The following is a 110,491-nucleotide window of genomic DNA, read 5'->3' on the forward strand; positions in this document are numbered from 1 at the left end:
TTGTTGAAGCTACTGCCTCTCTTTCGCTCGTGTTGAAGGGTCCCCACCCCCGGCCCCCTCATCTAGATGTGGTCCCTGACCTTCTGGAAGAGGTCCGGGTAGCGCGCGTCCAGGCGCGCCGTCGCGAGGCGCATCCCGATCCAGAAGGCGAGGCCGCCGAGGATCAGCGACAGGACGCCCGCGAGCAGCTGCAGCGGGAGGCTCCCGACGACGACGCCCCAGATGCCGACGCCGATCGTCGGCAGCTGCGGGATGAAGATCGCGACCATCGCGATGCCCATCGACAGCATGGCGTTGGCACTCGAGGCGGACTTGTCCTTCATCGGGTTGGTGCCCGGCGCGGAGGACGGGTAGGGCATCAGCACCGAGATCAGCATCGACAGGCCCCAGGCGCCGAGCATCGTGCCGAACGAAGCCATCATCACCAGCGGGATCAGCGACGGCAGCCCGTACAGCAGCGGCAGCACGATCATCACCACCATCAGCGGCGGGACCATGATCACAGCCATCGCCGCGACGCGGCCCAGGAGGTTCGCCCGCGCGGGCATCCCCGCGACGATCTGCACCCAGCCGGCGGGGCCGTCGAAGCCCAGCTCGTTCGAGAGGCTGATGCCGCTGAGCCCGGCCATGAACACGGCCATGCCCATCATCATCGGGCGGGACTCGGGGAGCATCAGCCCCATCGCCGCGAGGAACACCACGATCAGCGGGTAGATGCCGATCGCCGCGAGATAGCGGGTGTCGCGCCGCCAGTAGCGCAGGGCGCGGCCCATCGCGGCGCCGAAGGGGCCGGCGGGGACGAAGGGCGGCACCAGCGAGGTGACCCTGGTGCTCCCCGAGGAGGCATCGCCGGTCAGCGCCGAGGTGAGCGAGACGTCGATCGAGCGTCGCCACCACAGCCAGGTCAGCACGATCGCGGCCGCGCCGATCACCGCGCGCAGCAGTCCCGTCAGCCAGCGGCCCTCGGCGAGGTCCATCGGCACCGCGAACAGTGCACCGAAGGGCGTCCAGGCGAATCCCTCGATCACGCGGGGCAGCCAGCGCATGAGCATCGCGCCGTCGATGTCGCCGATCCGCTGCGCCCCCAGGGAGAAGCCGTAGATCGCCGCGAACATGACCATCATCCCGATCACACCGCCGATCTCCCGGCCGGAGCGGGAGCTGGAGCGGGCCGCGGAGTGCGCGAACCAGGCGCGGGGCAGCAGCAGGCAGAGGACGAACCCCGCGAGGTTCGCGGGCAGCAGGGCGATCAGCCCGGCGGCGATGCCGACGGCCCCGGGGCCGTAGAGCACCAGCCACAGCGCCTCGAAGACCGTGGCGATGAGCAGGGCGGCGAGGGTGAACAGGCTGGGGATCGACAGCACGGCGGCCGCGAGCATGCCCGGCTGCAGCTCCTTCGCGGAGCGCGGGTAGACCGCGAAGGCGCGCGGGTCGAGGGTGTCATCGAGCCCGAAGGCGAACACGGGGATCAGGAACCACAGCAGCACGGTGAGCACGCCCAGGCCGCGCGCGATCATCGGGAAGAGGGAGCCCTCGCCGGAGAGCACCGTGGTGCTGAGGAAGAGGAAGACGAGCAATCCGAGGCCGCCGAGGGCGTACAGCACGCCGATGGAGACGCCGACGATCTTGCCGACGTTCTTGCGGTACGACCGCTTCCACAGCGTCCACTTCAAGCGCAGGGACAGCCGGATCAGGTCGCGCGCGGGGACGGTGCCGTGCTCGACGGCGTCAGGGGTCAGGACTGCAGCCACGCCAGGCTCCCCTCCGCGACCTCGCCGCCGCCGACCAGGTCGATGAACGTCTGCACGAGGCTGCCGCCGCGACGTACCTCGTCGAGGGCGCCCGCGGCACGCAGCTCGCCGCCGGCGATGATCGCGACGTGCGAGCAGAGGCCCTCCACCAGCTCCATCACGTGGCTCGAGAGCACGACCGTGCCGCCGCCCGCGACGTAGGAGGTGAGCACCGTGCGGATCACCTGGGCGGAGACCGGGTCGACGGCCTCGAGCGGCTCGTCGAGGACCAGCAGCCGCGGGGCGTGCAGCAGGGCGCAGGCGAGCAGGATCTTCTTGGTCATGCCCGCGGAGTAGTCGACGACCAGCTTGCCGTCCTCCCCGGCGAGGTCGAAGGCCGCGAGCAGGGAGTCGGTGCGCTCCTCGACGACCGCGGGCTCCATGCCGCGGATCAGGCCCACGTAGGTCAGCAGCTCCCGGCCGGTCAGGCGGTCGAAGGTGCGCAGACCGTCGGCCAGCACCCCGAGATGAGCCTTCGCCCTCTCGGGCTCCGCCCACATGTCCACGCCGAGCACCTCGGCGGTGCCGTCGTCCGGGCGCAGCAGGCCCGTCGCCATCGACAGGGTGGTGGTCTTGCCGGCCCCGTTGGGTCCGACGATGCCGTAGAAGGAGCCGCGCGGGACGTCCAGGGAGATCCCGTGGACCACCTCCGTGCCGCCGAAGGACTTGCGCAGGCCGCGCAGGGAGAAGGCGGGGGCTGGATCGCTGTGCATGGGGTCACGCTATCGGCGGGGGAGAGGCCCCCGCACCGTCGCTCGGCCAGCGCGGGGGCGACCTTCGTCGGACCCGAGCGCCCCGTAGAGTGTGCGGGTGGCCGCACCGGCCCGGAGGAGGGAAGACGATGTCGAAGCTGCGCCCGAGCGAGAGGCGACCCGCGGTCGCCCAGGAGGTCGCCGAGATCCCGATCGGCATCCGTCGGCTGTCGGCATGGTCCTGGCGGCTGCTGGTGATCGTCGCGGCCGGCGCGCTGCTGATGTGGGGCCTGATCCAGGTCTCGGGCCTGATGATCCCCGTGCTCATCGCGATCCTGCTCGCCGTGATGCTGACCCCCGTGGTCAAGGCGCTCACGCGCTACACCTTCCTCGGCCGGGGCGCCGCGAGCGGGGTGGCGCTGCTGGGCCTGCTGCTCGTCATCGCGGGCATGTTCACCCTCGCCGGACGGCAGTTGATCGCGCAGTGGGGCTCCATCCAGGCCCAGGCGATCGCCGGCTTCCAGGCGGTCATGAACTGGGTGACAACGACCTTCAACATCGGCAACTCGACGATCGACTCCGCGATCGACGAGGGCCTCGCCCAGCTGCAGCAGAACGCGGACCAGCTGGTGAACTCGGCGCTGTCCACGGCCGCGGTGCTCGGCAACCTCGCCACCGGCATCATCGTCACCCTGTTCACCCTGTTCTTCCTGCTCTCGAGCGGGTCGACGGTGTGGCGCTGGGTGGTGGGGCTGCTGCCGCCCGAGGCGCGCGTGCCCACCCATGAGGCGGTGCGCCGCGGCTGGAAGGCTCTCTCGGCGTACGTCCGCACCCAGATCCTGGTCGCCGCGGTCGACGCGACCGGCATCGCGATCGGCATGCTCGGCCTCGGGCTCGGCTCCTACGCCGTCCCGATCTGGCTGCTGGTCTTCCTGTTCTCCTTCATCCCGCTGGTCGGCGCGGTGCTCTCCGGCGCGATCGCCGTGCTCCTCGTCCTCGTGCTGCACAGCTGGGTCGGCGCGCTGATCATGCTCGCCGTGGTGCTCGCGGTGCAGCAGCTCGAGGGCAACGTCCTCCAGCCCTTCCTCATGGGCAAGGCCGTCGAGCTGCACCCGCTCGCCGTCTTCCTCGGCGTCGCGGGCGGCGCGATGGTGGCCGGCATCCCCGGTGCCCTCTTCGCCATCCCGCTGATCGCCTTCGTCAACGCCACCCTGCTGCACGTCGTCGGCCGCGATCCCAGCCCCGAGCTGGGCGTGGACAAGGCCGCCGCCGCGCACTTCGACGCGCTGCGCCGCGGCCGGGTCCCGGCCACCGGACAGGATCCGCGCCCCGAGAACCCGGTGCGCCGCGCGACGCAGGCCGTCGTGCAGAAGGCCACCGGTTCCGACGCCTGAGCGTCGGGAACCGGTGGCCTCCGGAAGCGGGGGATCCGACCGGACCGCCTCCCCGGGCGGTCCGGTCGGATCGGGGGATCAGGGCACGTAGGGCGTGGCGGCCGTGATCTCGATCGGCAGGGACTTGCCGTTCGGCGCGGTGTAGTCGACGGAGTCGCCGACCTTCGAGCCGTGGATCGCGGACCCCAGCGGCGAGTCGCTCGAGAAGACCTCGAGATCGGTGCCCTCGGCGATCTCGCGGTTGCCCAGCAGGAAGGTGCGCTCCTTGCCGGCCATGGTGATCGTGACGACCATGCCGGGCTCGACCACGCCGTCGTCCTTCGGGGCCTCTCCCACCACGGCGTCCTTGAGCAGGCGCTTGAGGTCCGTGATGCGGGCCTCGTTCATGCCCTGCTCCTCGCGGGCCGCGTGATAGCCGCCGTTCTCCTTGAGGTCGCCCTCGTCCCGAGCCGCGGCGATGCGCTCGGCGATCTCGGTGCGACGGGGCCCCTCGAGCTCGGCGAGCTCCTTGACGAGGCGGTCGTAGGCATCCTGGGTGAGCCAGGCGCCATTCGGCTGGCTGCTCATGGGTTCACTCCTTGTCAGTGGTCCCTCGGGCGCCGGGGCGGAAACGTCCCTGACGCGAAGAACGGGGCACATGTGATCATGCGCCCCGTGGTCGGGTGATGATGACCGGTCCGAAAACCGGTATCGGAGCATGCTACACCGGATCGCATCCGATGACCTCGGCGGACACGGCGCTGCCCTGCGTCGAGATCTCGACGGTGTGCGAGGTGGTGCGCTCGGTCTGCGCCTGGATCCGCACTTCCACGAAGCCCACCTGGGCGCGTCCCTCGTTCAGCGCCTGCACTCGGCAGTCCGCCGCGGTGCCCGGAGGCATCGTCACCGCGAAGGTGGCCTCGAGGCGATCGTCGGCGAGGTGCTCGTAGGAGACCAGGTCGTAGCGCACCGGGGTGCGCGAGATCCACGTTCCCACCACGATCACGCCGACGACGAAGAGCACGGACGCGACGGCGCCCAGGATCCGGGCCGTTCGCCGGGAGACCAGCGGGGCGCCGTAGCGATCGGTCGGGCGAGAGGGGACGGAGCTCATGGCGTCCAGTCTCCCAGACCCCGCCCGGGACTCCGCTCGGGACCGTGGCGTACGATCGGGCGCTGGCGAGTCCCGTGCCCGGGTCCGCCCCGGACCCTGAGGAGAGACGTGAGCGTCCAGCTGCCCGCCCCCGACGAGACCCTGCGTCTGGTCGCCGTCCACGCCCATCCGGACGACGAGTCCTCCAAGGGTGCCGGCTCCACCGCGCGCTACGCCCGCGAGGGAGTCCAGGTCACCGTCATCACCTGCACCGGCGGCGAGCGCGGCGACATCCTCAATCCTCGGCTCCAGGGTGACGAGGAGATCGCCCGCGACCTCCCCGCGGTGCGCCGGCAGGAGATGGCGCGCGCGCAGGAGATCCTGGGCGTGGACCACGAGTGGCTGGGCTTCGTCGACTCGGGCCTGCCCGAGGGGGATCCGCTGCCCCCGCTGCCCGAGGGCAGCTTCGCGGCGCTCCCCGTCGAGGAGGCCGCCCGACCGCTCGTCGAGGCGCTGCGCCGGCTCCGCCCGCACGTGATGACCACGTACGACGAGAACGGCGGCTACCCGCATCCGGACCACATCCAGGTCCACCGCATCAGCCTCGCCGCCTTCGACCTCGCCGCCGATCCGGACTACGCCCCGGAGCTCGGCGAGCCGTGGGAGGTCGCGAAGCTCTACTACATCAATGGGTTCAACCGGCAGCGGTTCTCGGCGATCAACCGGCATCTGATCTCCCAGGGCATCCGCCAGGAGTCCCTCGAGCAGATGCTGGCGCGCTATGACGAGAGCCGGGACCGCCTGCTGACCACCCGGGTCGACGTGCGCGACTACCTCATGGTGCGGGACGAGGCGCTGCGCGCCCATGCCACCCAGGTCGACCCCGAGGGTCTGTTCTTCCAGGTGCCGCACGATGTCGAGACGGTGGCCTGGGGCACCGACGACTACGAGCTGCACATCTCCCGCATCGGGGTGCGCCTGCCCGAGGACGACCTGTTCGCGGGACTCCGCCACGAGACGCTGGAGGCCCGCCCGTGACCGGTGCAGAGGCGCTGCTCGTTCTCGGCGAGGTGCTCGCCGCCCCCTCCGACGGCGGGGAGATGAACTCCGTGACCGTCTCGCCGGGACTGCCCGGGTTCTTCGCGGCCTTCGTCCTCGCGGTCGTCGTGGTGCTCCTGGCCATGGACCTCTCGCGGCGCACGCGCCGCATCCAGGCGCGGGCGCGCGTCGAGGAGCGAATGCGGGAAGAGCAGGAGCAGGAGCAGGCCGCGGCGGACCGGAGTCCGTCGGCGGACCGGAGCTCGTCGGCGGAGGAGCCGGAGCCTCGGGCCGAGCAGCCCGCGGCGGAGCGGAGCCCGTCGGCGGAGGCGCCGGAGCCCCGGGCCGAGGAGCCCCCGTCGGCCCCGGAGGATCCGCAGCGCTGAGGCGAGCCCTCAGATCACCGCGACCGCGACGGCCGCGAAGTGGCAACCGAAACCCGCGATCGTGCCGGCGTGGAAGATCTCGTGGAAGCCGAACCAGGCGAAGGACGGGTTCGGCCGCTTGAGCGCGTACACGACTGCTCCCGCGGTGTAGGCGAGGCCGCCCGCGGCCAGCAGGATCACCACGGGCCAGCCGCCCGTGGCGTGCAGCTGCGGCATGTAGAAGACCGCGACCCAGCCGAGCGCGACATAGGCCGGGACGTACAGCCAGCGCGGCGCCCCGGTCCAGAAGATCCGGAAGCACACCCCTACGATCGCCCCGCCCCACGCGATGGCCAGCAGCGTGAGGGCCTGGCGAGGCTCGAGCAGCGCCGCGGCGATCGGCGTGTAGGTGCCCGCGATGATCAGGAAGATGTTCGCGTGGTCGAAACGGCGCAGCATGATCGCGCGGCGCGGGGACCAGGTCCCACGGTGGTAGACGGCGCTGATGCCGAACAGCAGCGCCGCGGTCAGCACGAAGACCGCGCAGGCCAGACGGATCGACAACGTGTCCCCGAGGGCGACCAGCAGCAGGCCGATCACGAGCGTGGTGGGGAAGGCGATCAGGTGGAGCATGCCGCGCAGGCGGGGCTTAGGCAGCTGCAGCCCGAGCTGGTGCGCGCGGGCGGCCATGGCACGGGTGAAGGTGCGCGGGGCGAAGGGGTGGGACTCGGCCGTGGGCAGGTCTTCGTCGGCCTCGAGAGGCGGGATCTCGGAGGCCGAGGTGCGGGTGCCGGTGTGCATGACGGAAGCGTAACCTACGGACCCGTAACCACGGCAGGGACTGTGCTGTGCGCATCCCGTGAGGATTCGGGGTCCGCTCCCGCGAACGGGCCGCGCCGGGGCCGACGTCGTCGATAATGGTCGGGTGGGACGTCGGGGAGCGGAGGTGGCGATGGCCGAGCAGGGACTGCTCCACAGGATCTACGAGCGACGCCTCGCGCGGGAGCTCGGTGCGTTCTCGCTCCCGCAGCACCTGGGGATCATCGTCGACGGCAACCGGCGCTGGGCGAAGGCCGCCGGGGCCACCACCGAGCAGGGCCACCGCGTCGGCGCCGCGAAGATCGTCGAGTTCCTCTCCTGGTGCGAGGCGCTCGAGATCCCGCTGGTCACCGTGTGGATGCTCTCCACCGACAACCTGCGCCGCCCGCCCGAGGAGCTCGAGGCCCTCTACGGGATCATCGCCGACACGGTCCGGCAGATCACCGCGGCCGGTCACTGCGTGCGCCTGACCGGCAATGCCGAGGCGCTGCCCGCGCGGATCCGGGAGCACCTCGAGGAGCTGCGCGGCGCCGCGAGCGTCGACTCCCGCCTCACCGTCAACGTCGCGATCGGCTACGGCGGCCGCGAGGAGATCGTCGACGCCGTGCGGGAGCTGGTCCGCGACCTCGGCTCCGCCGGGCTCGGGGCCGACGAGATCGCGGAGGCCATCAGCGTCGGCTCCATCGCCGAGCACCTCTACACCCGCGGCCAGCCCGACCCCGACCTCATCATCCGCACCTCGGGGGAGCAGCGGCTCTCCGGCTTCCTGCTCTGGCAGTCCGTGCACTCCGAGTTCTGGTTCTGCGAGACCTACTGGCCGGGGTTCCGTCGCATCGACCTGCTGCGCGCATTGCGCGAGTTCTGCCGTCGGGAGCGGCGCTTCGGGGCCTGAGCCCAGGAACTCCCAGATGACGATTCGGTGAACGTCCCCGCGCCGCGCGGTGTGACGCGCCCGACATCGGGTGCGCGGGGGGCTAAGGTCCAGTCATCCGCGCGATTCGGGGAGGCTCCGATGGATCAGATCATCACCACCAGCACCGATCTGGACAGGGGGGTGATCGGCGCGGCCAACCGGGATGGCTCGCCGGTGGTGCCCTCGCTGCGTCCCGGCAGCGCCCAGCAGATGCTCGACGGCGTCGAGACCGGCGTGATCACGTACGTGCTGGACACCTCCGTGCTGCTCTCGGACCCGCTCTCGCTGCACCGCTTCGCCGAGCACGACATCGTGCTGCCGATCGTCGTCGTCACCGAGCTCGAGGCCAAGCGCCACCATCCCGACCTCGGCTACTTCGCCCGTCAGGCCCTGCGCATCCTCGACGACCTGCGCGAGCTGCACGGCAACCTCTCGGTGCCGCTGCCGATCGGCAAGGACGGGGGGCACGTCCACGTCGAGCTGAACCACATGAACACCTCCTCGCTGCCGGACGGCTTCCGTCTCGGGGACAACGACACTCGCATCCTCGCGGTCGCCAAGAACCTCCAGCTCGAGGGGAAGCACGTGGTGCTGGTCTCGAAGGACCTGCCCATGCGGATCAAGGCCTCCGCCTCCGGCATCCACGCCGAGGAGTACCGCGCCGAGCTCGCCCGCGACCGCGGCTACATCGGCATGGTCACCGCCTCCGTCGACGAGCAGACCATGACCGACCTCTACGACGGACAGGTCGTCGACATCCCTGAGGTCGCGCACCAGCCCGTCCACACCGGGCTCACGATCACCAGCCCCCGGGGCTCGGCGCTCGGCCGCATCACCCGCGAGAAGCAGGTGCGCCTGGTCCAGGGCGATCAGACGGTGTTCGGCGTCGCCGGCCGCTCGGCCGAGCAGCGCGTGGCGATCGACCTGCTGCAGGACGAGTCGATCGGCATCGTCTCCCTCGGCGGCCGCGCCGGCACCGGCAAGAGCGCCCTGGCCCTCTGCGCCGGCCTCGAGGCCGTGCTCGAGCGCCGCACCCAGCGAAAGATCATGGTGTTCCGGCCGCTGTTCGCCGTGGGCGGGCAGGAGCTCGGCTACCTCCCCGGCGACCAGTCCGAGAAGATGGGCCCCTGGGGACAGGCCGTCTTCGACACGCTCGGCTCGATGGTCTCCCAGAACGTCATCGACGAGGTGCTCTCCCGCGGCATGCTCGAGGTGCTCCCGCTGACCCATATCCGCGGCCGCTCCCTCCACGACGCGTTCGTGATCGTCGACGAGGCCCAGTCCCTCGAGCGGAACGTCCTGCTCACGATGCTGTCGCGGATCGGCCAGAACTCCCGCGTGGTCCTCACCCACGACGTCGCCCAGCGCGACAACCTGCGCATCGGCCGCTACGACGGGATCGCGAGCGTCGTCGAGGCGCTCAAGGAGAAGGACCTCTTCGCTCACATCACGCTGCAGCGCTCCGAGCGGTCGAAGGTCGCGGAGCTGGTCACGCACGTCCTGGACGAGCCGATCCCCTGACGGGGTGGGGCGGGCTGGGCTGGGCTGGTTGGCGTGGCGTCTCGCCCCGCCTGGCCCGTGCCGCCTGGCCCCGCCCGGTCTGGCCCCGCCCCGCCTGGCCCCGTCCCGTCTCGCCCGTGCTGCTGTCCGAGTGGGGACGGGACGCCGGTGATGCGACGTGCGTATATGTGCAGCTCGCATCACCGGCGTCCCGTCGGAGCATCTCGCCCCGCGCCTTCCCACCCCTTCTCGCGCCCGCCCTGCGACCGACACCACCGCGCCCACGCCGCACCCCGCCCGCGCTCCACCCCGCCCGCTGCCGCTGCCACTACCGCGCCTGCCGCGACTGCGCCGCTACCGCTACCGCCACCGCCGACTCGAGAACCGATCCTCCCCAGAGGGCGATGATCCACAAGTTCGCTCTCGCGCGTCACTCGTCGCCGAATCGGTGATGCGATCAGCACATGCAGGTCACAGGAGTCGTCCACGCGTCCCAGCTGCCCGACCGGGTTCCGGATCCGGCGGAGCGGCGTCGGTTGAAGCGGTCGGGCGTGATCCGCTCGGCCGGGGAGTGGTACGTGACGGCGGAGGCGCCCCCGGACCTCGTCGCGCTCCTCGAGCAAGGGCTGCGTCCCACCTGCCTGGACGCCGCGGCGCTATACGGGCTCTGGACCCCGATGGGCAGAGGAGTCCACGCCTTTCGCCCGCGAGTCGTGCGGATGCCGGAGCCGGCGCCCCGCGCGCTGCCCATCCGACGCCGCCGGGATCCGGCAACAGCCGAGCTGGTTCCCCTCGTGGACCTCACCTCGACCCCTTCACCGCTCAGTCCGCAGCCGATCGTCCTGCACCCACCGAGCCTGCGGGCCTGGCCGGATGACAACCCGGTCCCGGACATCTCCCGTGTGCTGGACCATGCCGCCCGCTGTCTGCCGACGGTCGATGCGGCGATCCTCCTGGAGTCCGCCCTCGACCTGGGGCTGCTGGACGCCAACGCGCTGCGGGTGCTCCTCGACGGACTGCCGCAGAGATACGGTCGGCCGCTCCGACGGGTGCGCTCCGACGCGCAGTCCGGGACCGAGACCGCTGTGCGCTGGTGGCTCGAGGGCCGATGCGTGAAGGTGCGGAGCCAGGTGCAGCTGCTGCCCGATGTCCGCGTCGATCTCCTCGTGGGGGTGAACTGGGTGATCGAGTGCGACAGTCGCAGGTTCCACGACGATCCGGTGCGGTACGCCGAGGATCGACGGCGGGACCTCGCCCTCTCCGTGAGGGGCTATCGAGTCACGCGTCTGACCTGGGAACAGGTGTTCCTCCAATGGGAGCAGACGTCGAGAATGCTCCAGGTCCTGCTGCGGCAGCGACGGCACTCCGCGGCGCTGTCCGCCTGAGGGGGCGCGGGAGGGGCGGGTGCCGATGGCCGGTGCCGGGGCGTGCAGGGCGGTCATGCGGGCGTGGGAGGGGCGCGCACGACTGGACGCCGGTGATGCGAGCTGCAGATATGTGCAACTTGCCTTCCCTGCGTCCAACCTGCGACCTCGCGGCCGCGCGATCCGGCAGACCGCCCGGGATCAGGCCTTCGGCGCGGTCATGGAGAGCACGTCGAGCGCGCTGTCCAGCTGCTCCTCGGTGAGCTCACCGCGCTCCACGAAGCCCAGCGCGATGACGGCCTCGCGCACGGAGATCCGTTCGGCGACGGCGTGCTTGGCGATCTTCGCGGCGGACTCGTAGCCGATGAGCTTGTTCAGCGGGGTGACGATCGAGGGGGAGGCCTCGGCGTAGAAGCGGGCCTTCTCCTCGTTGGCGACCAGACCGTCCACCGTCTTGTCGGCGAGCACGGTGGAGGCGTTGGCGAGCAGGCGGATCGACTCCAGCAGGCTCGTGCCCATGAGCGGGATCTGCACGTTGAGCTCGAAGGCGCCCTGCGCGCCGCCCCAGGCGATCGCGGCGTCGTTCCCGACGATCTTCGCGCACACCATCAGCACGGCCTCGGGGATGACGGGGTTGACCTTGCCGGGCATGATCGAGGAGCCGGGCTGCAGGTCCGGGATCGCGATCTCGCCGAGGCCCGTGTTGGGGCCGGAGCCCATCCAGCGAAGGTCGTTGCAGATCTTCGTGATCGAGACGGCGATGGTGCGCAGCGCGCCGGACATCTCGACCAGGCCGTCGCGCGCGGACTGAGCCTCGAAGTGGTTGCGGGCCTCGGTGAGCGGCAGCGAGGTCTGCTCGGCGAGGTTCGCGATGACCTTCTGCGGGAAGCCGATCGGCGTGTTGATGCCGGTGCCGACGGCGGTGCCGCCCTGGGGGACCTCCGCGGTGCGGGGCAGGGCCGCCTCGACCCGCTCGATGCCGTAGCGGACCGCGGCCGCGTAGCCGCCGAACTCCTGGCCGAGGGTGACCGGGGTGGCGTCCATGAGGTGGGTGCGGCCGGACTTGACGACGTCCTTCCACGCCTCCGCCTTCGCCTCGAGGGACTCGGCGAGGTGGGCGAGGGAGGGGAGCAGGTGCTCGACGACGCCCGCGGTGACGGCCACGTGCACCGAGGTGGGGAACACGTCGTTGCTGGACTGCGAGCAGTTGACGTGGTCGTTGGGGTGCACCTCGAGGTCGCCGCGCGAGGCGAGGGTCGCGAGCACCTCGTTCATGTTCATGTTCGAGCTGGTGCCGGAACCGGTCTGGTAGGTGTCGACCGGGAACTGGTCGTCGTGGGCGCCGGAGATGACCTCGTCGGCCGCGGCGACGATCGCGTCGGCGATCGCGCCGTCGAGGACGCCGAGCTCCTTGTTGGCGCGGGCCGCGGCCTTCTTCACCTGCGCGAGCGCGTGGATGTGGGCGGGCTCGAGGCCCTGGCCGGAGATCGGGAAGTTCTCGACGGCGCGCTGGGTCTGCGCCCGGTACAGGGCGGACGCGGGGACGCGCACCTCACCCATGGTGTCGTGCTCGATGCGGTACTCGTCCTGCGCGGCGGCGGGCGTGGTCGGGGTCATCAGGTTCCTCCCTCGGGGGTGAGCGGTCTGGTCGTCGGGTCGCCGGATCAGGCGAGCTCGTGGCTCCACGGCGGGTTCGCTCCCGCGCGCGAGACGGTGATGGCGGCGAGCGCGGCGGCGCGGCGCAGCACGGTCGCGAGGTCGTCCGACGGGATGGCTGCGAGCGCCTCGCGGCCCGAGGCGCCGAGGAGGCCCTTCGCGGCGAGCGCGTCGAGGATCCCGGCGGAGAACGTGTCGCCGGCGCCGACGGTGTCGACGGCCTCGACGACGACGGGCGCGACCTGCACGCGGCCGCTGCGGGCGAAGCCGACGGCGCCCTCGCTGCCGCGGGTGATCACGGCGAGGCGCGGGCCGAGGTCGAGCCAGGACGCGACGACGTCCTCGATGTCCTCGGTGCCGTACAGCCACGCGACGTCCTCGTCGGACGCCTTGACGACGTCGGAGAGCCGCAGGTTCTCCTCGATCCGGGCGCGGACTCCCTCCGGGGAGCCCATGAGGCTCGGCCGGGCGTTCGGGTCGTAGCTGATGGTCGCGGTCTCGCGGGCGGCGGTCAGCACCTGCCGGACGGTCGCGGCGCCGGGGTCGAGGACCGCCGCGATCGACGAGGTGTGGACCGCGTCGACGGCCGACGGGGCGCCCGTGGGGTCCGGGGCCCAGGTCAGGTCGAAGACGTAGGTCGCGGCGCCGGTCGCATCGAGGGTTGCCTCGGCGGTCGAGGTCGGCTCCGCGGTCGAGCTCGCCGGGGTGAGCTGCACGCGGGACTGCTCGAGGTGGGCGCGGATCGCGTCGCCGCGGGCGTCGGCGCCGATGCGGGTGAGCAGATGGGAGGTGTGGCCGAGGCGCCCGAGGGCGACGGCGACGTTCAGGGGGGAGCCGCCGGGGTGCTCACGGCGCGTGCCGTCGGCAGAGACGACGATGTCCGTGAGGGCTTCTCCGACGGTGAGGAAGGTGGAAGTCACCCCCGGATCATGTCAGGTTTCGCCGGACGAGGCGACACGGCGACAATGGGTCCATGCAGGAACCGCCCGAAGCCCCCCAGAAGTCCCACTATGAGCTGCCGTCCCGGAAGAACACGGTGCTGCGCAACATGGTGTGGGCGCTGCTGCTCACCATGGGTGTCGTGGTGATCATCGGGATCACCTTCTTCGGCGTGGGGGACAGCGGCGACCGCCAGGTGCTCGAGAACTCGGAGCTGGACGTCGCCGCGAGTGCCGAGCGTGCGCAGGACGCCGCGGACTTCCCCGTCGCCGCCCCGGAGATAGGGGAGGAGTGGGCGGAGCGCGATGCCCGCTTCACCGGGGGCGAGGTGCCGAGCTGGCGGGTGCAGTACACGGCGCCGAGCGGTCGCCTCGTGACCCTGACCGAGGAGGCGGAGCTGAGCGCGACCATGCTCTCCGCCGCCGTGCCGGGGGCGGTCGTCGAGGCCGAGGTGGAGATCGACGGCGCCTCGTGCCAGCAGCTGGCGGGCGAGCAGGACGGCAGCGCCGTGCGGGCCCTGGCCTGCGAGGGCGAGGGATTCGGGCTCCTGGTGCACGGCGACGTGGAGGACGCCGAGCTGCGCGCCCTCATGGACGCCGCGCTCGCCGACATCGCCTGAGCCGCGGGACTCCGCGGCGCTGATCGCCGCATCGGCCGGGGTCGCCGGACGGCGTCTGCGTCCGACGGTCGCCGGTTCGACCGAGGTCAGTCCGCCTCGCCGCTCCCGTCCGTGCCGCGGCGCGCGGCGACGGCCTCGTCGAGACGCTCGCGGGCGCCGTCGAGCCACTGCTGGCAGCGGCGGGCGAGCATCTCGCCCCGCTCCCACAGCGCGATCGAGTCCTCGAGCCCGCCCTGCCCGGACTCGAGCCGCCGCACGACCTCGACGAGCTGGTCGCGGGCGGCCTCGTAGGACAGCGCCGCGACGTCCTCAGGCATGGGGGCGGTCTCGGCGGGGGACGTCTCGGGGGTCTGGGTCATGGCTGCTCCTTCGGGGCGGCGGGCGGGGTGTAGGGGTCTGTCTCGGTGCGCTCCACGCCGAAGCGGCCTCCTGCCACACGGACGGAGAGGGCGTCGCCGACGGTCGAGTCCTCGGGACGGCGCAGGATCGTGCCATCGGGCGCCTGGACCACGGCGTAGCCGCGCTCGAGGGTCGCGAGCGGGCTGAGGGAGCGCACCCGCGCGCCCAGGTGGCCGACCTCGTCGCGGGCGCGGTCGAGGCGGGAGCCGATGAGGGTGCGGGCGAGGGCGATGCGGGAGCGAATCTCGTCCTCGCGGCCCGCGAGGATGCTCGAGGGGTTCTCCAGCACGGGCCGCGAGCGCATCGCGTCGAGCCCCGACTGCTCCCGCTCGATCCGGGCGCGGATCGCGGCGCGCAGCCGGGTGCGGCCGAGGTCGAGCTGCTCGGCCTCGGCGACGATGTCCGGCACCACGCGCTTCGCGGCGTCGGTGGGGGTCGAGGCGCGGACGTCCGCCGCGAGGTCGATCAGCGGGGTGTCCACCTCGTGGCCGATCGCGGAGACGATCGGGGTGCGGGCCGCGGCGACCAGACGCACCAGCTGCTCGTCGGAGAAGGGGAGCAGGTCCTCGAGGGAGCCGCCGCCGCGGGAGACGATGATGACGTCGACCGCCTCGTCGGCGTCGAGCTCCTTCAGCGCGGCGGAGACCTCCTTGACGGCCTTCGCCCCCTGCACCGCGACCTCGCGGATCTCGAAGCGCACGGCGGGCCAGCGGCGGCGGGCGTTGACGACGACGTCGCGCTCTGCGGCGGACTCGCGCCCGCAGATCAGTCCGACGGTGCGCGGCAGGAAAGGCAGCGACCGCTTGCGGCTCGTCTCGAACAGCCCCTCCGCGGCGAGGGTCCGCTTGAGCTGCTCGAGCCGGGCGAGCAGCTCGCCGAGACCGACGGGCCGGATCTCGTCGGCCTCCAGCTGGAGGGTGCCGCGCTTGGTCCAGAAGGTGGGCTTCGCGTGGATCACCACACGGGCGCCGGCGACCGGTTCGACGGGGAGGGCACGCAGCACGTGCTCCCGCACCGGGACGGAGAAGGACATGTCCACGTCGATGTCCCGCAGGGTCATGAAGGCGAGGCCCGAGCCCGGCCGACGGTTCAGCTGCACGATCTCGCCCTCGACCCACAGGGGCGACATGCGGGCGACGTACTCCCCGACCTTCACCGACAGCTGGCGCAGCGGCCACGGGTTCTCCGGGGTGGTCTGCGCGGCGGTCGCGGCGAGGGGCGGGGGCTGCTCGGTCATGGGCACCACTGTGCCACCCACGACCCACACGCCGGCGTCGCGGCAGGTGCCGATGTGGACGGAGGGGGTGTGGGGAGGACCGATCCGAAGCACCCTCCGAGCAGGGGAGACGTGCCCGTCGGGCGGGGTCGGTGTGGAGGGTTGGTGAGTCTCGCCCCACCGCCTCCCTGCCCGGGGTGCGGGTCTCCTACGATGGCGGGGTGAACAGCGGAACCGTCCTCCTTGCCGAGCCCCGCGGCTACTGCGCGGGCGTCGATCGAGCCGTCGTCGCCGTCGAGCGCGCCCTCGAGCACTACGACGAGACCGTGTACGTGCGCCACGAGATCGTGCACAACAAGTTCGTGGTGGATCGACTCAAGGAGAAGGGCGCCGTGTTCGTCGAGGAGGTCGACGAGGTGCCCGAGGGCTCGCTCGTGATCTTCTCCGCGCACGGCATCTCCCCGAAGGTCCGCGAGATGGCGGAGCAGCGGAACCTGCGCACCATCGACGCGACCTGCCCGCTGGTCACCAAGGTCCACAAGGAGGCGGTGCGCTTCGCTCGCCAGGACTACGACATCCTGCTGGTCGGCCACGAGGGTCACGAGGAGGTCGAGGGCACCGCCGGCGAGGCACCCGAGCACGTGCAGATCGTCAACGGGCCCGAGGACGTCCACAAGGTCACGGTCCGAGACCCGGAGAAGGTCGTCTGGCTCTCGCAGACCACCCTCAGCGTCGACGAGACGATGGAGACGGTGGACCGGCTCAAGGAGCGCTTCCCGACCCTGCAGGCCCCGCCGAGCGACGACATCTGCTACGCCACGCAGAACCGGCAGGTGGCGATCAAGAAGATCGCCCCGGACGCGGATCTCGTGCTCGTGGTCGGTTCCCCGAACTCCTCGAACTCGGTGCGCCTGATGGAGGTCGCGCTCGAGGCCGGGGCCCGTTCCTCGCACCGCATCGACAGCGTCTCCGAGCTGCGGGACGAGTGGTTCGAGGGCGTCGGCACCGTGGGCGTCACCTCCGGTGCCTCCGTGCCCGATGTGCTGGTGCAGGAGCTGCTGGCCGAGCTCGCCGAGCGCGGCTACGGCGACGTGAAGCCGGTGCGCACCGCGACCGAGGACCTCATGTTCTCCCTGCCGCGCGAGCTGCGCCAGGAGATGAAGGCCGCGGGCGAGACCGACCGCCGCTCCAAGCCCTCGGGGGATCGGGCGACCGCCGAGTCCTGACCGGGCTGCCGTTGCGCCGTTCGTCGGCGCGACCGCACGCTGCTCGCCGGTCACACGCAGCGGCTCAGCCGGCCGCGCGGCCCCCTCGGCCGAGTTCCGAGCGGCGCGGATCCGCGAGATCCGCGATCTCTCCGTCCTCGAGCGTGCGCGCGCGCCGGGTGAGCTGTTCGATCTCGTCGACGGCGGTGCCCGCGAGGCCGAGGTCCTCGAACCGTCGCGCGGTGACCAGCACCCGGGACTGCAGCGAGCCGACCGCCTCGTTGAACGCCGCGACGGAGGAGTCGAGCGACCGCCCCACCTTCCCCAGGTGCGCCGTGAACACGCCGAGCCGGTGGTGCAGCTCGCGGCCCGCCTCGAGCACCTCGCGGGCGTCGCGGTTGAGGGACTCGGTGCGCCAGGTGTGCGCGACCGTGCGCAGCAGCGCCATGAGCGTCGCGGGGGAGGCGATCACCACGTCCCGGGCGAAGGCGTGCTCGAGCAGGTCGGGTGCGGATTCGAGGGCTGCGGCGAGCACTCCGTCGCTCGGCACGAACAGGACTGTGAACTCGGGGGTGTCGCCGAGCGCCTTCCAGTAGGCCTTCGCCGAGATCTGATCGACGTGGTGGCGCAGCGCCCGGGCGTGCGCGGTGCGGCGGGTGCGGGCGCGGCTCGGATCCTGCTCCTCGATCGCGTCGAGATAGGCGTCCATCGGCGCCTTCGCGTCGACGACCAGGGTGCGCTCGCCAGCGAGGCGCACCACCAGGTCCGGGCGCTGTCCCTTCTCGCCGTCAGCCCGCGCACCGGCCGCCTGCTCGGAGAAGTCGACGTGCTCGAGCATCCCGGCGGCCTCGACGATCCGCCGGAGCTGCACCTCGCCCCAGCGTCCGCGCGCGGTCGGCGCCCGCAGCGCCGAGGTCAGCGCCGCGGTGCCGTTCTCGAGCGACTGCGCCCGACGGCCCAGCTCGCCGAGATGCGCGCGCAGCGCCCCCTCCGCCTCGACCCGGGCCGCCTCGGAGCGCGCGAGGGAGCGCTCGAGATGGGCGAGCGTCGCGGTGATCGGGGCGAGGGTGCGCTGCAGCTCGGCCTCGCGCTCCTGCTCCGCGGCGTCGCGACGGGCCGCATCGCGCTCGTGGCGCTCGTCGGCCAGGCGCAGCAGCTGCGCGGAGGCGTCGCCCTGGGTGCGCGCCCGCTCCCGCATCACCAGCCAGGTCGCGACGGCGCCGAGGAGCGCGCCCAGCGCGATCCCCACCAGCAGCATCTGTGTTCCGCTCATGCCGACAGCACATCACGCGGGTCCGACGGACGAGGGGCACCACGCCCGCGGGCGGGTCCTCAGCGCTGTGCGGCGAGCTCCCGGGAGGTGTGGACCTCGCCCATGTGCTCGCTCGCCCAGGCCACGAGAGCGCCGAGCGGCTCGAGCAGGGAGCGGCCGAGCTCGGTGAGCTCGTACTCGACCCGCGGCGGGATCTCCGGGTGCGCGGTGCGCAGCACCAGCCCGTCGGCCTCGAGTGCGCGGAGGGTCTGGGTGAGCATCTTCTGGCTCACGCCGTCGACCCGGCGGGCGAGCTGGGAGAAGCGCTGCGGGCCGCCCTCGAGGGCGCCGATGACCAGCACCGTCCAGCGGTCGCCGATGCGGTCCAGCAGCTGCCGGGAGGGGCAGTCGTGGACGTAGGGGTCATAGGCGAGAGAGGGCATGAGGGGCTCCTGGGGTGGTTACCGGAAAGTGCGTACTTCCCTATGGAGAGAAGGTTACCTAGAGTGAGCGTCAAGGTCCACGGCAGAAGTCGTGGACGTTTCGTCGAATCGGCACCAGGAGTGCCGGGAAGGAGAGCCCCATGGCTCGCATCGTCGTCCTCGGAGGGACCGGCTACGCCGGCACCGGCATCGTCACGGAGGCCGCGCAGCGCGGCCACGACGTCCTCTCCGTCTCCCGCACCGCCCCGGCGGAGCTCCCCACCGGCGCCGCGCACCGCGCGGGCGATCTGCGGGACGAGGCGCTGCTCGCCGAGGTTCTCGAGGGAGCCGACGTCGTCATCGCCGCCTCCGCCCCACGCGGTGAGCTCGCCGAGCCCGGCGTCCTGCGCGGCATCTACGCCACCGTCGCCCGCCTCGCGGGCGAGAAGGGCGCGCGCTTCGGCGTCGTCGGCGGGGCCGGCTCGACGCTCGTCGCCGAGGGCGGCCCGCGGGTGCAGGACACCCCCGACTTCCCCGACGCCTTCAAGGCCGAGGCGAACGAGCTCACCGCCGTGCTCGAGGACCTCCGGGCCGACGAGACCGGGCTCGACTGGTTCTTCGTCAGCCCCGCGGGCGGCTTCGGCGCCTATGCCCCCGGCGAGCGCACCGGCGCGTACCGGACCAGCGACGACGTGCTCCTCGTCGACGCCGACGGCAACTCGGCCCTCTCCGCCGAGGACCTCGGCGTCGCGATCGTCGACGAGATCCAGCAACCCGCGCATCGCCGCGCCCGCTTCCACGTCGCCTACTGAGCCCTCCGGCTCCGCGTTCCGGGGCCGACGGTGTGAGGTGCGCCCGCTGGGCGCCCCGACCGTCGGCCCCGACCTGCGCCATGGGCCGTGCGCGCCGTAGGATCGGGCACCGTGGCTCTCACTATCGGAATCGTCGGACTGCCCAACGTCGGCAAGTCCACCCTGTTCAACGCCCTGACCCGCGCCGAGGTGCTCGCCGCGAACTACCCGTTCGCGACCATCGACCCCAACGTCGGCGTGGTGCCCCTGCCCGACCCGCGGCTCGCGCAGCTCGCGGGCATCTTCGGCAGCGAGAAGCTGATCCCCGCGACCGTGTCCTTCGTGGACATCGCCGGGATCGTCAAGGGCGCGAGCGAGGGCGAGGGCCTCGGCAACAAGTTCCTCGCCAACATTCGCGAGGCCGACGCCATCTGCCAGGTCACCCGCGCCTTCGCCGATCCCGACGTGACCCGCGTCGAGGGCTCGAAGGACGCCGCCGGCGACATGGAGACCATCACCACCGAGCTGATCCTCGCCGACCTCCAGACCATCGAGAACTCGATGCAGCGCCTGGAGAAGGAGACCAAGCGCGGCCTGCTGGACGCCGCCGTGCTCGAGAACGTCCTCAAGGCCAAGTCCCTGCTTGAGACCGGGAAGACCCTCTACCAGGGGGCGAAGGACGCCGGCATCGACGTCACCCAGCTGCGCGAGCTGCAGCTCATGACCGCCAAGCCCTTCATCTACGTCTTCAACACCGACGAGGACGGCCTCGCCGACACCGCCATGCAGCAGCAGCTGCGCGAGCTCGTGGCGCCGGCCGAGGCGATCTTCCTCGACGCCAAGTTCGAGTCCGAGCTCATCGAGCTCGACGCCGACGAGGCCGCCGAGATGCTCGAGTCCACCGGCCAGGAGGAGTCGGGCCTGGACCAGCTCGCGCGCGTCGGCTTCGACACCCTGGGCCTGCAGACCTACCTCACCGCCGGCCCCAAGGAGTCCCGTGCCTGGACCATCCCTAAGGGCGCGACTGCCCCGCAGGCCGCCGGCGTCATCCACACCGACTTCGAGCGCGGCTTCATCAAGGCCGAGATCGTCTCCTTCGACCAGCTGATGGAGGCCGGCTCCATGGCCGAGGCGAAGGCCAAGGGGTGGGTCCGCATGGAGGGCAAGGAGTACGTCATGCGCGACGGCGACGTGGTGGATTTTAGATTTTCGGTCTAACGTCTGTGGTCGTCCTTCGTGCGGATCGCGGACCGAATATCCACGGGGCTCGGTTGTGTAGGAGGGCGAGTGCGGGTACCTTATGAAAGGAAACCATTTCGTATCAAAAGGACGGGGCATCGTCATGACAGAGGGCTCAGGTGGACTCGGAGGATCGTCAGGTCGCCCTGTCAATGCTGAGCTGACGCCGGCGATCATGGAGGCGGTGCTGTCTCTGCTCGCGGACGAGGGCTACGCCCGGCTGACCACCGCTGCGGTCGCGAAGCGGGCCGGGGTGTCCACAGCGACGCTGTACCGCCGATGGCCCTCCAAGCGGGAGCTCCTGCTGGCCGCGGCTGGTCAGATCGGCGAGGCCGAGGCGGACGACGTCGACACCGGCACAGTGGAGGGAGACCTGCGCGCGCTGCTGGCCCATAAGCGTGCTGTGCTCTCCGGCAGGATCGGCGCGACACTCGTCGCGCTCGTCGGCGAGTCGGCGCATGACCGAGAACTCGCCGCGATCGTGCGCACCAGCATCCTCGAACCGACGCGGGAGCACCTGGAGGCGATCTTCGACCGTGCTGCCGCACGGGGCGAGGCCGTGGGAGCCGATGCCGCATCCGCGGCGCACCTGGTCGTGGGGACGGTCTTGGCCCGCGTCGCTTTCGCGGAAGGCGCAGGACACGACGACCTTCTGCCGGGCAGCGACGTGACACTCCTGATCCAGGCCATCGCCGGTGACACCGCCCAACCGGGTCCCGGCGGAAGGGCCCGGAGGCGATGACGATGGAGCAGACCGTGGTGATGACCGGAGCGAGCCGCGGGATTGGCCGCACGGCGGCGCGCCGCCTGCTCGCCGGTCGCCCGCAGGCGCATCTGGTGCTGCTGAGCCGTACCGTCCCGCAGGCACTGGTCGACGAGTTGCGAGCAGCCGGCGGGTCGGTGACTGTCATCCGCGCCGACCTGTCCTCTCTGCGCAGCGTGAGCGAGGCGGCTGACGAGGTGGTGGAGCTGGTGCATCCCGGCCGCCTGCCACCGATCGGAGCGCTGGTCTGCAACGCCGGGGTGCAGCTGACGAACGCACTGACCGAGACCGTGGACGGCTTCGAGGCGACCTTCGCGGTCAACGTCCTGGCCAACCACGTCCTGCTGCGGAGGCTCCAGGGGCACCTGCCTCCCAGCGCGCGGGTCGTCGTGACGGTCAGCGACACGCACTTCGGCGACCTGAGGCACAACCTCGGCATGGTGCCGGGCCCGCAGTGGCACCCGGTCGAGACCCTGGCCCGGGCCGCAGCGTTCCCCGACCCGAGCGGCAGCACAGCGGGGCGGGCCGCCTACTCGACCAGCAAGCTCGCCGCCATCTACCTCGTCCACGAATACGCGCGCCGACTCCCGACCGGCTTGACGATCACCTCGTTCAACCCGGGCTTCGTGCCCGGCACCGACCTCGCACGCGATGCCGATGCCATCTCCCGGTTCGCCATGCGACGGGTCATGCCCCTGCTGACGCTCACTCCGCTGGCGACCTCCCCCAGCCTGGCAGGGCGATTCCTGGCTGACGCGGTGCTCGGCACGGTTGCGGCCCCGTCTGGCGCGTATATCGACCGTGACCGAGTGGCTGCATCATCGCCGGCGTCCTATGACCGGCAGCGCGAGCGTGAAGCCTGGGAGGCGGTCGAAGCGCTCACAGCCCGGTTCCTCCCCTCCGTTGCTGACCCGAATCCAGGAAGGGAGAACCGATGAGAACGATCGTCATCACCGGAGCCAGTGACGGCATCGGCGCGGCAGCCAGCCGACAGCTCGCGGAGACCGGCGCACGGCTGATCCTCGTAGGGCGTTCGCCGGAGAAGACCAGCGCGGTCGCCGCCGCCACCGGTGCCGAGCACTATGTCGCCGACTTCGCCAGGCTCGACGACGTACGCCGCCTCGCCGGCGAGCTGAATGAGGTCTGCGAGCGGATCGACGTGCTGGCAAACAACGCGGGCGGCATGTTCTCCGGACCGACAGTCACCCAGGACGGCTTCGAGAAGACCTTCCAGGTCAATCACCTCGCCCCTTACCTCCTCACGCATCTGCTGATCGACAAGTTGATCGGCAGCCGCGCGGCCGTGGTCAATACCTCCAGCATCGGCGCGCGCTTGTTCGGCCACATCGACCTCGAGGACCTGAACAACTGGGCGGGGTTCTCACCGAACAAGGCCTATGGCGACGCCAAGCTCGCCAACATCCTGTTCACCAAGGAGCTGCACGAGCGCTTCCACGGCCGGGGCCTCTCCTCAGTCGCATTCCATCCTGGCAATGTCGCGACGAACTTCGCCTCGGACACAGACAGCTACTTCCAACGCGTCTACCACGGCGCGCTCAGGGCGTTCCTGATCTCCCCAGAGCAGGGAGGAGCACGCCTGCGGCACTTCATCGAGGGTCAACCGGGCCGGGCGTGGACATCGGGGGAGTACTACGGTGCACCGGGCCGGATCGGCCGCACGAACAGGCAGGCCTACGACGCCGGTATCGCGGTTGAGCACTGGCGGCGAAGCGCGGCCATGCTCAGCATCGACTGGTGAAGAGCATGCGCCCACACTCCCTCGGCTGCAAGTGAACGGTCTCAGTGACCTTGATCCCTGATCGGAACCAGATGGCTGTACGTACCGGAACGTGGTGGAGTTGAGGTTCAACGTGTGATCGACGGTCGATTACCGGGCATGCCGGACTTCAGTTCATCTGTGGTCGAGTGGCCCAGGCGTTGACATTGCATTGCTGCTCGGTGTGGTCGCCCGCAGCCACGACTGTTCCGTCGGCGCGCAGCCCAAGCGAGTGTCTCGCTCCGGCTGCGATCGCTGTGATGCCGGTCCATGACTGGACATCGCACTGGCCGAACTGGTTGTCGCCCGTTCCGAAGACCCTTCCGGTCTGGCTCAGCGCGAGCGTATGGACGGAGCCGGCCGCCACTGAGGTGATGCTTCTCCACGATGACACCTCGCACTGGCCTCTGCTGTCGTCGCCGACGGCGACGACGGTGCCGTCTTCGTGTAAGCCGACGGTGTGCAGGTAGCCGGCAGAGACCCCGGACACGTGTGTCCACCGGGCGACGTCGGTCTGCCCTCGCTGATTGTTGCCAGTTGCGAGGGCTGTGCCGTCGCGTCGAACTGCGACTGTGTGCCAGTCGCCGCACGCGATCGCGACGATCCCGCTCCACAACTGCACGTCACACTGTCCTTCCGCGGTGCGACCGGTGGCGACGACCGATCCGTCGGCACGTAGCCCCACGGTGGTCCTCCAGCCGGCGGCTATAGCCGTGATCTCGCGCCACTGCGTGACGGCGGTCTGCCCGGCGTCGCTCCAGCCGGTAGCAAGTGCAGTCCCATCGGCTCGGAGCCCCACTGTGTGAGACTTGCCGGTATTGCGGGCCGTGTGGACGCTGCCAGCGGCTACGGCGATGACGTCGGACCAGGGTAGTACGTCACACTCGCCGGCTTGATTGTTGCCAGTGGCAATCACGGTCCCGTCCTCGCGTCGCAGCACTGAGTGCCGGTTCCCGGCCGCGAGTACGGTGCGCACGTGGGCCTCCTCCGCGGTTCTCGTCGCCACCTGATCGTAGGCCGTCATACCAGTCGTTGCGGCAACGCCCGTCTCGTGGCCCCAGCGCGACGTGGCAAGGTTACCGACCTCGGAACTCGGACGAGCTCCAGCACTCCCGCGACCGTAGTGACAGCTCTGGTGCTCGCAGTCGTTCGAGAGCTTGTGATCGTCCCGATCTCCCACATGGGAGCGCCGGAGGGACGGTGAGCGAGCACCGACCTATGGACATAGCTCTCCAAAGGTGATTCGGCTACGGAATGCGGTCAGTTTTCGTTTTGCCGTCTAAACTTTCCCCTCGCACTCGGAGGGGAAAGCCATGGGATCAGACGACGCCGCTTGTCACGAGTCGCTTCCGCTGGCTTCTTTGGCGTCCGCCCCTCGCGGCGAGATTAGCGGCTTGGTGAACTGTCGACGGTATAGCCAGCCAGTATCAGGACAATCGCTCACATCCTTACTCTCGACCGACCGTGCTTCTATCCCGGTGATCTTCGTGAAGAGGGCCCCCGAGAATGACGCATATGAGGGTCGTCCGGAGCCTCCGATTATGTAAGAGAAACTGACGAGCCTCGCTGCAATGTCTTCAAGAGAGAAATCGTCAGATTCTAAGCCATTCGCAATGTCGGCCCGAAAGCTCTCCAGGGTCGGCGACTCGGCGATGACGTCATAGAGGAAACTGTTACCTGCTTGTGCCTTCGACTCGTCACCCTGGCGGAGATCATTCAGCAAAATCGACGACAATCTATCGGCCTCTCGATGCAGCGCTTCACGCAGAGTCTGCGCAGTTTCATCATTGAGCGCATCCACGTCGCGGTTCGCTGTCGTAATTACATGGGTGCGACGGTGAATATCGGAGCATGCCATCAACGCGCAATCAATTTCGCTCTTAGGATTTGCGTCGACAAGGCGACGGAGCAGCGTCGCAGCCCAGTGTGTTAAGTGGACCAAGTTGGAAGTCAAAGAGCTCAGTCTGTCTTCGGCGTCATTGACAAGGGTCATGCCGACGGTTAACAACTCCAGTGTGACTGGACCGGAGGGACCTTCGTGGTGCGGCAGCTCTCTGATATCTGGATATAGCGAGCGGATCTTGCTCAGCGTCAAGGTCACCCGTGATTCGTCGTCGGCGGAGAGTAGCGAATGTAGATCGGCGCCGTTGCCGACGGCCGCCTTCTCAATCGCTCGGCTGACGATGGCGTCGGGTACGTCGTGTTCAGGGATAGCTTGCGCGAGGTACCGATCGAAGTAGTCGGGATGCGCGAACCGTCTGGGCGCAGCGCGGGAAGGGCTTGGGGCGCGAGTAGCAGGAAAGAGAACAGCTAGAACCGCGCGTGCATCTCGACGATCCTCGTTGCGATCGAGGACTTCAAAGAGTTGATCCCAATCCGGCTGCTCTACCTCACGTCTGCCGAAGCTCGCTATCGAAGGAGACGAGCGAGTTAGTTCACTCTTCCACGACTGCAGTCGGGCGAAGACGTCGGGAAACTGAACCTTGAGGAAAACGGTCAAGATGAGGTCCACATCATTCATCTCACTGAGATCGTGGCTCCTGAACTGCTCGCGAACTTGCGCCAGGAATCGCTCAATTGCGCGCGGTGTAGTGAGTTGGGAGGGCATGGTGGACAGGATGATGTCACCGAACCGGTTCCTGTCGAAGCTTGTCTCGACACGTTCCGGGGTCAAAATCTCCGTCAGCCCGGCGTCCAGTATTTTTACGATCTGGCTCGTGAGAAGGGGCGGGATACTCAGTGGATACTGAACTATCTTCTCCATGAACGCCCGAGCCCTAGCCTTCGATGCGTTGGACTGGTCTGGATTCTGCAAGGTCTCGATGAGGGTTTGTTCATCGTAGGCCAAGAGGAAGTCGACACCGGGGAAGCGGCCAAGCAGACGCACCACCTTAAGGAGGTCGAATAATTCGCCGGGTTGGAGACGGTCAATATCGTCGACGACGACCAGCACTGGTGTTCCGAGGGTCCGCAGTTCTGTCGCGATCTCTTCGAAGGCTACATTCCACGGTTTCGATAAGCGGGTCTCAAGACTTCGCGTCGCCTCGGCAACTGCCGATCCCGCGACCGGGATCAAGGCCGCAAAAGGCCGCGCGATGTCGGCGTAGGTACTGATCAGGCCACGCAGGTCCTTACTGTTACTCGATTTTGGCGCAACGGTTGCAAGAGCGGAAAAGAACTCGGAAAGCAATCCCTCAGTTCCGGATGTCGCCCAAGGCGTAAACGAGACGACATGCCATCGGTTTTCGTCGAATTTCGTGAGGAAGGTGGTGATCAAGGCGATGACTGAGGACTTGCCACAGCCCCAAGGGCCCTCAAGTCCATAGACAACGCTGGATTCCGGGGAGTGGTTCTCGTCGATCAGTCGCGCTATGCGTTGGGCTACCTGTGCACGCTGGAGAGTGTCCTGGTCGGCTGTTGTGATCGGATCGTCTCGCCAGCCAAGCGAGGGCTTAGGTTGGTCGGCGGTCGGATGGTGCTCGTTCCCAGGTGAGTTCACACTTAGAGCCTACGTGCAACCCGTGATCAGCGGTGCAGCTAGGCATTGGTTGAGACGTTATTCGGCTACGGAACGTGGTGGAGTTTCGCTTTAACGTGTAGTCGTATGGGGCAATGCGATCGGTGCTGCGACGTGCAACTCGTGGATGCTCACTCGGTCCTGACGATCGTCCACGCTGCTTCAAGAAGGGCTTTGTTGCTCGGGGCCGTTCGGCCGTCGGGCAACTGCAGGGTGTCTTCGAATCCGATGCGCGTCGAGAGTCCGTGCTGAGCTGCGATTGCGAGTGCCGCCCAGGCACTGCTGCCCTCGCCGTGGAGCAGGACAGGCATCCGGGCGTCGTTCGCCGTTGCCACAGCTTCGAACATGTCCTCAGCTCGCCGCGTCGTCACCGTCGGATCGGGCTCTGGAGGGAGTTCGATCAGCACTCGCTGACATGAATCGCGGATGGGTGATCGCGCCCAATTCGCAACGGCTTCTGAGTTCCACAGTCCGGCCTCAACTCCGACGCCATGATCCATCAGTGCGGTCGCGACGTCGTCTGCGCCGTCCTCGTGCCAGTTTACCGATGCGAAGTCGGGCAAGGCGTCCCAACTGCGGATGGTCGCGACCCGCTCGGCCGGATCAGACTCGGCCCATGCACCTGTCGTGACGCCGATCGGAAGGCCGTCAGCGGCTGTGCGGATGGCTTCCAGCACCTTCGCCATCGGATGTGCCGCGAGCGTATCGAACCCGGCGGCGTCTTTGACGTGGACGTGGATTGCGTCGGCACCCGCTGCCCACACGTCCACAGCCTCGGCTGCGAGTTGAGACGGTGTCGTCGGTAGCGTGGGGTGTGCACTTGGCAATCGGGCACCGTTCAGACACGCCTTCATCATCATGTCGGCAATGGTGACACGGGTGTCCGACAGGCGATCGTCCTGTTCGGCTACGCAGATGGCCCTCCGTGCCGGAATGCGGTGGAGTTCCGGTTTAACGTCTAGCGTTATTGACGCCGGTCGTTATATCCTGGTCTCGTGATCAGATCGTTCGGGAGCAAGGACACCGAACGATTGTGGCGTCGTGAGCGAGTGCGCTCGATCGATCATCGGATCCATCGGGTCGCACTGCGCAAGCTTCGTCAGGTGGGATCGGCGGAGTCCATCGAGGATCTTCGGGTCCCGCCGGGCAACCGGCTCGAAGCGCTGAAGGGCGACCGCGCCGGGCAGCACAGCATCAGGATCAACGACGAGTGGCGGATCTGGTTCGTGCGGACCGACGCAGGACCGGAGGAGGTGGAGATCGTTGACTACCACTGAGAAGATTGCCCCGATCCACCCTGGGGAGGTCCTCATGGAGGACTTCATCGAGGGCTTCGGGATCACGCAGAACAAGCTCGCCGTGTCGATCGGCGTCCCGCCTCGGCGGATCAACGAGATCGTGCATGGCAAGCGGGGGATCACGGCGGACACCGCGCTCCGGCTCGGCAAGCTCTTCGGCACCACCGCACAGTTCTGGCTGAACCTGCAGACGCTCTACGACCTCGACCTCGCAGAGGATCGCGCGGCTGAGCAGATCGACGCCATCGTGCCGCTGCAATCCGCATGACCTTCAGCGGGATGGACGCCGCTGAGGTAGTCCGAGTCGTTGGCTGGCTCGAGGAGCGATCAGTCGTCTATCAGGTCAACGGCGGATGGGCCGTTGACGCTCTGCACGGTTCCCAGACCAGATCGCATGGTGATCTGGATGTGTTCGTCGACTCGACGACGGTCGACGCCCTCATGGAATGGTTGCTCGGTCGCGGATACAGCATCGTGGAGGACTGGCGTCCGATCCGAGTTGAGCTGCGCGCCGGCGACAGGGCGGTCGACATCCATCCGATGGACGTGGACTGTGTCGGCGACGGGGTCCAGCAGGGCTTCGGTGAAGACTCGTTCGTCCACCGAGCGCGCGAGCGCGCGGTCGGAGTGATCGGAGATCGCTCGGTAGTTGTCGCGTGCGCCGCGCGACTCATGGCGCTGAGGCTCGGTTACGACCTCCGGCCGGAGGACCGCCACGATCTCGACGTGCTTGGGAGGTTGGTCGCCGACCACTCTTGAGGTCCGTGGCGGGCAGTTGACGCAGATGGTTGTCTGAATCGCCCCGGGTTTGTTAGAGGCTCGCAAGTGCCGCGTCGGCGGGTGCCGGTGCGGGGTGGTTGTGATGGTAAGTGTCCTCGAGCTCGACGGGCGGGATCATGCCGATCTCGCCGTGAAGTCGCCGGTGATTGAACCAGTCGATGTATTCCGCGGTCGCGATCTCGAGGTCGTCGATGTTCTTCCAGGGCCCGCGGTTGCGGACCAGTTCAGCCTTGAACAGCGAGTTGAAGGCCTCGGCCAGGGCATTGTCATACGAGTCGCCGGTGGAGCCGACCGAGGCGGCCGCGCCGGCCTCAGCAAGACGCTCGGTGTAGCGGATGGCGACGTACTGAACGCCCTTATCGCTGTGGTGCGTGAGCCCGGAGACGGCCTGGCCTGCGTGATCGCGGGTCCAGATGCCCATCTCGAGCGCGTCCAACGCGAGGTCCGTCCGCAGCGACTTCGACAGCTGCCAGCCGACCACGCGGCGGGAGAACACATCGATGACGAACGCGGCATACACCCAGCCGGCGAAGGTGCGGCAGTAGGTGATGTCCGCGACCCACAACTGGTTCGGAGCGGTCGCGGTGAAGTCACGTTCGACCAGGTCAGGACGATTATCCGGGCCACGACCGGAGATCGTAGTGCGCGGGCCCTTGGCCCGGCCGACGCCTCGCAACCCCGCGCCGCGCATGAGCCGCTCGACCGTGCAACGCGCGATGACGACGCCCTCGCGGCGCAGCTGGGCGTGGACCTTCTTCGCCCCGTAGACGCCGAAGTTCACCGCATGGACGCGGTGGATCTCGACCAGCAGTTCCTCGTCGCGTAGTGCTCGCTTCGAGGGTGGGCGGGTCTTGAACGCGTAGTACGTGCTCGGCGCGATCTGCGTGCCCGCTGCGGTCAGCGTTCGACAGATCGGCTCGACGCCGAACTCATGCCTGTACTGGTCGATGTACTCCACGATCAACGCTGTGGGCGGTCGAGCTCCGTCGCGAAAAAAGCCGAGGCTGACCTCAGGATCGAGTTCGCCCTGCGCAGCTCACGCACTTCCTTCTCCAGCTCGACCAGGCGCTGGGACTCGCTGGTCGTGGTCCCGGGACGGTGCCCCTCGTCAACCTCGGCCTGCACGACCCAGTTCCTCAGAGTCTCAGGATTGATCCCGAGCTGCTCGCCCACACGGCGAAACGTTCCCGACCTCGTCGATGGATCGCGCCGTGACTGAACTGCCATCCTCGTGGCTCTCTCCCGAAGCTCGTCGGGGTACTTCCTCGGTGCTGCCATGCTCCTCATCCTCCCGTGGATTCAGAGCCTCCACCAGACCCGGGGCGATTCAATCGCATTATCGAGGCCATCGCCGACGGTCCCGAACGACGGCAGCAGTCCCGCTGAACGGATCTTCTGAGTGAAGACCCAGGAGGTGAACTGGACTCCATGATCCGCATGAACGATCCCTCCGGGCCCAGGCTGACGTGCACGGATTGCCATGTCCAGAGCGTTCACGACCAGGGTGGAGTCCTGTTTGGAGTCGATAGCCCAGCCGATGATCTTGCGGCTGCAAGCATCCAGCACGGCGGCGCAGTAGATCTTGCCCTCCCGGGTGGGATGCTCGGTGATGTCCGTGACCCACAGCTCGTTCAGCACGAGACGGTGGAACTTGCGGTTGACCAGGTCTTCCGCTGTGGCGACCCCCTTAAGTCGCTTGATTCTGGCTGGGCCTGGAAGGCCACCGATTCCGGCGCGAGTCATGAGGACGGAGATGAGCCGGCTGGAGCACGAAATGTTCATTCCGATGGTGAGCTCGGCGTGGATGCGGCGGTAGCCGTAGGTGCCGCGGGAGGCGACGTGGATCTCCCGGATCAGGCCGGTCAGCCAGCGGCGGCGCAGCTCAGTGGCACTGGTCGGGCGCTTCCGATACCGGTAGTAGCCCTGACGGGAAACGCCCAATAGGCGGCAGCAGGTGCTTGCGGGGGCTCCGGCGTCGACGAGTCGGTCGATCACCGGGTGCGCCCTTTTGGGGTGACTCCTCCCTCCTCGTCGAGCCACGTCGCGGCCCGGCGAAGGATCGCGATCTCCTGCTCGAGCTGCCGGACACGGCCGCGCGCCGCGCGGAGCTCGGCAGATTCCTGACTGCTTCGTCCCGGCCGGCGGCCGTGGTCGATATCGTCCTGTCGCAGCCAGTTGTGGAGGGTGACCGCGTGGATGCCCAGGTCCAGTGCCGTCTGCTTGACCTGGCGTCCCTCGCGGACCAGAGCGATGGCACGGGCACGGAACTCGGGAGGGTACGGGCGGGGCATGCGAAGAGCCTTCCATGAAGACCATCGACTAGCGACGTCAACTGGAAACCGAGCCATAGGTCAGGTCAATGTGTCACCGATCCGTGCGGCAGTCCCTCCCTCTTCCGAAGAGACGTCGGTGGGACTTGCCCTGTAGGCTCTGGCGCCGTTTCGCGTCGGTCGGCGTACGCTTCACCGGGTGAGTTCCGCAGAGGAGAGTGCAGATCCCCGGGTTCCACCGAGCGGCCGCCTCGTCGTGCTCGCCGGTCTCCCGGGTGTCGGCAAGACGAGCGTCGCCGGGATCCTCGCGGCGCGGACGGCCTCGGTCCACCTCTCCCTCGACGCGGTCGAGGACTCGATCCTCGCCTGCGGTCTGCCGCGGGGGTGGGAGGTCGGCGTCGCGGCCTACGAGGCGGTGCGGGCGATGGCCGAGCTGAATCTTCGGCTCGGCCACCACATCGTCGTCGACGCGGTGAACGACAGCGACGAGGCTCGGCAGACCTGGCGTGCCGCCGCTGCACGGACCGGTGCCGAGATCTCGTTCGTGCACCTCGTGCTCTCGGACGCGACCGAGCACCGACGGAGGCTCCGGGGCAGGGACCGGGGCCTCGAGCACGTGGGCGAGCCGACGTGGGAGGACGTGCAGCGCCGACGCTCCGACTACGCCGCGTGGACCGACGCCGTCGTGGAGGTCGACACCGGCGACCGGACGGCCGACGAGGTCGCAAGTCTTCTCGTCGCGCGGCTCGGCTGGCGGTGACGCGGAGTCGACCGCGACCTCCCTCGTTGCGGTGACGCGGGGGGCGACTCGCGTCGCCGACCAGCACGGATCGCGCTCGCCGCCTGTACGAGCGGCACGGCTTCGCCCTCGTGAGCGAGGACGCGATCGACGTCTACCTCATGAGGCCGGCCGCGGAGCTGCGCGCCGTCGGCGGCGCCGCGCTCGGGCGACGGGGCTGATCGGGGAGCGCGGAGCGCTCAGGCTCTGGCGCGCTGGTGCTTCAGCGCCGCCCGACGGATCGAGGCGACCTTCGGGGAGTCCCTCTGGTCCTCGGGCAGCGCGTCGAGGATCGTGACGTCCGCCCGCGCGGCGAGCGTGGCGCTGATGGAGCCCCTGCTTCCCCGGGCCACGACGGGATCTCGGAGCGTCGAGCGCATCGCCGGGAGCACGACGACCGTCGGGCCCGCTCAGAACAGCGGCCACGGCACCGCGGGCATGTCGCCGCCCGGGGCCGGAAAGCACCCGTCGGCCCGCAGCCGGGCGCAGCGCGCGGCGAGCGCTTCGAGCTCCTCAGCGCTGAGCAGCTCCGCGAGGTCTCGGCCGAGCTCGCCGTCCAGAGCGTCGGCGATGCGGCCGATGCCGCCCAGCTCCTCGGCGGTCAACGCCTCGCCCATCCATCCCCACAGGACGGTGCGCAGCTTGTCCTCGTGATGGAAGGTGAGCCCGTGGTCGACGCCGAAGCGGTGCCCGCCCGCCATGGCGAGGACGTGGTCGCCCTTGCGGTCGGCGTTGTTGACGAGCGCGTCGAACACCGCCATGCGGCGCAGCGAGGGCGTGTCCTCGTGGACGAGGGCGATCGCCCGCCCGGCCTGGTCCTCGCCCTCGAGCACGGCCCGCCAGCCCGTCGCGGGCACCTGGTCCGACGGCACCAGGTCCACGGCGTCCTGGTCGGGATCCGGCTCCTGCCACAGCTGCACCATCCCCTCGCCGAACGGGCCGTCGCGCAGCCAGGTGCGCGGCACGATGTCCCAGCCGAGGGTCTCGGAGACCAGGTGGGCGGCGACCTCTCGACGGGCCAGGGTGGCGCCCGGGAAGTCCCAGAGCGGGGCCTCGCCCGCCACGGGCTTGTAGACGACGACCGCGTCGCCGATGGCGGCCAGGAACGTCGCGTTCGACGCCGTCGTGAGGCGACCGGTGAGCACCAGATCGTCGGCCACCAGGTCCGGCGCGGTCATCAGGACTCGGGGATGATGCAGGTGTGGCCGTCGGGGTCGATGGGATGGCCGCAGAGCGTGCACAGGGGACGCCCGGCGTCGACAACCTCGCGGGTGCGCTGGGTGAACGCCCGCGCGGTCCCGACCGGCATCTTCACCCGCAGCATCTCCGAATTCACCGACGCGGCCGCGTCGAACTCCTCGGCCTCGTCGAGATCAGCGGGGAGCGGATGCGCCTCGAGGATGATCTGGGCGGTGGTGGGGTCCCAGCCGATGCCGAGGGTGCCGGCGCGGAACTGCTCCTCGACGGTGTCGAGCGGATCGTTGTCGACGAGCTCGACGGGAGTGCTGGTGGGCACGCTGTAGCGATTGCCCTCGACCTCGCGGAGCCGGTCGAGGATCTCGTCGATTTTCTCCGCGAGCAGGGCGGACTGCTCCTTCTCGAGGGTGATGCTCACGATCCGCCGCCCGGTGCGCGCCTGGAGGTAGAACGTCCGGGACCCGGGGAGTCCGACCGTCCCGATGACGACCCGGTCCGGCCAGTCGAACTCGTGAACATGTGCGGGCACGTCGGTCATGTCCTGATCCTAGGCGTCCGGGCTGTCGGGTGCGGAGTCGCCTGCGCCGCCGCCCACCGGGGCATCGCCGGAGGGGACGCTCCTGGCGAGCCAGGACAGGTCGCCTGCGTCGGTGTTGGTCGCGAGGACCCGCGGCCTGCCCGCGCCGTAGGACACGATCGACACCGAGGCGGGCCCGACCTCGATCCGCTGGAACATGTCCAGGTGCATGCCGAGCGCATCGGCCAGGACCGACTTGATGACGTCGCCGTGGCTCACCGCCGCCCACACCGCGCCCGGACCGTGCTCGGCCTCGACCGCGTTGTCGTGGCGCCGGATCGCTGCGACCGCCCGGGCCTGCATCCCCGCCATGGATTCGCCGCCGGGGAAGGTGACGGCGGAGGGCTGCGACTGCACCGTCGACCACAGCGCCTCGGCGGCGAGGTCCTGGAGCCTGCGGCCCTGCCACTGCCCGTAATCGCACTCCGTGAGCTCGTCCTCGATCGACTCGGTCGGTGCGACCGCCTGTCGTTCGAGGATGGCCCGTGCGGTCTCGCGGCAGCGGTCCAGTGGGCTCGACACCACGGCGGCCACGGGCACCGCCGCGATCCTGTCCGCTGTGCGCGCTGCCTGGTCCCGGCCCACATCGTCGAGGTGGACGCCCGCGGTCCGACCCGCCAGCAGTCCCGTGGCATTAGCCGTGGTGCGGCCGTGCCGCACGAGGAGAACCGTCGCCATCAGTCCAGCCTAGCGACGCGGACGAGCTCGGGCGGACGATGGTGAAGGGGTGGCCACTGGCGCGGACGAGCCGCTCCGAGCGGCGCTTCCAGTCATGGGTGCTGCCGACGCGGTTGGTGACGCCGATCGCTGCCCGCCGGATCGACGTGACCTTCGGCGAGTTCCTCCGGTCCCCACCCAGCAGAATCGCCGGCACGCTCTCGTACGCTGAAGCCGTCCACCCCGGTGATCGGGGGAGTACTCGAGGAGACGGAGCACGATGGCTGACCGTGCCGGGATCGGGCCGACTGACGGCGACACCCTCGGTGGGGAGTCCGTGGCGCTGCGACGGCTCCGCCCGTCGGACTACGCGGCGGTGCTCGCGGCCTTCGCTTCAGCAGCCGACATGGCCCGCCAAGGCGACGTGACCACTGTGGAGGGGGCCGAGCGGTACGTCGCGCGCCTGCTGGATCCGGACTCGTCGCACGAGGCCTGGGCGATCGTCGAGGCCGACGAGCTGATCGGGCTCATCGGCGTCACGGTCGACGAGGAGAACCGCAGCGGCTGGTTCTGGTACTGGATGACGCGCCGCGCGCGAGGACGCGGCCTCACCCGCCGTGCGGCCGCGACCGTCGCGGAATGGGCGCTCACCGAGCGCGGCCTCGAGCGGCTCGAGCTCGGGCATCGCGCCAACAACCCGGCCTCCGGCGCCGTCGCGAGGGGGGCCGGGTTCGTCCGGGAGGGGACCGAGCGCGGCAAGTTCCTCATCGACGGGCAGCGCATCGACGTCGAGACCTACGGCCGGCTGCGGGCGGATCCGGCACCCGAGTTCGACACCCTGCCCCTGCTCATCGGTCTGTGAGCGCACCAGGCGGAGAGGGGCGACCGTGCGATGTCGGCGGCGAGCACGTCCGGCCACCGTCGCACCTCGTCGGGTGTCGAGGCGACCTGCAGCGCGGCGTTCGGCATGAGCGAGACCAGCGCCTCGGCGGTCGAGATCGGGTGACCCGGGTCGTCGATCCAGGCGAGCACCGTGGTCGGCTGCGTGAGGCGCGCGATCTGCTCCGGCGTCGGGAGGTCGCTGAGCGCCGCACCGCGATAGACGGCGGGCAGGAGGTCCGCCGCGACGTGAGGCACCGTGTCGGGGCGGCCTGCTGCCGCCGGCGGGCCCGGGGCCGCGGCGTCGGCCGCGAGCATGCGCTCGATGCCGTGCGCCTCGAGGAGCGTCGCAGCCCTGCGGTACTCCTCGGCCCGCGCCGCTCTCGTCGCCCAGGCTGTCGGTGGGAGCAGCAGGGTGAACCCGCTGAAGCGGTCGGGCTCCAGTACTGCAGCGTGCAGCAGCGTGCCCGCGCCCATCGAGGGGCCCACGCCGTGCACCTGTTCGCCGGGGAACCACACCTCGAGCAGGTGCAGCAGGTCATCGGCGAGGGTGGGCCACAGATAGTCCTCCGGGACCGGACGGCCGGTGGAGTGCCCGTGCCCGCGCGCGTCGTAGCGCAGCAGCCGCGTGTCGGAGAGCCCGCGCCCGAGATCGAGATCCAGCAGTCGATCGCGGGAGCGGCTCGAGGTGAGCCCGTGAAGCTGGACCACGGGCGGGCCGGACTCGTCGCTGAACGCCCAGGCGATCTGCGCTCCGGGGACCTCGATCCTGTGCATGTGATCGCCGCCTCTGCATCTGCGCTGGTCACGCCTATAGTAGCGCCATGCGGCTCACGCACGTCTCCCACCTGCGGCTGCCGTTCGGGCCACTGCTCGGGATCGAGCTCGAGGCGTCAGCGCCCGGACGGTCGTTGCCGATCTCCTTCGACCAGGCACGGCACGTTCAGCTCGGGGACCGGCCCGGGTCCTGGATGGCTCTCGCCTTCCGGCTGCCCGGCCCTCTCGATCGTGACGAGCTCGCCGCCGCGTGGACGGTGGTGGTCCGGGCCCACGGCACCTTGCGCACCGTCTTCGTCGATCGGGGCGATGCGCCCGCGTCGCTGCACGAGGTCACGTACGGCCCCGGGACCTGGGTCGAGCACGAGGTCGCGCCCGGGCAGTCGATGAGCTCCGCGCTGCAGGACGTCCTGGACGCGCACTGCCGACCGCTCTCGCGACCCTCGCACCGGCTGTGCATGGTCGAGACGTCCGACGGGCCCACGCTCGTGGTCGCCGCCGACCACTCCCACGTGGACATGTGGTCGATGCTGGTCATCGTCCGGGACCTCCTGGCCGCCCTCGACAGGATCCAGCGCGGCGAGTGCCCCGCACCGGCGCCCGTGCCCTCCTTCGTCGAGCACACGGAGGCTCTCCGGGACCGTCCCGCGGCGCCGGAGGAGGTGCATCGACGCTGGCGCGAGGTCATCGACGCGGGCGGCGGTGCGATGCCCCGCTTCCCGCTGCCGCTGGGAGATCCGGCGGTCCATCCCGAGAGGGTGGTCGTCCGGGACGTGCTCGACGGCGACGCGCTGGCGGCCTACTCCGAGCGGGCGCGGCAGGAGGGGGTCTCGACCCTCGCTCTGACGGTCTCCGCGATGACGAGCACCACCCAGGAGCTCGCGGGCACGGCGCTGAGAGCCGTGTTCCCGGTGCACAGCCGCTACGAGCAGCGCTGGCACGACAGCGTCGGCTGGTTCATCACGAACTCGGTGCTGGAATCCGGCGACCCCGACCCGTCGGCCTGCGCCGCCGCGGTCAAGGAGTCGCTGCGGCTCGGCTCCCATCCGCTCTCCGAGCTCATGACGCCGTGGGGCGGCATGCCCGAGTCGGCGGGGATGCTGGCCGTGTCGTGGCTGGACATGCGTCGCCTGCCGGTGACGATCGACACCCGGAGCCTGGACGCCCACTACATCAGCGCCGGCATCCGCACTGACGGAGTGATGCTGTGGTTCGTCACCGACACCTCCGGCATCCACCTGCGTTGCCGGTACCCGGACACCCCGGAGGCGCGGCAGAGCGTGGGTGCCTGGCTGGACGACCTCGTCGCCCGCATTCGTGGAGCGGGCGTCCGGGGAGGCTGATCCTCCTCGTGTCCTCCTCGCGTTCGACTCCCCTCCGGAGCGCCTGGCCGAGCCGGCCGATGCGTCGGACTCCGTCTCTTCGCGGCGGTGCACTGCGAGGCTGGGGAGATGAGCGCGCACCCCGCCTTCCCGAACCACGTCGACTCGGGGGAGGCGGTCGAGCTCGCGGTCGAGGTGCGCGACGAGGACAGCGCGATCGTCGCCACACCCTCGGCGAACGCGGCGGCGGTCGCGACCTATCGTGCGGCAGGATTCGAGGCGCTGGAGGAGGCGAGCGACCTCCGCCGGCCCTGAGGAGGAGCGGCATGCGCGCGATCGTCGAGCGGATGGAGCGCCACCAGATCCCGCTCTACCTCGCGGGACTGGCGCTCGGCGCCGTCGTCGGCCTCGCCGCCCCCGCGGCCGCGCCCGGGGCGGAGCGCGCCGTCACCGGGGTGCTGGCGCTCCTGCTCTACGCCACCTTCCTCGGACTGCCGCTCGAGCGGATCGGCGGGGCGCTGCGCGACCGCCGCTTCCTCGGGACCCTGCTGCTGACGAACTTCGTGCTCGTGCCCCTGGTCGTCTGGCCGCTCTCGCGCCTGGTCGCCGACGACCGGGCGCTGCTGATCGGCGTGCTGCTGGTGCTGCTGACCCCGTGCATCGACTACGTCATCGTCTTCACCGGGCTCGCGGGCGGCGATGCGGAACGGCTCGTCGCCGCCTCGCCGCTGCTGATGCTCGGCCAGATGCTGCTCCTTCCTGCCGTCCTGTGGCTGCTCGCGGGAGGGGAGGTCGCCCGCGCGATCGATCTCGCGCCCTTCCTCGAGGCCTTCGGGCTTCTGATCGTGCTGCCTCTCCTCGCGGCGGCGCTCACCCGGCGGGCCTCCGCGCGGAGCCGGCTCGCCCGTCGGGTGGGCCGCGGCATGCAGGATGCGATGGTGCCCCTCATGGTGGCGACCCTCGCCGTGGTCGTCGCCTCCCAGATCGCCGGCGTCGGCGACCGCCTCGGCGACCTGCTGCGCACGGTGCCGGTGTACGTCCTGTTCGCGGCGGTGATGGGGGCTTTCGGCCTCCTCGCGGGCCGGCTCGCCCGCCTCGACGTCCCCGGCCGGCGCGCGCTCGTGCTCAGCGGAGTCACCCGGAACTCGCTCGTGGTCCTCCCGCTCGCCCTCGCCCTGCCCGCCGCATACGACCTCGCCCCGCTCGCCGTGGTCACGCAGACGCTCGTCGAGCTGGTGATCCTGGTGGTGCTGGTCCGCCTGCTGCCCCGGTTCGTGCCGGATGCTCGAGAGGGCGCATCGATCGGCGCCCGGTCCTCGAACGAGGAGCCCTCCGGCCCCGGTGCCGCGGCGGAGGGGTGACCGGGGAGGTGCTCCGTCGGAGACTCCGTCCGTCGAGAACGCCGACGAGACCTCGACCTCTGCCGAGGGCGGCTCGCCGCCCTGCACGCGAGCGATGCGGAGATCCTCAACTGCGCACTGCCGGCCCGCGGAGCGCCCGTCCTGCGCGCCCGGGCGTGCCGGATCAGAGGCCGCTGGGCAGCGGGTGCTCGGCCTTTATGACGAAATAGGAGCCGCGGATCTCTCCCGCGAGCTTGGACTTCTGCCGCGCGAACTTGAAGGTGGCGAGCTCGGGCGGGACGTCCATGCCCTCGGAGAGCTTGAAGCCGACGGCCCGCTTGCCGCCGTCATCCCGCGTCCACAGCACGTTCAGCGCGAGCCCGGACTCGTAGAAGACATGCACCCAGAAGATGCCGTCGACCTCGGTGATGCTCACCTCGAGCGCGGGTGAGCTGGGCTGGATCTCGCGCTCGGAGCGCAGGATCTCCTCGACCCAGACGAGGGTCTCGGGCGCCTCCGCCGCGGGCGTCGTCGTGAACGTGTGCGAGTACTTGGTCGAGAAGTACCGCGCCTCGTTCGCGCGCAGACCGGCGAGGGTGTCGGCGACGGGGGAGGACTCGAGGCCCGCGGTGGAGACCTCGGTGAAGGAGATGGGCTGTGCAGGCACGGGTCGAGAGTAGACCCGCGGGGCCGCTCCTACATCTCCGGCCGACGGCGCAGCTGCTTGGTCGCCCCGCGCTGCGTCTTCGCCTCGAGCCGGCGCCGCTGCGAGCCGCGCGTGCGCGTCGTCGGCCGACGCGGCACCGGCGGGGCGAGCGCCTCGCGCAGACGTGCGGCGAGGCGCTCCCGGGCGGCGGCCCGGTTGCGGTGCTGCGAGCGGCGCTCGGACGCCTCGATCCGCAGGACCTCGCCGAGGGCGCCGACGGCCCGCTCCCGCTGGGTCGGCGTGAGCGCCGCGCTCGCCGAGAGATCCCAGCTGAGCTGCACCCGCGAGTCCGCGGTGTTGACGCCCTGACCGCCGGGGCCGGACGCGTGGGTGAAGCGCTCGACGAGCTCCGCCTCGGGGATCACGATCCCCTGGGGCGCGCCCGGTCCGGGCGGGACGCGCAGATCCGCCATCGCGTCACCCTCCTTCCCGGCGAGGTCGACAGTGTCGACCAGTGAGCCATGTCGGGACCCATTCTGGCTCGTGAGCCGACAGTGTCGACCTCCGTGCGCCAGCGCTCGCGTCAGGGGCCAGGGAGCGTGCGCCGCTCAGGCGCTTGCGGCAACCTCGGGCTCTTCGAGTACCTGCACCCCGAGGCGCTTGAGACGCCCCCGACCCTCCCGCACGAGATCGGCATGCACCGCGTCGCCCTCCGCGTCGACGACCTCGACGCGGCGCCCGCGATCGCGGCGCGGCACGGCTGCCATCCGCTGCGGGGCGTGGCCACCTACGGCGACGTCTACCGCCTGACCTATCTGCGCGGGCCCAGCGGGATCCTGGTCATGCTCGCCGAGGAGCTGGGCGGGGCCGGAGCCGGACAGTCCTGACCGTGGCGCCCCGGACCCCGCGCGGCTCAGACCCGTGCGGGCGACCAGCCGAGCGCGGGTCCGAGCCGGGTGGCGATGTCGGTGAGGATCCCCGCGTAGTCCTCGGGCGCGAAGCTGAAGGGGAGCGCGAAGGCGACCTCGTCGACCTCGCGGAAGCCCGCATGGGCCCACAGCTGCTCGGCGATCTCCGCGCTCGTGCCCACCAGATCCGGGGCGAACAGCATCCCGCGCGGTCCCTGCGGGGCACGCGTGCGGGGGAGGCGCTCGGCGACGTAGGCGCGATAGCGCTGCTCCTGCGCCGCGCTCGCCGAGTCGGTCGGGATCACGACGAGGCCCTGGGAGGCGCGGGTCCCGCCCGCGGCGCGGAAGGCGCGGATCTGCGCGGCCTGGACCGCGGCGAAGTCCGGCTCCTCACTTGGGCCGGGGAAGATCACGCTCGAGGAGAGCAGGTGCAGCCCGTGCTCCCCGGCCCACACCGCGGACTCGAGGGAGCCGGCGCCGTACCAGAGCCGCTCGCGCAGCCCGGGGGAGTGGGGCTCGACCCGCGCCGAGTACTCCTCGACCACGCCCTGCTTCCCCTCGAGGTCGCGCACCCGCTCGCCGGCGAGGAGCCGTGCGAGGCGCTCCACGCGCGCCTTCGAGAAGTCCTCGACCTCGGCGGTGTCCGGGTAGAGGGCGTCGCGGACGGTCTCGTACTGCATCGGGGTGCCCACGCTGACGCCGGGGTTGATCCGTCCGCCCGCGAGGACGTCGACGGTCGCGAGGTCCTCGGCCAGGCGCAGCGGGTTCTCCCAGCCCAGCGGGGTCACCGCGGTGCCGAGCTCGATGCGGGAGGTGCGCTGGCTCGCCGCGGCCATCACCGCGATCGGGGAGGAGATTCCGAACTGCAGGTGGCGGTGACGCAGCCACGCGCTGTCCAGACCCAGCTCCTCGCCGAGCTCGATCAGCGACAGCGTCGCCTCATGCCCCGGGCCGGGATCGGCGGGATCGAACAGGCCGATGGTGAGGAACCCGAGACGGCGCAGCGGGCGGGAGCGATCAGGCATTCGAATCATCCTCCTCCCGCAGCCGCGGCTCGACGCGCAGCTCGGGGTGGTAGCCGGATTTGTCGGCGAAGAAGGCGCGGATGCGGTCCATGTCCGCGCGGACGTCGCCGGTGACCTCGAAGGTCGGGCCCAGGCCGCTGGTCATCGTGGTGCGGTCCATGTACCCCAGCGTCAGCGGGAGCCCCGTCGCCCGGGCGATGCGGTAGAAGCCGGACTTCCAGTGGGTGTGGGCGCCGCGCGTGCCGTCCGGGGTGATCACCAGCCCGAACACCTTCCCGCTGTGCACCAGGGCGATGACCTCGTCGACCACGCGGGCGGGGTCGCGGCGGTCTACCGGGATCCCGCCGAGGGCGCGCATGACCGGACCCTTCCAACCGGTGAACAGGGTGTGCTTGCCGAGCCAGCGCAGCCGGAGCCGCAGCCGCCAGCCGATCGCCAGCATGTACACGAAGTCCCAGTTGGAGGTGTGCGGGGCGCCGACGAAGATCGTGGGCCGGTCCGGGACACGCTCGACGACGAGCGTCCACGGCGTGAGCGCCCAGAACAGGCGCGCGATGAGCTGGCGGATCATGGACCGAGAGTAGGGCACGGAACGGGCTACGGCCGGGTCTCGGGGCGATTCGCGGAGAGGGTCAGTTCAGCGCGGGGGTGTCCTCCGGGACCACCCCGGTCCCGTAGAGGTCCGTCGCCAGATCGCGCAGGGCCCGCAGCGCGACGCGCTGGGTCATCGGCCCGTAGGAGATCCGGGCGACGCCCAGCTCCTCGTACTCCGCGGCGGACAGCGCCCCCGGCAGGCCGATCACCGACACCTTCCGCTCGCCGATCCCCGCGACCAGCTGCTGCGTCACCTCGCGGTCGAGGACCCCGGGCACGAAGACGAGGCTCGCGCCCGCCTCGAGGAAGGCCCGCCCGCGCTCGATCGCATCGGCCACCGACTCCTGGATCGGCCGGTCCCCGCCGCGCACGAGCGCATCCGTGCGGGCGTTGAGCTGGAAGTCCACGCCCTCCGCCGAGCCGGCGGCGACGATCGCCTCGACGGCGCGGACCGCCTGCGGCAGCGGCACCAGACGATCCTCGACGTTCGCGCCGACGACGCCCGCGCCGATCGCGCGGCGCACCGTCTCGCCCGGATCGCCGAAGCCGGCGTCGAGATCCGCGGTGACCGGCAGATCGGTCGCGGCGACGATCTCGGCGACTGCGGTGAGGGCCACGTCGCGGGGGATCTCGCCGTCGGCGAAGCCGTGGCTCGCCGCGATCGAGTGCCCGGCGGTCGCGAGCGCGCGGGTGCCGGGTAGGTCGGCGACGGTGCGGGCGGTGATCGCGTCCCAGACGTTGACGACGCGGAGGATCTCGGGGGCTTCGTGGAGCGCCTTCAGCGCCAGGGCCTTCTCGGGGGTGGTCATCTCAGAGCTGCTCATGGCCCGACGCTACCCGCGTCCGCGCCACTCCGGAAGGCCCGCGCGGGCGGCGCGGGGCGGACGGTGGGAGGATGGGCCCATGGACCTCACCGCGGACCTCATCCTCTCCCTCGCCGCCCCGCCGGGCACGGCCTGGGTCCGGTGAGCGCGACCCTCGTCGCCTCCGGTCTCACCGGCGGGCACGGACACCGCACCCTGTTCGAGGGGGTCGACCTCACCGTCGCCCCCGGGAACGTGATCGGCGTGGTCGGCGCCAACGGCGCCGGGAAGTCGACCCTGCTGCGTCTCCTGGCCGGACTCGACACCCCGCGGGCGGGATCAATCGCGCTGTCCCCGCCGAGCGCCGTCGTCGGCCATCTCCCGCAGGAGCACGAGCGCCGGCCGGGCGAGACCATCGCCGGGCATCTCGCGCGGCGCACCGGCTGCGCCGCGGCGACCGCGCGGATGGACGCCGCCGCCGAACGGCTCGCCGACGAGAGCGCCGCGAGCGCCGACGCCTACGCGGCCGCCCTCGAGCACTGGCTCGCCGTCGGCGCCGCGGACCTCGAGGACCGGATCCCCGCGACGCTCGCGGAGCTCGGGCTCGCCCTCGCCCCCAGCACCCCCATGACCGCGCTGTCCGGCGGGCAGGCGGCCCGCGTCGGACTCGCCGTGCTGCTGCTGAGCCGCTTCGACCTGGTGCTGCTCGACGAGCCCACCAACGACCTCGACCTCGACGGCCTCGCGCGCCTCGAGTCCTTCGTACGCGGCCTGCGCGGCGGCGCGGTGCTGGTCAGCCACGACCGCGAGTTCCTCTCCCGCTGCGTCACCGAGGTGCTCGAGCTCGACCTCGCGCAGTCCTCCCACCGGCTCTACGGCGGCGGCTACGACGCCTATCTCGAGGAACGCGAGACCGTGCGCCGCCACGCCCGCGAGGCCTACGAGGAGTTCGCCGCGACCAAGGCGGATCTCGTCTCCCGCGCCCGCACCCAGCGGGAATGGTCCAGCCAGGGCGTGCGCAACGCGATGCGCAAGTCCCCCGACAACGACAAGGTGCGACGCCGGGCGCAGTCCGAGTCCAGCGAGAAGCAGGCCCAGAAGGTCCGGCAGATGGAGAGCCGCATCGCCCGCCTCGAGGAGGTCGAGGAGCCACGCAAGGAGTGGCAGCTCCAGTTCACGATCGGGCAGGCGCCCCGCTCCTCGACCGTCGTCTCGACGCTCGGCGCCGCCGTGGTGCGCCAGGGGGACTTCACCCTCGGCCCCGTGTCCCTCCAGGTGAACGCCGGCGAGCGGGTGGGGATCACCGGCCCCAACGGTGCCGGCAAGACGACCCTGCTGCGCCTCCTGCTGGGGCACCGCGACCCGGACGAGGGCTCGGCGAGCCTCGGCTCCTCGGTGCTGATCGGGGAGATCGACCAGGCCCGCACCGTGCTCGAGGCGGCCGGGCCGGACGGCGCCCCGCTCCCGCTCTCCGCCGCGGTCGAGGCCCAGCTGCCCGCGCTCAGCCCCGCCGAGGTGCGGACCCTGCTCGCGAAGTTCGCGCTGCGCGCGGACCACGTCGGCCGCGCCGCCGCGGAGCTGTCGCCGGGGGAGCGGACCCGCGCCGCCCTCGCCCTGCTGCAGGGCCGGGGGGTGAACCTGCTCGTCCTCGACGAGCCCACCAACCACCTCGACCTGCCCGCCATCGAGCAGCTCGAGGAGGCCCTCGAGTCCTACACCGGCACCCTGCTGCTGGTCACCCACGACCGGCGCATGCTGGAGGCCGTCTCGACCGATCGCCGCTGGCACGTCGAAGCGGGGTCTGTGCGGGAGCTCTGAGGATCCCGCTCAGGCGGCGACCGTCGGCCAGGGGTTCGGCGTGCAGCCGTCCAGGTCGATGCTCTGCTGCAGCATCACCGGCGCCGGCTCTCCCTCGCCGGGGCACGAGGGGTGGCCGTGGCCGAGGAAGTGGCCCACCTCGTGGTTGACCATGTACGCCCGGTACTCCCGCAGATCCGTGAACGTGGGGGTCATGTACAACCAGCGGTCCGAGTTCAGCACCACGTCGCCGTCGTTGCGGCAGGACCAGGTGCTCTCCGTGCGCGCCGGCAGGCACAGCTCGTCGGTCGTGGTCGGGGAGGCGAGGGAGATGGTGAACTCCGCGGCTGCCGGATCGGCGACCCGGGTGAAGGCGACGTCCTCGACGGGGCCCCAGCCGCGCTCGTCGGCGAGGATCCGCTCGACCTCGTCGGCCGCCTCCTGCACGTCGATGCCGATCCCGTCCTCGACGCGCAGCGCATAGGTGTGGACCGTCGTCGCCTGCCCGGCGGAGCCCGCCCCGGCGGCGGTCCAGGTGCCGGGGCCGACCGTCCCGGAGCGGTGCAGCTCCGCGCTCGGATCGATCATCTCGACATCCGCGGCGGCGGTGGTGGCGGTCTCCGTACTCGCCTCCGCCGGGGCGGAGGGGAGAGCCGTGCCCGTCGGCCCGACGAGCGCGGGATCCGGCTCCGAGGAGGTCAGCGCGACGACGAGGGGAACCGCCAGCAGCAGCACCGCGGCGGTCACGAGGAGGGTGCGCAGCAGACGTCCGCGTGGGCTCAGCACCAGTCGAGTGGCCATGGGGCGATCGTGCCATCCCGCGCCGTCCGGCGCGGGCGGCGCTCAGCAGGCGATGTCGCCCTCGACGAGCCCCTTGAAGCGACTGCGGTGGAAGACCATCGCGGCCGCCGCGGGGGAGCTGTCGACCGCGAGCACCTCGAGCAGCGCCAGGTCGTGGTCGCCGGCGCGCATCTCGTCGTGGAGCGTCACGGTCATCCAGGCGGGGGCGTCCCGCAGCACGAGCGCCCCGCCCTCGTCGACCTCCACGTCGAGACCGTCGAAGCGGCGCTCGCGGTCCGGGCCTGCGAGCTGCCGGGTCACGCCCCGCTGGTTCGCGCCGAGCACGGTAACTCCGAGCCGGCCGTGCGCGCGGAGCAGAGGCCAGGTGCGGGAGCTGTGCTGCACCGCGACGGACACCAGCGGCGGGTCCAGGGACACCCCGACCGTGAAGGTCGACGCGACGAGCCCGTGCCGGACCCCGTCGATCTCCGCGGCAACCAGGACCACTCCCTGGGGGACGTGGGAGAAAGCCTCGCGGAGCGCGGTGTCGGTCAGCATGCCCCGACTCTAGGTCGCCTGCCGGAGAGACGGACGGCCGGGTCCCGATGCTGGGACCCGGCCGTCATCTGGCGTCATAGGCGCTGGTGGAGACGCTCTGCGGGGTGTGCTGGAGGTCGCTCCGGGACACCCCGCGGGGCGCGATCCGGGCTCAGTACCCGATGGACTTCAGGTACTCGCGGGACTCGCGGATGCAGTCGACCGGATCCCGGCCGTAGGTGTCGTCCTGCTCGATGAGGAAGTACTCCGCCCCGGCCTTCTCGGCGGCGGGCAGGAGGGCGGGCCAGTTCATGTTGCCCTGGCCGACCTCGGCGAACTGACCGAGGGAGAGGAACGTCCCGTAGAACTCCTTCATGTCCATCTCCCCGGCCTCGAAGCGCTGCACGGCCTCCGCCGGCATCGGGGCCACGCGGAAGTCCTTGACGTGGATGAGCTTGCAGGCGCCGGCGTAGGCCTCGAGCATGTCGAGCGGGGCCATGCCGCCGCGCTGGACCCAGTGGAGGTCCACTTCGAACAGCAGCGAGGGGGCGACCCGGCGGACGATGTCGAAGATGCGCTCGCCGTCGAACTGGATCAGGTCCACGTGGTGGTTGTGGTAGCAGAGGGTGATTCCCTGCTCCGCCAGGCGGGCGGCGTACGGCTCGACGCTCGCGGCCCAGGCCTCCGTCGCTTCCTTCGACACCATCGCCGAGAAGGGCATCATGCCGATGCGCAGGAAGCGGGCGCCGGTGCGGCGGCAGGCGTCGACGGCGCGGTCGAACTCGGTCTCCAGGGCGAAGCCGTTGCCGCCGGGGGCGATCGAGGCGCTCATCGCGGCGGTCTCCACATTGAAGTCGGCCTTGCCGCGGACGAGGTCGTCGATGAGCTCGTCGGTCATCTCCACCTGGGAGACCTCGACGGCGTCGATGTCGAGCTCGCGCACCTGGCGCAGCACCTCGTACATCCCCTTCTCGTTGATCTGGTCCTTGAGCATCATGAGCTGCAGTCCGAGGACGGCCATGGGCGTGTTCTCCTTCGAGGGTCGTGGCTGGTGGTGGGGTGCGGGTGCGGCACGTCCCGGCGCCGAAGGGGTCGACGCCGGGTGGGGCTGTTTAGCCCCTTTCCAGAAACCCAATACCCCACCCCCCCCCCCCCCCCCCGAGGTCGCGGGGCGCTCAGGAGCGCGTGGGGAACTTGCCCTCCGCCTCGATGCGCTGGTTCAGCTCGGCGAGGTACTCGTCCGCCGGGTAGTCCACCAGGTCGATCTCGCGGCCGGTCCACGCCGACAGCTGCATGCCCGAGGCCAGGCGCACGCCGTTGATGCCCTCAGCGCCGTCGGCGATCAGCGGGGTGCCGTCGTTGATGTGGGCCGCGAAGTTGGTGAGGACGGCGATGTGCTGCTGACCCCACTGCGACTCGTAGGTCTTCTCCTCGACGGTGTAGACGGAGCTCGGGTCCATCTCGCCGCGGAACAGCTTGGCGACGTCCTGCATCGTCATCTTGTCGCTGAGGGCGCGCTCGTTCTCGGAAAGGCGGTAGACGGTGACCTTGGTCGAGGCGTCGACGACGACCTTGCCCTGGTCGAAGAGCATCTCCAGGCGGTCGGTGCCGATGATGTCGTTGGTGGAGGTCATGAAGTGGCCGGTGGCGCCGTCGCCGAAGTCCACGACCGCGTTGACCTCGTCCTCGGTGGCGATGTCGCGCTGGAAGCCGAAGGCCAGCTTCGCGAAGACCTTCTTCGGGGTGCCCGCGAGCCACTGCCACAGGTCCAGCTGGTGGGGAGCCTGGTTCACGAGGACGCCGCCGCCCTCGCCGCCCCAGGTCGCGCGCCACTCCGACTGGTCGTAGTAGCCCTGCGGACGCCACCAGGTGGTGATGATCCACGAGGTGTGGCGCAGCTTGCCCAGCTCGCCGGAGTCGATGAGCGCCTTGAGGTCTGTGTAGACGGGGTTGGTGCGCTGGTTGAACATGATCGCGAAGGTGGTCTCGGGGTGCTCCGCCGCGAAGGCGTTCATTTCCTCGACCTGCTTCGTGTACACGCCCGCGGGCTTCTCGGTGAGGGCGTGGATGCCCTTGCCGATCGCGGCGATGGTCATCTCGGCGTGCAGGAAGTGGGGGACGGTGGTGACCACGGCGTCCACGTCACCCGAGTCGAGCAGGCTCACGTAGTCGTCGTAGAAGGGGACGCCCGGGTGCTTCTCCGCGGCGAGCTCCTTCTTCGCGGGATCGATGTCGGCGATCGCGCCGAGCGTCATCCCGTCGATCTTCCCGTCCTGGAGGAGGCCGGCGTACATGCCGCCCTGGGCGCCGAGGCCGATGATCCCGAGGCGGACGTTCTTCTCCGACATGCTGTCTCCGTTCTGTCGTGAAGGGGAGCGCTCCGGACCGGGGGCCGGACGGATCGGCAGGACGCGGTGGTGAACCGGGCCTGACGGAAGCCGTCGGTGCTGGGCGGGCGGTCCTCCTTCGATCTCGTCGTCGAGCCGCCGCGCCCTCGTCGGGCGCGCGCGGTGCGTCCCCCGATCGTCGCCGTCCCGGTGGGGGAAGTGGGGAAGTTGCACGTCGTTGCAGTCCCGGGAGCGGCCATCCCGCTCCGCGGCACCCGCTGTCGGCGCCCCGGCGCGCGCGTCTACCCTCGTTGCATGAGCGGAACCTCGAAGCTGACCGTTGTCGGAGCCGGAGCCGTCGGATCGAGCGTCGCCTACGCGGCCCTCATCCGGGAGAGCGCCCGGCACATCGCCCTGTACGACATCGCCCCCGAGAAGACCGAGGCCGAGGTGCTCGACCTCGCCCACGGCTCCTTCTTCGCGGGCAGCAGCCAGATCACCGGCGGCAGCGACATCGCGGTCGCCGCGGACAGCGACATCGTCGTGATCACGGCCGGCGCGAAGCAGAGGCCGGGCCAGACCCGCCTCGAGCTCGCCGCCACCAACGCGCGGATCATGGGGACCCTGATGCCGCAGCTGCTCGACGTCGCGCCCGATGCGGTGTACGTCATCGTCACCAATCCGTGCGACGTGCTGACGCTGCTGGCCGACGAGAGCAGCGGCCTGCCCGCCGGGCGCGTCTTCGCCTCCGGGACGGCGCTGGACTCCTCCCGGCTGAGGTGGGAGATCGCTCGGCGCGCCGGGGTGTCGACCTCGAGCGTGCACGCGCAGATCGTCGGCGAGCACGGCGACAGCGAGTTCCCGGTGTGGTCCACGGCGACCATCGGCACCGTCCCGATCCTCGAGTGGCGCGGCGAGGACGGCACGGGCTTCGACCGGGCGGAGCTCGAGAGGATCGCGGTGGACGTGCGCGACGCCGCCTACACGGTGATCCGTGGCAAGGGCGCCACCAACTATGCGATCGGCCTGTCGAGCGCCCGCATCGTTGAAGCCGTACTGCGCGACGAGCACGCGATCCTGCCGGTCGCGCCGGTGCTCCACGGCGAGCACGGGATCGACGGGGTCGCGCTCTCGGTGCCGTGCGTGCTGGGTCGGCACGGCGCGCGCCCGATCGCGGGGACGCCGTTCGACGCCGACGAGCGCGCGGCGCTGCAGCGCTCCGCGGAGTCGCTGCGGGCCGTCGCCGCGGACCTGCGCGGCTGAGAGCCGAGACGCCGACGGGCCGGACCGGCCCGTCGGCGCCGGGGCGGTCAGTCGACGGTGACCTCGCCCATGGGGCCCCAGTCCTCGACGTCGACCTGCTGGGAGACGATCTGCGGGGTTGCGGCGAGATACCGCGGGAACTCCTGCTGCATGGTGCGGAAGTGCTCGGAGTTCACATGGGGCTCCGCGCCCTCGTCGGTGAACGCCTCGATCAGCACGTAGGTGGTCGGGTCCTCGACGCTGCGGGACCACTCGAACCACTTGTTGCCGGGCTCGGCGCGGGTCGCCTCGGTGAAGGGCCGGGAGATCTCCGGCCAGCGGTCGGCGAACTCGGGCTTCACGGGGAACTTGACGTTGATCAGGATCATCGGGGGTCCTCTCGGGCCGGGACGGGGTCTCGTCCGGCACCCTACCGGGAAGCTCCGATCCGGTGCAGGGTCAGGTGTAGCTGCTGGTGCCGAAGCTCGAGCGAGCGAGGGGGCTGGGGAGTCCTCCCCCCCGCGCCCGACGACTGGATGTTCCCCGGGACGGACCAGCCCCTGTACGAGGGAAGTCTCTTCGACCACGCCGAGGACTCCGCGATAGCCGGCTCGGAGGAGAACGGCTCAGCCGAGATGATGCGCGAAGGGGAACAGGCTGGCCTGGAGATCTCGGATCGGCGGGGGATCGAGCACGAGGGCACGCGCAACGTCTTCAAGTCCGTCGGCGGACTCTCCGGGCTGGTCGGCCGCGCGCACCGTGACCCGGCGGACCCGGACAAGCCGTGGATCTTCGCCGTGGACGAGCCCACCCAGGACAAGATCCGCGACCACCTCCCCTGAGCCGGCCGGCGCCGGCCGGGCGCCGCTCAGAGCAGGATCGTCACGTCGCCCTGCTCGCGCAGCTCGGCGGCGAGGGTCGTGGCGGCCTCGTTCTGCTGCTGGGTGAGGGCCTGCTGGGCCAGCTGCTCGCGGACCTCCTCGAACGGCGGGACCTGCGAGGCGTCGGCCCCGGACTGCTCCTGCTGGGCGACGAGGTCGTCGTACTGGGCGCGCAGCTCCTCCTCCGCCGGCTCGGTGATGCCGCCCTCCTGGGTGACAAAGGTGGTGAGCTCGTACTGGGTCGCGGCGTCCTCGCGGACCTGTTCCTCGGAGTAGCCCTGCCCGACGAGGGTCTGGACCACCTCGTCGCCGGAGCCGAGGCCGTTCTGCTGCGCGATCTGGTCGAGGGTCGCGTCGATGTCCGCGTCGGTCGCCTCGATGCCGGCCTTGGTCGCGGCCTGCTGGAGCAGCAGGTTGTCGACGAGCTGGTCCGCGACCTGCTGCTGCAGGCCGGCCTCGTCGACGCTCTCACCGGTGGTCTGCGTCTGCGCGGCGGCCTGCTGGTACTGCGACTCGTAGACGGGGACGAAGTCGTCGCGGGTGATCTGCTCGCCGTTGACCTCGGCGACGACCTCGGGGATCGCGGAGGTGTCGGCCTGGGGGAGGGCCTGTTCCCCGTCGCCGTCGCTCGCGGCGACCGGGGCGTCACCCCCGGCGTCGCTCGCCCCGGAGGAGGCGGACTGCTCGGGGCCGCACGCGGCGAGGCCGAGAGCGGCGCCGACGGCGAGGACGGCGGTCGCCGCGCGGGCGATGGCGCGGGTGCGAAGGGTGCTCGTACGGGTCATGGGAACCTCCTGCGGTCAGGTGCTGCGGATCGACGCCGACGGCCGGGTCGCCTGGGGCGGCCCGGCCGTCGGGAGTGATCCGGTCTCCGGGCGGTGGCCGGAGGTGGTACGGATCAGTACAGGTTCAGGAAGGCCTGCAGGACCTCGACGGTGTCCGCGTCGATCTCGTCGGAGCCGTTCTGGGTCGCGCCGACCTCGTGCTGTAGCCCGGCGACAGTGTTCTTCCCGATCACGCCGTCCTGGTCGGTCTTCGCCCAGGCCTGGAGCGCGAGGGTGGTCTCCTCGTCCATCTCGCCGGTCTGCTCGACGCCCAGCCAGTCCTGGAGGGCGGTGATGGTCTTCGGGCCCATTGTCCCGTCCACCTCGAGGGTGCCGGCGACGGAGAGGTCGCCGGTCGCGCGGGAGCCCGGCTCGGCGGAGGAGGACTTCTCCGAGGACCGCTCAGCGGACTTCTCGGCGCTCTTCTCCGAGCTCCGCTCCGACGACGTCTCGGAGCTCTTCTCGGAGGACCCCTCGGTGAAGCCGTTCGGATCGCAGTTGTCCTTGATGCCGTCGCCGTTGCAGCTCCAGTCGCCCTGCGGCTCGGAGGTCTCCTCCTCGCGGCTGGAGGACGAGCGCTCGTCGGAGCGGGTGGCGGTGCTCTCGTCGGAGCGCGACGAGGAGCCGGAGTCGTCGGAGCCGGAGTCCTGGGAGGAGCCGGAGTCGTCGGCGGCGGGCGCGCCGCCGGTGTCGGCCCCGCCGGACAGGGCGACGCCGCAGGTGGGCCATGCGCCGGCGCCCTGCTCGGCAAGCACGCGCTCGGCCACGGCGATCTGCTCGCTCTTCGAGGCCTGGTCGGCGCGCGCGGCGTACTCGGTGCCGCCGAAGCCCTCCCAGGTCGACTGCGAGAACTGCAGGCCGCCGTAGTAGCCGTTGCCGGTGTTGATCGACCAGTCACCGCCGGATTCGCACGCGGCGACCTCGTCCCAGCCGCTCGCGGCGCTCGCGGAGGTCGTGGTCAGGGCGAGCATGCCGGAGGCGACGACGGCGCCGCCGGCCAGGGCGACGGCCGAACGGGTGAGGCCGCGGCGGATGACGCCGACGGACGAAGGGGAACGGTGGGTGGCGTGCCGGGACATGGGTGTCCTTTCACAGGTCTCGCGGGTCCCGCGGGATCGACGCTCTGACGGCGGAGCCCACGGTGCTGGACGGCGCCCACCGTAGGAGCGCGCCCCCGGGGGAGGGCAAGCCCGCCGCGCCGCCCCCGGGCCGGATCTGACCCTCGCGGGAGGCGGACTTGACCGGCTCTTTCCCCGGCGGATCTCGCTGACCTGCAGTGACGCTGGGATCGGGAGGTTTCGTGTGCATCAGCGGCGCTCGCGCACGATGCTGTCTGACGGCTCACGATGCTGGACGTGCGCGGAACGTTGGCTCCACGCGCGCCGGATGGGGCACCGCGCGGCGAAAGGCGGGCCGGCGGACGTTCCCGACCATGCACCGCAGCATCTGCGAGGCGGCGGGCGGCCCCGTCGGCGGCTGACCCCGGTAGTCTCCGCGCCATGCGATGGGCACTCGGGGCGTACCTGGCGGTCAGCGGGATTCACGTCCTCGCCCAGCTGCTCGGGCACGCGCCGACGGCGGACCTCACGCAGCTCCTGCTGATGCCGCTCCTCGCCCTCGCGCTCCTCGTGGGCACCTCGGCGCCGCGTTCCCGTCTCGTGCGCCTCAACCTGCTGGCACTGGCCTGCTCCTTCGTCGGCGACGCGATGCCGCGCCTGCTCGATGGCGACGCCGCCTTCCGCACGATGCTCGGCAGCTTCCTGCTCGCCCAGCTCGTCTACGCGATCGCGTTCTGGCCGCTGCGGGACGGCAGCCTGCTGCGGCGGCCGGTCCTGCTGCTGCCGTACTTCGCGGCTGCCTTCGTGATCGTGCTCCTGTGCGCTCCCGAGGCCGGGGCCCTGTTGCCGACGATCGTGGTCTACGCCGGAGCGATCGTGGCGATGGCCGTGCTCGCGACGGGGCTCGGAAGGCTCGGCGGGATCGGGGCGGCGGTGTTCGTGGTCTCCGATGCGCTCATCGCCGTGAACGCGTTCGGCGTGCTGACCCTGCCCGCGCACGGGGCGTGGGTGATGAGCACATACCTCGCGGCGCAGCTGATGCTGGTGCTCGCGATGCTGGGGCGGGGCCGGGTCGCCCGGGGTTGAGCCGCCGCCGATCCACCCGGACGTGGACGGCCCCGCGTCCTCAGCTGCGGCTGTACGCCGCGCGCTCCTGCTCGCGGGCGAGGCGCTTGGCCTCCTTCTCGGCGAGGGCCCGCTCCTCCTCGGCGACCGTGATGACGTTGCCGCTGGGATCGGTCGCGACGGTGCCGTCGGGGCGGGTGACGACCAGGCCCTCCGGCTGCTCGTCGCTGCGCTCGCCGCGGTCGTTGTGGGCCTGGCGCCGCTCGTGGACGCGGTGGGCGTCGGCGAGCAGCTCGAGGACGTTGCGCTCCTCGACGACCATGTCCTGGTACTTCGCGGGCAGCGCCTCGATGGCCTTCTCGTGCTCGATCATCCGCGCGTACAGCGCATCGCGCCGCTCCTCGAAGGAGGCGTAGGTCATCTCGACGTAGGCCTGAGCCTCGCGGTGGGCGTCGTTCACCGCGGCCTGCGCCCGGCCCTTGGGGGAGAACAGCGAGGCCAGCACGGTGACGACGAGGACTCCGACGATCACGGACAGGGAGAAGGTGGTGGTGATCTCCGGGATCGCGTGCACCGCCTCGCCGCCGTTGATGAAGGGCAGCTCGTTCTCGTGCAGCGCATGGACCACGAGCTTCACACCGATGAAGGCGAGGATGATCGAGAGGCCGTAGGACAGGTACACGAGCCGGTCCAGCAGGCCGTCGATGAGGAAGTACAGCTGGCGCAGGCCCAGCAGCGAGAACACCGTCGCGGTGAACACGATGTAGGTGTTCTGGGTGAGGCCGAAGATCGCGGGGATCGAGTCGAGGGCGAACAGCAGGTCGGTGCCGCCGATCGCGATCATCACGAGCAGCATCGGGGTGAGGACGCGCTTGCCGTTCTCGATGGTGAAGAGCTTGTCGCCGTCGTACTCGTCGGTCGCGGGCAGGAACCGCTTGACCAGGCGGACGAAGAAGCCCTCGCCGGGCTCCTCATCCTTCTCGCGCAGCTCCTCGAGGATCATCTTGAGGGCGGTGAACAGCAGGATCGCGCCGAAGAAGTAGAAGGCCCAGGAGAAGGCGTCGATCGCGGCCGCGCCCGCCAGGATCATGCCGGTTCGGGCCACGATCGCGAAGGTGATGCCGAAGAGCAGCACCTTCTGCTGGTCCTCGCGGGGCACCGCGAAGGTGCCCATGATCACGAGGAACACGAAGAGGTTGTCGACCGAGAGGGCCTTCTCGGTGACGTACCCGGCGAAGTACTCCGTGCCCATGTCCATGCCGCCGAGGGCGAGCACGCCCACACCGAAGAGGAGGGCGATGCCCACGTAGATCGCGGACCAGACGGCGGCCTCGCGCAGCGTGGGGATGTGCGCCTTGCGCACGTGGAAGATGTAGTCGAAGGCCAGAAGGCCCAGGATCGCCACGATGGTGAGGATCCAGACGAGCGGGGAGACGGTCATGGCTCTGCTTTCGGGGGTCGAATCGGGAGACCCGGGTCTCTCCACCCCTCGACCGAGCCGATGGGCCGCTGCGCCCGGAGTGCCCCTGTCGGCCCTCGTGATGACGTGCACAGCGTGACGGATACTCCCCCGTTGCCGTCCGCGATCCTACACGGGGTCCCTCCGCACCTGGGAGGATGCTGCGACCAGCCTCTCAGCAGGCGCGGCCTCGACAGCCGTCAGCGATCCTCGACCGCCTGCTCCAGCTCGTCCTTGTCCATCGTCGAGCGGCCCTTGACGCCCTGTCGGCGGGCGTCCTGGTAGAGTTGCTCCTTCGTGCGGCCCTGCGCCCCGCTGTGCGAACGCTCGCCGCCCCGCTCAGCCGGCGACTTGTCCTCGAGGGACGTGCGGCTGGCCTCCTCGGACTCGCCCTCCTGCGCGCGGGTCTTGTTCACCGTGCGCGCCGCGATCTCCTCGGCCTCGTCCTCGGAGACCCCTCGGTCGAGCTGGCTCTGCTTGACGTGGTCGTACTGTCGCTCGCGCTTCGCGCTCCATGCCTCGGGCATGTCTCCTCCTGATCCGTGACGTCGCGACGCCGGGCGGCGGCCGCTCCTCCATCCTTCCGCGGCGAGGCCCTGTGTCGAGGGAACGGACCGAACGGTCGATCCGCGGGCTCCCGGCCGGTGACGACCGTGCACTCGGCTCGGCCTCATCGCCCCTCCTGGATCCGCACCACCCTTCCACGCGGGGTCGGCCGCGGCAAGGGAGCTCAGGATCCCGCGATCGGCACGACCGCGTCGGCCGCCACCTCCCGCCAGGTCTCCGCGAGCGAGTCGACCGTGGCGTGGGCGTTCAGCCCGCTGGGCTGCGGCACGACCCACAGCACGGGGGCGCCGGGCCCCTCGGGCCAGCCCGGGACGGTGCCCGGATCCTGGCGGCCCAGCTGGGCCTTCGGCAGCCCGTAGGCGGTGCGGAAGGCGGTGATGCCGGCGATCGCGACGACCCGCGGGCGCAGCTCCGGAAGGCGCGTGAGCAGGGCCGCTCCGCCCGCGCGCAGCTCCTCGCGGTCCAGCTCGGCGGCCCGCGCGGTCGCCCGGCCGACGAGGTTCGTGATCCCGATCCCGCGGCCGTGCAGGTCCCGCTCGTCGACGGGATCGAGGCCGCGGGAGGCGTCCACGAGGCGCGACGTGAGCCCGGCGCGATGCAACGACGGCCAGAAGCGGTTCCCCGGATGGGCGAAAGGCGCCCGCACGGCCGCGGTCCACAGCCCCGGGTTGATCCCCACGATCAGGAGCCGCAGGCGGTCCCTCTCTCCGGGGAGGACGTCGTCGAGCGCCCGCGGATCGGCGGTGTCGACGGCGTCGAGGTCCGCGCGGGTGGGCCGCGCGCCGTGCAGCGGGGAGGGGCGTCGGGAGGTCACGTCGGCACTGTAGCGCCACGCCGTAGGCTGGCCGCATGCACCGCAGCGAGGCAGGACGCCTGCACGTGATCGCCGGCCCGATGTTCGCGGGGAAGACCGAGGAGCTGCTGCGCCGCGTGCGCCGCTCCCGCCTCGCCGGGGCGCGGGTCGAGGTGATCGGTCACGCGCTCGACACCCGAGCGGGCGTGGACCGGCTGCGCACCCACCTCGGCGCCTCCCTGCCGGCCCGGATGATGAGCGACCCCGCACAGCTCGCCGTGCTGCTCACGGGGGAGGTGCCGGACCTCGTGGCGATCGACGAGGTCCAATTCTTCGGGGCGGGCGTGCTCGCCGCGATCGACGACCTGCTCGACGCCGGGGTGCAGGTCGAGGCGGCGGGGCTCTGCGTCACCTACGACGGGGAGCCCTTCGAACCGGTGCCGGCGCTGATGGCGGTCGCCGAGGAGGTCGTGCGGCTCACCGCCGTGTGCGCGGTGTGCGGCCGGGACGCGGCGTTCCACGTGCGGCTCGCCGGGAGCGCCGGGGACCCGCACGCGGTGACGGCGGAGCAGGTGGGCGGGATCGAGTCCTATCAGGCCCGCTGCCGCACGCACCGCTCGGCAGGGGACGGCGCCCCGCGCCGGTGACCCGCCCCGGTCGGATCAGGTGATCGGGACCGAGTCCTCGGTGAGCAGCTCGATGCCGTCGAGGTCCCATTGCCCGTCGATCCGTCGCACGTAGTAGCGCAGGTCCGCGGACTCGGACTGGCCGTCGACCGTGTAGGTCTCGGTGACCTCGAAGATCGCGTACCCCTGGCGGTTGATGCGGTCGTTGACCTCATAGGTGATCGCGTCGGTCCCGACGATGTTCTCGTCGAAGATCGCGCATGAGGTCAGGCCCGTCGCGGAGCGGAAATCCTCGGTGGTCGAGTCCATGAAGAGATCGCAGTCCGCGTCCTGCAGCGAGGAGTAGAAGTCGTCGACGGTGTCCGCCGGATCGCCGCGGCCCAGGATCCGCCAGCCGATCAGCACCGCCAGGGCGAGCACGATCAGGGCGAGGAACAGCGCGACGCCCCCGATCAGCATCCAGTGCCAGGTGGGGCGCTTGGCGCGGCCCCCGCCGGCGGTCGGCATCATCCCCTGCGGCTGTGCGTAGGCCATCGGTCCCCCTCGGATCTCAGTGCTCGCCCCGAGTATTCCGCACGGGGGACGTTGGCGCACGTCCGCGGCGTGGGGAGAACTCCCCACGCCCGCCGCGCTCGATACGCTGGTGGGCATGATCGTCACCGCAGACCCCGGTCCCGTCGGCTCGCCCACCAGCAGGGACGGTGCCGGGTTCCTCTCGCCCGAGACCCTCATGTACGTGATCGAGCCGGGGGAGCGGGCCGAGGTCGCCGTGGACGGGCACGAGGGGGCGCCCTCCCTCGTCGGCCGCACCATCGGCGCCGGCGAGCAGCTGCGCTGGTTCCTGCACCCCGTGCTGGATCCCGCGCTGAGCTGGGGTGCGACCCACGCCACGATCGACCTCGAGTTCACCGACGGCAGCCGTCTCTCCCAGCTCGATCCTCGCGATCAGTACGGCACGGAGGCGACCGCGGACGGGATCGGCGCGGCGCGCATCCTGTACGCCGATCAGTGGAACGACGTGCAGGTGGGGCTGGACGCCGCCGTCGGCCGCACCATCGCGCGGGTGCTGCTGGTCGCCGCGGCGCCCGTGACCGACGACCAGGGCGAGGAGATCGGCGCCGGCGTCGAGCTGCACGGCTTCCTCGACGGCCCGTACCTCGCACCGCGCCCCGCGGATCCGCCGCTCGAGGACCCGGTGGCGTGGGTCGACACGCGCCGGGGCACGTACGCCTCCGGCGACTTCTCGCGCGGCAACACCCTGCCGCTCACCGCCGTGCCCAACGGCTTCGCGTTCTTCACCCCGGTGACCGACGCGCGCACCCGCCGCTGGCTGTACGAGTACCACCGCCGCAACGGGGCGGACAACCGACCCCGCCTGCAGGGAGTCGCGATCAGCCACCAGCCGAGCCCCTGGATGGGCGACCGGAACCAGTTCGTGATGATGCCGCTGCTCGGCGAGGAGCCGGACGCCTCGCCCGAAGGGCGCGCGCTCACCTTCGACCATGCGACGGAGACCGCGCGGCCCGACCTCTACGAGGCGCCGCTCGCGGGCGGCACGACGGTGCGGCTCGCCCCCACCGACCACGGCGCCGTCCTCGAGATCGACCTGCCGACGGAGCCGGGGGAGCGCCATCTGCTGCTCGAGGGCGTGGATCGGCACTGCCGGATCGACGCCGCGGGCGCCGTCCTCGACGGGCGCTTCCACGCGTGGGTCGACTCGGGCCTCGCCGAGGGCTACGCCCGGGCCGACGGGGCGACCCGCATGTTCGTGCTCGGCGAGGTGAGCCCCGCGCCGGTCGCGGTGGGTCCGGCGGACGGGGCGAGCCCCGGGGCGGCGCTGCTCAGCTTCGAGCCCGGCACGACCCGGGTGACGGTGCGCCTCGTGACCAGCTTCCTCGGCCTCGAGCAGGCCCGGCGCACGTTCGCGCGCGAAGTCGAGCGCCGCACCCTCGAGCAGGTGCGGCGCGAGGCGCACGCCGCGTGGGCCGAGCGGCTCGAGGTGGTCCACGCACCCGGCGCGACACCCGCCGAGCGGCGCACCCTGTATGGCAACCTCTACCGCCTGAACCTCTACCCGAACTCCCACTGGGAGGATGCCGGCACCGCGCAGCGCCCCGAGCCAGTGCACGCGAGCCCCGTGCTGCCGGTCAAGGGCGAGGCGACCGACACGCGCACGAACGCCCAGGTGATCCCGGGCAGGCTCTACGTCAACAACGGCTTCTGGGACACCTACCGGACCGCCTGGCCCGCGTACGCGCTGCTCTACCCGGAGCTCGCCGCGGAGCTCGCGGACGGCTTCGTGCAGCAGTTCCGCGAGGGCGGCTGGATCGCCCGCTGGTCCTCACCCGGCTACGCCGACTGCATGACCGGGACCAGCAGCGACATCGCCTTCGCCGATCTCCTGGTCAAGGGGATCGAGCTGCCGGATCCGGAGGCCGCGTACCTCTCCGGGCTGCGCAATGCGACCGTCGCCCCGCCCTTCCCCGAGGTCGGGCGCAAGGGGAACGAGCGCGCCGTGTTCACCGGCTACGTCGACACCGACACCCCGGAGTCCGTGTCCTGGTCGCTCGAGGCGCACATCAACGACGCGGGCCTCGCCGTGCACGCCGAGCTGCTGGCCGAGCGCACCGAGGATCCGGCGCGGGCCGCGACGCTCCGCGAGGAGGCGGCCTACCTGCGCGAGCGCTCGATGGGCTACGCCCTGCTGTTCGATCCGGCGGTGCGCTTCTTCCAGGGACGGCGCCGCGACGGGAGCTTCTCGGCGACCCCGGAGGAGTTCGACCCGCTCAGCTGGGGCGGCGACTTCACCGAGACCGACGGCTGGAACTTCGCCTTCCACGTCCCGCACGACGGGGAGGGCCTCGCGGACCTGTACGGCGGGCGCGACGCCCTCCACGCCCAGCTCGAGGAGTTCTTCGCGACCCCGGAGCGGGCGGACCGCAAGGGCACCTACGGTCACGTGATCCACGAGATGACCGAGGCGCGCGCCGTGCGGATGGGGCAGTTCGGGGTCTCCAACCAGCCCGCCCACCACATCCCGTTCCTGTTCCACCACGCGGGCTCCCCGCACCGCGCCGCCGAGGTGGTGCGCGAGGTGCAGCGGCGCCTGTTCGTCGGCGAGCAGATCGGTCAGGGCTACCCCGGCGACGAGGACAACGGTGAGATGAGCGCGTGGTGGCTGCTGACCGCGCTGGGGCTGTACCCGCTGCAGCTCGCGACGGAGCGGTACCACCTGGTCGCGCCGCTGTTCGAGGAGGCTCACGTGCGCCCGCTCGGCGGAGAGCCGTTCACCGTGTACGCTCCCGCGGCGCGTTCCGGCGAGGTCGCGCTGACGGGCGTCACGGCCGACGGCGCCGCGCTGCCGGGGCCCTGGATCGAGCACTCGGCGCTGCGCGGCCGGATCGAGGTCGCGGTCGGGGAGGAGCCCGACGGCTTCGACGCGGTGCCGCCCTCGCTCACCCCTCCCGGGGGCCGCGCACACCCGCTCGTGGACCTGCTGCCCCGCGTGGCGTCCGATCCGCTGCTCGACGACGACTCCGGCACCGAGCGGCGCTGGGAGGAGCGGACCGCGCTCATCGACCTGCCGGTGCTCGAGGAGGCGCTCACGGCGCGCTACCTCACTCTCACCTCGGGCGCCGAGGAGGGCGGCGACCCGATCGCCTGGCGGCTCGAGGGCTCGCGGGACGGCCGCACTTGGGAGGTGCTCGACGCCCGCAGCGGCGAGACCTTCCGCTGGCGCCGGCAGACCCGGCCCTTCCGCCTCGCTGCGCCGCAGGCGATGGACCATCACCGCCTGGTGATCACGGCAGCCCAGGGACCGCTGAGCCTCGCCCAGGTGGAGCTGCTCGCCTGAGCAGCCCGCCGCGACCGCTCGGCGGAGTGCCGGCGCGGCGGTCGAGGAGCACCCAGGGGAGGGTCATCGCCGCCCACACCGCGGCGATCAGCACCGCCTCGACCAGCAGGTACTGCGGCCACGGACCCAGCAGGTCCAGGATCGACGGGCCCGCCGGAGCCCGGTTGAGGTAGCCGTAGTTCGCTCCCGTCAGGGTGTTGCCGGTGGCCGCGATCGCGGCCCAGGCGAGGGTCGTCGCATAGGCCGCGCCGTAGCCGCGCCAGGTGGGGCGATAGCCGAGCCCCCAGCAGAGCACGACGGGGGCGAGCAGGCCCGCGCCGTGCGCGATCCAGTACTGGGAGAACTCGAGCGGCACCCAGACGAAGTAGTTGAGATCCGGGGTCAGCACCGACTGCATGTTGAGGGTGAGCCCCCAGTACCAGGTGACCACGATCGCCCACGGCGCCCGCGTGATCAGGGCGAGCGGGACCAGGAAGCGCAGCGCGTCCGAGAAGTGCAGCGGCAGGGACTCGTCGAGGTTCCACGCCCAGGGCATGAACCCCCACAGCGTCCAGAAGGTCGAGTTCGCCAGCAGTGCCCAGCCGACGATCCGCAGCACGCGGTCCGTCGCCGCGGGCGGGGTGCGGCGCACGAGCTGCACGAGCGAGACGGCGGCGACGACGAGGAGGACCAGCATCGCCAGGTGCGTCGCCCCGTAGGCGGGCATGTGGCCGATCAGCCCGTCGGCGAGCAGATCGAGCGTCCCGTGCGGGTCGGGGTCCGTTCCGGTCATCCGCGCCTCCTGATCCGTGACGATCCGGGCCGAGCATACGGAAGCGCCCCGCCGGGGCGGGGCGCTTCACACGTTCTGGGGACGGAACGACGACGGGAGCGGCGGGAGGGCGGGCCGCCGACGGCCGCCGCGGGGGTCCCGGCGGCTCAGGCGGTGCGGCGCGCGCGGAGCTCCTTGAGCACCGTCACCAGGGCCGCCGCGACGAGGGTCCCGGCGAGGATCGCGAGCACGAACCCCCACACGGGGCTGATCGCGAAGGCGACGAAGATGCCGCCGTGCGGCGCCTGGGAGCCGACGCCGAGCGCCATGACCAGCGCTCCGGTGAGCGCTCCGCCGGTCATCATCGACGGGATGACGCGCAGCGGGTCCGCGGCGGCGAAGGGGATCGCCCCCTCGGAGATGAACGCCGCTCCGAGCAGCCACGCGGTGGTGCCGTTCTCCCGCTCCACGGGGGAGTAGAGGCGGCGGCGCACCAGCGTGGACAGCGCCATCGCGAGCGGCGGGACCATGCCCGCGGCCATCACGGCGGCCATGATCTGGAAGGACGCCTCGGTGCCCTGGGACAGCCCCGCGGTCGCGAAGAGATAGGCCGCCTTGTTCACAGGTCCGCCGAGGTCCACGCACATCATCAGTCCGATGATCACCCCGAGCAGCACCGCGGAGGAGCCGGACATGCCGGTCAGTCCGTCCTGCAGCGCGGTCATCAGCGAGGCGAGCGGGCGACCCAGGAACAGCAGCATCAGCCCGCCGACCACGAAGGTGGTCACTAGCGGGATGATCACCACCGGCATCAGCCCGGCGAGCCACCGCGGCGGCTTCAGGGTGGTGAACCACAGCGCGATCAGCCCCGCGAGCAGGCCCGTGATGAGACCACCGAGGAAGCCGGCGCCGACGGCCACGGAGACCGCGCCGCCGATGAAGCCGGGGGCGATGCCGGGCCGGCCGGCGAGGCCGAAGGCGATGTAGCCCGAGAGCGCCGCGACCAGGAAGCCCATGCCGAGGTTCCCGAGCGTGAACAGCACCGCGCCGAGGTAGAGGGCGAGGCCCGCACGCTCGGTCTGGGTCGCGCCGGTCGGCCCGTCGTAGGAGACGTGGCCGGGCAGGGAGGAGAGGGAGCTGGTGGTGGCGACGTCCTGCGCCACGAAGGCGACGTCGAAGCCCGCGATGAGGAAGCCGAGCGCCATGAGCAGGCCGCCCGCCGCGACGAAGGGGATCATGTAGGACACGCCGGTCATCACGGCGCCCTGGATTCGGCGGGGCCAGGACTGCGTGGCGCCTCTTGTCTCGTCCTCGCTCGCGGCGGAGGCGGCGGGGACGCGTGCGGCATGCGGGTCCGCGGCCGCGGCGAGCGCCTCGTCGATCAGCTGTGGGCCGTGGGAGATGGCGCGCTTGACCGGATGCTCCACGAGCGGGAGCCCGGCGAAGCGCTCGCGACCGGAGATGTTCACGTCCGCCGCGATGATCAGGGCGCTCGCTGCGGCGATCTGCTCCTCGGTGAAGGGGGTTATGCCGCCGGAGCCCTGGGTCTCCACGTGCAGCTCGACTCCCTTGTCGCGCGCGGCGTTCTCGAGGGCCTCGGCTGCCATGTACGTGTGGGCGATGCCGGTGGGGCAGGAGGTGATCGCGAGCAGCACCGGCGTCTCGGCCGGCTCCGCACCCGCGGCGGGCTCCGAGCCGGCGGCCGACGCCGGGGCGCTCCGGGCGGTGGGGGCGGCGTCCGGGGTCCCGTCCGCGGAGGTGCCGGCGGCGTCGGGGACGGGCGTCGGCTCGACGACCTCGGCGATGAGCGCGGAGACCTGCTCCGGGGTCTCGGCGCCGCGCAGGTCTGCGAGGAACTCGGGGCGGATCAGCGCCCGCGAGAGCTGGGCGAGGAGCTTCAGGTGCTGGTCGTCGGTCCCGGCGGGGGCGGTGATCGCGAGGATCAGGTCGGCGGGCCCGTCGGCCGCGCCGAAGTCCACCGGCTCGCGGAGGCGGACCACGCCGAGCGCCGCCTCGTGGACCGCCTCGACACGGCAGTGGGGGATCGCGAAGCCGCCGGGCATGCCGGTGGCGAAGGACTCCTCGCGGGCGAGCAGCCCGGCCTCGAGACCATGGCGCTCGGAGCGGCCGGTCGAGGCGATCAGATCGGCCAAAAGGGCGATCACGGCGCGCTTGTCACCCGGGGGCGGCACGTCGAGCCGGACCAGCTCGGGCGTGATCAGGGGTGCTGACATGGGGTTCTCCTTCGAACGGGGACGGTCTCCGCCGCGAGGCGGAGCGGGGTGGGAGTCAGAGGCGGACGACGCCGCGCGGATCGGGGCGGACCTGATCGGGCCTCGGGATCGTGGTGCCGGGCAGGCCGACGGCGGCGCTCCCGTAGGCGAGCGCGAGGGCGAGCCGCCCGGCGGGGTCCTCGCCGCGGGTCTGGGCCAGCAGGTAGCCGGCGGTCGCCGAGTCGCCCGCGCCGACGGTCGAGACGGCGCGGACCGCGGGGGAGGGGGCGAACCACACGGCGTCGTCGGTGGCCAGCAGGCCGCCCGCGGCGCCGAGAGTGACGAGCACGGCGCCGACGCCCGCGCGGTGCAGGGCGAGGGCCGCGTCGCGCGCCGCGGAGAGGTCCCCGTCGGCCGCTGCGGCCTCGAGGGCCGCGCCGTCGACCCCGACGATCTGGCCGAGCTCCTCGGCGTTGGGCTTGAGCAGGTCTGGGGCAGTGGTCCCCAGGGCGCTCGCGACCGCGGCGAGCGGGGCGTCGGAGGTGTCGACCCCGACGCGGGCGCCCCGCTCCTGAAGCCGGGCCGTGAGGTGGACGTAGAGGTCGGCGGGAAGGCCCGGGGCGAGGGATCCCGAGAGCATCACCAGATCACCGGGGGAGGCGGACCCGAGCAGCAGCTCCTGCAGCGCCGCGGCCTCGGCCGCCGTGGGGGCCGTGCCGGGCTCGTTGATCTTGGTGGTCTGCGACGGGGCGGAGAGCACGGTGAGATTGGTGCGCACCGGGGCGGCGACAGGGCTCGCGCGGTGGGGAAGGCCCTCGCGCTCGAGCAGGGCGAGGAGCGGATCGGCGGGGGCCGCGGGAAGGACCGCGAGCACGTCGGCGCCGGCGCGGTGGGCGCCGAGGGCGACGTTGACGCCCTTGCCGCCCGGCTGGGTGGACTCCGCGACGATCCGGTGCACGCCGCCGGGTGTCAGCTCCCCCCCGAGGTCGACCGTGCGGTCGAGGGAGGGGTTCGCGGTGAGGGTGAGGATCATGCCCGTACGACCTCCACCCCGGCCTCCTCGAGCTGCTCGGCGATCCCCGCGGGCAGTCCGTCGTCGGTCACGAGCGTGTCCACCTCGGCGGTGGTGGCGAAGGTGACCAGGTGGCGCACCCCCGCCTTGGCGGAGTCGACCAGCAGGATCCGTCGCTCGGCGGCGGCGACCATGGCGGCCTTGACCGCGGCCTCGTCGGGGTCGGGGGTGGTGAAGCCGGCGGCGTGGATCCCGTTGCCGCCGAGCACGGCGAGAGCCGGGTGGAGGGCGCGGATCGCGTCCACGGTCGCGGCGCCGACGGCGGCCTGGGTGGTGGGGCGCACGCGGCCGGGCAGCAGATGCACCTCGAGGTCGGTGTGGACCAGGGCCGCCTGGGCGATCGCGGGGGCGTGGGTGATCACCGGACCCCGGCGCCCGCTGAGATGCGGCACGAGCTCGCCGACGGTGCTGCCCGCGTCGAGCATCACCGCGGCCCGCGGATCCTCGGGCAGGAGCGCCGCGGCGGCGCGGGCGATGCGCCGCTTGGCCTCGACGTTCGTCACGCGGCGCACCTCGAGGTCGGGCTCGGTCTCGGTGGTGGCGCGGGGCACCGCCCCGCCGTGGACGCGCACCAGGCGGCGCTCGCCGGCGAGCTGGTCGAGATCGCGGCGCACCGTCTCGGTGGTCACCTCGAAGTCGGCGGCGAGGTCGGTCACGGCGACGCGGCCGACGGACTCGAGCTGCTCGAGGATGCGGCGCTGACGTTCTCGGGCGTACATGGGTCACCTGCTGCTCTGGAGGATCGATGCGGCGAGGAACGTGCGGGACGCGGGCGCCGTGGGAAGCAGGCTAGACCGAAGAACAACAGAAAGCAACAGTTTGTTTCTGTGTACTTCTGTTGGTGCATCAGGTCGGGCGCGGCAGGCGAGGGGTCTGCGGCTACGGTGGGGCGGCCGTCCATCCCAGGAGGAGACATGACCCCGCCGGAGCAGGCGCCCCGCGCCGAGACGAACGAGAAGGCCGCCGACGAGTACGCCGCCGAGCGGAGGGTCCGGTACTTCACCCGGCGCCGCCAGGCCAAGCGCTTCCTCGACGAGGTGAACTACCCGCACAGCATCCATCCCGCCCTCGTCCCCGGCGTCTCCGTCGAGGACCAGAAGGTGCGCTACGGGATCGACCGGATCATCCTGGTCGCCGTCGGCGCGGTGATCCTCGGCTTCGTCGCCTGGGGCGTCATCGCCCCGCAGCAGGTCTTCGACCTGTCGACCGCCGCGCTCGGCTGGGTGATGCGTAACCTCGGCTGGGTCTTCAACGTCCTCGCGATCGGCATGGTGCTGCTGCTCGTGGTCCTCGCCTTCTCGCGCTACGGGAAGATCCCGCTGGGCCTGGACGGCGAGAAGCCCGAGTACGGCACCGCCTCCTGGGCGGCGATGCTCTTCGGTGCCGGCATCGGCATCGGCATCATCTTCTTCGGCCCCTTCGAGCCGCTGACCTACTACCTCTCGCCGCGGCCCGGGGCGCCCTATGACGCCGGATCGATCGCCGCGATGAAGGGTGCGATCGCGCAGTCCGCGCTGCACTGGGGCGTCAACGCGTGGGCGATCTACGCGATCGTGGGGCTCGCCGTCGCCTACGTGTCCTTCCGCCGAGGCCGGGTCCCGCTGATGAGCGCGATCGTCGCGGGCCTCTGGGGCGGGGACTCCTCCTCGCCCGGGAGCCGCGTCATCGACGCCCTCGCGATCATCGCGACCCTCTTCGGCACCGCCGCCTCGCTGGGCATCGGCGCGCTGCAGATCGCGCGCGGCGTCGAGATCGTCGGCGGGCTGCCCGCCACCGGCACCGCGCTCGCCATGCTGATCATCGGCGTGTTGACGCTCGGCACGATCGCGTCGGCCGTCTCGGGTGTGGCCCGCGGCATCCGCTGGCTCTCGAACATCAACATGGCACTCGCGCTGGTGCTGGCCGTGTTCATCTTCGGCGTGGGGCCGACGGTCTTCCTGGTCAACATCATTCCCGGTGCGATCACCGAGTACCTCGGCACCCTCCCGGGCATGCTCGGGGCGAACATGTCCGAGGGCGAGGACATGCAGTCGTTCCTCTCGAGCTGGACCACCTTCTACTGGGCCTGGTGGGTGAGCTGGGCGCCCTTCGTCGGCGTCTTCACCGCGAAGATCTCCCGCGGCCGCACCATCCGCCAGTTCGTGCTCGGCGTGCTGCTGATCCCCTCCTCGATCATCGTGCTGGCCTTCGCCGTGCTGGGCGGCACCGCGATCTGGCTGCAGCGCCGTGCGAGCGAGCTCGACGCCGCCGGCAACACCGTCGGCATCGCCGACCCGGACCGGGCGATCGCGCCCGACGGCACCGTCGACTCGCTGCCCGCCCCCGCGGAGATCTTCTTCGCGGTGGTCGACCAGCTCCCCGGGGCGGGGATCATCTCCGCGATCGTGATCGTCATGCTCGCGATCTTCTTCATCACCTCGGCCGACTCTGCCTCGCTCGTGAACTCGCAGCTCTCCCAGAAGGGCAACCCGACGCCGAACCGCCTCGTCACCGCCTTCTGGGCGCTGTGCATGGCGGGCATCGCCGTGGTGATCCTGCTGTTCGGCGGGCAGAACGCCCTGCAGGGCCTGCAGAACCTGATCGTGATCACGGCGCTGCCCTTCGCCGTGGTGCTCGTGCTCATGGCCGTGGCGCTCGTCAAGGAGCTGCGGCACGACCCGATGGCGATCCGCGATCACTACCAGGAGGCCGCGATCGAGAACGCCGTCAAGCACGGCGTCGCCGAGTACGGCGACCACTTCGCCCTCGCGATCGAGCCGACCGCCCCGGACAGCGAGTACGCGACCGGTGGCGAGTTCGACTCCACCGCGCCCGAGGTCACCGAGTGGTACGCCCGGACCGACGAGGACGGCAACCCCGTCGAGTACGACTACGAGGCGGGGGCCTACCTCGACGAGGACGGCAACTCCCTCCCGGAGGACTCCGCGGACGAGGCGTGGAGGGCCGACGGGGCTTCGCCGACAGCCGAAGGGGTCGACGGCGCCGGAAACCGGTGACAGGGTGGGTCCCATGGACATCACGCTCATCGGAGGACATGGCAAGGTCGCGCTGCTCGCGGAGCCGCTGCTCGCGCAGGCGGGGCACACGGTGCGGGCGGTGATCCGCAATCCCGACCACGCCCCGGAGGTCGAGGCCGCGGGGGCCACCGCCGTCCTCACGGATATCGAGACCCTCGACGCGGCCGGCTGGGATGCGCTGCTCGCGGGGAGCGACGCGGTGATCTGGTCCGCCGGCGCCGGCGGCGGCAGCCCCGAGCGCACCCGTGCCGTCGACCAGGACGGCGCGATCGCCTCGATGGACGCGGCGCTGCGCCAGGGCGTGCGCCGCTACGTCATGGTCAGCTACTTCGGGGCCGGGCCAGATCACGGGATCGATCCCGCGGAGGGCTTCTACCACTACTCGGAGGCCAAGGCCGCGGCGGACGCCCACCTGCGCGGCACGGTGCTCGACTGGACGGTGCTCGGCCCGTCTGGCCTCACCCTCGAGGAGCCGACCGGCACGATCGACACCACCGCCGCGGAGAGCCGTCAGGTCTCGCGCGGGAACGTCGCCGCGGTGATCGCCGAGGTGGTCGGGCGGGCGGACACCATCGGCCGCACGATCGAGTTCAACGACGGGGATCAGCCGATCGCCGACGCCGTCGGCTGATCCCCACCGGGGTCAGACGGTGCCGGTGGCTCCGGGACCGTCGCCGGTCCGCTCCGCCGACGGGCCGGCGGCGGCCGGAGCGGCGGCGTGCTCGGCGTCCCCGTGGTCGTCCCCGTGCTTCCCGCCGAACGGCAGGAAGTGCACGATCACCGCGATGATCGCGCCGACGATCAGCCCGAGCACCATCGAGAAGAAGGTGTTGACGAGCCAGCCGAGGACCCCGCCCACCGCGGGCACCCCGGCGGCGATCTCCTCGAGATGGTGGACCAGACCGTAAGGCTGGGCGAGGCCGAAGGTGTGCAGGCCCTCGAGGATGATGTGTCCGCCCACCCACAGCATGGCGACCATGCCGACGTAACTGATCACCTTCATCACCACGGGCATCGCCGCGACGAGGCCGTGGCCCAGGCGCTGGCTCGCGCCGCTCTCCCGCTGGGCCATCGCCAGGCCCGCGTCGTCCATCTTCACCAGCAGCGCGACCGCGCCGTAGACCACGACGGTCATCGAGATGCCGACGACCACGAGGATCGCGGCGCGCATCCAAAAGGAGTCCGCCTCGATCGAGTTCATCGAGATCACCATGATCTCGGCGGAGAGGATCAGGTCGGTGCGCACGGCGCCGCTGACGATTGCCTTCTCGGAGTCGGCGCCCTTCGCCGCGGCGGGCTTCTTCTCGTGCGTCGTCCCCGAGACCAGCTCCCAGATCTTCTCGGCGCCCTCGAAGCAGAGATAGGCGCCGCCGATCATCAGGATCGGCGTGAGCGCCCAGGGAGCCAGCCAGGAGAGCAGCAGGATCACCGGCAGGATGATCACGAGCTTGTTGATGAAGGAGCCCCGCGCGATCTTCCAGATGATCGGCAGTTCCCGCGCGGGCTTCAGGCCCGCGACGTACTGCGGGGTGACGGCGGCGTCGTCGATCACCACACCGGCGGCCTTCGAGCTCGCCCTGGCGCTCGCGAGGGCGACGTCATCCGCGCTCGCGGCCGCCATCTTCGCGATCGCCGCGACGTCGTCGAGCAGTGCTGCCAGGCCACCGGCCATGCTGGTTCCCCCTCAGGAAGGCGCTCCCACCCCTCGGGCGGTGCGCAGGTCGTCGGGCACACAGTAACGGGTGCGCCCGGTGGCCCGGCAGGTCGGCGCGGTGCGCGATGCGCCACGCCGCCGGCCCCGGGAGGTCTCGCGGCCGCCCCCGGACCGCCCCGCGGCGTAGCCTGGACGGGTTTGCCGCGCCCGCCGGGAGCGGCGCGCCGGAGCCACGGCGACCGCAGCCGTGGAGAGCAGGAGGAGCGGTCTATGCGTCGCTGGGCAGGGGTCGCGGTGCTCGCGATGGGAATCTTCATCCTCATCACCATCGAGGAGCTGCCGATCGGGGTGCTCTCGGTGATGGCTCCCGACCTCGGAGTCTCCGAGGGCATGGCGGGGCTCGCCGTCACCGTCCCCGGTGTGCTCGCGGCGCTCGTGGCCATGGCCACCCCGGTGATCGTCGGCCGTCTCGACCGCCGCCTCGCGCTGGTCCTCGCCCTCGTCGCGGTGGTCGCGTCGTGCGCGGTCTCGATGCTCGCTCCGAACTTCGCGGTGCTGCTCCTGGGGAGGGTGCTCGCGGGCGTCGCGATCGGCCTGTACTGGGCGGTGCTGCCCATCGTGGCCGTCGGTCAGGTCCCGCCCGCCCAGCAGGCGGCGGCGCTGACCCTCGCCTTCTCCGGCACCGGCGGCGCGCTCGTGCTCGGGGTGCCGCTCGCAACCTGGATCGGCACGCATCTCGGCTGGCGCGAGGCCTTCGCCGTCGTTGGGGCGGGCGCGCTGTTGATGGCGGTGCTCATCGTCCTGCTCGCCCGACCGGTGCGCAGCGAGACTCCGATCACCGCGCGGATGATGCTCGGCGCGACCGGGAACCGCGGCGTGCGCAACGCCATCACCCTCACTCTCGTGCTGGTCACCGCCCAGTTCATCACCTACAGCTTCGTCAGCCCCGTGCTGCAGGAGGCCGCCGGGGTGCCGCTGCAGCGGATCAGCGCGATGCTCCTGCTCTTCGGGATCGCCGGCGTGATCGGCAACTTCGCCATCGGCCCGGTCATCCGGCGCTCAGCCCCGCTGGCGGTCCTGGTGATCGCGGTCGGCCTCGGGCTCTCCCTGCTCGCCGTGCTGCTGGTGATGCGCTCCCCGGGCGCCGCGCTCGCGGTGATGCCGCTGTGGGGCCTGTTCGCGGGCGCCTCCTCCGTGACCATCCAGTCCTTCGTCGGCTCCGAGTCCCACGGCGCGGTCGAGGAGGGCACCGCCCTGAACTCCGCCGCCTTCAACGTGTCCATCGCTCTCGGCGCGGGGATCGGCGGGCTGCTGTTCGAGACCGTCGGCCGGAACGGCATGACGCTGGTGTCGGTGGCGATGGTGGCCGTGGGCGTCGTCGTGATCGTGCGCTATCTCCGGCGCGGGTCGGCCGACGGAGGGCGGCCCGCGCGCCACGCGGGGACGCTCCCCGAGGCCGGCTGAGGACGGCTGCGCCGCAGGGGCCGCGCCCGCTCACGGGCGCGGCACCTCCCGGGGGCAGGTCACTCGTTATCACCGCCGGTGTCCGTCAGGGCCCCGGAGGTCGCGTCGGCGTCCTCGCTCCAGCGCCAGTCGACGATCTCGGGCAGGTCCTCCCCGTGCTCGTAGGCGTGGGCGCGTGCCCGGATGCGGGTGTCCACCATCCGCTGGCGCAGCGGCGCGTAGCTCGTCGCGAGGCCCTCGACCCGGTCGATCACGTCCATCACCAGGTGGTACCGGTCGGTGTCATTGCGCATCAGCATGTCGAAGGGGGTGGTCGTGGTGCCCTCCTCCTTGTAGCCGCGCACGTGGATGCGACCCAGGCGGTCGTGCCGGTAGGCGAGCCGATGGATCAGCCAGGGATAGCCGTGGTACGCGAAGACCACCGGGATGTCCTCCCCGAAGTAGCCGTCGAAGTCCCGGGCGGACAGGCCGTGCGGATGCTCGGTGTCGTCCTGCAGGCGCATCAGGTCGACCACGTTGATCACCCGCACCCGCAGGTCCGGGATCTCCTCCCGCAGGATCTTCGCGGCCGCGAGCACCTCGATGGTGGGGATGTCCCCCGCCGCCGCGAGGACCACCTCCGGCTCCTCCCCGGGCTGCTCGGTGCCGGCCCAGTCCCAGATCCCCAGGCCGCGAGTGCAGTGCACCACCGCCTCGTCCACGGTGAGCCAGTTCGGGTTCGGCTGCTTTCCCGCGACGACCACGTTGACGTACTGCCGCGAGCGCAGGCAGTGGTCGTAGGTGGACAGCAGAGTGTTCGCATCCGGCGGCAGGTAGACCCGCACGATCTCGGCCTTCTTGTTGACCATGTGGTCGATGAAGCCCGGATCCTGATGGCTGAAGCCGTTGTGGTCCTGACGCCACACGTGCGAGCTGAGCAGGTAGTTCAACGACGCGATCGGCCGGCGCCACTCGATCTCATTGGTCACCTTCAACCACTTCGCGTGCTGGTTCACCATCGAGTCGACGATGTGGATGAACGCCTCGTAGGAGGAGAACAGCCCATGACGCCCGGTGAGCAGGTAGCCCTCGAGCCAGCCCTGGCACTGGTGCTCGGAGAGCATCTCCATGACCCGGCCGGCGCGCGCGAGGTGCTCTGAGCGGTCATGCTCCTCGAAGTCGGCGTTCCACTGCTTGTCGGTGACCTCGTAGACGGCCTGGAGCCGGTTCGAGGCGGTCTCGTCCGGTCCGAAGATGCGGAAGGTGCGCGGGTTCTGCGCGATGACATCCCGCAGCCAGGTGCCGAGCACCCGGGTCGCCTCCGCCACGGAGCCCCCGGGCCGGGGGACGTCCACGCCGTAGTCGCGGAAGTCCGGCAGCCGCAGCGGCTGCAGCACCGCACCGCCGTTGGTCGACGGGTTCGCGGACATGCGCAGCTCACCGCGCGGCGCGATGGCGGCGACGTCCTCGACCAGCTTCCCGGTCTCGTCGAAGAGCTCCTCGGGACGGTAGGAGCGCAGCCACGCGTCGAGGTCCGCGAGATGCTCGTCGGTGTCGCGGGCGCTCGCGAGGGGTACCTGGTGGGACCGCCAGGATCCCTCTGTCCGGTGGCCGTCGATCTCCTCCGGACCGGTCCAGCCCTTGGGGGTGCGGAGCACGATCATCGGCCAGACGGGGCGCTCGGTCTCGCGGCCCGCGGCGGCGTCCTCGGCGGCCTGCGCCTTGATCTCCGCGATGCGGTCGAGGGCGGCGTCGAGCACCTCCGCGAAGCGGCGGTGGATCTCGAGCGGATCCTCGTCGTCGACGCCGCCCGTGAAGAACAGCGGCTCGTGCCCGTAGCCGCGCAGCAGCGCCTCGAGCTCGTCGTCGCCGATGCGGGCGAGCACCGTGGGGTTGGCGATCTTGTAGCCGTTGAGGTGGAGGATCGGCAGGACGACGCCGTCCTGCTGCGGGTTGACGAACTTGTTGGAGTGCCAGGAGGTGGCGAGCGGACCGGTCTCGGCCTCGCCGTCGCCCACCACGGCGAACGCGATCTGGTCCGGGGCATCGAACATGGCGCCGTAGGCGTGGGAGAGGGCGTAGCCGAGCTCGCCGCCCTCGTGGATCGACCCCGGAGTCTCCGGGGCGACGTGCGAGGGGATCCCACCCGGATACGAGAACTGGGTGAACAGGCGCTTCATGCCCGCCTCGTCCTCGCTCACGTCGGGATAGACCTCGGAGTAGGTGCCCTCGAGGTAGGTCGAGGCGACGAGCCCGGGGCCGCCGTGACCGGGGCCCGTGACGTACATGGCGTGCAATCCGCGCTGTGCGATGGCGCGGTTCGCGTGCGCGTAGAGGAAGGTCAGGCCCGGGGTCGTGCCCCAGTGCCCGAGCAGGCGCGGCTTCACGTCCTCGCGCTGCAGCGGCCGGCGCAGGAGCGGGTTGTCCCGGAGGTAGATCTGACCGACGGAGAGGTAGTTCGCGGCACGCCACCAGGCGTCGAGCCGGGCGAGATCCTCGGGCGAGGGAGCGGTGGAGGGAGAGTCGGGCCAGGCTGCTGTGGGGGTCATGGCGCCTTCCAGGGGTCGGAGACCGCGGCGAGCGCCGCGGCGTCTTCGGCTCCACCGTAGGCAGGAAGACGAGCCGACGGAAGGGACCGGGGTCCCCGACGACCCGGGACCCGACGCGACGCGTCGCCACGGTCCGGGTGAGCCGGGGATGAGAGTGTGCTCAGGGACCTGCTCGGCGGGCGAGGGCCGCCCTAGCCTGGGGAGGACGACCCGCCGCCGCGGACCGCCCGGTCGGCGAGCCGGACCCGGACGACGAAGGAGAACCCGCCATGACCCGCAGCCCGCTCCGCTCCCGCACGACCCATCGGCCCGCCCTCCGCCCCGTCGCTCTGGGCGCCCTCGTGCTCGGCCTCGCGACCGGCTGTGGGGCGGGCTCGGATCCCGAGCCGAGCCCCACCGCGGAACCTGCGGCCGAGCAGGCCGGGGGCGACGACGCCGCGGGGCCCGCCGCCGGAGCCTCCGACGACGGCGGGGCGGCCAACGCCACGACCGAGGAGCCGAGCGACGCCACGACCGAGGAGCCGAGCGACGCCACGACCGCGGAGTCGACTGACGCCGCCGCCCCGGCCGGCACGGCCGCCGCGCTGCCCGCCGATGCCGATCTGGCCACCGCGCAGCTCCCGATCCCCGCCGCCGAGGCCGTCTCGCTCGGCATGGCGGCCGTCGGCGACGGCGAGCTGGTGCGGATCGAGATCGACCACGACGACGCCGCCTGGGAGTGGGAGCTCGAGATCGTCCTCGACGGCCGGGAGCACGAGCTCGACATCGACGCCACCACCGGCGAGGTCACCCAGCACGACGAGGACGACGACCGGGACGACGACCCGGCCGTGTCCGTCGAGTCCCCGATGACGCCCGAGGAGGCGATCGCGGCGGCGCTCGAGGTCGAGACCGGGCGGGTCAGCGGCTGGGACCTGGAGTCCGAGGACGGCCGCATCCACTACACCGTCGACCTCGAGCGCGGCGGCGGTGGCGATGACGACGTCGAGGTCGAGGTGGACGTCGAGACCGGCGAGACCCGCGTCGACGGCTGACCTCCCGGCCCTCGATCGCCCCGCGCGGGTCTCAGCGCGGGGCGATCACCGCTCCGCCGTCGGCCCCGCGGCGCATGACCTCGCGCCCGCCCTGCCAGACCCGCAGCGTGCGGTGCCGGACGTCGAGCGGATCGCCCTCCCAGAGCACGAGGTCGGCCTCCTTCCCGGCGGCGAGCGAGCCGATCCGGTCCTCGAGACCGAGCACCCGCGCGGGGTGGAGGGTGATGGCGCGCAGCGCGTCGGCGGGAGCCATGCCGTGCTTGACCGCGAGCGCCGCCTGGTGGACGAGGAACTCGATCGGCACCACCGGGTGGTCGGTGATGATCGAGACCTCGACCCCGGCAGCGGTGAGCAGGCCCGGGGCGGCGGGGGTGCGGTGGCGCACCTCGACCTTGGAGCGGGAGACGATCAGCGGCCCGTAGAGCACGGGCACCCCGGCCGCGGCCACGCGGTCGGCGATCAGGTAGGACTCGGTGCCGTGGTCCAGGACCAGGCGGTAGCCGAACTCCTCGGCGAGGCGGAGCGCGGTCGCGATGTCGTCGGCGCGGTGGGCGTGCTGGCGCCAGGGGATCTCCCGCTCGAGCACCCTCGTCAGCGCCTCGGAGACGAGGTCCGCGTCCCGCTCCTCGACCGGCTTGCGCGACCAGGCGCGCGCGGTCGCGAAGGCCTGACGGATCGTGAGGGCGACGCCGAGCCGGGTCGAGGGGGTCTGCTTCCGCTCCCCGTAGACGCGCTTGGGGTTCTCGCCGAGCGCGGCCTTCAGCCCGGAGGGGCTCCTCAGCACCATCTCGTCGACGACCCGGCCGTGGGTGCGCAGGGCGACGGCGAGCCCGCCGATGGGGTTGCCGGAGCCGGGGTTCACGTTGACCGCAGTGACGCCGCCGATGATCGCGTCGTCGAAGCCGATGTCCAGGGGATTCACGGCGTCGATCGCGCGGGCCGCGGCCATCACCGGGTCGGTCATCTCGTTGGTGTCGTCCCCGGCCCAGCCCTCGCCCTCCTCGTCCACCCCGAGATGGACGTGCGCGTCGACGAAGCCGGGCAGCAGCCAGGCGCCGTCCGCGTCGATCACCGGGAGGTCTTCCGGGAGCTCGACGCCCGGGCCGAGCGCGGCGATGCGCCCGTCCTGCACCAGGACCGTGCCGTCGAAGGGCTCGCCCTCGATCGGCACGACGTGGGCGCCGGTGATCGCGAAGGTCCTTGCGGACGCCGAGGCCGACGGGGCGATCGGCGCGGTCGGAGCGGCGGGGGAGTCGGGGGCGGCGCGGTGCGCGGGCTCGGGAGTCATCCCCCGACCCTCCGCCGTGCGCCGCGCACCGTCAAGCCGGGCCCTCGCGAGCGGCGACGGCTACGCTCCTCCCCATGGCGAAATCGACGAAGAAGTCCCCGAAGAGCCCCGACGGTCAGGCCCCGCGCGGAATCCCGATCCCGCACGACTGGACGGGGGACGTGCGCGACCTCGACTCCCGCGCGACGCCCGGCTTCGACGGCCGCAAGGCGGAGGGGCGCGAGTTCCTGCTGGCCCGCGATGCGGAGCTCGACGAGCTGCAGGAGCGGCTCTACGCCGCGCACCACGGCACCGAGGGCGGCCGCAGCGTGCTGCTCGTCGTACAGGGCATGGACACCTCCGGCAAGGGCGGGATCATGCGCCACGTGGTCGGCAGCGTCGACCCGCAGGGCGTGGACATCACCGCGTTCAAGGCGCCCACCGACGAGGAGAAGAAGCACGACTTCCTCTGGCGGATCAGGCCGCACGCCCCCGAGCCCGGGCAGATCGGCGTGTTCGACCGCTCCCACTACGAGGACGTGCTGATCCACCGCGTGCACGGGTGGGCCGACGCGAAGGAGATCCGCGCCCGGTACACCGCCATCAACGCCTTCGAGCGCGAGCTCATCGCGGCGGGCACGACGGTCGTCAAGGTCATGCTCCACGTCTCGCACCAGGAGCAGGGCGAGCGGCTCATGGAGCGGCTCGAGCGGCCCGACAAGCACTGGAAGTACAACCCCGGCGACGTCGACGAGCGCGAGCACTGGGACGACTACCAGGAGGCGTACACGCGGATGCTCCGCGCGACCTCCACCGTCGGCGCCCCGTGGCACGTGGTCCCCGCGGACCGCAAGTGGTACGCCCGCATCGCCGTGCAGCAGCTGCTCATCGATGCGCTGCGCGAGATCGACCCGCAGTGGCCCGCCGCCGACTTCGACGTCGACGAGGAGATCCGTCGCCTGCGGGCGACCCAGGGCTGACCTCGTCCACCCTCGCGCACGGGGCTCGCCGGCGGGCGGCACCGCCGCGCGCCGACGACGGTTTGTGCCGTCCAGGTTCGGGGGCCAGGATGGACCCATGGCTTCCATCACCCTGCACCAGAACTCCGTCACCACCGTCGGCGAGCTGCCCGCGGTCGGCTCGACCCTCCCCGGCTTCGATCTCGTCGGCCAGGATCTCGGCGCCGTCTCGAGCGCTGATCTCGCCGGCCAGCGCATCGTGCTGAACATCTTCCCCTCGGTCGACACGGGCACCTGCGCGATGTCCGTGCGGAAGTTCAACGAGCTCGCCTCCGGCCTCGAGAACACCGTCGTGGTGTGCGCCTCAAAGGACCTCCCCTTCGCCCTGGCCCGCTTCTGCGGCGCCGAGGGTCTCGAGAACGTCGTCACCGGCTCGGCCTTCCGCTCCTCCTTCGGCGAGGACCTGGGCGTGACCATGGCCGACGGCCCGCTCGCCGGCCTCCTCTCCCGCGCGGTGGTCATCGCCGACGCGGACGGCACCGTGCTCTACACCCAGCAGGTCGCCGAGATCGGCGAGGAGCCCGACTACGAGGCGGCCGCCGCGGCGCTCGCCTGATCCCATGGAGATCGACCTCGAGCGCGTGCGGGACGTGCTGGACGACGGCGGCGCCGTCCCCGGCACGTTCCGCGTGCTCGTGGATCGGCTGTGGCCGCGCGGGATCGCCAAGGAACGACTCAGCTACGACCTCTGGGGGAAGGAGGTCGCCCCGAGCAGCGATCTGCGCACGGCCTTCCACCACGGCGAGCTCTCCTTCGCGGAGTTCGCCGAGCGATATCGGGCCGAGCTCGCCGCCGGCGGCGCCGCCCACGATCTGCTCGGTGCGGCCCGTGCGGCCGGCGCCCGGAGGATCACCCTGCTCCACTCCGCACGCGATGCCGAGCAGAACCACGCCCTCGTGCTCCGGGACGCCCTCGAGGAGGCGCTCCGGGAGGAGGGTCGCTGAGCGCGCCCGGGGATCACACCCCCTGAGCTCGCTCGCGGAGGCCGGCCGCTGAGCACGCCCGTCGAGGCCGGCCGCTGAGCGCGCCCGTCGAGGCCGGCCGCCCGCCGAGCAGCGCGGCGCTTGACCCCCTGGATCCGCGGGGCATAGGCTCGGGGTAATTCTGCAAGGTGGTTACATAATCACCGGGGCAGGGAGGCGCAGACGTCGACGCAGGGGTCGATGCGGAACCGGGCGGGGTGAGGACATGGGCGAGGACCGCTCGACGGCCGAGATCCGCCAGGCCTCCACGCGCCGCGCCCACCTCGCCCTGCGCGAGGCCGAGCAGCCGCTGAGCATCGCCGAGCTGGTCGCCGCGACGGGTCTCTCCCGCCCCACCGTGCTGATCGTCGTCGAGGACCTCGCCGCCCGTGGCCTCGTGATCCCGGCCGCCCCCGCCGAGGAGCCCGGTCCCGGCCGACCCGCGCGCCGGCTGCGCCTCGCCCCGGACGCCGCCCACGTCGCGGGACTCGACATCGGCGCGCGGTCCGTGCGCACCGTGCGAGCCGACCTCGCCGGCACCGTCCTCGCCCGCGGCACCGTCGCCCTGGACCCCGAGGACCTGCTCGGCTCGCTGCGCCGCGCGCTCGGAGAGATCGACGCCGGGGCCGATGCCGGCCCGCTGGGCGCCGTCGGCCTCTCCGTCCCCGGCCTGCTCACGGCAGACGGCTCCGTCGGGAGCAGCCTCGCCCTCCCCGCGCTCGCCGGGCGCGACCTCGCCCGCGAGCTCGCGGAGGAGCTCGGCGCCCCCGTGGTCCTCGAGAACGACGTGAAGCTCGCCGCGCTCGCCGAGCACCGCCTCGGAGCGGAGGCCGACGGACCCGCCGCCGACGGCCTCGTGCTCCTGCGGATCGGCCACCGCATCTCGGTCGCGATCACCGTCCACGGCCGGATCCTGCAGGGAGCGTACCGCCTCGCGGGCGAGCTCGGCACCCAGCGGGGCATGCGCTGGACCGCCAGCTCCCGGCGCGGACGCCTCGTGTGGTCCACGGGCGACGAGGCCCGGCCCCTCCTCGAGCGCGCCGCGAGGGGCGATGCGGACGCCCAGCAGGAGATCCGCGCCTTCTGCGAGGAGATCGCTCCGCGCCTGGCCGGACTGCTGCTCGCCGTCGACCCCGAGATCGTGGTCGTCGGCGGCGGCCTCTCCCGGGCGGGGGAGACCCTGCTCGCCCCGCTGCGGGAGGCACTCGAGCTCCAGCTGCTCGGCCCCGGCCGGCCGCGCCTCGTCCCCGCCGCGCTACCCGCCGACGGCTCCCTCGTCGGCGCGCTCGGCCGCGCGTTCGAGCACGGCTCGACCGATCTCGTCGGCGTCCCCGACGTCCCCGCCCCCTGGGAACGGATCCGCCGCACCCTGCACCCCGACCCGCTGACCCCCGATCCCCAGACCAGCACCGACCACGAAGGACGACGATGACCTCTCCGTACCGCCTCGGCCTCAGCTCCTACAGCCTCTGGCCCCTGCTCTCCTCGGGCGAGATGAGCCTGCTCGAGGCGATCGAATGGACCGCCGCTCAGGGCGCCGAGCACCTCGAGCTCGCGATCCTCGGCGACGACCCCGACGGCCCGCTGCCGACGATCGACTCCGACCCCGCCCGGATCCGCGAGGTGCGGGCCGCGGCCGACGCCGCCGGGATCGTGCTGTCGAACCTCGCGATCGGCGCGGACCTCTCCGTCGCCGACGACGCGGAGCGCGCCGCCCAGGTGGACCGCGTGCGCCGCTACGTCGACCTCGCCGCCGCCCTCGGCATCACCCGGATGCGCCATGACGTCGTCGCCCACGCCGGTGCCCCCGGGGACGACACGCCCCTGTTCGAGGAGGTCCTGCCACGGATCGTCGAGTCCTCCCGCGAGATCGCCCGCCACGCCGCGGCGGCCGGCATCACCACCAGCCTCGAGAACCACGGCTTCTTCGTGCAGTCCGCGGATCGGGTGAGGCGCATCGTCCACGCGGTCGACGAGCCGAACTTCCGCACCACCCTCGACGTCGGCAACTTCGTGTGCGTGGACGAGGACCCCGTCGCCGCGGTCACCCAGAACCTGCCCTTCGCCTCGGTGGTCCACCTCAAGGACTTCTACATCCGGCCCGCCGAGCGGGAGATGGGCGACGGCTGGTTCCGCAGCCGCGGCGGGAAGCACCTGCGCGGCGCCGTGCTCGGCAACGGCGACCTCGACCTGCCCGGCATCGCCCGCGCGATCCGCGCCTCCGACTTCACGGGCTTCGTCTCGATCGAGTTCGAAGGCTGGGAGGAGAGCCGGCTCGGCTGCTCCCGCGGCCTCGCGAACGCCCGCCGCCTGCTCGAGATCGCCTGACCACCCATCGCTCCGACCGGAAGACCACCCCATGAGCACCACGAACCCGTCCCGGCCCGTCCGCATCGGCGTCATCGGCGCCGGCAGCATCGCCCGCATCCACCTCGCCGCCTATCGCGACGACCCCGACTCCCAGCTCGTCGCCGTCGCCGACATGAACGCCGAGCGCGCCCGCGCCGTCGCCGACGAGTTCGGCGCCCCCGACGCCTACGGCGACCCGCAGCAGCTGCTCGCCGATCCCGACATCGACGCGGTGAGCGTCTGCACCTGGAACGACAGCCACGCCACGTGGGCGATCGCCGCGATCGAGGCCGGCAAGCACGTCCTCGTCGAGAAGCCGATCGCCCGCACCCTCGCCGAGGCGCTCGAGATCCAGCGGGTCGCCGAGGCCCACGACGTCGTCGTCCAGGTCGGCTTCGTGCGCCGTCACGCCCCCAACTGCCAGGTCCTGAAGACCTTCGTCGACGAGGGCGAGCTGGGCGAGATCTACTACGCCAAGGCGAGCTGCATCCGCCGCAACGGCAACCCCGGCGGCTGGTTCGCGGACAAGGAGATCGCCGGCGGCGGCCCGCTGCTCGACATCGGCGTGCACGTGCTGGACCTCGCCTGGTACCTCATGGGCAGCCCGAAGGCCGTGGCCGTCAGCGGCACCACCGCCCACCGCCTCGGCAACCGCGCCCACATCACCACCATGCCCCGCTACCAGGTCGCCGACTACGACCCTGCGAAGAACTCCGTCGAGGACATGGCCGGGGCGATGATCCGCTTCGAGAACGGGGCCGTGCTCATGCTCGACTGCTCCTACTCGCTGCACGCGACCCGCGACTCGATCGCCGTCTCGATCCACGGTGACAAGGGCGGCGCGGATCTCGAGCCGAGCCTCCAGATCGCCTCGGAGATGCACGGATCGGTCGTCAACATCACCCCGCAGATCTCCTCGGGCACCTTCGAGATGGGCCCCGGCTTCGCCGCCGAGATCGCGAACTTCGTGCAGGCCTGCCAGGGCCGCGCGGAGTCCGTGGCCCCCGCCTGGCACGGTGTGGAGGTGGTGCGCCTGCTCGAGGCGATCTACCGCTCCGCCGAGGAGGGGCGCGAGATCTCCCTGGTCTGAGTCCGCGCGGCGGCCGGGAGGCGCGGACCGCGTCCCGCCCCCGGCCGCGTGCGCACTAAGGTGCTCCGGGTGGATCCCCTCTCCCTCGCCGTCCTGCTGGTCCTGGGCACCCTCGCCGGGGCCATCAACGCGGCCGTCGGTTCGGGGTCGCTGCTGACCCTGCCGGTGCTGCTCGCCCTCGGCGTCCCGCCGGGCACGGCGGTGCGGACCAACACGATCGGCATCCTCTTCTCCACGATCGGCTCCGTCACCGGCTACCGGCGGGAGATCGCCGCCGAGGGCCGCGACCTGCTGCCCCTCATCGGCACCACCACGGTGCTGGCCTCGGCGGGTGCGGTGCTGCTGCTGCTCTCGCCGTCCGACGCGCTCGACGTGGTGGTGCCGATCCTGATCGTCGTCGCCCTGCTGCTGGTGGTCTTCCAGAAGCGCATCACCCGGGCGATCACCGCGCGGCGCGAGCGGCGCGCGGCGGCCGCCGGCCCGACGGCGGACGGCGCGAGTGCGAACGGCGCCCCCTCCTCCGCGGCGAGCCCGTACCGCTCCCCGGCGCTGCTCGCCGCGATGGGCGGCGCCTCGATCTACGGCGGCTACTTCACCGCCGCCCAGGGCATCCTCTACCTCGGCGTGCTCGGCGCCCTCACCGGCAAGCCCATGGGGCAGGTCAACCACGTCAAGAACCTCGCGAGCCTGGTGGTCAACGCCGCCGCGGCGACGGTGTACCTCATCGCCCACGTGGTGCTCGGGGTCGAGATCGTCTGGATCGCCACGGCCGCGATCGCCGTCGGCGCGCTGCTGGGCGGCTACTTCGGGGCGCACCTGGCCAAGCGGCTGCCCGAGGGGGTGCTCCGCGGGATCATCGTCGTGGTCGCGCTCGTGGCCCTGATCCGCCAGGTGCTCTAGCGCAGGAAGGGCAGCACCTGCTCGAGCACGGGCTCCGGCGGGAACAGCGTGCCGCCGTGGTCCCGGCCCGGGAGCTCCACGAACTCCGCATCCGGCATCAGCGCGGCGGCCCGGCGGGAGTGCTCCAGCCGCGGATGATCCTCGCTCCCGGCCATCCAGAGTGCGGGCACGGTGCAGGCGGCGAGGGCCTCGTCGGGCACGCCGTCGGTGGCGTCGGTGGCGGCGAGGAGGGCTGCGACCGCCCGGGGATCGGCCGCGAGAAAGGCGGTGCGGGTCGCACGGGCCCGGCGGGAGGAGACGTCCGGGCCGAGCCCCTGCCCCGCACAGAAGGCCTCCATGCCGTCCTCGCGGACCGCGTCGATCACGCCGGGGAAGAAGACGGCGTCCACCGCGCCCTGCTGGGCGGAGGCCGAGCCGCCGAGGCTCACCAGGCGGGTGATGCGCCCCGGATGCTCGAGGGCGCAGCTGAGCGCCACGCGCGCCCCCAGGGAGTAGCCCAGCAGCGCCGCGCGGGCGTGGCCCTCGGCGTCGAGCACCGCGAGGAGATCCGCGACGAAGGCCGCCTGGGTGTACGCCGAGGACTCGTGCGGGGCGCCCGATCCGCCGTGACCGCGCAGATCCATGCGGATCACGGTGTGCTCGGCGGCGAGCGACGCGAGATAGCCGAGGCCGCGCCAGATCGCGCGGGAGAGCACCGAGCCGTGCAGGAGTACGAGCGCGGGGCCGTCGCCGGAGACGTCGTAGCGCAGGTCGATGCCGTCGACGGGGGAGGGGATGACGGGCACGGGGACACCTCGGCAGGGGTCGGGGGCGGATCTCCGCCCGGGAGCAGGAGGACCCGCGCCCGGGGCTGCCGGACGCGGGTCCTCAGGAGGAGGGGCCTGGCCTCACAGCGCCGCGGCGATCTCCTCGAGGATGCGGTTGAAGGTCGCCGACGGGCGCATGACCGCCGCCGTCTTCGCCGGGTCGGGGCGGTAGTAGCCGCCGATGTCCGCGGGCTTGCCCTGCACCGCGAGCAGCTCCGCGGCGATGGTCGACTCGCCCTCGGTGAGCTCCGTCGCGATCGGCCCGAAGGCGGTGGCGAGCTCCGCGTCCTCGGTCTGCTTCGCCAGCTCCTGGGCCCAGTAGAGGGCGAGGTAGAAGTGGCTGCCGCGGTTGTCGATCGAGCCGAGCTTGCGCTGCGGCGACTTGCCCTCGTCGAGCAGGGTCGCGGTCGCGCGGTCCAGGGCGTCCGCCAGCACGGCGGCGCGGGGGTTGTCCGCGGTGCGCGAGAGGTGGCGCAGGGACTCGGCGAGCGCGAGGAACTCGCCGAGGGAGTCCCAGCGCAGGTAGTCCTCCTCGACGAGCTGCTGGACGTGCTTGGGCGCGGAGCCGCCGGCGCCGGTCTCGAAGAGTCCGCCGCCGTTCATCAGCGGGACCACGGAGAGCATCTTGGCGCTCGTGCCGAGCTCCATGATCGGAAAGAGGTCGGTGAGGTAGTCGCGCAGCACGTTGCCGGTCACCGAGATGGTGTCCTCGCCGGCGCGGACGCGGGCGAGGGTGTGCTTGGTCGCCTCGATCGGGGAGAGGATCCGTAGGTCCAGGCCCTCGGTGCTCTCGCCGTCCACGCCCTCGGCGAGGTACTGCTCGACCTTCGCGATGAGGTTGCGGTCGTGGGCGCGGGACTCGTCGAGCCAGAACACGGCGGGCATGCCGGAGATGCGGGAGCGGCGCACGGCCAGCTGCACCCAGTCGCGGATCGGGGCGTCCTTGGCCTGGCAGGCGCGGAAGACGTCGCCGGCGGAGACCTCGTGGGTCATGAGTGCGGCGCCGGAGCCGTCGCGCACCTCGACGCGGCCGTCGGCTGCGATCTCGAAGGTCTTGTCGTGCGAGCCGTACTCCTCGGCCTTCTGCGCCATCAGGCCCACGTTCGGGACGGTGCCCATGGTGGTGGGGTCGAAGGCGCCGTTGATCTGGCAGTCCTCGATGGTCGCGGCGTAGACGCCGGCGTAGGAGGAGTCGGGGATCACCGCGAGGGTGTCCTGCTCGGTGTCGTCCTTGGTCCACATGTGGCCCGAGGTGCGGATCATCGCCGGCATGGAGGCGTCGATGATGACGTCGGAGGGGACGTGGAGGTTCGTGATGCCCTTGGCGGAGTTGACCATGGCGAGGTCGGGGCCGTCGGCGAGGTCCTTCTCGATGGCGGCGCGGGCGCCCTCGCGCACGGACTCCTCGAGCTCGTCGATCCCGGCGAGGAGGCCGCCGAGCCCGTTGTTGGGGGACAGGCCGGCCGCGGCGAGCGCGTCGCCGTACTGGGTGAAGAGGGTCGGGAAGAAGGCCCGGACCGCGTGGCCGAAGAGGATCGGGTCGGAGACCTTCATCATCGTGGCCTTGAGGTGCAGGGAGAAGAGGACGCCCTGCTCCTTGGCGGCGGCGATCTGCGCGCGCAGGAAGGTCTCGAGCGCGGCCACGCGCATCACGGTGGAGTCGACGACCTCGCCCTCGAGGACGGGGATCGCGGCCTTCAGCACGGTCTCGGCACCGTCGGCGGCGACGTGCACGATGGAGAGGGTGTCCGCGGAGTCCATCACGACGGACTGCTCGTTGGCGCGGAAGTCGTCGGCCCCCATGGTCGCCACGGAGGTCTTCGAGTCGCTGCTCCAGGCGCCCATCCGGTGGGGGTGCTTGCGGGCGAAGCTCTTGACCGCCTCGGGGGCGCGGCGATCGGAGTTGCCCTCGCGCAGGACGGGGTTCACGGCCGAGCCCTTGACGGAGTCGTACCGGGCGCGGGCGTCCTTCTCCGCGTCGGTCTCGGGGTTCTCGGGGTAGTCCGGCAGCGCGATGCCCTGGCCCTGCAGCTCGGCGATCGCGGCCTGCAGCTGCGGCACCGAGGCGGAGATGTTGGGGAGCTTGATGATGTTGGCCTCGGGGGTCTTCGCCAGCTCGCCCAGCTCGGCGAGGGCGTCGGCCTCGCGCTGCTCCTCGGGCAGGAGGTCGGAGAAGGCCGCGACGATGCGGCCGGCCAGCGAGATGTCCCGGGTGGTCACGTCGATCCCGGCGGTCGTGGAGAACGCCTCCAGGATCGGCAGGAACGAGGCGGTGGCCAGCATCGGCGCCTCGTCGGTGTGGGTGTAGATGATGCGCGCCATGGTGTCGCGGGGCTCCCTCGGTCGGTGCGGCATGGGTCGTGAGGTCCAGACTATCTTGACGTCAAGACGCCTTGATCCGGGCGGCGGGGCTCGCGGATCGATCCGGACGCCTCCACGGTACGGGACGGCCTCCGCACGGGGAACGGGCTCGCGTGCGGCCCGGGGTCAGGAGCCGTCGCCCTCGGTGACGGTCACGGTCCAGGGATCGGAGAGCAGCACGTGGGTCGCGCCGTCCGCGTCGACGGTCACCGCGAAGGCCCTCGCCTGCAGCTCACCGACGCCGAGGGCGCCGCGCGTGCAGGTCTCCGTGGTGGTCCACGCGGTCTCCGTGCGGGTGACGCCCTCGGGGCCGATCCACTGCAGCGGGAGGCGGTCCGCGTTGCGGGCCCCGGCCACGATCGTGCCCGTGGACGGCTCGAGGAGCACGATCCCCTGCAGCAGCGTGCGGCTCCCGGGCTCCGCCGCGGTGACCGTGACGGCGGCGCTCACTCCGCGAGCCGTGCCGTCCTCCCCGGGCTGCGCCGGGAGGGTCGTGACGGGGTCCTCGACCGCGAGCGCGAGCCCGTCCCCGTCGCCGACGGCGGCGGGCGCGGCGCGGCAGGTGAGCCCGGAGAGGTCCACCGGGACCTCCCCGTCGGGAGCGGTGACCGCTCCGGGCACGGCGCGGGCGGTTCCCCCGACCACGTCCAGCAGCACGTTGCCGTCGGCCGCCCAGGTGCCGTCCGCCGCGAGCAGGCGGAGCACATAGGCGCCGTCGGGGAGCGGGGAGTCGTCGCAGGTGCCGAGGGTCAGATGGGCGGTCGCCGCCGTCGGGGCGGAGCCGTCGGCGGGGACCTCGACCCGCTCTCGCACGACGATCGGCGGGGTGGGGGAGTCCGCCGCGGGTCGTCCCGCGAGGACCTCCGCCCAGCCGGCCGCGGGGGCGCCTCGCTGCAGCGGATCGGCGGGGACGACGACCGCCTCGGGCACGAAGCCCGTGTACTCCGTCCCGTCGGGGAGGGAGAGCGGGCCGGAGATTGTCACCTCGGAGCCGTCGGCCGTGACGGACTGCGGGGTCAGGGTCCCGACGGTCGCGCTGCCGGGATCCGAGGCGTCGCCGTCCGGGACCGCGGGGGCGTCGTGGTCGCCGCCCGGATCGCAGAGCCAGGCCGGATCCGCCGCGGTGCCGGCGGACTCGGCGACCTCGGCGGGGTCCATCGGGGACGCGGCGGCGGTGGTCTCCGACTCCTCGGGGGAGCGGGGGTCGTCGAGCAGGTCGCAGGCCCCGAGGGACAGGACGAGGGCGAGCGCGCCCAGCGCGGCGCGCAGCGACCGGGTCCCCCCGGCGGCCCGCCTCGGCATCGTGTCGCTGTCCATCCCGTCCATGATCCCCCTCATCCCCTCGGTCGGTGCGCTCGGGCCCCTGCCCGGACCCACCCCGTGCCGACCCCGACCCACCCGGGTCACAGCACCAGCAGCGTCGCCGCCATCACGGCCATGCCGACGATCAACGAGTAGATCACGGTGTGGTGCTCGCCGGTCTCCTCCGCGGCGGGGAGCAGCTCGTCGAGCGACACGAAGACCATCACGCCGGCCACCCCGGCGAGGATCGCGCCCATCGCTCCGCCGCTCAGGAACGGGGCGAGCAGCAGGAAGCCGACGAGGGCGCCGACGGGCTCCGCGAGCCCCGAGAGGGTCGCGAGCCAGAACGCCTTCGAGCGCGAGCCCGTCGCCCGGCGCACGGGCACCGCGACCGCGAGCCCCTCGGGGATGTTGTGCAGAGCGATCGCGGCGACCACGGGGATCGCGATCTCGGGCGCCTGCAGGGCGGCGACGAAGGTCGCGAACCCCTCGGGGACGTTGTGGAGCGCGAGGGCCAGCGCGGTCACCGTCCCGGTGCGCAGCAGGCGGGCGCGCAGGGCGAGGTCGGCGGCGCGCTCGTCCGGGGCCCGCACCTCGGTATGCCCTTGGGCGCCCGCCATGCGGCCGGAGAACTCATGGGGGCTCACGGCCTCGGGGACCAGGCGGTCGAGGACTGCGATCAGGGCGATGCCGACGAAGAAGGAGACGGTCGCGATGAGGGTGCCGCGCGCGGTGATCGCGCCCCCGCCCGAGAGCACCTGGGCGCCCTGCGGCAGGAGCTCGATGAAGGAGACGTAGAGCATGACGCCCGCGGAGAGCCCCAGGCCACCTGCCAGGGCCTTCGGGCTGGTCCCGCGGCCGAGGACGCCGAGGGCTGCGCCGATGGCGGTGGCACCGCCCGCGACGAGGGTGAGGAGGAAGGCGGTGAGCACGGGGGCACCGTAGCCGGATCGCGCCGCGAGGCGGAGGAGCCGCGCCGGACCCGCCGGACCCCGCGGGCTGCGGCCGCCTAGACTCCTCGGCATGTCCGAGAGCAGCGCCCCCCGTGATCGCCAGACCCGACTCGCCGTCACCGACCTGCGGGCGCATCCTCTGGGCCCGGCCGAGCTGATCGCCGCGCTGCCCCGCGCCGAGCTCGACGTCGAGGCGGCGACCGCGGCCGTGCGACCGGTCGTCGAGGACGTCGCCGCCCGCGGTGCCGCGGCGGTGCTCGACGCCTCGGAGCGCTTCGACGGGATCCGTCCCGAGCACCTGCGGGTGCCCGCCGAGGAGATCTCCCGGGCGCTCGTCGAGCTGGACCCGGCGATCCGCGCCGCCCTCGAACAGTCCATCGCGCGGGTGCGCGCGGTGGACGGCGCCCAGGTGCGCCCCGAGGAGCGCGTCGAGGTGGTCCCCGGCGGCACCGTCACCCAGCGGTGGGTGCCCGTGCGCCGCGTCGGCCTCTACGTCCCCGGTGGGCGTGCCGTGCTGCCCAGCTCCGTGGTCATGAACGTGGTCCCCGCGCAGGTCGCCGGGGTGGGGGAGATCGTCCTCTCCTCGCCGCCGCAGAAGGAGTTCGGCGGGCTTCCGCACCCGACGATCCTCGCCGCCTGCGCGCTGCTCGGGGTCACCGAGGTGATCGCCGCGGGCGGCGCCCAGGCCATCGCGCTCCTCGCGCACGGCGCCGAGGATCTCGGGGACGGGGCGGGTCTCGAGCCCGTGGACCTCGTGACCGGTCCCGGCAACGTGTACGTCGCCGCCGCGAAGCGCCTCGTGCGCGGCCGCGTGGGGATCGACGCGGAGGCCGGCCCCACCGAGATCGCGATCCTGGCCGATGCCAGCGCGGATCCGCGCTTCGTCGCCGCGGACCTCGTCTCCCAGGCCGAGCACGACCCGCTCGCCGCGAGCGTCCTGGTCACCGACTCGCCCGAGCTCGTCGCGGCCGTCGAGAGGGAGCTCGCGCGGCAGGTGCCCGAGGCGCTGCACCGCGAGCGGATCGAGGAGTCGCTGACCGGACCGCAGAGCGGGGCGGTGCTGGTCGCCGATCTCGAGCAGGGCCTCGCCGTCGTCGACGCCTACGGGGCCGAGCACCTCGAGATCCACACGGCGGACGCGGCCGCGGTCGCCGCGCGGGTCATCAACGCGGGGGCCGTCTTCGTCGGCGCGCACAGCCCCGTGAGCCTCGGCGACTATGCGGCCGGCTCCAACCACGTGCTGCCCACCGGCGGCACCGCGCGCTTCACCGGCGGACTCGGCGTGCAGACCTTCCTGCGCGGTATCCATGTCGTCCACTACGACGAGACGGCGCTGCAGAGCGCTCGACAGGCCGCCACCACGCTCGCCGCCGCGGAGGGCCTGCCCGCCCACGGCCGCGCGATCGACATCCGCTTCGAGCGCTGAGGGCGGCGCGGCCGCCCGGGGGAGGGACTCATGGACGAGCGGTCCGACAGCGGTGAGGAGAACCCGGACTCCCGGGCCCGCGCCGAGGAGATGATGGAGCTGCGCCGGCGGATCGCACGGACCGAGCTGCGCGTCACCCAACTCGAGCGCGGGGTGGTGACCGTCCTCGCGTGCGCCGCCTTCGCCGGGCTCGTGATCGGCGCGGTGATGCCCTGGCTCCTCTCGGAGAGCACCGACGAGGACGGCGACACGCGGAGCGTGACCGCGCGCCTGGGTCTCTTCGCGATCCAGATCCTCGCCGATCCGACGGCGGAGGGCGAGCTCAGCACCGTGTTCGTGATCGCCTTCGGCATCCTCACGGTCACGACACTCTGGGCCCTGGTGTCTCTGCTGCGGATCCTGGGCGGGGACACGATCGGCGAGGGCCAGGCCCTGGCGCTGACCCTGCTGCTGATCTGCTGCGTCATCGGGTCCCTGATCGTGACGCTGTGGGCCGCCGGGGAGGACCCCGAGGTGGTGCGCTGGACCGGTCCGGCGCTGTGGGCCACCGGGGCCGCGCTGACCCTCGCCCTGCTGCAGTCCCCGCGGTTGCAGGAGTGGACCACGGCGCAGCGCCCCGACCCCCGCTGACCCGACGGCCGGCCCGACGGCCCGCCCTGCGGCACGTTGCCGCCCCGGTGACCCGCCGGGAACACCTCTGGTGACCGACCGGGAGTTGTGCTCCCTGCGCGCCTGCGCTACCGTCATGGCTCGATGTAAGCGCTTCCATCACGAGGCGCCCTCACCGCCCGGACCTGTTCCGGGCGCGTCTCCGGACGAACCGGACGAAGGAGTCTCCATGCACCGCCTCACCCGCCGGGCCTTCACCGGCCTCGGCCTCGCCGCCACCGCGACCCTCGCCGCGAGCTGCGGCCGCCCCGACGAGGGCGACGGCTCCGCGGCCGACCCCGCCGAGCCGATCGCCGAAGGCCCCGCCACCGGCAGCCTCACCGTCTGGGCCATGGGCGCCGAGGGCGAGAAGCTGCCCGAGCTGCTCACCGGCTTCCAGGAAGAGAACCCCGACGTCACCGTCGAGGTGACCCCGGTCCCCTGGGACAGCGCCCATGACAAGTTCACCTCCGCGATCGCCGCGGGCACCGCCCCCGACGTCGCCCAGGTCGGCTCCACCTGGATGGCCGAGTTCGTCGGCCTCTCGGCGCTCGAGCCCACCCCGGAGTCGATCGCCACCGACGACTACTTCGAGGGCGCCCTCGGCTCCGTGACCGTCGACGACACCGTCTACGGCGTGCCGTGGTACGTCGAGACCCGCCTCGTCTACTACCGCAAGGACCTCGCCGAGCAGGCCGGGATCACCGAGCCGCCCACCGACTGGGACGGGCTCGTCGCCCTCGCCGCGGCCTTCCAGGAGAAGGCCGACGCCACCTGGGGCATCTCCCTCCAGCCCGGCGGCCAGGGGTCCTGGCAGACCGTGCTGCCGCTGATGTGGTCCAACGGCGGCGGCGTCGTCGACGAGGCCGGCGGCGAGTTCACCTTCGAGTCCGCCCCGAACGAGGAGGCGCTGGCGTACTACCAGTCCTACTTCACCGACGGGCTCGCCAACCCCGCCCCCGCCGACGGCGTCACCGAGCAGGACTTCGTCTCCGGCGCGGTGCCGATGTTCATCTCCGGCCCGTGGATGATGAGCGCGGTCGAGGCGGTGGGCGGCGAGGGCTTCGCCGACAAGTACGGCGTCTTCGTGATGCCCACCAAGGAGACCAGCTCCTCCTTCCTCGGCGGCGCCAACCTCGGTGTCTTCCAGGGCACGGAGAACCGCGACGCGGCCTGGAAGCTCGTGGAGTACCTCTCCCGTCCCGAAGTGCAGGTGCAGTGGTTCTCGATCTCCACCGACCTGCCCGCGCAGAAGACCGCCTGGGAGGACGACTCGGTCTCCTCGAACGAGAAGTTCGAGGCCTTCCGCACCCAGCTCGACACCGCCCTCGCCCCGCCGGTCATCGCCACCTGGGAGCAGGTCGCCGCGAAGTTCGACGCGCAGGTCGAGGAGGTCTGCAAGAACGACCTCGCCCCGGCGGAGGCGCTGGCCACCACCCAGTCCGACGCCCAGGCCATCGGCACCGGGGCCTGAGATGAGCACGAGCACCGCCGTCGGCCGGACGGACGCCCCGCGCCGGTCCCGCCGCTCCCGTCGCGGCGGGGCCGAGGCCCGCGCGGGCCTGCTGCTGGCCCTGCCCTTCGTTATCCTCTTCCTCACCTTCACCGCCTGGCCGGTGCTGCAGTCGATGATCATGTCGTTCACCGACATGCGGATCACCGACATCCGCTCGCCCTTCGCGGTCGAGTTCGTGGGGCTGGAGAACTACGCGACGGCCTTCGCCGACCCCGTCTTCCGACGGGCCGCGGCGAACACGGCGGTGTTCGTGCTCCTCGGTGTGCCGCTGACGATCATCGCGGGCCTCGCCGCGGCGATCGCCCTGGACCGCGGGGTGGGGAAGCTGCGCGCGGTCTTCCGCGTCGGCTTCTACACCCCCGTCATCACCTCGATCGTCGCGGTCGCCGTGGTCTGGCGCTTCCTGCTCCAGCCGGACACGGGTCTGGTGAACACGGTGCTCGGCTGGGTCGGCATCGACGGGCCGCACTGGCTCGGCGATCAGCGCACCGCCCTGCTCTCCCTCGTGGTGATGGCCGTGTGGCGCAACTTCGGCACCTCGATGGTCATCTTCCTCGCGGGCCTGCAGGCGGTGGACCGTCAGCTCCACGAGGCGGCCGCGCTGGACGGCGCGGGCGCCTGGCAGCGCTTCCTGAACATCACCCTCCCCTCGATCCGGCCGACGATGCTCTTCGTCCTGGTGACCACCTCGATCGGCTACCTGCAGTTCTTCGAGGAGCCCTTCGTGATGACCGGTGGCGGCCCGCTGAACTCCACGGTCTCCGCCTCCATGTACACCTACGAGCAGTTCGGCTTCGGCAACTACGGGGTCGCCGGCGCCATGGCCTACCTGACCTTCCTGGTCATCGGCGTGGTCACCCTCGTGCAGTTCCGTCTGATGAGGGAGAAGTGATGCTCGAGCGTCGCCGTCCCGTCCTGACCTACATCGTCCTCACCGTCTTCCTGCTGCTGGTCATCACCCCCTTCCTGTGGATGGTGCTGGGCAGCCTGAAGACCCAGGGGGAGCTGCTCCGGGTGCCGCCCACCTGGCTGCCCGAGCAGCCCACTCTCGACAACTTCCGCCGCCTGTTCGAACGGCCCTTCGGCCGCTACTTCTCGAACTCGGCGGTGGTGGCGGTGGTCGTCACCGTCGGCAACCTGGTGCTCAGCTCGATGTTCGGCTACGCGCTGGCGCACCTGCGCTTCCCGGGCAAGCGGATCCTTTTCGGAGTGGTCCTCGCCTGCCTGATGATCCCCGGGCTGGTCACCTTCATCCCCCAGTACGTGCTGGTGGTGAACATGGGGCTCGCCAACACGATCCCCGCGCTGATCCTGCCCTTCCTGGTGCAGCCCTTCAGCGTGTTCCTCATGCGCCAGTTCTTCCTGGGCATCCCCCGCGAGCTCCTCGAGGCCGGCCGTCTGGACGGCGTCGGCGAGGTCGCGATCTTCTTCCGCATCTACATGCCGCTCGCGGGGCCCGCCTTCGCGACCCTCGGCATCCTCACGTTCCTGGGGTCCTGGAACAACTTCCTGTGGCCCCTGGTGGTCTCCTCCTCGGAGAGCACCTACACCCTCCCGGTGGCCCTCGCCCTGATCTCGACCGGCCAGAACGAGACCGACTACGGACTGCTGCTCGCGGGAGCTTCGCTCATCGTGCTGCCGATCCTCGTGGTCTTCGTGATCTTCCAGCGACACTTCATCCAGGGCATCGCGACCACCGGTATCAAGTGACCCCCTGACCCGCAGCCCCAGCGCGCACGACGAAGGAGTCCCCATGCACGCTCGATCCCACACCCCCGCCCGCCTCCCCCGCACGCCGCCCCGCGCCGTCGCCCTCGAGCGGCAGGACTTCACCGCGGCGCGGCGGCACTCCCGCCGCGGAGTCCTCGGACTGGCGTCGTTGCTCGGGGCGGGGGTGGCGGGCGCCGCGGCCGCCACCGTCGGCGGCACCGCCCACGCCGACGCCGCCGCTCCCGCACCGGCCGGACGGGGCGGCGGCGCTCCCGGATCCGAGGGTCCCGAGGCGCTGCTGCGCCGCTGGGCGGCGGACACCTGGCGCTCGCTCGACGCGATGACCCACCCCGACACCGGCCTCGCCGCGGACAACATCGGCGCGGACCTCCAGACCCGCTCCGGGTACACCTCGCCGACGAACATCGGCGGACTGCTGTGGTCCACGCTGGTGGCCCGCGAGCTGGGACTGATCACGCCCGGCGAGTCCCGTCGGCGTATCGCCCGCACCCTCGCGACCCTGCAGCGCATGGAGCGCCACGAGCCCTCCGGCATGTACGTCAACTGGTACGACGAGGCGGACGGCAGCATCCTGCGCAGCTGGCCCGGCTCGGGCGACGTGGTCGTCCCCTTCGTCTCGAGCGTGGACATGGGCTGGCTCGGCGCGGCCCTGCACCTTGTCGCCGAGGCGGACCCCTCCAACGCCCGCATCGCCCGCGCTCTCTTCGACGCGATGCGCTGGGACGTGTTCTGGGACCGGGAGGTCGCCGCCCAACCCGGCCAGGTCGTCGGCGGCTTCTGGCTCGAGGACCCCTCCCGCGAGGGCGTGGTCCGGGCCGTGCCGTGGAACGGCGTGGGCGGACCGGAGGTCTGGTACCACGCGACCCACCACTACGACACCGCCGTGTCCGAGGCGCGCATGGTCACCTATCTCGGGATCATGACCGGGCAGTTCCCGGCCGGCGCGTACTTCACCACCTTTCGCACCTTCCCGCCGGACTGGGACTGGCCCGAGATGGCGCCCGTGGGGGAGTGGGCGACCTACGAGGGCGTGGACGTCTTCGAGGGCGCCCACGAGTACCGCGGGTTCCGGGTCGTGCCTGGCTGGGGCGGCTCGATGTTCGAGGAGCTGATGCCGGACCTGTTCGTCCCCGAGGCGGAGTGGGCCCCGGACAGCTGGGGCGTGAACCATCCGCTGCACGTGCGCGCCCAGCGCGAGCACGGCCTCGACGAGGCGGGCTACGGGTACTGGGGCTTCTCGCCGAGCTCGGACCCGCACGCCGGGTACCGCGAGTACGGCGTCGACGCGCTGGGCCTGAACCCCATCGGGTACTTCTCCGACGCCGCGGGCACCGACTGGGTCGCGGGGCAGGAGTACCCGCAGGGCCTCGACGGGGTCGTCACCCCGCACGCCGCCTTCCTCGCGATGCAGTACGAGCGCGAGGCCGCGATCGAGAACCTGTCCCGAATCGAGTCGGAGCTCGGCGCCTACGGCCCCGGCGGCTTCCACGACGCCGTCGCCACCGGCACGGGCGTGCGCGCCGAAAGGCACCTGTCCCTCGACCAGTCGATGATCCTGGGCGCCCTCGGCAACGTCCTCCTCGACGGGGCGCTGCACCGCTGGTTCGCGACCAGCGAGGTCGAGCAGTCGCTGCGACCGGTCATCGGGCAGGAGCGCTTCGCCGCCGGCGAGTGACCCGGCGGCGGCCGGGGAGCCTCAGCGCTCCTCGGCCGCGGGCTCCGGGGCGTCGGTGCCGGCGGACGAGGCCTTCTCGGATCGGTCGCCGTCCGCGGGCTCGACCTCGGCCGACGGGCTCGCCTCGGCCTCCTGCTCGTCGGCCGATACCGGGGAGTTCGCGGAGGCGGGGGAGTCCGGAGACGCCGGGCCGGCAGGCGCCGCCGACACGGCCGGCGGCACGGTCGCGGCGCGCTCGCCGCGCGTGAGGAACAGGGCCAGGGCGCGCCAGCCCAGCATGAGCACGCCCAGGGTCACGGCCGTGACGATCACGAAGGACACCTCGGTGCCCGCCTGGAAGAGAGTGCGCACGGCCATCGCCGCGGCGATCGTGATCGCCCAGATGAACACGCCGTGCGGCCAGAGACGGAACGGGGCCCGCCAGGAGCGGATCGCCAGGTGCCCGAGCAGGGCGCCGAGCGCGAAGGGCCAGCCGACCAGGGCGATGCTCTCCGTCGTGAGCGAGCTGCCGTGCTGGATCAGCCCGATCGCGACGAACAGCAGGACGGCCAGGAGATCGCCGACGAGGGCGCCGAGGGAGCGGAACATCGCTCCAGCGTAGCCGCGCGCTCCTGAGGTGCCCGGGCCGCGGACCCCGGCTGTGGCCCGCGCCGCATCGCGCCCCGGACAGAGTGGACGCCCGGGCCCCGGCGAAGGTGCGGCCTCTACGATGGGACCCATGCCCGTCGAGACCTCCGAGACCGCCCCCGTGCCGCCCGCCGCGGCGCGTCGGATCCCCGCCCGCCGCGACGACCTGCGCGGCGAGGAGCCCTACGGCGCCCCCCAGATCGACGTGCCCCATCTGCTGAACGTCAACGAGAACCCCTACGGGCCCTCGCCCGCGCTCGCCGCGGCGATCGGCCGCGCCGTCGCGGAGACCGCCTCGACGCTGCACCGCTACCCGGATCGCGAGTTCACCGCGCTGCGCGCCGACCTCGCCGCCTATCTCGCGGAGGAGGCCGGGATCCCCGCGCCCCCGGTCGAGGCGGTGTGGGCCGCGAACGGGTCCAACGAGGTCATGCACCAGCTGCTGCTGGCCTTCGGCGGCCCGGGCCGCACCGCGCTCGGCTTCTCCCCGCACTACTCCATGTACCCGGAGTACGCGCGCGACACCTTCACCCGCTGGATCGCCGTGCCCCGCGGCGAGGCCCCCGACTTCGCGCTGACCGCGGAGTCCGTCACCGCCGCGATCGCCGAGCACCGCCCCGACGTGCTGGTGCTCACGAGCCCCAACAACCCCACCGGCACCGCCCTCGAGCCCGCCGTGATCCGCGCCGCCGCCGAGGCCCTCGCGGAGACCGGCAGCCTGCTGGTCGTCGACGAGGCCTACGGCGAGTTCCGCCGCGACGGCGTGCCCAGCGCCCTCGAGCTGCTGCCCGAGTTCGCGCACCTCGTGGTCACCCGCACCATGTCCAAGGCCTTCGCGCTCGCCGGCGGCCGCCTCGGCTACCTCGTCGCGGACCCGGAGATCGTCGACTCCCTGCGCATCGTGCGCCTGCCCTACCACCTCTCCGCCGTCACCCAGGCCGTCGCCCGGACCGCCCTCGCCCACCGCGAGGAGCTGCTCGCCCAGGTCGCCGCCCTGCGCGCGACCCGCGACGCCCTCGAGGAGCATCTGCGCGAGCGCGGCCACGTCGTCGCCCCGTCGGACGCGAACTTCCTGTACTTCCAGCCGCTGCTGCGCGGCGCCCCGGACCGCCGCGCCGTGTGGCAGTCCCTGCTCGACCGCGGCGTGCTCATCCGGGAGGTCGGCCCCCAGCCCTGGCTGCGGGTGTCGATCGGCACCCCGGAGGACGACGCCGCCTTCCGCACCGCCCTCGAGGAGGCCGACCCCCGATGACCGAGACCCCCCGCCGCCGCACCGCGACGATCACCCGCGCCACCCGCGAGTCCAGCGTCGAGGTGACCCTGGACGTCGACGGCACCGGCCAGGTGGACATCTCCACCACGGTGCCCTTCTTCGACCACATGCTCACGGCGCTCGGCACCCACGCCCGCTTCGACCTCATTGTGAAGGCGACCGGCGACACCCACATCGACGCCCACCACACCGTCGAGGACACCGCGATCGTGCTCGGCCAGGCCCTGCGCGAGGCCCTCGGCGACAAGAAGGGCATCGCCCGCTTCGGCGACGCGATGGTCCCGCTCGACGAGGCGCTCGCCCAGGCGGTCGTGGACCTGTCCGGCCGCCCCTACTGCGTGCACGAGGGGGAGAGCGAGGCGCAGGCCCTGCACCTCATCGGCGGCCACTTCACCGGCTCCCTCACCCGCCACGTGCTCGAGTCGATCGCCCACCATGCGGCGATCTGCCTGCACATGCGGGTGCTCGCCGGCCGGGACCCGCACCACATCGTCGAGGCCCAGTTCAAGGCGCTCGCCCGCGCGCTGCGCGCCGCCTGCGCATACGACGACCGGGTGCTCGACGTGCCCTCGACCAAGGGGGCCCTGTGAGCACCGCCGACCGCCCCGGACCCGATCCCGAGGACGTCGACGCCGAGTTCGCCCGGCTCACCCAGGGCCTCGACCTCGGGGACGGCGAGCTGACCGTCGAGGACCTCCTCGGCGCAGCCCCGGAGGGCGCCGCTCCCGCCGCCGAGCCCGCCGTCGAGGAGGAGCAGATCCCGGCGGTCGCCGTCGTCGCGACCACCGTCGCCGACGCCCGCGCGCTCGCCGGCGTGATCCGCCTGGGCCGCGAGGCCCGCACCGACGGCATCGACATCCCCGCCGGCACCCGCACCCACGACGCCTCCACCGGCGCCGTCGCCGTCGGCCCCCTGCAGGAGACCGCCGCGCACGACCTCGCGGCGATCGCCTCGAGCGCCCTGCAGCGCAACGGCATCGTCCTGTTCTGGCGCCGCGGCGACCGCATGACCGCGACCCGGTACCGCAACGGGGAGCGCGGCGAGGACGTCTCGCCCGCGATCGTGCTCGGCGCGGTCGACGACCTCGTCGAGCAGCTGCTGCTCGGCGCGCTCGAGCTCTCCGACCTCGGCGAGGGCGCGGACCCGGTCGCGATGAGCCGCGCCGAGGCCCTCGAGGCCATCTCCGGCGGCGAACAGGGCGGCGAGGGCCGCCGCGGCCGAGGGCGACGCCGATGAGCGCCGACACCTCCGCCGCCGCACCGGACAGAGCGCCCCGCGTCGTCGTCCTCGACCACGGCTCCGGCAACGTCCGCTCCGTGGTGCGGGCCCTCGAGGCCGCCGGCGCCGACGTAGAACTGACCGCCGACCGCCCCGCCGCCCTCGGAGCCGACGGACTGGTCGTCCCCGGCGTCGGCGCCTATGCCGAGACCATCGCGCAGGTCCGCGCGGTCGGCGGCGACCGGATCGTCGAGCGGCGTCTCGCGGGCGGGCTGCCGGTGCTCGGCATCTGCGTCGGCCTGCAGATCATGTTCGACTCCGGCACCGAGCACGGAGAGCGCTCCACCGGTCTGTCGCAGTGGCCCGGCGAGGTGACCCGGCTCGAGGCCGAGATCGTCCCCCACATGGGCTGGAACACGGTCGAGACCCCGGAGGAGAGCGTGCTCTTCGCCGGGGTCGAGGCCGAGCGCTTCTACTTCGTCCACTCCTATGCCGCCCGGACCTGGGACTTCGATCCCGTCGGCCCTATGGTTCCGCCGCAGGTGACCTGGGCGGAGCACGGCGGCGACCGCTTCGTCGCAGCCGTCGAGAACGGGGCTCTGTCCGCCACCCAGTTCCACCCCGAGAAGTCCGGGGAGGCCGGGGCGCGCCTGCTGCGCAACTGGCTCGCGACCCTGCCGCGCCGCACCGACGGGCACGCGGCATGATCCTCGCCTTCCTCATGCTCTTCGCCGGGGGCATGATCCTCGGCGGCGCCTGGTCGTTCCACCGCAGCAAGCGGCCGAGGTGGCAGATCGTCGCGATGGCCGTCCTCGGCGTCGTCTGCCTCGCCATCTCGTGGTGGCGCATCCAGGCCGGCTGAGCCGCCCTTTCCTCGCCGCCCTGCGGCACCCCGCACCATCCCGGCACCCGCGCCGCCCCCACCCGTCCCAGGAGGACCCCCATGATCGCTCCCGTGCTCGAGCTCCTGCCCGCCGTCGACGTCCAGGGCGGCCAGGCCGTGCGCCTGGTGCAGGGCGAGGCCGGCTCCGAGACCGCCTACGGCGCCCCGCTCGAGGCCGCGCTCACCTTCCAGGAGGGCGGCGCCCGCTGGCTGCATCTCGTGGATCTCGATGCCGCCTTCGGGCGCGGCAGCAACGCCGCGCTGCTCGCGGACGTCGTCGCCGCCGTGGACATGGACGTCGAGCTCTCCGGCGGGATCCGGGACGACGAGTCGCTCGCCGCCGCCCTCGCGACCGGCTGCCGACGCGTGAACCTCGGCACCGCCGCCCTGGAGAACCCCGAGTGGACCGCGGAGATCCTCGCCGAGCACGGCGACCGCATCGCCGTCGGCCTCGACGTGCGCGGCACGACCCTCGCCGCCCGCGGCTGGACCCGTGACGGCGGCGACCTGTGGGAGACCCTCGAGCGCCTCGACGACGCCGGCTGCCAGCGCTACGTCGTCACCGACGTGACCAAGGACGGCACCCTGCGCGGACCGAACATCGAGCTGCTCGCGGAGGTCTGCTCCCGCACCGACGCGAAGGTCGTCGCCTCCGGCGGCATCTCCTCGCTCGAGGACCTGCGCGCCCTGCGCGAGCTGGTGTCCCAGGGCGTCGAAGGGGCGATCGTCGGCAAGGCCCTGTACGCGGGCGCCTTCACCATGCCCGAGGCGCTGGACGTCGCGGGCCGGCCGTGACGAACGGCGCCGCGGCGGGCTCCGGGCCGCAGCGCGAGCTGCCCGCGCACTTCGTGGAGAAGTCCCCGCTGACCGACACCGCGGGGGTGCCCTGGAAGGGCCGCGACTACAGCGTGAGCCCCTTCCCCGGGGACGACGGTTCCCGCGACCCGCGGGTTGCCGAGGCCCTCGCCGCGCACGCCGCGGGGGAGGACCCGCACCGGGCGCAGCTCGCCGCGGCGCTCGCCGAGACCCGCGTGCTGGTGCCGATCATGGCCGTCGCCACCGAGGAGGGCACCACCGCCCACGGCCTGACCGGCGACAACGGAGCCGACATGGCGATGGTCTCGATCACCGCGCCCGACGGCACCCGCGTGCTGCCCCTCTTCACGTCGGTGGCGGCGCTGTCGGACTGGCGCACGGACGCCCGCCCGGTCCCGGTCGTCGGACCGCAGGCGGCGCAGGCCGCCGTCCAGGAGGGCTGCACCGCCCTGGTCGTCGATCCCGCGGCGACGCCCGAGGAGGGCGGCCCGGTGCTCCTGCCGCGGTCGATCCTCTGGGCCCTCGCCCAGGGACGCACCTGGGTGCCGCCGCACCTCGATGCCGAGCTCGCGGCGGTGCTGGACCGGGTCGCGGCCGAGACCGTCGCCGTCGAGGGGCTGCGGGCCGAGGCGGGGGAGCGGGCCGAGGTCGACCTGCACGTGCGGCTGCTGCCGGGACTCGCCGCGGAGCAGGTGCGGGCCGTGGTGGCGGACCTCTCGGCCCGGCTCGGCGCCGAGCAGCTCGTCGCCGAGCGGATCAGCTCCCTGAAGCTCGTGCTCGGCAGCTGAGACCGGTCGGTGGCCCGGCCGAGGTCAGGAGACGCGGCCGGTGTACTTCTCCCCGGGCGCCTCGCCCGGCTCGTCGGGGAAGGGCAGCGCCTCGGCGAAGGCCAGCTGGAGGGTACGCAGCCCGTCGCGCAGGGAGCGGGCGTGCTCGTTGCCGATCTCGGGGGCGGCCGCGGTGACCAGGCCCGCGAGGGCGGTGATCAGCTTGCGGGCCTCGGAGAGGTCCCGGTGATGGGCGGTCTCCTCGTCCTCGGCGAGGCCCACCTTCACGGCGGAGGCGCTCATCAGGTGCACGCAGGCGGCGGTGATGATCTCGACCGCGGAGACCTCCGAGATGTCCCGCAGCGCCTCGGCGCTCTCGTCGGGCTCGCCGGGGGTGGGGGTCTGGTTCTCGGTCATGGGTCCTTCTCGGGGTGGGGCGTGCGGGGAATCAGGGCGCGAGGGGCACCGTGCCGGTGCCCGCCTCGGGGTTGTCGCGGAGGTCGAGCTCGAGCGAGACCGGGACGGAGCCCTGCGGCACGTCGAACACGTAGTGGACCTGGACGCTCTCGCCCTCGGGCAGCAGCGCCCAGGGCTCGCTGTCGGCGAGGTGGACCCGGCCCGCCTCGGGGCTCGGCGGATGCACCTCGCCGTCCTCGGTGACCAGGTCCGCGGCCTCGCGGAGGCTCACCGGCGCGTCGGTGCCGTTGTCGACCTCGAGGATGACGATCACGAACTCGCCCTCGGCGGCGAGACGGGTGCTGCCCTCGCCGACCGCCTCGACGCCGCGCTCGGTCGAGAGCACCTCGACCTCGACGCCGCCGATCGCGGTGGCGCCGGCCGAGCTGTCGGATCCATCCGATCCGTCGGTCGGTGCCGCGGACGGCTGCGCGGGCGCTGCGGACCCGGCGTCCGGCTCGGTCAGGGCGCGCACCACGAGGACGGAGCCGCCGATCGCGACCACCAGCACGAGCACGGCGACCACGACGAGCGAGACGATGATCGGGCCGCGGCGGCGCGTCGGAGCCTCGGGCTCCACCTTCCGCGCCGGCCGGCGATTGGGGATCGCGGGGCGCGGGGGCGGGGTGGGGAACCCCTCGGGGACGGGCCGGAGGAGGGCGCGCGGTGCGGTGCCGGTGCGGATCCCGGTGGGCGGGGTCTCGATGCGGGGCGGCTGCTCGGCCGACGGGCTCGCGGCCGACGGACTTCCGGTCGACGGACTTCCGGCCGACGGGCTCCCGGCGGACGACGCAGCCGGGGGCGTCGCAGCCGGCGGGGCCGGAGACGTCGGAGACGACTGTGGGGTCGAGGGGGTCGACGGGGCCTCTGCCTCGCGGTCCGGATCCACCCAGTACTCCTCGTCGCCGTGCACCTGCGGCGCGACGCACATCACCTGGACGTGGCCGCTCTCCCTGGTAGGATAATCGATCGGAACACGACGAAACCCTCGCCACGTTCCTCAAGTGGAGTCCCATCCCACCTCGTGACGACCGGCAGGAGCCTCGGCCCCGCCCACGGTCACCGGGTCAGTATCGCAAGTCGGGCCGAGCGCCCGGCTCTCGGGCAGCAATGCCCGATCGGCGTCCGCGCCGCGCACCTCGGGGCCTCCGCATGATTCAGCGGGGGCCCTTCGTCGTCTCGAGCGACATCAAGGTGAGGAGCCACCATCAGCGAACAGCGCATCAACGGTCAGATCAGGGTCCCCAAGGTCCTCCTGGTCGGCCCCGCCGGCGAGCAGGTCGGCGAGGTCCGGGTCGAGGACGCCCTGCGTCTCGCGCAGGAAGCCGATCTCGACCTGGTCGAGGTCGCGCCCGGCGCGAACCCGCCGGTCGCGCGGCTCATGGATTACGGCAAGTACAAGTACGAAGCCAACCTGAAGGCTCGTGAGGCCCGGAAGAACCAGGCCAACACGGTCCAGAAGGAAATCCGGATGGGTCTGAAGATCGACACGCACGACTACGACACCAAGCGCCGCAACGTCGAGAAGTTCCTGTCCGGAGGCGACAAGGTCAAGGTCATCATCCGCTTCCGCGGCCGCGAGCAGTCCCGCCCCGAAATGGGCGTGCGCCTGCTGAACCGCATGGCGGAGGACGTCGCCGAGTTCGGCTTCGTCGAGTCGCACCCGCGACAGGACGGCCGCAACATGGTGATGGTCTTCGGGCCGCACAAGAAGAAGGCCCAGGCCATGGCCGAGGCCCGCAAGCGCAAGACCGACGCCGAGAAGGCCGAGGCGCGCGGCAAGGACGAGCAGTCCGAGACCGCGACCCCGGACGACACCGGCGCACAGTCCTGAGAACGTAAAAGGAGAACAGGCAGATGCCGAAGAACAAGACCCACTCGGGGACCAAGAAGCGTATCCGCGTGACCGGCTCGGGCAAGCTCATGCGGGAGAAGGCCAACGCGCGCCACCTCCTCGAGCACAAGTCCTCCACCCGCAAGCGCCGCCTCGGCAACGACACCACCGTCGCCAAGGCCGACACCAAGCGCATGAAGAAGCTGCTGGGCCGCTGATCGCCCACGCGGGAGCCGAGCTCCTGCGCCCCTGAACGAACGACTGAAGGAGTATCACGTGGCACGCGTGAAGCGGGCGGTCAACGCCCAGAAGAAGCGTCGGGAGATCCTCGAGCAGGCCAGCGGCTACCGCGGCCAGCGCTCGCGCCTGTACCGCAAGGCGAAGGAGCAGGTGCTGCACTCGCAGACCTACAACTTCCGCGATCGCAAGAAGCGCAAGGGCGACTTCCGCCAGCTGTGGATCCAGCGCATCAATGCGGCGTCCCGCGCCAACGGCCTGACCTACAACCGCTTCATCCAGGGCCTCGGCCTCGCGGGTGTCGAGGTGGACCGTCGCATGCTCGCCGAGCTGGCTGTGAACGACGCCGCGGCCTTCGCCGCGCTGGTCGAGGTCGCGAAGAACGCCCTGCCCAAGGACGTCAACGCGCCGGCAGCCTGATCGCCGCGTCGACCGCGATGAGCGAGCGCCCGGATCAGTCGCCGATCACCTCCCCCCGTTCCGAACGGGTGCGGAAGGTGGCGGCACTGGCCGGGCGCTCTGCACGTCGCAAGCAGTCCCGCTTCCGCATCGAGGGACCCCAGGCGGTCCGCTCTCTGCTGGCCCACCGCCCGGACCTCGCCCGCTCCGTCTTCGTCACCGAGCGGGCCGCCGCGGACCATTCCGAGCTCACCGACCTCGCCCACGAGGCGGGCGTACCGCTGCACACGGTCGACGACCGGATCGTGCGCGCCATGGTCCGCGAGGGCTCCGCCCCCGAGGCCGACGGAACCGCCCGGGCCGCAGGCCCGGCCGACGCCTCTGAACGTCCCGGCGGCGATGACCGCCGCGCGGGCGCCGGCCTGCTCACGAGCCCCCAGGGCGTGGTCGCCGTCGGCACCCTCCCCGCCGCCGACCCCGCGGCCGCGCTCCACGCCGTGCAGGAGCTACCGGCCGACGGCGCCCTGACCGTCGTCGTCCTCCACGAGGTGCGCGACCCCGGCAACGTCGGCACCCTGATCCGCACCGCCGACGCCGCGGGCGCCGATCTGGTGCTGCTCACCCGCACCAGTGCCGATCCCTTCGCCCCGAAGGCGGTGCGCGCCGCCGTCGGCAGCCTCTTCCACCTCCCCGTGATCACCGGCGCCGAGATTGACGAGCTGCTGCCCGCCCTCGCCGCCCGGGGGATCACCGCCGCCGCCACCAGCGGCTACGCCGAGGCCGAGCTGTTCACCGTCGACCTGCCCGAGCGCCTCGCCTGGATCCTCGGCAACGAGGCCCATGGCCTCGACGACGCCACCCTCGCCGCCGCGCCCCTCGCTGTGCGCATCCCGCTCGCGGGCCGGGCCGAGTCCCTCAACGTGCACACCGCGGCGACGGTGTGCCTCTTCGAGACGCTGCGCCGCCGGCGGGCGGGGGCATGACCGCCGCCCTGCGCCGCACGGGCCTGCTCGCCGTCCCCCTCCTGCTCCTGCTCGCGGTGGCCACCGCGCTGCTGCTCCTGCTGGCCACGGGCGCGACCGCCCCGGCGGCCCTCGTCCCCGTCTCGCCGCTGGTGACCTGGGGCCTGCCCGTGGTGCGGGCGCTGCACCACCTGGGTCTGCTGCTCGCGATCGGCGGGGGCGGCGCCGCCGTGCTGCTGCTGCCCGGGCCCTCGCGCCGCGAGGTCACCACCCTGGATCCCGCCCGCCGGTCCGCGGTGCGCCTCGCCGCGGCCGGCGCCCTGCTGTGGGCGCTCGCCGCGCTCGCGCAGGTCCCGCTCGGCGGGCTCGAGTCCGCCGGGGCGGGCACGGATCTGGATGTCTGGGCGATCGCGCTCGGCGGCGACCTGGGCCGGATCCAGATCGGGGTCGCGGTCTGCGCCGCCCTCGCCGCGCTCGCCTACGGCCTCGCCCGTTCCACCGTGCTCGCCTGCTGGGGCCTGGCGCTCTCCGGCGCGGGCGTCGGCGCGCTGGGGCTCGCCGGGCACGCGGGCGCGAGCCTCGACCACACCAATGCCGTCAACGCGATGGCCCTGCACCTCGTGGGGGTCTCCGTGTGGGCGGGCGGGCTGCTGGCCCTCGCGCTGCTGCTGCCCCGCCTCGACGACGCGGCGGCCGTGGCCGCGGTGCGGCGTTTCTCCCCGTGGGCGCTCGCGGCGGTGGTCGCGATCGCCCTGTCCGGGCTGCTCAGCGCGAGCATCCGCCTGTCCTCTCCCGCGGAGCTGCTGACCACCGGGTACGGACGGGTCATGCTGCTGAAGGCCCTCGGCCTCGCGGTGCTCGCCGTGCTCGGCGCGGTGCAGCGGCGGCGACTCGGCGACCGGCTCCGCTTCCGCCATCTGGCCGCGGGGGAGGGCGTGTTGATGGCGGTGGTGATCGGGGCGTCGATCGCGCTGGGCCGCATCGCCCCGCCCGTGCCGCAGGTGATTCCCGAGGTGGGGGACCTGAGGATCCTCTCCCTCGTCGGCTACCTGCCCCCCGCGCAGGAGTTCGGGGTGCGGGCCCTGGTCACCGTGGTGCAGCCGGATTGGGTGGCGCTGCTGCTCGCGGCCGCGATGGCCGGTGCGTATCTCGCCGGGGTGGTGCGCCTGCACCGTCGCGGCGACGCCTGGGTGTGGCATCGCGCCGCCGCCTTCCTGCTGGGCTGCCTCGCCTTCGCCTGGGTAATGAGCGGCGGCGCCGCCGCCTGGGGTCGGATGCGCTTCGACGCGCACATGGTCCAGCACATGGCGATGATGATGATCGTGCCGCCGCTGTGGGTGCTCGGTGCCCCCGTGACGCTGCTGTCCCGCGCGGTGGCGCCGCGCACCGACGGCTCCCGCGGGGTTCGGGAGTGGGTGCTCGCGGCGCTGCACTCGGGCTACGCCCGCTTCGTGTCCTCCCCGCCGATGGCCGGGGCGCTGTTCGCAGGCTCGCTCGTCGTCTTCTACTTCTCGCCGCTCTTCGAGGCGGCGATGTACAGCCACCTCGGGCACGTGCTGATGACCGTGCACTTCCTCGCCTCGGGCTACCTGTTCGCCTGGGTGATGATCGGCATCGACCCCGCGCAGCGGACGATCAACCCGGCGCTGAAGCTGATCACCCTGCTGGTCACCCTCGCCTTCCACGCCTTCTTCGGCGTCGCGATGGTCTCGGCGACCTTCCTCGTCGCCGAGTCCTGGTACACCGAGCTGGGCATGTACACCGCGGAGCAGCTCGAGCTGATCCAGGTGCGCGGCGGCTCGATCATGTGGGCCGTTTCCGAGGTACCGACCCTCGGCTACGCGATCCTCATGGCCGTCCAGTGGATGCAGTCTGAGGATCGCCGCGCCCGGCAGTACGACCGCAAGGCCGAACGGGACGGCGGCGCCGAGCTCGAGGAGTACAACGCCTATCTCGCGCGGCTGCAGGTCGGGGGAGGGGAGCCCGCCGCTCCCGCCGACGGGTCCGCTCCCGCCGACGAACCGGCACCCGATCGCGGCGGGTCGACGGAGTCCCGCTGACACGAGACGGCGGCGACCTTCGCAGGATGGTCGCCGCCGCCGCGGTCGGGCCCGAGCGTACGGACTGGTCTCGGCCCTCGCCCGGAGCTGGTCGGGGCGAGCGTCGCTCACGTCATGAATCGACCACTGACAAGGGGCCCTCATCGGGGGTCGGTGGCTCGAAATGATCGAAGTAGGCGGCGGCATCCTTCGCGTCCACGAGGAAGTCGTCTCCATGGGCGCGTCGGCGTGCCGCCACCCGCTCCAGGCACGTGGACCGTCTCGTCGCGAGATAGATCGTTTCAGGAACCACCCCCAGTGGCTTCAGCAGCTGCCTCCATTCCTCGCGCATGGTGCGTGACCAGAACGAGAAATCCAGGACGACATCATGTCCGTCGCTGACAAGGCAGGCGAGTCGACCCCGGAGGTCGCTCTCGATGTCGCGGTGATCGACCTCCGTCAGAGGCATGTCCCGGATCCCGCGCTCCCAGGCTTCCTTATCGAACGACAGCCGCACGAAGCCCTGCGCCTCCAGACGGCGTGCGATCGTCGACTTGCCCGAACCTGCGGGCCCGCACATGAAGATCACCCGTGTCATGCCGTTCAGGCTAGACCTCGGGACTGCTGGAGCGTTGGCTCGAAGCGCCCTGGGTTCCGGTCCATGGTGAGACGGTCGCGGGCGCGGTTGCCACGGGCTGAGTGGAGGGCGCTTCAGTGCTCGCTCGGGCAGATGTGTCCGGTCGAGGTGTCTCCGACCCGTGCAGCGATCCCAGATCTGTCCCCCTCGGGTGACTGACCACCTCAGAGGGACATCAGTGCAGGTGCCCCGGGGTATCTGTGACGTCCTGGTGGGACATGCGGGAACCGTGCTCGTGGTATCTGCGCGGGGGCGCACTTCGCGGAGATCGCCTCGGCTCTCGGCGGAGGGTAGATCCTCGGGGGTCGGCGGGAGGTCGAGGCCGCGTACGGCGAATGTGCGAAGCGGAGCATCGGTCACGCGACGCGGCGGCGACCATCGATCGATGGTCACCGCCGCTCACGTCCTGCGATGCAGCAGGGGAGACTCAGAGCCAGTCGCCGCGCGCCGCCTCCTGCTCCGCGCCGATGGTGGTGTCGGGGCCGTGGCCGGTGTGCACCACGGTCTCGGCGGGCAGCGCGAAGAGCCGCTCCCGGATCGACTCCTCGATCGTCTCCCGCGAGGAGAAGGAGCGGCCGGTCGCCCCGGGACCGCCCTGGAAGAGAGTGTCGCCGGTGAGCACCGCCCCGAGCGCCTCGATGTAGTAGCAGGTCGAGCCGGGGGAGTGGCCCGGGGTGTGCATCGCCTCGACGTCCACGCCCGCGATGGAGAACATGTCGCCGTCGGCGACCTCGTCGTCCCAGGGCAGGTCGCCGTGGGTGAGCCGCCACAGCTCCGCGTCGGCCGGGTTCAGCAGGATCGGCGCCTCGAGCGCGGTGGACAGCTCGGGGGCGAAGCGCACGTGGTCGTCATGGGCGTGGGTGAGCAGGATGCCCACGCACTCCCGGTCGCCGACGAGCGCCTCGACGGCGTCCACGTCGTGCGGGGCGTCGAAGACCACGCACTGCTCGTCGTCGCCGAGCACCCACACGTTGTTCTCGACGTCGAAGGTCTCGCCGTCGAGGCTGAAGGTGCCGGAGGTGGTGGTGTGGTCGAGGCGGGCGGTCATCGGGCCACCTCCACCACGGTGCGCAGGGTCTCGCCCTCGTGCAGCGAGGACAGCGCCTGATCGACGCCGGCGAGGTCGGTGCGGCCGGTGACGAAGCGGTCCAGCGGTAGGCGTCCCTGCAGGAACAGGTCGATGAGGTAGGGGAAGTCCCGCTCGGGCAGGCAGTCGCCGTACCAGGAGGACTTCAGCGCGCCGCCGCGGCCGAAGACGTCCAGCAGCGGGAGGGTGATCTCCACGCCGGGGCGGGGGACGCCCACCAGCACCACGCGGCCGGCGAGGTCGCGGGCGTAGAAGGCGGTCTCGTAGGTCTGCGGGATGCCGACGGCGTCGACCACCACGTCGGCGCCGAAGCCTCCGGTGAGCTCCTGGACCTTCTCCGCGACCTCCTGCGGGGAGAGCCCCGCGGTGTGGAGGGTGTGCGTCGCGCCGAGATCCGTCGCGGCGGCCAGCTTCTTCTCGTCGACGTCGAGGGCGATGATCGTGGTCGCGCCCGCGAGCCGCGCCCCGGCGATCGCGGCGCAGCCCACGCCGCCGAGGCCGATGACGGCGATCGATTCGCCGCGCTGCACGGCGCCGGTGTTGATCGCGGCGCCGATACCGGCCATCACGCCGCAGCCGAGCAGGCCCGCGACCTCCGCGGGGGCGTCCTCGGAGACCTTGGTGCACTGGCCCTCGTGGACCAGGGTCTTCTCGGCGAAGGAGCCGATGCCGAGGGCCGCGGTGAGCACGGTGCCGTCGGCGAGGGTCATGGGCTTCGAGGCGTTGTGGGTCGCGAAGCAGTACTGCGGCACGCCCTTCCTGCAGGCGCGGCACTCGCCGCACACGGCCCGCCAGTTCAGGACCACGTAGTCGCCGACCTCGACGTGGGTGACGCTCTCGCCGACCACGGCGACGCGGCCCGCGGACTCGTGGCCGAGCAGGAACGGGAACTCGTCGTTGATGCCGCCGTCGCGGTAGGCGAGGTCGGTGTGGCACACACCGGTCGCCTGGATGTCGACGACGACGTCGTGCGGACCGGGGTCCGGGATCACGATGTCGACGAGCTCGGCGGGCTGCTTCTCAGCGAGGGCGACGACGCCCTTCACGGTCCAGGACATGCTGGCCTCCTTCGAGGAACGGGGTCCTCGTCAGCCTAGCCGCGACCTCGACGCCGTGGCGCGCGTCCCAGGCGCCGTGCCGCGGCCGCGATCGAGCAGTGCTCAGCGCAGCTCGCCGGGAGTCTCCGGGGTGGGGTGGGTCTGCTGTCCGCCCTGCCATGTGCCCGAGGTAGTGGGCGTGACGTTGTAGTCGCGGACCAGGTCCTCGACGACCATCTGGGCGTCCTGGTTCGAGGCCGAGGCGGCGACGGCGACGAGGTAGTCCGTGTCGTTCGCATAATGCTCGGGGTCGCCGTGGAAGGCGGCGCGGTTCTCGCGCATCACGTCGAGCTCCTCGGCGTCGAAGGCGATCACGAGATCGCCGCCGTCGTGCGACTCTCCCCAATACGCGGACGTGTGGGCGCTGACCTGGTCGGCGGGAACGTCGCCCAGGGTCAGCTGGTAGTCGGTCTCCCGCTCCGAGCCACCCGTCGCGACCACCGAGTTGCCGGAGCCCTCGCCGTGGGGGATCACCTGCTGCGCCCACTCGTTCGTCCCGTCGGGGCGGGTCCGGACGATGAGCTCGTCCGAGAAGGTGTTGTTCCCGCCGTGCTCGGCCTTGATGATGTCCTCGATCTCGAAACCGACGCTGTTGGACATGCTGGTGGAGGTCCGCGTCTCGGTGTATCGGTCCACGACCCCAGGAGCATCCAGGTCCGTCGGGTATCCCCCGCCGTTCACGGCCTCGAGGAAGGCGCGGTCCCCCGCGGCGTCATTGCTGAACGCGACGTGCTCCACCACGGATTCCCGGACGGTGTGCTGGATGCCGGCCGAGAGCTTCACCTCCGGCCCGAGGAGGTCCGTTCCGACCGACATGCCGGAGTCGAGGCCGAGTTCGGAGTAGGGGCCGGAGGTCATCGAGAGAGTGCCGCTCGCATCTCGACCGATCACGGTCGTGTCCCCGGTGGCGGCACTCGCCTCGACGCCGAGGCCTGCCTCGAATCCGCGGTGCTTCCCGCTGACCTCCATGTTGGCGGCGGCCGCGACCTCCGAGCCGAAGGCCACCTCGGTCCCCGGCTGGATGGAGCTCGGGTCGTAGGGGTTGATCTGCATCGCCTCCGCGAGCGACGTCCCGGCGGGGACGGTCACGCTGTAGACGGACTCGGTCGTGACCGTCGAGCCCGTCTCGTACCCGACGCCGATGCCCTTCATGTCCGCCTCCGCGGCACCGGTCACGGACTGCGCCGCCGTGCCGGTCATGGTGAAGGTGATGGTCCCGTCCGGGTTCTCCTGGATCTTCACGTCGGTGCCGACCTCGAGCTCGGTGGTGACGGTGACACCATTCCCGAGGTCGACCTCAGCCTTGATCTTCGGCGAGCCGTCGAGCGTCACCGCCCCGGTGCCGTCGTCGTTGAGCTCGAGCACGGTCCCGTCGGGCAGCTCCACCGTCGTCGACCCGGAGTTCGCATCGGGGTCGTGCGTGAAGTCGTCCTCCGGAGCCCCGATCTTCGCGCTGTCGCGGTCGCTCCCGCTCCCGCCCCCGTCGTGCTCCATGACCGGCCGACCCGCGGCGTTCGCGAGCATGCCGCCATCGATCTCGGGGAGGCCACCCGAGCCGCCGAGCAGCCCGGCGCCGATGCCCGCGCCCGCACCGATGCCCGGCCTCCCGCCGAGCAGACCCTCGAGCAGCCCGCCGAGTCCGCCCAGTCCGTGGAGCATGCCGGCCAGCAACCCCGCGAGGTCCTCCGACGCCCGGTCCTGCTCGTCGGCGTGGCCCCCGAGCTCGCGGGACATCTTCTCGAGGCGCTCCCCGAGACCCTGGCCCTGGAGCGCGACCTGCGCGCAGCGGCCCCGCAGCGCATCGGCGTCCGGGCCCTCCCAGGCGACAGCCTGCGCGGCGTCGTTCGCCTCCGCGAGGAGCGTGCCGAGGCGCGCCCCCGTCGTCCGCAGGTGCGTGGCGTGCTCGCGCATCGAATCGGTGTCCCCGCCGAGGAAAGTCATGCCGTCCTTCTGATCAGGGCCGCACGGTGCGTCGGCCGGTCCTGACAGGCTAGGGGGACAGCAGCGGACCGGGCGAT

At 71.8% G+C, this 110,491-nt stretch carries 109 protein-coding genes, 2 pseudogenes and 1 other annotated feature; of the genes and pseudogenes, 57 read left to right on the forward strand and 54 right to left on the reverse strand.

Annotated features, from left to right (window positions below):
- Window positions 1-62 precede the first annotated feature (62 nt).
- Together V1260_RS14460 and V1260_RS14465 are read right to left on the reverse strand one after the other, a co-directional pair.
- Window positions 63-1,751 (reverse strand): hypothetical protein, encoded by a 1,689-nt coding sequence (locus tag V1260_RS14460; protein ID WP_329747526.1) that lies wholly within the window; start codon window positions 1,749-1,751, stop codon window positions 63-65.
- The gene (locus tag V1260_RS14465) at window positions 1,736-2,503 is read right to left on the reverse strand and encodes an ABC transporter ATP-binding protein (RefSeq protein WP_329747527.1); all 768 of its coding nucleotides are present in this window, start codon (window positions 2,501-2,503) and stop codon (window positions 1,736-1,738) included. The genes V1260_RS14460 and V1260_RS14465 overlap by 16 nt, the downstream gene beginning before the upstream one ends.
- Before the next feature lie 128 nt (window positions 2,504-2,631).
- Here V1260_RS14465 and V1260_RS14470 point away from each other — a divergent pair, with 128 nt between their 5' ends.
- Window positions 2,632-3,876 (forward strand): AI-2E family transporter, encoded by a 1,245-nt coding sequence (locus V1260_RS14470; RefSeq protein WP_329747528.1) that lies wholly within the window; start codon window positions 2,632-2,634, stop codon window positions 3,874-3,876.
- A gap of 78 nt (window positions 3,877-3,954) precedes the next feature.
- Here the strand turns inward: V1260_RS14470 and greA are convergent, their stop codons facing one another.
- Complete coding sequence (gene greA, locus V1260_RS14475; RefSeq protein WP_329747529.1) at window positions 3,955-4,443, reverse strand: transcription elongation factor GreA; 489 nt, start codon at window positions 4,441-4,443, stop codon at window positions 3,955-3,957.
- 133 nt (window positions 4,444-4,576) lie between these two features.
- Window positions 4,577-4,969, reverse strand: coding sequence for a DUF4307 domain-containing protein (locus V1260_RS14480; protein ID WP_329747530.1), 393 nt, complete (start codon window positions 4,967-4,969; stop codon window positions 4,577-4,579).
- Between the two features lie 108 nt (window positions 4,970-5,077).
- Here V1260_RS14480 and mca point away from each other — a divergent pair, with 108 nt between their 5' ends.
- Window positions 5,078-5,986 (forward strand): mycothiol conjugate amidase Mca, encoded by a 909-nt coding sequence (gene mca, locus V1260_RS14485; RefSeq protein ID WP_329747531.1) that lies wholly within the window; start codon window positions 5,078-5,080, stop codon window positions 5,984-5,986.
- Window positions 5,983-6,372 (forward strand): hypothetical protein, encoded by a 390-nt coding sequence (locus V1260_RS14490; protein WP_329747532.1) that lies wholly within the window; start codon window positions 5,983-5,985, stop codon window positions 6,370-6,372. Before mca ends, V1260_RS14490 begins: the two co-directional genes overlap by 4 nt.
- 9 nt (window positions 6,373-6,381) lie before the next feature.
- Here V1260_RS14490 and trhA read toward each other — a convergent pair whose 3' ends face one another.
- Complete coding sequence (trhA, locus tag V1260_RS14495) at window positions 6,382-7,152, reverse strand: PAQR family membrane homeostasis protein TrhA (protein WP_329747533.1); 771 nt, start codon at window positions 7,150-7,152, stop codon at window positions 6,382-6,384.
- Window positions 7,153-7,303: 151 nt separating this feature from the next.
- On the opposite strand from trhA, the gene V1260_RS14500 reads away from it, so the two are divergent.
- From V1260_RS14500 to V1260_RS14510, 3 genes are all read left to right on the forward strand, one after another.
- Window positions 7,304-8,062, forward strand: coding sequence for an isoprenyl transferase (locus tag V1260_RS14500; RefSeq protein ID WP_329747534.1), 759 nt, complete (start codon window positions 7,304-7,306; stop codon window positions 8,060-8,062).
- A gap of 231 nt (window positions 8,063-8,293) precedes the next feature.
- On the forward strand, window positions 8,294-9,604 hold the full coding sequence (locus tag V1260_RS14505; protein WP_329747630.1) for a PhoH family protein: 1,311 nt from the start codon (window positions 8,294-8,296) through the stop codon (window positions 9,602-9,604).
- 443 nt (window positions 9,605-10,047) lie between these two features.
- The gene (locus V1260_RS14510; RefSeq protein ID WP_329747535.1) at window positions 10,048-10,968 is read left to right on the forward strand and encodes an endonuclease domain-containing protein; all 921 of its coding nucleotides are present in this window, start codon (window positions 10,048-10,050) and stop codon (window positions 10,966-10,968) included.
- A gap of 180 nt (window positions 10,969-11,148) precedes the next feature.
- On the opposite strand, the gene V1260_RS14515 is transcribed toward V1260_RS14510, so the two are convergent.
- Together V1260_RS14515 and V1260_RS14520 are read right to left on the reverse strand one after the other, a co-directional pair.
- The gene (locus V1260_RS14515; protein WP_329747536.1) at window positions 11,149-12,564 is read right to left on the reverse strand and encodes a class II fumarate hydratase; all 1,416 of its coding nucleotides are present in this window, start codon (window positions 12,562-12,564) and stop codon (window positions 11,149-11,151) included.
- Window positions 12,565-12,611: 47 nt separating this feature from the next.
- On the reverse strand, window positions 12,612-13,523 hold the full coding sequence (locus tag V1260_RS14520) for a carbohydrate kinase family protein (protein ID WP_329747537.1): 912 nt from the start codon (window positions 13,521-13,523) through the stop codon (window positions 12,612-12,614).
- A gap of 53 nt (window positions 13,524-13,576) precedes the next feature.
- Here V1260_RS14520 and V1260_RS14525 point away from each other — a divergent pair, with 53 nt between their 5' ends.
- Window positions 13,577-14,161 carry a DUF4245 domain-containing protein gene (locus V1260_RS14525; protein WP_329747538.1) on the forward strand — a complete coding sequence of 195 codons (585 nt, stop codon included), beginning with the start codon at window positions 13,577-13,579 and terminating at the stop codon, window positions 14,159-14,161.
- A gap of 86 nt (window positions 14,162-14,247) precedes the next feature.
- Here the strand turns inward: V1260_RS14525 and V1260_RS14530 are convergent, their stop codons facing one another.
- Together V1260_RS14530 and xseA are read right to left on the reverse strand one after the other, a co-directional pair.
- Window positions 14,248-14,520 carry an exodeoxyribonuclease VII small subunit gene (locus tag V1260_RS14530; protein WP_329747539.1) on the reverse strand — a complete coding sequence of 91 codons (273 nt, stop codon included), beginning with the start codon at window positions 14,518-14,520 and terminating at the stop codon, window positions 14,248-14,250.
- Window positions 14,517-15,797: an exodeoxyribonuclease VII large subunit gene (xseA, locus tag V1260_RS14535; RefSeq protein ID WP_329747540.1), complete on the reverse strand. Its 1,281-nt coding sequence runs from the start codon at window positions 15,795-15,797 to the stop codon at window positions 14,517-14,519. The genes V1260_RS14530 and xseA overlap by 4 nt, the downstream gene beginning before the upstream one ends.
- Before the next feature lie 200 nt (window positions 15,798-15,997).
- Between xseA and V1260_RS14540 the strand changes: the two genes are divergently transcribed.
- Window positions 15,998-17,002: a 4-hydroxy-3-methylbut-2-enyl diphosphate reductase gene (locus tag V1260_RS14540; protein WP_329747541.1), complete on the forward strand. Its 1,005-nt coding sequence runs from the start codon at window positions 15,998-16,000 to the stop codon at window positions 17,000-17,002.
- 64 nt (window positions 17,003-17,066) lie between these two features.
- On the opposite strand, the gene V1260_RS14545 is transcribed toward V1260_RS14540, so the two are convergent.
- Together V1260_RS14545 and V1260_RS14550 are read right to left on the reverse strand one after the other, a co-directional pair.
- Window positions 17,067-18,254 (reverse strand): DNA recombination protein RmuC, encoded by a 1,188-nt coding sequence (locus tag V1260_RS14545; protein ID WP_329747542.1) that lies wholly within the window; start codon window positions 18,252-18,254, stop codon window positions 17,067-17,069.
- A gap of 59 nt (window positions 18,255-18,313) precedes the next feature.
- Window positions 18,314-18,676, reverse strand: a complete 363-nt coding sequence (locus V1260_RS14550) for a winged helix-turn-helix transcriptional regulator (RefSeq protein WP_329747543.1) — start codon at window positions 18,674-18,676, stop codon at window positions 18,314-18,316.
- 140 nt (window positions 18,677-18,816) lie between these two features.
- Here V1260_RS14550 and V1260_RS14555 point away from each other — a divergent pair, with 140 nt between their 5' ends.
- The 5 genes from V1260_RS14555 (at window position 18,817) to V1260_RS14575 (ending at window position 23,207) form a co-directional block, all read left to right on the forward strand.
- A complete protein-coding gene (locus V1260_RS14555) occupies window positions 18,817-19,467 on the forward strand; it encodes an NAD(P)-dependent oxidoreductase (RefSeq protein WP_329747544.1) in 651 nt (216 codons plus the stop codon).
- A 111-nt stretch (window positions 19,468-19,578) separates the two neighbouring features.
- The gene (gene ychF, locus V1260_RS14560) at window positions 19,579-20,664 is read left to right on the forward strand and encodes a redox-regulated ATPase YchF (protein WP_329747545.1); all 1,086 of its coding nucleotides are present in this window, start codon (window positions 19,579-19,581) and stop codon (window positions 20,662-20,664) included.
- A 196-nt stretch (window positions 20,665-20,860) separates the two neighbouring features.
- Window positions 20,861-21,427 carry a TetR/AcrR family transcriptional regulator gene (locus V1260_RS14565; protein ID WP_012802027.1) on the forward strand — a complete coding sequence of 189 codons (567 nt, stop codon included), beginning with the start codon at window positions 20,861-20,863 and terminating at the stop codon, window positions 21,425-21,427.
- 2 nt (window positions 21,428-21,429) lie between these two features.
- Window positions 21,430-22,386: an SDR family NAD(P)-dependent oxidoreductase gene (locus V1260_RS14570; protein ID WP_329747546.1), complete on the forward strand. Its 957-nt coding sequence runs from the start codon at window positions 21,430-21,432 to the stop codon at window positions 22,384-22,386.
- The gene (locus V1260_RS14575) at window positions 22,383-23,207 is read left to right on the forward strand and encodes an SDR family NAD(P)-dependent oxidoreductase (RefSeq protein ID WP_126986488.1); all 825 of its coding nucleotides are present in this window, start codon (window positions 22,383-22,385) and stop codon (window positions 23,205-23,207) included. Before V1260_RS14570 ends, V1260_RS14575 begins: the two co-directional genes overlap by 4 nt.
- Window positions 23,208-23,355: 148 nt before the next feature.
- Here the strand turns inward: V1260_RS14575 and V1260_RS14580 are convergent, their stop codons facing one another.
- From V1260_RS14580 to V1260_RS14590, 3 genes are all read right to left on the reverse strand, one after another.
- Window positions 23,356-24,201, reverse strand: coding sequence for an RCC1 domain-containing protein (locus tag V1260_RS14580; RefSeq protein ID WP_247425107.1), 846 nt, complete (start codon window positions 24,199-24,201; stop codon window positions 23,356-23,358).
- 360 nt (window positions 24,202-24,561) lie between these two features.
- Complete coding sequence (locus V1260_RS14585; protein ID WP_329747547.1) at window positions 24,562-26,724, reverse strand: KAP family NTPase; 2,163 nt, start codon at window positions 26,722-26,724, stop codon at window positions 24,562-24,564.
- Between the two features lie 149 nt (window positions 26,725-26,873).
- Window positions 26,874-27,602: a 3-keto-5-aminohexanoate cleavage protein gene (locus V1260_RS14590; RefSeq protein ID WP_329747549.1), complete on the reverse strand. Its 729-nt coding sequence runs from the start codon at window positions 27,600-27,602 to the stop codon at window positions 26,874-26,876.
- Window positions 27,603-27,737: 135 nt separating this feature from the next.
- Between V1260_RS14590 and V1260_RS14595 the strand changes: the two genes are divergently transcribed.
- The 3 genes from V1260_RS14595 to V1260_RS14605 are packed head-to-tail and all read left to right on the forward strand — an operon-like array spanning window position 27,738 to window position 28,799.
- Window positions 27,738-28,019, forward strand: coding sequence for a type II toxin-antitoxin system RelE/ParE family toxin (locus V1260_RS14595; RefSeq protein ID WP_096798691.1), 282 nt, complete (start codon window positions 27,738-27,740; stop codon window positions 28,017-28,019).
- Window positions 28,006-28,308 (forward strand): HigA family addiction module antitoxin, encoded by a 303-nt coding sequence (locus tag V1260_RS14600; RefSeq protein WP_077342947.1) that lies wholly within the window; start codon window positions 28,006-28,008, stop codon window positions 28,306-28,308. Before V1260_RS14595 ends, V1260_RS14600 begins: the two co-directional genes overlap by 14 nt.
- An 11-nt stretch (window positions 28,309-28,319) precedes the next feature.
- Window positions 28,320-28,799, forward strand: coding sequence for a nucleotidyltransferase domain-containing protein (locus tag V1260_RS14605; RefSeq protein WP_226851066.1), 480 nt, complete (start codon window positions 28,320-28,322; stop codon window positions 28,797-28,799).
- A gap of 52 nt (window positions 28,800-28,851) precedes the next feature.
- Here V1260_RS14605 and V1260_RS14610 read toward each other — a convergent pair.
- Both V1260_RS14610 and V1260_RS14615 read right to left on the reverse strand, forming a co-directional pair.
- Window positions 28,852-30,098, reverse strand: a protein-coding gene (locus V1260_RS14610) for an IS3 family transposase (protein WP_329747550.1) whose coding sequence is annotated in 2 segments (ribosomal slippage) — window positions 28,852-29,813 and window positions 29,813-30,098 — 1,248 coding nt in all. Because the reading frame shifts where the segments join, the coding sequence is not laid out codon by codon here.
- Window positions 29,692-29,820, reverse strand: a sequence feature (AL1L pseudoknot). It overlaps the preceding gene by 129 nt.
- 51 nt (window positions 30,099-30,149) lie before the next feature.
- A pseudogene (locus V1260_RS14615) lies at window positions 30,150-31,111 on the reverse strand (IS3 family transposase); the annotation flags it as partial.
- A gap of 178 nt (window positions 31,112-31,289) precedes the next feature.
- Between V1260_RS14615 and V1260_RS14620 the strand changes: the two are divergent.
- Window positions 31,290-31,850 (forward strand): AAA family ATPase, encoded by a 561-nt coding sequence (locus V1260_RS14620; RefSeq protein ID WP_329747551.1) that lies wholly within the window; start codon window positions 31,290-31,292, stop codon window positions 31,848-31,850.
- 428 nt (window positions 31,851-32,278) lie between these two features.
- Here the strand turns inward: V1260_RS14620 and V1260_RS14625 are convergent, their stop codons facing one another.
- The 3 genes from V1260_RS14625 to V1260_RS14635 are packed head-to-tail and all read right to left on the reverse strand — an operon-like array spanning window position 32,279 to window position 34,320.
- Window positions 32,279-33,046, reverse strand: coding sequence for an SCO1664 family protein (locus tag V1260_RS14625; RefSeq protein ID WP_329747552.1), 768 nt, complete (start codon window positions 33,044-33,046; stop codon window positions 32,279-32,281).
- A complete protein-coding gene (locus tag V1260_RS14630) occupies window positions 33,046-33,603 on the reverse strand; it encodes a DUF3090 domain-containing protein (RefSeq protein ID WP_329747553.1) in 558 nt (185 codons plus the stop codon). Before V1260_RS14630 ends, V1260_RS14625 begins: the two co-directional genes overlap by 1 nt.
- 9 nt (window positions 33,604-33,612) lie before the next feature.
- Entirely contained in the window at window positions 33,613-34,320 is a 708-nt protein-coding gene (locus V1260_RS14635) for an MSMEG_4193 family putative phosphomutase (protein ID WP_329747555.1), read from the reverse strand.
- 259 nt (window positions 34,321-34,579) lie between these two features.
- On the opposite strand from V1260_RS14635, the gene V1260_RS14640 reads away from it, so the two are divergent.
- Window positions 34,580-35,161 (forward strand): GNAT family N-acetyltransferase, encoded by a 582-nt coding sequence (locus V1260_RS14640; protein WP_329747556.1) that lies wholly within the window; start codon window positions 34,580-34,582, stop codon window positions 35,159-35,161.
- On the opposite strand, the gene V1260_RS14645 is transcribed toward V1260_RS14640, so the two are convergent.
- A complete protein-coding gene (locus V1260_RS14645; protein WP_329747557.1) occupies window positions 35,095-35,955 on the reverse strand; it encodes an alpha/beta fold hydrolase in 861 nt (286 codons plus the stop codon). The genes V1260_RS14640 and V1260_RS14645 overlap by 67 nt on opposite strands.
- A 47-nt stretch (window positions 35,956-36,002) precedes the next feature.
- Here V1260_RS14645 and V1260_RS14650 point away from each other — a divergent pair, with 47 nt between their 5' ends.
- The 3 genes from V1260_RS14650 to V1260_RS14660 all read left to right on the forward strand — a co-directional run bounded on the left by V1260_RS14650 (window position 36,003) and on the right by V1260_RS14660 (window position 38,638).
- Window positions 36,003-37,298, forward strand: a complete 1,296-nt coding sequence (locus V1260_RS14650) for a condensation domain-containing protein (protein ID WP_329747558.1) — start codon at window positions 36,003-36,005, stop codon at window positions 37,296-37,298.
- Window positions 37,299-37,406: 108 nt separating this feature from the next.
- Window positions 37,407-37,592, forward strand: coding sequence for a hypothetical protein (locus V1260_RS14655; RefSeq protein WP_329747559.1), 186 nt, complete (start codon window positions 37,407-37,409; stop codon window positions 37,590-37,592).
- Window positions 37,593-37,603: 11 nt separating this feature from the next.
- A complete protein-coding gene (locus V1260_RS14660; RefSeq protein WP_329747560.1) occupies window positions 37,604-38,638 on the forward strand; it encodes an arsenic resistance protein in 1,035 nt (344 codons plus the stop codon).
- A 163-nt stretch (window positions 38,639-38,801) separates the two neighbouring features.
- Here the strand turns inward: V1260_RS14660 and V1260_RS14665 are convergent, their stop codons facing one another.
- Both V1260_RS14665 and arfB read right to left on the reverse strand, forming a co-directional pair.
- On the reverse strand, window positions 38,802-39,284 hold the full coding sequence (locus V1260_RS14665; RefSeq protein WP_329747561.1) for a phage tail protein: 483 nt from the start codon (window positions 39,282-39,284) through the stop codon (window positions 38,802-38,804).
- Window positions 39,285-39,313: 29 nt separating this feature from the next.
- Entirely contained in the window at window positions 39,314-39,736 is a 423-nt protein-coding gene (arfB, locus tag V1260_RS14670) for an alternative ribosome rescue aminoacyl-tRNA hydrolase ArfB (RefSeq protein WP_329747562.1), read from the reverse strand.
- 147 nt (window positions 39,737-39,883) lie between these two features.
- On the opposite strand from arfB, the pseudogene V1260_RS14675 reads away from it, so the two are divergent.
- Window positions 39,884-40,150: pseudogene (locus tag V1260_RS14675) on the forward strand (VOC family protein); the annotation flags it as partial.
- 26 nt (window positions 40,151-40,176) lie between these two features.
- Here V1260_RS14675 and V1260_RS14680 read toward each other — a convergent pair.
- From V1260_RS14680 to V1260_RS14690, 3 genes are all read right to left on the reverse strand, one after another.
- Entirely contained in the window at window positions 40,177-41,196 is a 1,020-nt protein-coding gene (locus tag V1260_RS14680; protein ID WP_329747563.1) for an LLM class flavin-dependent oxidoreductase, read from the reverse strand.
- A complete protein-coding gene (locus V1260_RS14685; protein ID WP_329747564.1) occupies window positions 41,189-41,767 on the reverse strand; it encodes a 1-acyl-sn-glycerol-3-phosphate acyltransferase in 579 nt (192 codons plus the stop codon). Before V1260_RS14685 ends, V1260_RS14680 begins: the two co-directional genes overlap by 8 nt.
- 61 nt (window positions 41,768-41,828) lie before the next feature.
- Window positions 41,829-42,614 (reverse strand): isocitrate lyase/PEP mutase family protein, encoded by a 786-nt coding sequence (locus V1260_RS14690; protein WP_442878164.1) that lies wholly within the window; start codon window positions 42,612-42,614, stop codon window positions 41,829-41,831.
- A 141-nt stretch (window positions 42,615-42,755) separates the two neighbouring features.
- Here V1260_RS14690 and V1260_RS14695 point away from each other — a divergent pair, with 141 nt between their 5' ends.
- Window positions 42,756-44,411: an ABC-F family ATP-binding cassette domain-containing protein gene (locus V1260_RS14695; RefSeq protein ID WP_329747565.1), complete on the forward strand. Its 1,656-nt coding sequence runs from the start codon at window positions 42,756-42,758 to the stop codon at window positions 44,409-44,411.
- A 9-nt stretch (window positions 44,412-44,420) separates the two neighbouring features.
- Here the strand turns inward: V1260_RS14695 and V1260_RS14700 are convergent, their stop codons facing one another.
- The 4 genes from V1260_RS14700 to V1260_RS14715 form a co-directional block, all read right to left on the reverse strand.
- On the reverse strand, window positions 44,421-45,191 hold the full coding sequence (locus tag V1260_RS14700; protein ID WP_329747566.1) for a DUF3152 domain-containing protein: 771 nt from the start codon (window positions 45,189-45,191) through the stop codon (window positions 44,421-44,423).
- Window positions 45,192-45,233: 42 nt separating this feature from the next.
- Entirely contained in the window at window positions 45,234-45,728 is a 495-nt protein-coding gene (locus tag V1260_RS14705; protein ID WP_329747567.1) for a flavin reductase family protein, read from the reverse strand.
- A 151-nt stretch (window positions 45,729-45,879) separates the two neighbouring features.
- Complete coding sequence (locus V1260_RS14710; RefSeq protein ID WP_329747568.1) at window positions 45,880-46,728, reverse strand: sugar phosphate isomerase/epimerase family protein; 849 nt, start codon at window positions 46,726-46,728, stop codon at window positions 45,880-45,882.
- Between the two features lie 154 nt (window positions 46,729-46,882).
- Window positions 46,883-48,055, reverse strand: a complete 1,173-nt coding sequence (locus tag V1260_RS14715) for a Gfo/Idh/MocA family protein (protein ID WP_329747569.1) — start codon at window positions 48,053-48,055, stop codon at window positions 46,883-46,885.
- Window positions 48,056-48,349: 294 nt separating this feature from the next.
- Between V1260_RS14715 and V1260_RS14720 the strand changes: the two genes are divergently transcribed.
- On the forward strand, window positions 48,350-49,297 hold the full coding sequence (locus V1260_RS14720; RefSeq protein WP_329747570.1) for an L-lactate dehydrogenase: 948 nt from the start codon (window positions 48,350-48,352) through the stop codon (window positions 49,295-49,297).
- A 47-nt stretch (window positions 49,298-49,344) separates the two neighbouring features.
- Here the strand turns inward: V1260_RS14720 and V1260_RS14725 are convergent, their stop codons facing one another.
- Window positions 49,345-49,665 carry a putative quinol monooxygenase gene (locus V1260_RS14725; RefSeq protein WP_329747571.1) on the reverse strand — a complete coding sequence of 107 codons (321 nt, stop codon included), beginning with the start codon at window positions 49,663-49,665 and terminating at the stop codon, window positions 49,345-49,347.
- Window positions 49,666-49,812: 147 nt separating this feature from the next.
- Between V1260_RS14725 and V1260_RS14730 the strand changes: the two genes are divergently transcribed.
- Window positions 49,813-50,118 carry a hypothetical protein gene (locus V1260_RS14730; protein ID WP_329747572.1) on the forward strand — a complete coding sequence of 102 codons (306 nt, stop codon included), beginning with the start codon at window positions 49,813-49,815 and terminating at the stop codon, window positions 50,116-50,118.
- A gap of 26 nt (window positions 50,119-50,144) precedes the next feature.
- Here V1260_RS14730 and V1260_RS14735 read toward each other — a convergent pair whose 3' ends face one another.
- Both V1260_RS14735 and V1260_RS14740 read right to left on the reverse strand, forming a co-directional pair.
- On the reverse strand, window positions 50,145-50,942 hold the full coding sequence (locus V1260_RS14735) for a SurA N-terminal domain-containing protein (RefSeq protein WP_329747573.1): 798 nt from the start codon (window positions 50,940-50,942) through the stop codon (window positions 50,145-50,147).
- A 113-nt stretch (window positions 50,943-51,055) separates the two neighbouring features.
- On the reverse strand, window positions 51,056-52,060 hold the full coding sequence (locus V1260_RS14740; protein WP_329747574.1) for a transglycosylase family protein: 1,005 nt from the start codon (window positions 52,058-52,060) through the stop codon (window positions 51,056-51,058).
- A 420-nt stretch (window positions 52,061-52,480) separates the two neighbouring features.
- On the opposite strand from V1260_RS14740, the gene V1260_RS14745 reads away from it, so the two are divergent.
- The gene (locus V1260_RS14745) at window positions 52,481-53,125 is read left to right on the forward strand and encodes a lysoplasmalogenase (protein ID WP_329747575.1); all 645 of its coding nucleotides are present in this window, start codon (window positions 52,481-52,483) and stop codon (window positions 53,123-53,125) included.
- Between the two features lie 40 nt (window positions 53,126-53,165).
- Here the strand turns inward: V1260_RS14745 and V1260_RS14750 are convergent, their stop codons facing one another.
- The 3 genes from V1260_RS14750 to V1260_RS14760 form a co-directional block, all read right to left on the reverse strand.
- Window positions 53,166-54,545: a TerC family protein gene (locus tag V1260_RS14750; RefSeq protein WP_329747576.1), complete on the reverse strand. Its 1,380-nt coding sequence runs from the start codon at window positions 54,543-54,545 to the stop codon at window positions 53,166-53,168.
- Between the two features lie 218 nt (window positions 54,546-54,763).
- On the reverse strand, window positions 54,764-55,090 hold the full coding sequence (locus V1260_RS14755; protein ID WP_329747577.1) for a plasmid stabilization protein: 327 nt from the start codon (window positions 55,088-55,090) through the stop codon (window positions 54,764-54,766).
- Window positions 55,091-55,293: 203 nt separating this feature from the next.
- On the reverse strand, window positions 55,294-55,944 hold the full coding sequence (locus tag V1260_RS14760) for a mismatch-specific DNA-glycosylase (protein WP_329747578.1): 651 nt from the start codon (window positions 55,942-55,944) through the stop codon (window positions 55,294-55,296).
- A gap of 35 nt (window positions 55,945-55,979) precedes the next feature.
- Here V1260_RS14760 and V1260_RS14765 point away from each other — a divergent pair, with 35 nt between their 5' ends.
- Window positions 55,980-56,570, forward strand: a complete 591-nt coding sequence (locus V1260_RS14765) for a thymidine kinase (protein WP_329747579.1) — start codon at window positions 55,980-55,982, stop codon at window positions 56,568-56,570.
- A 15-nt stretch (window positions 56,571-56,585) separates the two neighbouring features.
- On the opposite strand, the gene V1260_RS14770 is transcribed toward V1260_RS14765, so the two are convergent.
- On the reverse strand, window positions 56,586-57,083 hold the full coding sequence (locus V1260_RS14770) for a hypothetical protein (RefSeq protein ID WP_329747580.1): 498 nt from the start codon (window positions 57,081-57,083) through the stop codon (window positions 56,586-56,588).
- Window positions 57,084-57,198: 115 nt separating this feature from the next.
- Here V1260_RS14770 and V1260_RS14775 point away from each other — a divergent pair, with 115 nt between their 5' ends.
- The gene (locus V1260_RS14775; RefSeq protein WP_329747581.1) at window positions 57,199-60,402 is read left to right on the forward strand and encodes a GH92 family glycosyl hydrolase; all 3,204 of its coding nucleotides are present in this window, start codon (window positions 57,199-57,201) and stop codon (window positions 60,400-60,402) included.
- On the opposite strand, the gene V1260_RS14780 is transcribed toward V1260_RS14775, so the two are convergent.
- The 4 genes from V1260_RS14780 to V1260_RS14795 form a co-directional block, all read right to left on the reverse strand.
- The gene (locus tag V1260_RS14780; RefSeq protein ID WP_329747582.1) at window positions 60,350-61,174 is read right to left on the reverse strand and encodes a YwaF family protein; all 825 of its coding nucleotides are present in this window, start codon (window positions 61,172-61,174) and stop codon (window positions 60,350-60,352) included. The genes V1260_RS14775 and V1260_RS14780 overlap by 53 nt on opposite strands.
- A 146-nt stretch (window positions 61,175-61,320) precedes the next feature.
- Window positions 61,321-63,387 carry a PTS fructose transporter subunit IIABC gene (locus V1260_RS14785; RefSeq protein WP_329747583.1) on the reverse strand — a complete coding sequence of 689 codons (2,067 nt, stop codon included), beginning with the start codon at window positions 63,385-63,387 and terminating at the stop codon, window positions 61,321-61,323.
- Window positions 63,388-63,442: 55 nt separating this feature from the next.
- Window positions 63,443-64,399 (reverse strand): 1-phosphofructokinase family hexose kinase, encoded by a 957-nt coding sequence (locus V1260_RS14790; protein WP_329747584.1) that lies wholly within the window; start codon window positions 64,397-64,399, stop codon window positions 63,443-63,445.
- On the reverse strand, window positions 64,396-65,157 hold the full coding sequence (locus tag V1260_RS14795) for a DeoR/GlpR family DNA-binding transcription regulator (RefSeq protein WP_329747585.1): 762 nt from the start codon (window positions 65,155-65,157) through the stop codon (window positions 64,396-64,398). The genes V1260_RS14790 and V1260_RS14795 overlap by 4 nt, the downstream gene beginning before the upstream one ends.
- Before the next feature lie 195 nt (window positions 65,158-65,352).
- Here V1260_RS14795 and V1260_RS14800 point away from each other — a divergent pair, with 195 nt between their 5' ends.
- Both V1260_RS14800 and V1260_RS14805 read left to right on the forward strand, forming a co-directional pair.
- A complete protein-coding gene (locus V1260_RS14800; RefSeq protein WP_329747586.1) occupies window positions 65,353-67,434 on the forward strand; it encodes a BCCT family transporter in 2,082 nt (693 codons plus the stop codon).
- Between the two features lie 13 nt (window positions 67,435-67,447).
- Window positions 67,448-68,086: an SDR family oxidoreductase gene (locus tag V1260_RS14805; RefSeq protein ID WP_329747587.1), complete on the forward strand. Its 639-nt coding sequence runs from the start codon at window positions 67,448-67,450 to the stop codon at window positions 68,084-68,086.
- A gap of 12 nt (window positions 68,087-68,098) precedes the next feature.
- Here the strand turns inward: V1260_RS14805 and V1260_RS14810 are convergent, their stop codons facing one another.
- Window positions 68,099-69,127 carry a DUF808 domain-containing protein gene (locus V1260_RS14810; protein WP_329747588.1) on the reverse strand — a complete coding sequence of 343 codons (1,029 nt, stop codon included), beginning with the start codon at window positions 69,125-69,127 and terminating at the stop codon, window positions 68,099-68,101.
- A gap of 252 nt (window positions 69,128-69,379) precedes the next feature.
- Between V1260_RS14810 and V1260_RS14815 the strand changes: the two genes are divergently transcribed.
- Window positions 69,380-70,573, forward strand: a complete 1,194-nt coding sequence (locus V1260_RS14815; protein ID WP_329747589.1) for an MFS transporter — start codon at window positions 69,380-69,382, stop codon at window positions 70,571-70,573.
- Window positions 70,574-70,632: 59 nt separating this feature from the next.
- On the opposite strand, the gene V1260_RS14820 is transcribed toward V1260_RS14815, so the two are convergent.
- A complete protein-coding gene (locus V1260_RS14820; RefSeq protein ID WP_329747590.1) occupies window positions 70,633-73,101 on the reverse strand; it encodes a phosphoketolase family protein in 2,469 nt (822 codons plus the stop codon).
- Window positions 73,102-73,370: 269 nt separating this feature from the next.
- Between V1260_RS14820 and V1260_RS14825 the strand changes: the two genes are divergently transcribed.
- The gene (locus V1260_RS14825; protein WP_329747591.1) at window positions 73,371-74,135 is read left to right on the forward strand and encodes a PepSY domain-containing protein; all 765 of its coding nucleotides are present in this window, start codon (window positions 73,371-73,373) and stop codon (window positions 74,133-74,135) included.
- Window positions 74,136-74,166: 31 nt separating this feature from the next.
- On the opposite strand, the gene V1260_RS14830 is transcribed toward V1260_RS14825, so the two are convergent.
- Window positions 74,167-75,423: an amidohydrolase gene (locus V1260_RS14830; RefSeq protein WP_329747592.1), complete on the reverse strand. Its 1,257-nt coding sequence runs from the start codon at window positions 75,421-75,423 to the stop codon at window positions 74,167-74,169.
- Between the two features lie 74 nt (window positions 75,424-75,497).
- Here V1260_RS14830 and V1260_RS14835 point away from each other — a divergent pair, with 74 nt between their 5' ends.
- From V1260_RS14835 to V1260_RS14865, 7 genes are all read left to right on the forward strand, one after another.
- Complete coding sequence (locus tag V1260_RS14835) at window positions 75,498-76,382, forward strand: PPK2 family polyphosphate kinase (RefSeq protein WP_329747593.1); 885 nt, start codon at window positions 75,498-75,500, stop codon at window positions 76,380-76,382.
- Between the two features lie 97 nt (window positions 76,383-76,479).
- Window positions 76,480-76,977: a thiol peroxidase gene (gene tpx, locus V1260_RS14840; RefSeq protein ID WP_329747594.1), complete on the forward strand. Its 498-nt coding sequence runs from the start codon at window positions 76,480-76,482 to the stop codon at window positions 76,975-76,977.
- A 4-nt stretch (window positions 76,978-76,981) separates the two neighbouring features.
- Complete coding sequence (locus V1260_RS14845) at window positions 76,982-77,365, forward strand: DUF488 domain-containing protein (protein WP_329747595.1); 384 nt, start codon at window positions 76,982-76,984, stop codon at window positions 77,363-77,365.
- Between the two features lie 244 nt (window positions 77,366-77,609).
- Window positions 77,610-78,815 carry an ROK family transcriptional regulator gene (locus tag V1260_RS14850; RefSeq protein ID WP_329747596.1) on the forward strand — a complete coding sequence of 402 codons (1,206 nt, stop codon included), beginning with the start codon at window positions 77,610-77,612 and terminating at the stop codon, window positions 78,813-78,815.
- Window positions 78,812-79,711, forward strand: coding sequence for a sugar phosphate isomerase/epimerase family protein (locus V1260_RS14855; RefSeq protein WP_329747597.1), 900 nt, complete (start codon window positions 78,812-78,814; stop codon window positions 79,709-79,711). Before V1260_RS14850 ends, V1260_RS14855 begins: the two co-directional genes overlap by 4 nt.
- A 31-nt stretch (window positions 79,712-79,742) precedes the next feature.
- Window positions 79,743-80,822, forward strand: a complete 1,080-nt coding sequence (locus V1260_RS14860; RefSeq protein WP_329747598.1) for a Gfo/Idh/MocA family protein — start codon at window positions 79,743-79,745, stop codon at window positions 80,820-80,822.
- Window positions 80,823-80,891: 69 nt separating this feature from the next.
- Window positions 80,892-81,722: a sulfite exporter TauE/SafE family protein gene (locus tag V1260_RS14865; RefSeq protein WP_329747599.1), complete on the forward strand. Its 831-nt coding sequence runs from the start codon at window positions 80,892-80,894 to the stop codon at window positions 81,720-81,722.
- On the opposite strand, the gene V1260_RS14870 is transcribed toward V1260_RS14865, so the two are convergent.
- The 4 genes from V1260_RS14870 to zupT form a co-directional block, all read right to left on the reverse strand.
- Window positions 81,719-82,507: an alpha/beta fold hydrolase gene (locus V1260_RS14870; protein WP_329747600.1), complete on the reverse strand. Its 789-nt coding sequence runs from the start codon at window positions 82,505-82,507 to the stop codon at window positions 81,719-81,721. The genes V1260_RS14865 and V1260_RS14870 overlap by 4 nt on opposite strands.
- Before the next feature lie 102 nt (window positions 82,508-82,609).
- Complete coding sequence (locus V1260_RS14875; protein ID WP_329747601.1) at window positions 82,610-84,850, reverse strand: NADP-dependent isocitrate dehydrogenase; 2,241 nt, start codon at window positions 84,848-84,850, stop codon at window positions 82,610-82,612.
- A 165-nt stretch (window positions 84,851-85,015) separates the two neighbouring features.
- Window positions 85,016-86,206 (reverse strand): hypothetical protein, encoded by a 1,191-nt coding sequence (locus tag V1260_RS14880; RefSeq protein ID WP_329747602.1) that lies wholly within the window; start codon window positions 86,204-86,206, stop codon window positions 85,016-85,018.
- An 86-nt stretch (window positions 86,207-86,292) separates the two neighbouring features.
- Window positions 86,293-87,123 (reverse strand): zinc transporter ZupT, encoded by an 831-nt coding sequence (gene zupT / locus V1260_RS14885; RefSeq protein ID WP_329747603.1) that lies wholly within the window; start codon window positions 87,121-87,123, stop codon window positions 86,293-86,295.
- Between the two features lie 91 nt (window positions 87,124-87,214).
- Between zupT and hisD the strand changes: the two genes are divergently transcribed.
- The 6 genes from hisD (at window position 87,215) to V1260_RS14915 (ending at window position 94,140) form a co-directional block, all read left to right on the forward strand.
- Window positions 87,215-88,570 (forward strand): histidinol dehydrogenase, encoded by a 1,356-nt coding sequence (gene hisD / locus V1260_RS14890; protein ID WP_329747604.1) that lies wholly within the window; start codon window positions 87,215-87,217, stop codon window positions 88,568-88,570.
- A 30-nt stretch (window positions 88,571-88,600) separates the two neighbouring features.
- The gene (locus V1260_RS14895) at window positions 88,601-89,200 is read left to right on the forward strand and encodes a hypothetical protein (RefSeq protein ID WP_329747605.1); all 600 of its coding nucleotides are present in this window, start codon (window positions 88,601-88,603) and stop codon (window positions 89,198-89,200) included.
- Between the two features lie 208 nt (window positions 89,201-89,408).
- Window positions 89,409-90,692 carry a sugar ABC transporter substrate-binding protein gene (locus V1260_RS14900; protein WP_329747606.1) on the forward strand — a complete coding sequence of 428 codons (1,284 nt, stop codon included), beginning with the start codon at window positions 89,409-89,411 and terminating at the stop codon, window positions 90,690-90,692.
- Between the two features lies 1 nt (window position 90,693).
- Entirely contained in the window at window positions 90,694-91,626 is a 933-nt protein-coding gene (locus tag V1260_RS14905; RefSeq protein WP_329747607.1) for a carbohydrate ABC transporter permease, read from the forward strand.
- Window positions 91,626-92,444, forward strand: coding sequence for a carbohydrate ABC transporter permease (locus V1260_RS14910; protein ID WP_329747608.1), 819 nt, complete (start codon window positions 91,626-91,628; stop codon window positions 92,442-92,444). Before V1260_RS14905 ends, V1260_RS14910 begins: the two co-directional genes overlap by 1 nt.
- A 43-nt stretch (window positions 92,445-92,487) precedes the next feature.
- The gene (locus tag V1260_RS14915) at window positions 92,488-94,140 is read left to right on the forward strand and encodes a glucoamylase family protein (RefSeq protein ID WP_329747609.1); all 1,653 of its coding nucleotides are present in this window, start codon (window positions 92,488-92,490) and stop codon (window positions 94,138-94,140) included.
- A 21-nt stretch (window positions 94,141-94,161) separates the two neighbouring features.
- Here V1260_RS14915 and V1260_RS14920 read toward each other — a convergent pair whose 3' ends face one another.
- Entirely contained in the window at window positions 94,162-94,728 is a 567-nt protein-coding gene (locus V1260_RS14920) for a DUF3054 domain-containing protein (RefSeq protein ID WP_329747610.1), read from the reverse strand.
- Window positions 94,729-94,858: 130 nt separating this feature from the next.
- On the opposite strand from V1260_RS14920, the gene V1260_RS14925 reads away from it, so the two are divergent.
- The 7 genes from V1260_RS14925 to V1260_RS14955 all read left to right on the forward strand — a co-directional run bounded on the left by V1260_RS14925 (window position 94,859) and on the right by V1260_RS14955 (window position 99,746).
- The gene (locus V1260_RS14925; RefSeq protein ID WP_329747611.1) at window positions 94,859-96,019 is read left to right on the forward strand and encodes a histidinol-phosphate transaminase; all 1,161 of its coding nucleotides are present in this window, start codon (window positions 94,859-94,861) and stop codon (window positions 96,017-96,019) included.
- Window positions 96,016-96,630: an imidazoleglycerol-phosphate dehydratase HisB gene (gene hisB / locus V1260_RS14930; RefSeq protein WP_329747612.1), complete on the forward strand. Its 615-nt coding sequence runs from the start codon at window positions 96,016-96,018 to the stop codon at window positions 96,628-96,630. Before V1260_RS14925 ends, hisB begins: the two co-directional genes overlap by 4 nt.
- A complete protein-coding gene (locus tag V1260_RS14935) occupies window positions 96,627-97,277 on the forward strand; it encodes a hypothetical protein (RefSeq protein ID WP_329747613.1) in 651 nt (216 codons plus the stop codon). Before hisB ends, V1260_RS14935 begins: the two co-directional genes overlap by 4 nt.
- Window positions 97,274-97,966 (forward strand): imidazole glycerol phosphate synthase subunit HisH, encoded by a 693-nt coding sequence (gene hisH / locus V1260_RS14940; protein WP_329747614.1) that lies wholly within the window; start codon window positions 97,274-97,276, stop codon window positions 97,964-97,966. The genes V1260_RS14935 and hisH overlap by 4 nt, the downstream gene beginning before the upstream one ends.
- Complete coding sequence (locus V1260_RS14945) at window positions 97,963-98,121, forward strand: hypothetical protein (protein ID WP_329747615.1); 159 nt, start codon at window positions 97,963-97,965, stop codon at window positions 98,119-98,121. The genes hisH and V1260_RS14945 overlap by 4 nt, the downstream gene beginning before the upstream one ends.
- Window positions 98,122-98,202: 81 nt before the next feature.
- The gene (gene priA / locus V1260_RS14950; protein ID WP_329747616.1) at window positions 98,203-98,937 is read left to right on the forward strand and encodes a bifunctional 1-(5-phosphoribosyl)-5-((5-phosphoribosylamino)methylideneamino)imidazole-4-carboxamide isomerase/phosphoribosylanthranilate isomerase PriA; all 735 of its coding nucleotides are present in this window, start codon (window positions 98,203-98,205) and stop codon (window positions 98,935-98,937) included.
- On the forward strand, window positions 98,934-99,746 hold the full coding sequence (locus V1260_RS14955) for an SseB family protein (protein WP_329747617.1): 813 nt from the start codon (window positions 98,934-98,936) through the stop codon (window positions 99,744-99,746). The genes priA and V1260_RS14955 overlap by 4 nt, the downstream gene beginning before the upstream one ends.
- A 24-nt stretch (window positions 99,747-99,770) precedes the next feature.
- Here V1260_RS14955 and V1260_RS14960 read toward each other — a convergent pair whose 3' ends face one another.
- Both V1260_RS14960 and V1260_RS14965 read right to left on the reverse strand, forming a co-directional pair.
- A complete protein-coding gene (locus V1260_RS14960; protein WP_329747618.1) occupies window positions 99,771-100,142 on the reverse strand; it encodes a DUF1844 domain-containing protein in 372 nt (123 codons plus the stop codon).
- A gap of 31 nt (window positions 100,143-100,173) precedes the next feature.
- Window positions 100,174-101,112 (reverse strand): DUF4352 domain-containing protein, encoded by a 939-nt coding sequence (locus tag V1260_RS14965; RefSeq protein ID WP_329747619.1) that lies wholly within the window; start codon window positions 101,110-101,112, stop codon window positions 100,174-100,176.
- 324 nt (window positions 101,113-101,436) lie between these two features.
- Between V1260_RS14965 and infC the strand changes: the two genes are divergently transcribed.
- From infC to V1260_RS14990, 5 genes are read left to right on the forward strand one after another with little or no spacing between them, the layout of a single operon-like run.
- Window positions 101,437-102,015, forward strand: a complete 579-nt coding sequence (gene infC, locus V1260_RS14970; RefSeq protein WP_329747632.1) for a translation initiation factor IF-3 — start codon at window positions 101,437-101,439, stop codon at window positions 102,013-102,015.
- 23 nt (window positions 102,016-102,038) lie between these two features.
- A complete protein-coding gene (rpmI, locus tag V1260_RS14975; protein ID WP_329747620.1) occupies window positions 102,039-102,233 on the forward strand; it encodes a 50S ribosomal protein L35 in 195 nt (64 codons plus the stop codon).
- A gap of 58 nt (window positions 102,234-102,291) precedes the next feature.
- On the forward strand, window positions 102,292-102,672 hold the full coding sequence (gene rplT / locus V1260_RS14980; RefSeq protein ID WP_329747621.1) for a 50S ribosomal protein L20: 381 nt from the start codon (window positions 102,292-102,294) through the stop codon (window positions 102,670-102,672).
- 17 nt (window positions 102,673-102,689) lie between these two features.
- Window positions 102,690-103,634 (forward strand): TrmH family RNA methyltransferase, encoded by a 945-nt coding sequence (locus V1260_RS14985; protein WP_329747622.1) that lies wholly within the window; start codon window positions 102,690-102,692, stop codon window positions 103,632-103,634.
- Window positions 103,631-105,673: a cytochrome c oxidase assembly protein gene (locus tag V1260_RS14990; protein WP_329747623.1), complete on the forward strand. Its 2,043-nt coding sequence runs from the start codon at window positions 103,631-103,633 to the stop codon at window positions 105,671-105,673. Before V1260_RS14985 ends, V1260_RS14990 begins: the two co-directional genes overlap by 4 nt.
- 112 nt (window positions 105,674-105,785) lie before the next feature.
- On the opposite strand, the gene V1260_RS14995 is transcribed toward V1260_RS14990, so the two are convergent.
- The 4 genes from V1260_RS14995 to V1260_RS15010 all read right to left on the reverse strand — a co-directional run bounded on the left by V1260_RS14995 (window position 105,786) and on the right by V1260_RS15010 (window position 110,414).
- On the reverse strand, window positions 105,786-106,250 hold the full coding sequence (locus V1260_RS14995) for an AAA family ATPase (protein ID WP_329747624.1): 465 nt from the start codon (window positions 106,248-106,250) through the stop codon (window positions 105,786-105,788).
- Window positions 106,251-106,716: 466 nt separating this feature from the next.
- Window positions 106,717-107,337, reverse strand: coding sequence for an MBL fold metallo-hydrolase (locus tag V1260_RS15000; protein ID WP_329747625.1), 621 nt, complete (start codon window positions 107,335-107,337; stop codon window positions 106,717-106,719).
- A complete protein-coding gene (locus V1260_RS15005; protein ID WP_329747626.1) occupies window positions 107,334-108,434 on the reverse strand; it encodes an S-(hydroxymethyl)mycothiol dehydrogenase in 1,101 nt (366 codons plus the stop codon). Before V1260_RS15005 ends, V1260_RS15000 begins: the two co-directional genes overlap by 4 nt.
- A gap of 102 nt (window positions 108,435-108,536) precedes the next feature.
- Window positions 108,537-110,414, reverse strand: a complete 1,878-nt coding sequence (locus V1260_RS15010) for a WXG100 family type VII secretion target (RefSeq protein WP_329747627.1) — start codon at window positions 110,412-110,414, stop codon at window positions 108,537-108,539.
- Between the last annotated feature and the right edge of the window lie 77 nt (window positions 110,415-110,491).

Origin of the sequence: Brachybacterium sp. J144, assembly GCF_036321705.1 — a bacterium.
Lineage (GTDB): Bacteria > Actinomycetota > Actinomycetes > Actinomycetales > Dermabacteraceae > Brachybacterium.

Coding starts and splice junctions, on each gene's coding strand:
- V1260_RS14555 (WP_329747544.1), top strand. CDS start 18,817: ATGGCTCGCATCGTCGTCCTCGGAGGGACCGGCTACGCCGGCACCGGC.
- V1260_RS14965 (WP_329747619.1), bottom strand. CDS start 101,112: ATGTGCGTCGCGCCGCAGGTGCACGGCGACGAGGAGTACTGGGTGGAT.
- V1260_RS14735 (WP_329747573.1), bottom strand. CDS start 50,942: ATGACCCGTACGAGCACCCTTCGCACCCGCGCCATCGCCCGCGCGGCG.
- V1260_RS15010 (WP_329747627.1), bottom strand. CDS start 110,414: ATGACTTTCCTCGGCGGGGACACCGATTCGATGCGCGAGCACGCCACG.
- V1260_RS14730 (WP_329747572.1), top strand. CDS start 49,813: ATGTTCCCCGGGACGGACCAGCCCCTGTACGAGGGAAGTCTCTTCGAC.
- V1260_RS14690 (WP_442878164.1), bottom strand. CDS start 42,614: ATGAGCAGCTCTGAGATGACCACCCCCGAGAAGGCCCTGGCGCTGAAG.
- tpx (WP_329747594.1), top strand. CDS start 76,480: ATGGCTTCCATCACCCTGCACCAGAACTCCGTCACCACCGTCGGCGAG.
- V1260_RS14480 (WP_329747530.1), bottom strand. CDS start 4,969: ATGAGCTCCGTCCCCTCTCGCCCGACCGATCGCTACGGCGCCCCGCTG.
- V1260_RS14835 (WP_329747593.1), top strand. CDS start 75,498: ATGGCGAAATCGACGAAGAAGTCCCCGAAGAGCCCCGACGGTCAGGCC.
- V1260_RS14740 (WP_329747574.1), bottom strand. CDS start 52,060: ATGTCCCGGCACGCCACCCACCGTTCCCCTTCGTCCGTCGGCGTCATC.
- V1260_RS14470 (WP_329747528.1), top strand. CDS start 2,632: ATGTCGAAGCTGCGCCCGAGCGAGAGGCGACCCGCGGTCGCCCAGGAG.
- V1260_RS14725 (WP_329747571.1), bottom strand. CDS start 49,665: ATGATCCTGATCAACGTCAAGTTCCCCGTGAAGCCCGAGTTCGCCGAC.
- V1260_RS14575 (WP_126986488.1), top strand. CDS start 22,383: ATGAGAACGATCGTCATCACCGGAGCCAGTGACGGCATCGGCGCGGCA.
- V1260_RS14630 (WP_329747553.1), bottom strand. CDS start 33,603: ATGACCGACGTGCCCGCACATGTTCACGAGTTCGACTGGCCGGACCGG.
- V1260_RS14755 (WP_329747577.1), bottom strand. CDS start 55,090: ATGCCCGAGGCATGGAGCGCGAAGCGCGAGCGACAGTACGACCACGTC.
- V1260_RS14855 (WP_329747597.1), top strand. CDS start 78,812: ATGACCTCTCCGTACCGCCTCGGCCTCAGCTCCTACAGCCTCTGGCCC.
- V1260_RS14605 (WP_226851066.1), top strand. CDS start 28,320: ATGGACGCCGCTGAGGTAGTCCGAGTCGTTGGCTGGCTCGAGGAGCGA.
- hisH (WP_329747614.1), top strand. CDS start 97,274: ATGAGCGCCGACACCTCCGCCGCCGCACCGGACAGAGCGCCCCGCGTC.
- V1260_RS14500 (WP_329747534.1), top strand. CDS start 7,304: ATGGCCGAGCAGGGACTGCTCCACAGGATCTACGAGCGACGCCTCGCG.
- V1260_RS14910 (WP_329747608.1), top strand. CDS start 91,626: ATGCTCGAGCGTCGCCGTCCCGTCCTGACCTACATCGTCCTCACCGTC.
- V1260_RS14915 (WP_329747609.1), top strand. CDS start 92,488: ATGCACGCTCGATCCCACACCCCCGCCCGCCTCCCCCGCACGCCGCCC.
- V1260_RS14660 (WP_329747560.1), top strand. CDS start 37,604: ATGCGCGCGATCGTCGAGCGGATGGAGCGCCACCAGATCCCGCTCTAC.
- V1260_RS14545 (WP_329747542.1), bottom strand. CDS start 18,254: ATGAGCGGAACACAGATGCTGCTGGTGGGGATCGCGCTGGGCGCGCTC.
- V1260_RS14810 (WP_329747588.1), bottom strand. CDS start 69,127: ATGGCCGGTGGCCTGGCAGCACTGCTCGACGACGTCGCGGCGATCGCG.
- V1260_RS14800 (WP_329747586.1), top strand. CDS start 65,353: ATGACCCCGCCGGAGCAGGCGCCCCGCGCCGAGACGAACGAGAAGGCC.
- V1260_RS14995 (WP_329747624.1), bottom strand. CDS start 106,250: ATGACACGGGTGATCTTCATGTGCGGGCCCGCAGGTTCGGGCAAGTCG.
- V1260_RS14860 (WP_329747598.1), top strand. CDS start 79,743: ATGAGCACCACGAACCCGTCCCGGCCCGTCCGCATCGGCGTCATCGGC.
- V1260_RS14680 (WP_329747563.1), bottom strand. CDS start 41,196: ATGCCTGATCGCTCCCGCCCGCTGCGCCGTCTCGGGTTCCTCACCATC.
- xseA (WP_329747540.1), bottom strand. CDS start 15,797: ATGACCGAGCAGCCCCCGCCCCTCGCCGCGACCGCCGCGCAGACCACC.
- hisB (WP_329747612.1), top strand. CDS start 96,016: ATGACCGAGACCCCCCGCCGCCGCACCGCGACGATCACCCGCGCCACC.
- V1260_RS14685 (WP_329747564.1), bottom strand. CDS start 41,767: ATGATCCGCCAGCTCATCGCGCGCCTGTTCTGGGCGCTCACGCCGTGG.
- V1260_RS14990 (WP_329747623.1), top strand. CDS start 103,631: ATGACCGCCGCCCTGCGCCGCACGGGCCTGCTCGCCGTCCCCCTCCTG.
- V1260_RS14790 (WP_329747584.1), bottom strand. CDS start 64,399: ATGATCCTCACCCTCACCGCGAACCCCTCCCTCGACCGCACGGTCGAC.
- V1260_RS14795 (WP_329747585.1), bottom strand. CDS start 65,157: ATGTACGCCCGAGAACGTCAGCGCCGCATCCTCGAGCAGCTCGAGTCC.
- V1260_RS14830 (WP_329747592.1), bottom strand. CDS start 75,423: ATGACTCCCGAGCCCGCGCACCGCGCCGCCCCCGACTCCCCCGCCGCT.
- V1260_RS14590 (WP_329747549.1), bottom strand. CDS start 27,602: ATGATGATGAAGGCGTGTCTGAACGGTGCCCGATTGCCAAGTGCACAC.
- V1260_RS14465 (WP_329747527.1), bottom strand. CDS start 2,503: ATGCACAGCGATCCAGCCCCCGCCTTCTCCCTGCGCGGCCTGCGCAAG.
- V1260_RS14510 (WP_329747535.1), top strand. CDS start 10,048: ATGCAGGTCACAGGAGTCGTCCACGCGTCCCAGCTGCCCGACCGGGTT.
- V1260_RS14720 (WP_329747570.1), top strand. CDS start 48,350: ATGAGCGGAACCTCGAAGCTGACCGTTGTCGGAGCCGGAGCCGTCGGA.
- V1260_RS14650 (WP_329747558.1), top strand. CDS start 36,003: ATGCGGCTCACGCACGTCTCCCACCTGCGGCTGCCGTTCGGGCCACTG.
- V1260_RS14625 (WP_329747552.1), bottom strand. CDS start 33,046: ATGACCGCGCCGGACCTGGTGGCCGACGATCTGGTGCTCACCGGTCGC.
- V1260_RS14715 (WP_329747569.1), bottom strand. CDS start 48,055: ATGTCGGAGAAGAACGTCCGCCTCGGGATCATCGGCCTCGGCGCCCAG.
- V1260_RS14645 (WP_329747557.1), bottom strand. CDS start 35,955: ATGCACAGGATCGAGGTCCCCGGAGCGCAGATCGCCTGGGCGTTCAGC.
- V1260_RS14880 (WP_329747602.1), bottom strand. CDS start 86,206: ATGGACAGCGACACGATGCCGAGGCGGGCCGCCGGGGGGACCCGGTCG.
- V1260_RS14750 (WP_329747576.1), bottom strand. CDS start 54,545: ATGACCGTCTCCCCGCTCGTCTGGATCCTCACCATCGTGGCGATCCTG.
- V1260_RS14805 (WP_329747587.1), top strand. CDS start 67,448: ATGGACATCACGCTCATCGGAGGACATGGCAAGGTCGCGCTGCTCGCG.
- V1260_RS14570 (WP_329747546.1), top strand. CDS start 21,430: ATGGAGCAGACCGTGGTGATGACCGGAGCGAGCCGCGGGATTGGCCGC.
- V1260_RS14565 (WP_012802027.1), top strand. CDS start 20,861: ATGGAGGCGGTGCTGTCTCTGCTCGCGGACGAGGGCTACGCCCGGCTG.
- V1260_RS14635 (WP_329747555.1), bottom strand. CDS start 34,320: ATGGCGACGGTTCTCCTCGTGCGGCACGGCCGCACCACGGCTAATGCC.
- V1260_RS14530 (WP_329747539.1), bottom strand. CDS start 14,520: ATGACCCAGACCCCCGAGACGTCCCCCGCCGAGACCGCCCCCATGCCT.
- V1260_RS14875 (WP_329747601.1), bottom strand. CDS start 84,850: ATGGCGCGCATCATCTACACCCACACCGACGAGGCGCCGATGCTGGCC.
- V1260_RS14745 (WP_329747575.1), top strand. CDS start 52,481: ATGCGATGGGCACTCGGGGCGTACCTGGCGGTCAGCGGGATTCACGTC.
- V1260_RS14515 (WP_329747536.1), bottom strand. CDS start 12,564: ATGACCCCGACCACGCCCGCCGCCGCGCAGGACGAGTACCGCATCGAG.
- trhA (WP_329747533.1), bottom strand. CDS start 7,152: ATGCACACCGGCACCCGCACCTCGGCCTCCGAGATCCCGCCTCTCGAG.
- V1260_RS14785 (WP_329747583.1), bottom strand. CDS start 63,387: ATGTCAGCACCCCTGATCACGCCCGAGCTGGTCCGGCTCGACGTGCCG.
- V1260_RS14525 (WP_329747538.1), top strand. CDS start 13,577: ATGCAGGAACCGCCCGAAGCCCCCCAGAAGTCCCACTATGAGCTGCCG.
- V1260_RS14905 (WP_329747607.1), top strand. CDS start 90,694: ATGAGCACGAGCACCGCCGTCGGCCGGACGGACGCCCCGCGCCGGTCC.
- V1260_RS14705 (WP_329747567.1), bottom strand. CDS start 45,728: ATGCTGACCGACACCGCGCTCCGCGAGGCTTTCTCCCACGTCCCCCAG.
- V1260_RS14960 (WP_329747618.1), bottom strand. CDS start 100,142: ATGACCGAGAACCAGACCCCCACCCCCGGCGAGCCCGACGAGAGCGCC.
- V1260_RS14895 (WP_329747605.1), top strand. CDS start 88,601: ATGGACGAGCGGTCCGACAGCGGTGAGGAGAACCCGGACTCCCGGGCC.
- V1260_RS14770 (WP_329747580.1), bottom strand. CDS start 57,083: ATGGCCTACGCACAGCCGCAGGGGATGATGCCGACCGCCGGCGGGGGC.
- V1260_RS14925 (WP_329747611.1), top strand. CDS start 94,859: ATGCCCGTCGAGACCTCCGAGACCGCCCCCGTGCCGCCCGCCGCGGCG.
- V1260_RS14850 (WP_329747596.1), top strand. CDS start 77,610: ATGGGCGAGGACCGCTCGACGGCCGAGATCCGCCAGGCCTCCACGCGC.
- V1260_RS14775 (WP_329747581.1), top strand. CDS start 57,199: ATGATCGTCACCGCAGACCCCGGTCCCGTCGGCTCGCCCACCAGCAGG.
- V1260_RS14845 (WP_329747595.1), top strand. CDS start 76,982: ATGGAGATCGACCTCGAGCGCGTGCGGGACGTGCTGGACGACGGCGGC.
- V1260_RS14985 (WP_329747622.1), top strand. CDS start 102,690: ATGAGCGAGCGCCCGGATCAGTCGCCGATCACCTCCCCCCGTTCCGAA.
- V1260_RS14710 (WP_329747568.1), bottom strand. CDS start 46,728: ATGGCCGTCCTCGGACTGCAGCTCATGATGCTCAAGGACCAGATCAAC.
- V1260_RS14640 (WP_329747556.1), top strand. CDS start 34,580: ATGGCTGACCGTGCCGGGATCGGGCCGACTGACGGCGACACCCTCGGT.
- V1260_RS14920 (WP_329747610.1), bottom strand. CDS start 94,728: ATGTTCCGCTCCCTCGGCGCCCTCGTCGGCGATCTCCTGGCCGTCCTG.
- V1260_RS14655 (WP_329747559.1), top strand. CDS start 37,407: ATGAGCGCGCACCCCGCCTTCCCGAACCACGTCGACTCGGGGGAGGCG.
- V1260_RS14505 (WP_329747630.1), top strand. CDS start 8,294: ATGCTCGACGGCGTCGAGACCGGCGTGATCACGTACGTGCTGGACACC.
- V1260_RS14820 (WP_329747590.1), bottom strand. CDS start 73,101: ATGACCCCCACAGCAGCCTGGCCCGACTCTCCCTCCACCGCTCCCTCG.
- V1260_RS14945 (WP_329747615.1), top strand. CDS start 97,963: ATGATCCTCGCCTTCCTCATGCTCTTCGCCGGGGGCATGATCCTCGGC.
- V1260_RS14550 (WP_329747543.1), bottom strand. CDS start 18,676: ATGCCCTCTCTCGCCTATGACCCCTACGTCCACGACTGCCCCTCCCGG.
- V1260_RS14780 (WP_329747582.1), bottom strand. CDS start 61,174: ATGACCGGAACGGACCCCGACCCGCACGGGACGCTCGATCTGCTCGCC.
- V1260_RS14825 (WP_329747591.1), top strand. CDS start 73,371: ATGACCCGCAGCCCGCTCCGCTCCCGCACGACCCATCGGCCCGCCCTC.
- V1260_RS15000 (WP_329747625.1), bottom strand. CDS start 107,337: ATGACCGCCCGCCTCGACCACACCACCACCTCCGGCACCTTCAGCCTC.
- V1260_RS15005 (WP_329747626.1), bottom strand. CDS start 108,434: ATGTCCTGGACCGTGAAGGGCGTCGTCGCCCTCGCTGAGAAGCAGCCC.
- V1260_RS14900 (WP_329747606.1), top strand. CDS start 89,409: ATGCACCGCCTCACCCGCCGGGCCTTCACCGGCCTCGGCCTCGCCGCC.
- rpmI (WP_329747620.1), top strand. CDS start 102,039: ATGCCGAAGAACAAGACCCACTCGGGGACCAAGAAGCGTATCCGCGTG.
- greA (WP_329747529.1), bottom strand. CDS start 4,443: ATGAGCAGCCAGCCGAATGGCGCCTGGCTCACCCAGGATGCCTACGAC.
- V1260_RS14700 (WP_329747566.1), bottom strand. CDS start 45,191: ATGGCCACTCGACTGGTGCTGAGCCCACGCGGACGTCTGCTGCGCACC.
- hisD (WP_329747604.1), top strand. CDS start 87,215: ATGTCCGAGAGCAGCGCCCCCCGTGATCGCCAGACCCGACTCGCCGTC.
- V1260_RS14815 (WP_329747589.1), top strand. CDS start 69,380: ATGCGTCGCTGGGCAGGGGTCGCGGTGCTCGCGATGGGAATCTTCATC.
- V1260_RS14765 (WP_329747579.1), top strand. CDS start 55,980: ATGCACCGCAGCGAGGCAGGACGCCTGCACGTGATCGCCGGCCCGATG.
- priA (WP_329747616.1), top strand. CDS start 98,203: ATGATCGCTCCCGTGCTCGAGCTCCTGCCCGCCGTCGACGTCCAGGGC.
- arfB (WP_329747562.1), bottom strand. CDS start 39,736: ATGGCGGATCTGCGCGTCCCGCCCGGACCGGGCGCGCCCCAGGGGATC.